The sequence below is a fragment of the Vibrio sp. B4-6 genome, assembly GCF_963888245.1.
GTDB classification, from domain to species: domain Bacteria; phylum Pseudomonadota; class Gammaproteobacteria; order Enterobacterales; family Vibrionaceae; genus Vibrio; species Vibrio anguillarum.
The window spans coordinates 1-115343 of record NZ_CAWPIM010000066.1 but is presented as its reverse complement, the minus strand read 5'-3'; the positions used below and the strand labels follow the sequence as shown (position 1 = coordinate 115343).

The 115343-nt window shown below is 44.0% G+C and carries 102 protein-coding genes, 2 tRNA genes and 2 pseudogenes (1 of these 106 running past the window's edge); 48 read left to right on the top strand and 58 right to left on the bottom strand.

Annotated elements, in window-relative coordinates; all coding sequences use genetic code 11:
• On the bottom strand, window positions 1–2007 hold the 5' portion of the coding sequence (locus AACV20_RS14745) for an HD domain-containing phosphohydrolase (RefSeq protein ID WP_306685490.1). It extends 870 nt beyond the left edge of the window; the window shows 2007 of its 2877 coding nt (coding positions 1–2007); its start codon is at window positions 2005–2007; its stop codon lies beyond the left edge, outside the window.
• Between the two features lie 189 nt (window positions 2008–2196).
• On the opposite strand from AACV20_RS14745, the gene AACV20_RS14740 reads away from it, so the two are divergent.
• The gene (locus AACV20_RS14740; protein WP_017048481.1) at window positions 2197–2940 is read left to right on the top strand and encodes a phosphatase; all 744 of its coding nucleotides are present in this window, start codon (window positions 2197–2199) and stop codon (window positions 2938–2940) included.
• Window positions 2941–3038: 98 nt separating this feature from the next.
• Window positions 3039–3425: a cytochrome b562 gene (locus AACV20_RS14735; protein WP_013868020.1), complete on the top strand. Its 387-nt coding sequence runs from the start codon at window positions 3039–3041 to the stop codon at window positions 3423–3425.
• A 46-nt stretch (window positions 3426–3471) separates the two neighbouring features.
• On the opposite strand, the gene AACV20_RS14730 is transcribed toward AACV20_RS14735, so the two are convergent.
• From AACV20_RS14730 to uhpT, 4 genes are all read right to left on the bottom strand, one after another.
• A complete protein-coding gene (locus tag AACV20_RS14730) occupies window positions 3472–4806 on the bottom strand; it encodes an MFS transporter (protein ID WP_094132344.1) in 1335 nt (444 codons plus the stop codon).
• 19 nt (window positions 4807–4825) lie between these two features.
• Entirely contained in the window at window positions 4826–6361 is a 1536-nt protein-coding gene (gene uhpB, locus AACV20_RS14725; RefSeq protein ID WP_170907550.1) for a signal transduction histidine-protein kinase/phosphatase UhpB, read from the bottom strand.
• Window positions 6361–6966: a transcriptional regulator UhpA gene (gene uhpA, locus AACV20_RS14720; RefSeq protein WP_026028260.1), complete on the bottom strand. Its 606-nt coding sequence runs from the start codon at window positions 6964–6966 to the stop codon at window positions 6361–6363. The genes uhpB and uhpA overlap by 1 nt, the downstream gene beginning before the upstream one ends.
• A gap of 195 nt (window positions 6967–7161) precedes the next feature.
• A complete protein-coding gene (gene uhpT / locus AACV20_RS14715; protein ID WP_170907549.1) occupies window positions 7162–8556 on the bottom strand; it encodes a hexose-6-phosphate:phosphate antiporter in 1395 nt (464 codons plus the stop codon).
• Window positions 8557–8900: 344 nt separating this feature from the next.
• Here uhpT and AACV20_RS14710 point away from each other — a divergent pair, with 344 nt between their 5' ends.
• Window positions 8901–9266, top strand: a complete 366-nt coding sequence (locus tag AACV20_RS14710) for a hypothetical protein (protein WP_170907548.1) — start codon at window positions 8901–8903, stop codon at window positions 9264–9266.
• Window positions 9267–9295: 29 nt separating this feature from the next.
• On the opposite strand, the gene gloA2 is transcribed toward AACV20_RS14710, so the two are convergent.
• Complete coding sequence (gloA2, locus tag AACV20_RS14705) at window positions 9296–9679, bottom strand: SMU1112c/YaeR family gloxylase I-like metalloprotein (RefSeq protein WP_017046047.1); 384 nt, start codon at window positions 9677–9679, stop codon at window positions 9296–9298.
• Window positions 9680–9688: 9 nt separating this feature from the next.
• Entirely contained in the window at window positions 9689–10612 is a 924-nt protein-coding gene (locus AACV20_RS14700; protein WP_170907547.1) for a LysR family transcriptional regulator, read from the bottom strand.
• Window positions 10613–10786: 174 nt separating this feature from the next.
• Between AACV20_RS14700 and AACV20_RS14695 the strand changes: the two genes are divergently transcribed.
• The 3 genes from AACV20_RS14695 (at window position 10787) to AACV20_RS14685 (ending at window position 13958) form a co-directional block, all read left to right on the top strand.
• Complete coding sequence (locus tag AACV20_RS14695) at window positions 10787–11983, top strand: glycine C-acetyltransferase (RefSeq protein ID WP_170907546.1); 1197 nt, start codon at window positions 10787–10789, stop codon at window positions 11981–11983.
• Window positions 11980–13011: an L-threonine 3-dehydrogenase gene (tdh, locus tag AACV20_RS14690; RefSeq protein ID WP_019281861.1), complete on the top strand. Its 1032-nt coding sequence runs from the start codon at window positions 11980–11982 to the stop codon at window positions 13009–13011. Before AACV20_RS14695 ends, tdh begins: the two co-directional genes overlap by 4 nt.
• Before the next feature lie 197 nt (window positions 13012–13208).
• Complete coding sequence (locus AACV20_RS14685; protein ID WP_170907545.1) at window positions 13209–13958, top strand: substrate-binding periplasmic protein; 750 nt, start codon at window positions 13209–13211, stop codon at window positions 13956–13958.
• A 142-nt stretch (window positions 13959–14100) separates the two neighbouring features.
• Here AACV20_RS14685 and AACV20_RS14680 read toward each other — a convergent pair whose 3' ends face one another.
• Window positions 14101–14967: a LysR family transcriptional regulator gene (locus tag AACV20_RS14680; RefSeq protein ID WP_170907544.1), complete on the bottom strand. Its 867-nt coding sequence runs from the start codon at window positions 14965–14967 to the stop codon at window positions 14101–14103.
• Window positions 14968–15074: 107 nt separating this feature from the next.
• Between AACV20_RS14680 and AACV20_RS14675 the strand changes: the two genes are divergently transcribed.
• The 3 genes from AACV20_RS14675 (at window position 15075) to AACV20_RS14665 (ending at window position 18343) form a co-directional block, all read left to right on the top strand.
• A complete protein-coding gene (locus AACV20_RS14675; RefSeq protein ID WP_170907543.1) occupies window positions 15075–15449 on the top strand; it encodes an isochorismatase in 375 nt (124 codons plus the stop codon).
• 393 nt (window positions 15450–15842) lie between these two features.
• Complete coding sequence (locus tag AACV20_RS14670) at window positions 15843–16076, top strand: hypothetical protein (protein WP_170907542.1); 234 nt, start codon at window positions 15843–15845, stop codon at window positions 16074–16076.
• A gap of 266 nt (window positions 16077–16342) precedes the next feature.
• Window positions 16343–18343 (top strand): M4 family metallopeptidase, encoded by a 2001-nt coding sequence (locus tag AACV20_RS14665; protein WP_170907541.1) that lies wholly within the window; start codon window positions 16343–16345, stop codon window positions 18341–18343.
• Window positions 18344–18713: 370 nt separating this feature from the next.
• Here the strand turns inward: AACV20_RS14665 and AACV20_RS14660 are convergent, their stop codons facing one another.
• Both AACV20_RS14660 and AACV20_RS14655 read right to left on the bottom strand, forming a co-directional pair.
• A complete protein-coding gene (locus AACV20_RS14660) occupies window positions 18714–19073 on the bottom strand; it encodes a diacylglycerol kinase (protein ID WP_170907540.1) in 360 nt (119 codons plus the stop codon).
• A 350-nt stretch (window positions 19074–19423) separates the two neighbouring features.
• A complete protein-coding gene (locus tag AACV20_RS14655; protein ID WP_170907539.1) occupies window positions 19424–19933 on the bottom strand; it encodes a cytochrome b/b6 domain-containing protein in 510 nt (169 codons plus the stop codon).
• 273 nt (window positions 19934–20206) lie between these two features.
• Between AACV20_RS14655 and AACV20_RS14650 the strand changes: the two genes are divergently transcribed.
• Together AACV20_RS14650 and AACV20_RS14645 are read left to right on the top strand one after the other, a co-directional pair.
• The gene (locus AACV20_RS14650) at window positions 20207–22162 is read left to right on the top strand and encodes an LTA synthase family protein (RefSeq protein ID WP_170907538.1); all 1956 of its coding nucleotides are present in this window, start codon (window positions 20207–20209) and stop codon (window positions 22160–22162) included.
• A 110-nt stretch (window positions 22163–22272) separates the two neighbouring features.
• Entirely contained in the window at window positions 22273–22488 is a 216-nt protein-coding gene (locus AACV20_RS14645; RefSeq protein ID WP_026028377.1) for a DUF3820 family protein, read from the top strand.
• A 17-nt stretch (window positions 22489–22505) separates the two neighbouring features.
• On the opposite strand, the gene AACV20_RS14640 is transcribed toward AACV20_RS14645, so the two are convergent.
• Both AACV20_RS14640 and AACV20_RS14635 read right to left on the bottom strand, forming a co-directional pair.
• Window positions 22506–22850, bottom strand: a complete 345-nt coding sequence (locus AACV20_RS14640) for a YajD family HNH nuclease (RefSeq protein WP_010318547.1) — start codon at window positions 22848–22850, stop codon at window positions 22506–22508.
• A 121-nt stretch (window positions 22851–22971) separates the two neighbouring features.
• Window positions 22972–23454 carry a L,D-transpeptidase family protein gene (locus tag AACV20_RS14635; RefSeq protein WP_013868005.1) on the bottom strand — a complete coding sequence of 161 codons (483 nt, stop codon included), beginning with the start codon at window positions 23452–23454 and terminating at the stop codon, window positions 22972–22974.
• Between the two features lie 290 nt (window positions 23455–23744).
• On the opposite strand from AACV20_RS14635, the gene AACV20_RS14630 reads away from it, so the two are divergent.
• Window positions 23745–25892, top strand: a complete 2148-nt coding sequence (locus AACV20_RS14630; RefSeq protein ID WP_013868004.1) for a GGDEF domain-containing protein — start codon at window positions 23745–23747, stop codon at window positions 25890–25892.
• A gap of 47 nt (window positions 25893–25939) precedes the next feature.
• Here the strand turns inward: AACV20_RS14630 and AACV20_RS14625 are convergent, their stop codons facing one another.
• The 7 genes from AACV20_RS14625 to AACV20_RS14595 all read right to left on the bottom strand — a co-directional run bounded on the left by AACV20_RS14625 (window position 25940) and on the right by AACV20_RS14595 (window position 33613).
• Complete coding sequence (locus AACV20_RS14625; RefSeq protein WP_026027736.1) at window positions 25940–26656, bottom strand: SIMPL domain-containing protein; 717 nt, start codon at window positions 26654–26656, stop codon at window positions 25940–25942.
• Window positions 26657–26774: 118 nt separating this feature from the next.
• Window positions 26775–28427, bottom strand: coding sequence for a BatD family protein (locus tag AACV20_RS14620; RefSeq protein WP_170907537.1), 1653 nt, complete (start codon window positions 28425–28427; stop codon window positions 26775–26777).
• Window positions 28421–30274: a vWA domain-containing protein gene (locus AACV20_RS14615; RefSeq protein ID WP_170907536.1), complete on the bottom strand. Its 1854-nt coding sequence runs from the start codon at window positions 30272–30274 to the stop codon at window positions 28421–28423. The genes AACV20_RS14620 and AACV20_RS14615 overlap by 7 nt, the downstream gene beginning before the upstream one ends.
• The gene (locus AACV20_RS14610) at window positions 30267–31235 is read right to left on the bottom strand and encodes a vWA domain-containing protein (protein ID WP_170907535.1); all 969 of its coding nucleotides are present in this window, start codon (window positions 31233–31235) and stop codon (window positions 30267–30269) included. Before AACV20_RS14610 ends, AACV20_RS14615 begins: the two co-directional genes overlap by 8 nt.
• 7 nt (window positions 31236–31242) lie before the next feature.
• Window positions 31243–31713: a DUF4381 domain-containing protein gene (locus AACV20_RS14605; RefSeq protein WP_013867999.1), complete on the bottom strand. Its 471-nt coding sequence runs from the start codon at window positions 31711–31713 to the stop codon at window positions 31243–31245.
• Entirely contained in the window at window positions 31710–32636 is a 927-nt protein-coding gene (locus AACV20_RS14600; RefSeq protein WP_013867998.1) for a DUF58 domain-containing protein, read from the bottom strand. Before AACV20_RS14600 ends, AACV20_RS14605 begins: the two co-directional genes overlap by 4 nt.
• A gap of 20 nt (window positions 32637–32656) precedes the next feature.
• Window positions 32657–33613 (bottom strand): AAA family ATPase, encoded by a 957-nt coding sequence (locus AACV20_RS14595; RefSeq protein ID WP_017044390.1) that lies wholly within the window; start codon window positions 33611–33613, stop codon window positions 32657–32659.
• Between the two features lie 282 nt (window positions 33614–33895).
• On the opposite strand from AACV20_RS14595, the gene AACV20_RS14590 reads away from it, so the two are divergent.
• On the top strand, window positions 33896–35812 hold the full coding sequence (locus AACV20_RS14590; protein WP_088733465.1) for a methyl-accepting chemotaxis protein: 1917 nt from the start codon (window positions 33896–33898) through the stop codon (window positions 35810–35812).
• 58 nt (window positions 35813–35870) lie between these two features.
• The gene (locus AACV20_RS14585; protein WP_013867995.1) at window positions 35871–36071 is read left to right on the top strand and encodes a restriction endonuclease subunit S; all 201 of its coding nucleotides are present in this window, start codon (window positions 35871–35873) and stop codon (window positions 36069–36071) included.
• 100 nt (window positions 36072–36171) lie between these two features.
• Here the strand turns inward: AACV20_RS14585 and AACV20_RS14580 are convergent, their stop codons facing one another.
• On the bottom strand, window positions 36172–36852 hold the full coding sequence (locus AACV20_RS14580; protein ID WP_013867994.1) for a DsbA family oxidoreductase: 681 nt from the start codon (window positions 36850–36852) through the stop codon (window positions 36172–36174).
• A 272-nt stretch (window positions 36853–37124) separates the two neighbouring features.
• Between AACV20_RS14580 and AACV20_RS14575 the strand changes: the two genes are divergently transcribed.
• Complete coding sequence (locus AACV20_RS14575; RefSeq protein ID WP_170907534.1) at window positions 37125–38486, top strand: alpha-amylase family protein; 1362 nt, start codon at window positions 37125–37127, stop codon at window positions 38484–38486.
• 86 nt (window positions 38487–38572) lie between these two features.
• Here the strand turns inward: AACV20_RS14575 and AACV20_RS14570 are convergent, their stop codons facing one another.
• Together AACV20_RS14570 and AACV20_RS14565 are read right to left on the bottom strand one after the other, a co-directional pair.
• Window positions 38573–40441 carry a methyl-accepting chemotaxis protein gene (locus AACV20_RS14570; RefSeq protein ID WP_026028218.1) on the bottom strand — a complete coding sequence of 623 codons (1869 nt, stop codon included), beginning with the start codon at window positions 40439–40441 and terminating at the stop codon, window positions 38573–38575.
• 97 nt (window positions 40442–40538) lie between these two features.
• On the bottom strand, window positions 40539–41147 hold the full coding sequence (locus AACV20_RS14565; protein ID WP_017043337.1) for a hypothetical protein: 609 nt from the start codon (window positions 41145–41147) through the stop codon (window positions 40539–40541).
• 176 nt (window positions 41148–41323) lie between these two features.
• Between AACV20_RS14565 and AACV20_RS14560 the strand changes: the two genes are divergently transcribed.
• The gene (locus AACV20_RS14560) at window positions 41324–42430 is read left to right on the top strand and encodes a 1-acyl-sn-glycerol-3-phosphate acyltransferase (RefSeq protein WP_026028217.1); all 1107 of its coding nucleotides are present in this window, start codon (window positions 41324–41326) and stop codon (window positions 42428–42430) included.
• A 54-nt stretch (window positions 42431–42484) separates the two neighbouring features.
• Here the strand turns inward: AACV20_RS14560 and AACV20_RS14555 are convergent, their stop codons facing one another.
• Window positions 42485–43111 (bottom strand): hypothetical protein, encoded by a 627-nt coding sequence (locus AACV20_RS14555; RefSeq protein ID WP_013867989.1) that lies wholly within the window; start codon window positions 43109–43111, stop codon window positions 42485–42487.
• Between the two features lie 121 nt (window positions 43112–43232).
• Entirely contained in the window at window positions 43233–43535 is a 303-nt protein-coding gene (locus tag AACV20_RS14550; protein WP_010318562.1) for a YfcZ/YiiS family protein, read from the bottom strand.
• Window positions 43536–44045: 510 nt separating this feature from the next.
• Between AACV20_RS14550 and AACV20_RS14545 the strand changes: the two genes are divergently transcribed.
• On the top strand, window positions 44046–44507 hold the full coding sequence (locus AACV20_RS14545; RefSeq protein WP_013867986.1) for a TetR/AcrR family transcriptional regulator: 462 nt from the start codon (window positions 44046–44048) through the stop codon (window positions 44505–44507).
• Window positions 44508–44600: 93 nt separating this feature from the next.
• On the opposite strand, the gene nadE is transcribed toward AACV20_RS14545, so the two are convergent.
• A complete protein-coding gene (gene nadE / locus AACV20_RS14540; RefSeq protein ID WP_170895198.1) occupies window positions 44601–45431 on the bottom strand; it encodes an ammonia-dependent NAD(+) synthetase in 831 nt (276 codons plus the stop codon).
• Window positions 45432–45535: 104 nt separating this feature from the next.
• Here nadE and AACV20_RS14535 point away from each other — a divergent pair, with 104 nt between their 5' ends.
• From AACV20_RS14535 to AACV20_RS14510, 6 genes are all read left to right on the top strand, one after another.
• Window positions 45536–46048 carry a nicotinate-nicotinamide nucleotide adenylyltransferase gene (locus AACV20_RS14535; protein ID WP_010318565.1) on the top strand — a complete coding sequence of 171 codons (513 nt, stop codon included), beginning with the start codon at window positions 45536–45538 and terminating at the stop codon, window positions 46046–46048.
• A gap of 40 nt (window positions 46049–46088) precedes the next feature.
• Window positions 46089–46598 carry a hypothetical protein gene (locus tag AACV20_RS14530; protein WP_170907533.1) on the top strand — a complete coding sequence of 170 codons (510 nt, stop codon included), beginning with the start codon at window positions 46089–46091 and terminating at the stop codon, window positions 46596–46598.
• 490 nt (window positions 46599–47088) lie between these two features.
• The gene (gene ectA / locus AACV20_RS14525; protein ID WP_017046068.1) at window positions 47089–47655 is read left to right on the top strand and encodes a diaminobutyrate acetyltransferase; all 567 of its coding nucleotides are present in this window, start codon (window positions 47089–47091) and stop codon (window positions 47653–47655) included.
• An 11-nt stretch (window positions 47656–47666) separates the two neighbouring features.
• The gene (gene ectB / locus AACV20_RS14520; protein WP_047689962.1) at window positions 47667–48932 is read left to right on the top strand and encodes a diaminobutyrate--2-oxoglutarate transaminase; all 1266 of its coding nucleotides are present in this window, start codon (window positions 47667–47669) and stop codon (window positions 48930–48932) included.
• Window positions 48933–48941: 9 nt separating this feature from the next.
• Window positions 48942–49328: an ectoine synthase gene (locus tag AACV20_RS14515; RefSeq protein WP_013867980.1), complete on the top strand. Its 387-nt coding sequence runs from the start codon at window positions 48942–48944 to the stop codon at window positions 49326–49328.
• Window positions 49329–49376: 48 nt separating this feature from the next.
• Window positions 49377–50792, top strand: coding sequence for an aspartate kinase (locus AACV20_RS14510; RefSeq protein WP_013867979.1), 1416 nt, complete (start codon window positions 49377–49379; stop codon window positions 50790–50792).
• A 123-nt stretch (window positions 50793–50915) separates the two neighbouring features.
• On the opposite strand, the gene AACV20_RS14505 is transcribed toward AACV20_RS14510, so the two are convergent.
• The 6 genes from AACV20_RS14505 to proV form a co-directional block, all read right to left on the bottom strand.
• On the bottom strand, window positions 50916–52262 hold the full coding sequence (locus AACV20_RS14505; RefSeq protein WP_017046070.1) for a magnesium transporter: 1347 nt from the start codon (window positions 52260–52262) through the stop codon (window positions 50916–50918).
• Window positions 52259–52825, bottom strand: a complete 567-nt coding sequence (locus tag AACV20_RS14500) for a mechanosensitive ion channel domain-containing protein (protein ID WP_013867977.1) — start codon at window positions 52823–52825, stop codon at window positions 52259–52261. The genes AACV20_RS14505 and AACV20_RS14500 overlap by 4 nt, the downstream gene beginning before the upstream one ends.
• Before the next feature lie 136 nt (window positions 52826–52961).
• Window positions 52962–53492: a MarR family winged helix-turn-helix transcriptional regulator gene (locus tag AACV20_RS14495; protein ID WP_013867975.1), complete on the bottom strand. Its 531-nt coding sequence runs from the start codon at window positions 53490–53492 to the stop codon at window positions 52962–52964.
• Window positions 53493–53498: 6 nt separating this feature from the next.
• Complete coding sequence (proX, locus tag AACV20_RS14490; protein ID WP_094147340.1) at window positions 53499–54506, bottom strand: glycine betaine/L-proline ABC transporter substrate-binding protein ProX; 1008 nt, start codon at window positions 54504–54506, stop codon at window positions 53499–53501.
• Window positions 54503–55609 carry a glycine betaine/L-proline ABC transporter permease ProW gene (proW, locus tag AACV20_RS14485; protein ID WP_105976986.1) on the bottom strand — a complete coding sequence of 369 codons (1107 nt, stop codon included), beginning with the start codon at window positions 55607–55609 and terminating at the stop codon, window positions 54503–54505. The genes proX and proW overlap by 4 nt, the downstream gene beginning before the upstream one ends.
• Window positions 55610–55611: 2 nt before the next feature.
• Window positions 55612–56799 (bottom strand): glycine betaine/L-proline ABC transporter ATP-binding protein ProV, encoded by a 1188-nt coding sequence (proV, locus tag AACV20_RS14480; protein WP_013867972.1) that lies wholly within the window; start codon window positions 56797–56799, stop codon window positions 55612–55614.
• 339 nt (window positions 56800–57138) lie between these two features.
• Between proV and AACV20_RS14475 the strand changes: the two genes are divergently transcribed.
• The 6 genes from AACV20_RS14475 (at window position 57139) to AACV20_RS14450 (ending at window position 65784) form a co-directional block, all read left to right on the top strand.
• Complete coding sequence (locus tag AACV20_RS14475; RefSeq protein WP_235800204.1) at window positions 57139–57963, top strand: tetratricopeptide repeat protein; 825 nt, start codon at window positions 57139–57141, stop codon at window positions 57961–57963.
• Window positions 57964–58149: 186 nt separating this feature from the next.
• A complete protein-coding gene (gene speA / locus AACV20_RS14470) occupies window positions 58150–60060 on the top strand; it encodes an arginine decarboxylase (protein WP_170907532.1) in 1911 nt (636 codons plus the stop codon).
• Complete coding sequence (gene speB, locus AACV20_RS14465) at window positions 60061–60990, top strand: agmatinase (protein WP_013867969.1); 930 nt, start codon at window positions 60061–60063, stop codon at window positions 60988–60990.
• 269 nt (window positions 60991–61259) lie between these two features.
• The gene (locus AACV20_RS14460; protein ID WP_094145121.1) at window positions 61260–63170 is read left to right on the top strand and encodes a methyl-accepting chemotaxis protein; all 1911 of its coding nucleotides are present in this window, start codon (window positions 61260–61262) and stop codon (window positions 63168–63170) included.
• Window positions 63171–63223: 53 nt separating this feature from the next.
• Window positions 63224–64906 carry a pyridoxal phosphate-dependent decarboxylase family protein gene (locus AACV20_RS14455; RefSeq protein WP_170907531.1) on the top strand — a complete coding sequence of 561 codons (1683 nt, stop codon included), beginning with the start codon at window positions 63224–63226 and terminating at the stop codon, window positions 64904–64906.
• Window positions 64907–65064: 158 nt separating this feature from the next.
• Window positions 65065–65784 carry a carbonic anhydrase gene (locus AACV20_RS14450; RefSeq protein ID WP_170907530.1) on the top strand — a complete coding sequence of 240 codons (720 nt, stop codon included), beginning with the start codon at window positions 65065–65067 and terminating at the stop codon, window positions 65782–65784.
• A gap of 120 nt (window positions 65785–65904) precedes the next feature.
• Here AACV20_RS14450 and AACV20_RS14445 read toward each other — a convergent pair whose 3' ends face one another.
• The 3 genes from AACV20_RS14445 to AACV20_RS14435 form a co-directional block, all read right to left on the bottom strand.
• Window positions 65905–67620 carry a putative bifunctional diguanylate cyclase/phosphodiesterase gene (locus AACV20_RS14445; RefSeq protein WP_019283211.1) on the bottom strand — a complete coding sequence of 572 codons (1716 nt, stop codon included), beginning with the start codon at window positions 67618–67620 and terminating at the stop codon, window positions 65905–65907.
• Window positions 67621–67912: 292 nt separating this feature from the next.
• Complete coding sequence (locus AACV20_RS14440) at window positions 67913–69217, bottom strand: inosine/guanosine kinase (RefSeq protein WP_170895206.1); 1305 nt, start codon at window positions 69215–69217, stop codon at window positions 67913–67915.
• Window positions 69218–69330: 113 nt separating this feature from the next.
• Entirely contained in the window at window positions 69331–69807 is a 477-nt protein-coding gene (locus AACV20_RS14435; RefSeq protein WP_026028212.1) for a CreA family protein, read from the bottom strand.
• 188 nt (window positions 69808–69995) lie between these two features.
• Between AACV20_RS14435 and AACV20_RS14430 the strand changes: the two genes are divergently transcribed.
• Both AACV20_RS14430 and AACV20_RS14425 read left to right on the top strand, forming a co-directional pair.
• Window positions 69996–70505: a hypothetical protein gene (locus AACV20_RS14430; protein ID WP_013867962.1), complete on the top strand. Its 510-nt coding sequence runs from the start codon at window positions 69996–69998 to the stop codon at window positions 70503–70505.
• Window positions 70506–70736: 231 nt separating this feature from the next.
• Window positions 70737–71429, top strand: a complete 693-nt coding sequence (locus tag AACV20_RS14425) for an HAD family hydrolase (protein WP_026028382.1) — start codon at window positions 70737–70739, stop codon at window positions 71427–71429.
• Here AACV20_RS14425 and AACV20_RS14420 read toward each other — a convergent pair.
• Window positions 71386–71598: a hypothetical protein gene (locus AACV20_RS14420; RefSeq protein WP_010318303.1), complete on the bottom strand. Its 213-nt coding sequence runs from the start codon at window positions 71596–71598 to the stop codon at window positions 71386–71388. The genes AACV20_RS14425 and AACV20_RS14420 overlap by 44 nt on opposite strands.
• 114 nt (window positions 71599–71712) lie before the next feature.
• Entirely contained in the window at window positions 71713–72381 is a 669-nt protein-coding gene (locus AACV20_RS14415; RefSeq protein ID WP_170907529.1) for a DUF2238 domain-containing protein, read from the bottom strand.
• 306 nt (window positions 72382–72687) lie between these two features.
• On the opposite strand from AACV20_RS14415, the gene AACV20_RS14410 reads away from it, so the two are divergent.
• Window positions 72688–73311 carry a DNA-J related domain-containing protein gene (locus tag AACV20_RS14410; RefSeq protein WP_170900289.1) on the top strand — a complete coding sequence of 208 codons (624 nt, stop codon included), beginning with the start codon at window positions 72688–72690 and terminating at the stop codon, window positions 73309–73311.
• A 106-nt stretch (window positions 73312–73417) separates the two neighbouring features.
• Here the strand turns inward: AACV20_RS14410 and AACV20_RS14405 are convergent, their stop codons facing one another.
• The 4 genes from AACV20_RS14405 to tesA all read right to left on the bottom strand — a co-directional run bounded on the left by AACV20_RS14405 (window position 73418) and on the right by tesA (window position 79155).
• Window positions 73418–75073, bottom strand: a complete 1656-nt coding sequence (locus tag AACV20_RS14405) for an ABC-ATPase domain-containing protein (RefSeq protein ID WP_026028209.1) — start codon at window positions 75071–75073, stop codon at window positions 73418–73420.
• 87 nt (window positions 75074–75160) lie between these two features.
• Entirely contained in the window at window positions 75161–77071 is a 1911-nt protein-coding gene (locus AACV20_RS14400) for a bifunctional diguanylate cyclase/phosphodiesterase (RefSeq protein ID WP_170907528.1), read from the bottom strand.
• A 200-nt stretch (window positions 77072–77271) separates the two neighbouring features.
• Window positions 77272–78471 (bottom strand): enoyl-ACP reductase FabV, encoded by a 1200-nt coding sequence (fabV, locus tag AACV20_RS14395; protein ID WP_017043170.1) that lies wholly within the window; start codon window positions 78469–78471, stop codon window positions 77272–77274.
• 81 nt (window positions 78472–78552) lie between these two features.
• Window positions 78553–79155, bottom strand: coding sequence for a multifunctional acyl-CoA thioesterase I/protease I/lysophospholipase L1 (tesA, locus tag AACV20_RS14390; protein WP_170907527.1), 603 nt, complete (start codon window positions 79153–79155; stop codon window positions 78553–78555).
• On the opposite strand from tesA, the gene AACV20_RS14385 reads away from it, so the two are divergent.
• The 3 genes from AACV20_RS14385 to AACV20_RS14375 all read left to right on the top strand — a co-directional run bounded on the left by AACV20_RS14385 (window position 79154) and on the right by AACV20_RS14375 (window position 84026).
• Window positions 79154–79828 carry an ABC transporter ATP-binding protein gene (locus tag AACV20_RS14385; RefSeq protein WP_064626272.1) on the top strand — a complete coding sequence of 225 codons (675 nt, stop codon included), beginning with the start codon at window positions 79154–79156 and terminating at the stop codon, window positions 79826–79828. The two genes, tesA and AACV20_RS14385, sit on opposite strands and share 2 nt — an antisense overlap.
• Window positions 79828–82269 carry an ABC transporter permease gene (locus tag AACV20_RS14380; protein ID WP_088729677.1) on the top strand — a complete coding sequence of 814 codons (2442 nt, stop codon included), beginning with the start codon at window positions 79828–79830 and terminating at the stop codon, window positions 82267–82269. The genes AACV20_RS14385 and AACV20_RS14380 overlap by 1 nt, the downstream gene beginning before the upstream one ends.
• 275 nt (window positions 82270–82544) lie before the next feature.
• Window positions 82545–84026, top strand: coding sequence for an FAD-dependent oxidoreductase (locus AACV20_RS14375; RefSeq protein WP_371319563.1), 1482 nt, complete (start codon window positions 82545–82547; stop codon window positions 84024–84026).
• 44 nt (window positions 84027–84070) lie between these two features.
• On the opposite strand, the gene AACV20_RS14370 is transcribed toward AACV20_RS14375, so the two are convergent.
• Genes AACV20_RS14370 through AACV20_RS14360 form a run of 3 tightly spaced genes read right to left on the bottom strand, consistent with a single transcriptional unit; the run spans window position 84071 to window position 86513 of the window.
• The gene (locus tag AACV20_RS14370; RefSeq protein ID WP_371319562.1) at window positions 84071–85015 is read right to left on the bottom strand and encodes a 5-oxoprolinase subunit C family protein; all 945 of its coding nucleotides are present in this window, start codon (window positions 85013–85015) and stop codon (window positions 84071–84073) included.
• On the bottom strand, window positions 84997–85716 hold the full coding sequence (locus AACV20_RS14365; RefSeq protein WP_170907524.1) for a 5-oxoprolinase subunit B family protein: 720 nt from the start codon (window positions 85714–85716) through the stop codon (window positions 84997–84999). Before AACV20_RS14365 ends, AACV20_RS14370 begins: the two co-directional genes overlap by 19 nt.
• A gap of 53 nt (window positions 85717–85769) precedes the next feature.
• Complete coding sequence (locus AACV20_RS14360; RefSeq protein WP_088729839.1) at window positions 85770–86513, bottom strand: 5-oxoprolinase subunit PxpA; 744 nt, start codon at window positions 86511–86513, stop codon at window positions 85770–85772.
• Window positions 86514–86721: 208 nt separating this feature from the next.
• Between AACV20_RS14360 and galE the strand changes: the two genes are divergently transcribed.
• On the top strand, window positions 86722–87738 hold the full coding sequence (gene galE / locus AACV20_RS14355) for a UDP-glucose 4-epimerase GalE (protein WP_029189705.1): 1017 nt from the start codon (window positions 86722–86724) through the stop codon (window positions 87736–87738).
• A gap of 95 nt (window positions 87739–87833) precedes the next feature.
• Here galE and AACV20_RS14350 read toward each other — a convergent pair whose 3' ends face one another.
• Window positions 87834–89261: a methyl-accepting chemotaxis protein gene (locus tag AACV20_RS14350; RefSeq protein ID WP_170907523.1), complete on the bottom strand. Its 1428-nt coding sequence runs from the start codon at window positions 89259–89261 to the stop codon at window positions 87834–87836.
• A 186-nt stretch (window positions 89262–89447) separates the two neighbouring features.
• On the bottom strand, window positions 89448–90665 hold the full coding sequence (locus AACV20_RS14345; RefSeq protein WP_017047351.1) for an aromatic amino acid transport family protein: 1218 nt from the start codon (window positions 90663–90665) through the stop codon (window positions 89448–89450).
• Window positions 90666–91271: 606 nt separating this feature from the next.
• Here AACV20_RS14345 and AACV20_RS14340 point away from each other — a divergent pair.
• Window positions 91272–92537 (top strand): DEAD/DEAH box helicase, encoded by a 1266-nt coding sequence (locus tag AACV20_RS14340; RefSeq protein ID WP_081245245.1) that lies wholly within the window; start codon window positions 91272–91274, stop codon window positions 92535–92537.
• Between the two features lie 10 nt (window positions 92538–92547).
• Here the strand turns inward: AACV20_RS14340 and AACV20_RS14335 are convergent, their stop codons facing one another.
• The 3 genes from AACV20_RS14335 to AACV20_RS14325 form a co-directional block, all read right to left on the bottom strand.
• Window positions 92548–93258, bottom strand: a complete 711-nt coding sequence (locus AACV20_RS14335; protein WP_170907522.1) for a TetR/AcrR family transcriptional regulator — start codon at window positions 93256–93258, stop codon at window positions 92548–92550.
• Between the two features lie 122 nt (window positions 93259–93380).
• A complete protein-coding gene (gene ltaE, locus AACV20_RS14330) occupies window positions 93381–94385 on the bottom strand; it encodes a low-specificity L-threonine aldolase (protein ID WP_170907521.1) in 1005 nt (334 codons plus the stop codon).
• A gap of 109 nt (window positions 94386–94494) precedes the next feature.
• Window positions 94495–95010, bottom strand: a complete 516-nt coding sequence (locus AACV20_RS14325; protein WP_170907520.1) for an NUDIX hydrolase — start codon at window positions 95008–95010, stop codon at window positions 94495–94497.
• A gap of 277 nt (window positions 95011–95287) precedes the next feature.
• Between AACV20_RS14325 and AACV20_RS14320 the strand changes: the two genes are divergently transcribed.
• From AACV20_RS14320 to AACV20_RS14305, 4 genes are all read left to right on the top strand, one after another.
• Window positions 95288–96946 carry an ATPase RavA domain-containing protein gene (locus AACV20_RS14320; protein WP_170907519.1) on the top strand — a complete coding sequence of 553 codons (1659 nt, stop codon included), beginning with the start codon at window positions 95288–95290 and terminating at the stop codon, window positions 96944–96946.
• Window positions 96947–96955: 9 nt separating this feature from the next.
• Window positions 96956–98401, top strand: coding sequence for an ATPase RavA stimulator ViaA (gene viaA, locus AACV20_RS14315; protein ID WP_170907518.1), 1446 nt, complete (start codon window positions 96956–96958; stop codon window positions 98399–98401).
• A gap of 346 nt (window positions 98402–98747) precedes the next feature.
• Window positions 98748–98834, top strand: a tRNA-Leu gene (locus AACV20_RS14310).
• A gap of 37 nt (window positions 98835–98871) precedes the next feature.
• Window positions 98872–98945, top strand: a tRNA-Cys gene (locus tag AACV20_RS14305).
• Between the two features lie 132 nt (window positions 98946–99077).
• Here the strand turns inward: AACV20_RS14305 and choV are convergent.
• The 7 genes from choV to AACV20_RS14270 form a co-directional block, all read right to left on the bottom strand.
• On the bottom strand, window positions 99078–100265 hold the full coding sequence (gene choV, locus AACV20_RS14300; RefSeq protein ID WP_170907517.1) for a choline ABC transporter ATP-binding protein: 1188 nt from the start codon (window positions 100263–100265) through the stop codon (window positions 99078–99080).
• A gap of 2 nt (window positions 100266–100267) precedes the next feature.
• The gene (gene choW / locus AACV20_RS14295; protein WP_017048787.1) at window positions 100268–101116 is read right to left on the bottom strand and encodes a choline ABC transporter permease subunit; all 849 of its coding nucleotides are present in this window, start codon (window positions 101114–101116) and stop codon (window positions 100268–100270) included.
• 49 nt (window positions 101117–101165) lie between these two features.
• Window positions 101166–102110 carry a choline ABC transporter substrate-binding protein gene (locus AACV20_RS14290; protein WP_047689625.1) on the bottom strand — a complete coding sequence of 315 codons (945 nt, stop codon included), beginning with the start codon at window positions 102108–102110 and terminating at the stop codon, window positions 101166–101168.
• 36 nt (window positions 102111–102146) lie between these two features.
• Window positions 102147–103847 carry a choline dehydrogenase gene (gene betA / locus AACV20_RS14285; protein WP_170907516.1) on the bottom strand — a complete coding sequence of 567 codons (1701 nt, stop codon included), beginning with the start codon at window positions 103845–103847 and terminating at the stop codon, window positions 102147–102149.
• Window positions 103848–103865: 18 nt separating this feature from the next.
• A complete protein-coding gene (gene betB, locus AACV20_RS14280) occupies window positions 103866–105326 on the bottom strand; it encodes a betaine-aldehyde dehydrogenase (RefSeq protein ID WP_170907515.1) in 1461 nt (486 codons plus the stop codon).
• A gap of 24 nt (window positions 105327–105350) precedes the next feature.
• Window positions 105351–105941 (bottom strand): transcriptional regulator BetI, encoded by a 591-nt coding sequence (betI, locus tag AACV20_RS14275; RefSeq protein ID WP_170907514.1) that lies wholly within the window; start codon window positions 105939–105941, stop codon window positions 105351–105353.
• 216 nt (window positions 105942–106157) lie between these two features.
• The gene (locus tag AACV20_RS14270; protein ID WP_013867930.1) at window positions 106158–106946 is read right to left on the bottom strand and encodes a lipase family protein; all 789 of its coding nucleotides are present in this window, start codon (window positions 106944–106946) and stop codon (window positions 106158–106160) included.
• 296 nt (window positions 106947–107242) lie between these two features.
• On the opposite strand from AACV20_RS14270, the gene AACV20_RS14265 reads away from it, so the two are divergent.
• The 3 genes and pseudogenes from AACV20_RS14265 to AACV20_RS14255 all read left to right on the top strand — a co-directional run bounded on the left by AACV20_RS14265 (window position 107243) and on the right by AACV20_RS14255 (window position 109935).
• Window positions 107243–109204, top strand: coding sequence for a methyl-accepting chemotaxis protein (locus tag AACV20_RS14265; RefSeq protein WP_170907513.1), 1962 nt, complete (start codon window positions 107243–107245; stop codon window positions 109202–109204).
• Window positions 109205–109296: 92 nt separating this feature from the next.
• A pseudogene (locus AACV20_RS14260) lies at window positions 109297–109398 on the top strand (uroporphyrinogen-III C-methyltransferase); the annotation flags it as partial.
• Window positions 109399–109461: 63 nt separating this feature from the next.
• The gene (locus AACV20_RS14255; protein WP_010319683.1) at window positions 109462–109935 is read left to right on the top strand and encodes a LabA-like NYN domain-containing protein; all 474 of its coding nucleotides are present in this window, start codon (window positions 109462–109464) and stop codon (window positions 109933–109935) included.
• Here the strand turns inward: AACV20_RS14255 and AACV20_RS14250 are convergent.
• A complete protein-coding gene (locus tag AACV20_RS14250; protein WP_096037060.1) occupies window positions 109924–110124 on the bottom strand; it encodes a DUF2986 domain-containing protein in 201 nt (66 codons plus the stop codon). The genes AACV20_RS14255 and AACV20_RS14250 overlap by 12 nt on opposite strands.
• Before the next feature lie 97 nt (window positions 110125–110221).
• Here AACV20_RS14250 and AACV20_RS14245 point away from each other — a divergent pair, with 97 nt between their 5' ends.
• Window positions 110222–110626 (top strand): nitrous oxide-stimulated promoter family protein, encoded by a 405-nt coding sequence (locus AACV20_RS14245; protein ID WP_202599014.1) that lies wholly within the window; start codon window positions 110222–110224, stop codon window positions 110624–110626.
• A 16-nt stretch (window positions 110627–110642) separates the two neighbouring features.
• Here AACV20_RS14245 and AACV20_RS14240 read toward each other — a convergent pair whose 3' ends face one another.
• Window positions 110643–111803 (bottom strand): MFS transporter, encoded by a 1161-nt coding sequence (locus AACV20_RS14240; RefSeq protein WP_212752608.1) that lies wholly within the window; start codon window positions 111801–111803, stop codon window positions 110643–110645.
• 193 nt (window positions 111804–111996) lie between these two features.
• A pseudogene (locus AACV20_RS14235) lies at window positions 111997–112224 on the bottom strand (thioredoxin domain-containing protein); the annotation flags it as partial.
• 151 nt (window positions 112225–112375) lie between these two features.
• Between AACV20_RS14235 and AACV20_RS14230 the strand changes: the two are divergent.
• From AACV20_RS14230 to AACV20_RS14220, 3 genes are all read left to right on the top strand, one after another.
• Window positions 112376–113848 carry a hypothetical protein gene (locus AACV20_RS14230; RefSeq protein ID WP_249929760.1) on the top strand — a complete coding sequence of 491 codons (1473 nt, stop codon included), beginning with the start codon at window positions 112376–112378 and terminating at the stop codon, window positions 113846–113848.
• Window positions 113849–114360: 512 nt separating this feature from the next.
• Complete coding sequence (locus AACV20_RS14225) at window positions 114361–114732, top strand: hypothetical protein (protein WP_249929759.1); 372 nt, start codon at window positions 114361–114363, stop codon at window positions 114730–114732.
• Entirely contained in the window at window positions 114726–115256 is a 531-nt protein-coding gene (locus AACV20_RS14220) for a hypothetical protein (protein WP_249929758.1), read from the top strand. The genes AACV20_RS14225 and AACV20_RS14220 overlap by 7 nt, the downstream gene beginning before the upstream one ends.
• The last annotated feature ends 87 nt before the right edge of the window (window positions 115257–115343 follow it).

Genomic DNA, 115343 nt, shown 5'->3' with positions numbered 1-115343 from the left:
TTGACATTTGAGCAGCTCAAAACGCATTCTAATTTCGTGAATTCTGTCGTAGATCGTTTCTAATTTGGTCGCTTTATCAATCACATATTCAGGCGTGGTCACTTTTCCACAATCATGCAACCAAGCGGCGAGAGTGAGCTCTTCCCACTCTTCATTGGTCATGGAAAATTGTGGGAAATAGGTGCGATCGTTTTCCGCCGCTTTAGTGATCATTTTGGTTAATTCAGGAACTCGCTGACAATGGCCGCCCGTGTAAGGGGATTTGGTATCAATGGCTGATGCGATTAATTCAATAAACGAGTTGAGCATCTCCTTTTGCCGTTGCATTTTGTCGATATTGTCTTTAGCGATTTCGGCAAAACTGAGCAGCTCTCGTAAAAATGCATGTTTGTCTTGCTGATCGGGAGTGATGGCCCGTTCGTAGCCTAGGTTTAATACGCCAACTAACTGCTTGTCTCGGTTGAGCAGTGGGAAAAGATAAAGATCAGAATTATACAGCTCATCTTTATGTTTACGCATCGAATTATCGGTTTTAGATAAGTGAACCGTTTGGCCTTTGCGCAGTTCAGAAAGTAGCCACGGCATCTCTTGAGACAACTGGTTGATATCAAGCTTAAAGGGAATGATGGCGTGGTTTGCTGCGGTGATAAATTGGTTATTTTCGTTGGCATAAGTGTAGAGCAAAATAGTTTCAGCTCGAGTGATCAAATAGCTTTGATGGGTAATCGTTTTGGCTAACACACCGAATTCTTGGTTGCTGGCGGTTTCGCGTAATAGTCGCAGCAAGTCGTGCAGTGTATGCTCCATGAGCTCTATCGATTGGGTTAAATTGGCAACTTCGCGGATCCGGCTTTTTGGGTAGCGTGTCTTTTTAAATTCAAAGCGCGTGATGTTGTCGGTCAATTGCACTAGGTTACCTAAAGGGCTGGCGAGCCTTTGCGCCACAAAACCAACTACTGCAAAAGCGATAGCGAGCATGATTAACGCGACAAAAATCTGCTGATCTCGCATCGAGAGCAAATCTGCGATCAAATCGTCTTGCGGTACCGCTTCTGCTAGCAACAAGCGTACATTGTCGTTTAAAAGTACCGGCGTTAACGTCACCGACCACGTTGTGCCATTCATATTGACCGTTTCATACAAAGTTTGGCTGCTGACCCGATTCAATATTGGTGCAAAAGTACTTTGCTGTAGCTGCTGTGCAATCTGTGAGGGATCTTGTTGTAGCTCGAACTTAGTATTGTGTTGGGCGAGTGGTCTAAATTGATTATCGAACAAAATGAGCTGAGCACTGTCAGAAAAACCCATCGTACTCATCTGTTTTGACAGTGAGTCAAGCGTGAAATCGGCGCCAAGCACACTCTTTCCATCGGCCGATCTACGTGACAGTGTGACGCCGCTCGTTTGTAGGAAGAAAAAGAAATAAGGTTCCGTTAAGCGTATCGCGCCATCTTGACTTGCCGAGGTAAACCAAGGACGCACGCGAGGATCAAATTTATTATTGTTATCTTGTTTGTCGAGCAGGCTTTCAAGGTTCTGGTCTAAATAGATAAAGCGGTTAGTGCCATCAACTTGAGTGTAATGGGCCAATAGCTGAGCTTGCGCGGGGGCATCAAAACGCTGTTTGGCTTTATCAAAGCTCAGCGAGCGAAATGTAGTACAAGCTCCAGCTTCGTCACAATAATAGAGCGCGACCAACTGTGGATTACGTTGGAAGGTCAGCCAAACGGTGGCGAGTTGGCGTGGGTCCGAGATGACTTTATCCGGTTGATCAATTACGTTACTAAAAGCTAAAAAATCGAGCGTAGTCAAGATAGGTGCGGCACTTTGTTTAAATGCTGATTCCAGTTTTTTGCTGTTTTCGCTACTTAATCCTTGTGCACTTACCGTCAGTAGTTGCTGACTATGGTGATAACTTATGCCAATCAATACAATGCCGATCACCATGGCGAGCACTAAAAAGAGACTCGTAATGTGAATGCTCAGTGAGTAACGACGTCGTTTCATAACCAACTCCGAATTGGATGACATTGCTAAGTATTGTTCAATGTGGGTAAGTTGCAAAAAACCATTTCACATCGGTGTGTTTTCATCCGGTCAAAAAGTGTCGATATGGTGAATATATCGCCCTTAGATTGAAGTGCCATCAGCGAGGCTGTTACACTGAAGCATCGCTGTTGGAATGGAATAATTAAAATGAATCTTGTCGTTGATACTCATACCCACACTTATGCAAGTGGTCACGCTTACAGCACGCTCATTGAAAACGCGCGTTCAGCTAAAGAAAATGGATTAGCAATGTTTTGCACAACCGATCATGCGCAGTCGATGCCTGGAGCGCCGCATTATTGGTTCTTCTCCAATCAACGTATTTTGCCGCGCTTTTTAGACGGTGTTGCCATTATCCGAGGCATTGAGTCCAACATCATGAATCGTGCTGGCGAGATTGATGTTCACCCTTCGGTTGACCAAAACTTAGATTGGGTGATCGCCAGTTTTCATGAGCCCGTATTTCAGCCTGCCGATAAAGCGGCGCATACCGAAGCGTTAATCAATGTGATTAAAGGTGGACGAGTGGATGCGCTAGGGCACTTAGGTAACCCTAATTTCGATTTTGATTTTGATGAGGTGATCGCCTGCGCCGCCCAGCATCACGTTGCGATAGAAATTAATAACAGCACCTTAAAAGGACACAGCAGGGTAGGGAGTGTCGATCGCTGTTATGAAATTGCTAAGGTGGCGAAAGCGCATGGTGCTTATGTTACCACTGGCAGCGATGCCCATTTTTGTCAAGATATCGGCCAACTTCAACTGGCCAGTGAACTGCTTGAGAACGTTGGTATTGCTGCTGAGAAAGTGATTACGCACAGTGTCGAGCAGTTTCTGGCCTTTTTAGTACTGCGCGGGCGAAAAGCGATCGCAGAATATCAAACACTATAAGCCGTAAAGAGGTCATAAAAAATGACAAAAATTTGTCCCTCTTTTATCTTGAGATCCATTAAACTTGGCACTTCTTGCCAGAATAAAAAGAAATAATTATGAAAAAAATAATGATATTAACAGCTTGCGCATTATTTGCGGCTAGCGTGTCGGCGGCTAATGTTGACTTAAAACAGAACATGAAACAAATGAAGCTTGAATTTAAACAAGCGGCAGAAGCGACCAGCGTTGAAACAATGCAAGCACCCATTGAGAGATTAAGTCAGTTGGTTGAAGAGTCAAAACGAGGAAATTATCCACCGGAGAAGCAAGATCTCTATTTAGAAGGGTTTAATAAGCTTTCAGTGGCATTAGACAAAATCGAAGTGGATCTTGAGCAAGGAAATTTAGAGCAAGCTCAACAAACGCTGCGGACGGTAGACGAACTGCGTGTTGAATACCACGAGCAGCGTAACCCAAGTATCTGGAAGCGCTTATTTGGTTAATCAGCTTTGTGGCCCCCTCACGATAACGTTGGATTGGTTATAACGTTCAATGGTTCGTGGGGTGGTCGCTGCCTGAAAACTGAGCTTGTAAGAAAGGCAGCAGTAGTAAGCCGATCACAGCGGCGCAAACAGAAATGGTGACAAAAAAGCCTCGCCATTCGAATTGCTCGACAATAATGGCTAACGGGTAACCGGCGAGCGCTGCGCCCATATACGCAAATAACCCCACAAACCCAGTTGCTGCGCCAGCCGAATCTTTGTGAGAACACTCCGCGGCGGCCATACCAATTAACATTTGTGGGCCAAAGACAAAAAAGCCAATCGTAAAAAAGCCAGCGGCTTGGAATACAAACCCCGTTAACGGCATCAGCCACAGCGCTGCCACCGAAAGAAAAATGCCCATTGAAAAAATCAGATTCATTGGCCCACGGTTGCCGCCAAACAGTTTGTCTGAACCCCAGCCTGCGACTAACGATCCAATAAACCCACCAACTTCAAACAGCGAAAGCGCGCCATTAGCCGTGATCAAATCATAGCCTTGTTGCTCGGTAAGGTAGATATTTCCCCAATCATTGATGGCAGTACGCACTATGTAGACCAGTACATAGCTCAAGGCGAGTAACCAAATGTACTTATTTCCTAACACATATGTGTGCAAGATCTGTTTAGTGCTAAGGCCGAGGCCTTCATTTTCTTGCGCCAGTTCAAGGGCGTCATTACGCCATTGACCAACGCTGGGTAAACCTTGGGTCATTGGTTTATCACGCAATCGCCAACATAAGAAAACCCCACCAATAACGGCTAAACAGCCCGGTACAATAAAACCTTCGCGCCAACTAAAATGGAAAGTGAGAAAGCCAACCAGTAATGGGATCAACGCGCCCCCCACGTTATGAGCGGTATTCCATAACGCCCACCAAAAACCACGTTCAGAGCGCGAATACCAAGTTGTCAGGAGTTTAGAGCAAGAAGGCCATCCCCAACCTTGGAACCAAGCATTGAGCACCCAGAGTAAGATGAACATACTGATTGAGCTTGAAAAGCCAAACAGAATATTGATAAAACCCGTTGCCATTAACCCTAGGCCCATAAAATAGCGCGGGTTGGAGCGGTCCGACAAAATCCCAGACAGAAATTTTGAGATACCATAGGTGATGTAAAACAACGTGCCCATGATGCCAATATCACTCTTATCTAAACCGAGGTCAGCAATCATCGCGGGCATGGCGTAATTCAAACTTTTACGCGTGAAGTAGAAAAGCGCATAACCGACATACATCGCCATCATGATGTGAAAGCGCCAATAACGGTACTGCTGGTTAACCTCCTGCGCTGATGCAAGAAGCGGTTTCGGTGGTTGAGAGCGTAGAAAATTTATCATAGTGCTTTATATTCCACGATTATAAGTGGGGCAGTGTGACGATAAGCTGAGTGCCATTCTCGCTGAGATCGTGGTTGGCTGTTGTAGACTGACAGTGGCTAATAATCTGAAAGTGGCCACCCAATGCCTCGACTCGCTCACGCATCCCCCGTAACCCAAAGCCGTTCAGCTGCGCTTGTGCTTTGAAACCGATGCCATCATCGTGAATGCGCAGTGTGACATCACTTGCCAACGAAAATTCAATCACAATGTGGCTAGCTTCTGCGTATTTTAAGGCATTATTGAGCGCCTCTTGGCACAATCGATAAAGGGTCACTTTGGTGGCATCACTTAACTTTTGCAGTTGAGCGGTTGAATTCCCCGTCCAAACCACTTGGGTTTGAATGCCGTGCGTCTCAAATTCAAGGTCACGCAGCAGTTGATCCAGTGCTTCGACTAGGCCTAAATCATCTAAGGTTTTGGGGCGTAAACGGGTTAGCAAACTTTTAGTTGTGTCATAAACATTTAAAGAGAGAGACTCAATGGTTTTAGCACAATTGCTGGTGACGGGCTGAGATTCGACGCGTTGAATAATGCTGGCTTGAGTACGGATAGCGGTAATGTTTTGACCGATCTCATCGTGCAGCTCGCGAGCAATATCGCGCCGAACAGATTCTTCAGCTTTGACTAATTGGCGGGACAAATTTTGGTTACGATCAAGCTGTTGGCGCAGCTTGGTGTTGAGATCTCTTTGTCGCTGCACACCCATTCCCAGCAAAATGCCGGTTAAACTTTGTGCTGAAAGAGAGAGCAGGAGATCAGTGACTTCCATATTAGAGACACCACTACGAGCCGCGATCAATGCAATGCTATTGAGCAGCGTACCGAGCAATGCACCTTGCCAGCCGTAGCGAAAAGCGAGCAAAATGATCGGGATGGCTAAACAAAATGGCGCAAAACGCCGAAGTTCATCAGGTAAACCAATTTGCAGCGCAATGCTTAAAATAAATAGTAAAGAGTAGAGTAAGACGTGACGCGTGCGAAATTCGATATGACGAGAGACTAAGTTCGCCGTCAGTGGAACCCAAGTGCTTTGGAAAAGATAATTCCATATCAAATAGCAGCTTGGCACAATCATTAAGCCAGCCGTGATGCTGACTAACATCACCATTGACGCGGCATGGCCGTGGTAGGTGGTGGCCAGCGTATTAACGATAGCGCTGGCGAGGATCAACCCGCCCATCACAATAAAGCGACGCCACTGACTTCCGTGGTAGTAGCGCTGGGCGAGCAGGTTTAAGGGCAGCGTTGCGATACTGGCGGCGAGTACTGTCAGCCATTGAGGTTGTTCCATTAGCATGGCGAGCGCAATCGTCAGCCACCATTCTGCACCATAAATCGCGGGCCAGTAACGTTGTGGACTGTGCAGCGCAGTGCCTAAACGCAGAGCAAAAGGAAAGAAGAAGATCGCCAGTTCCGGATCGTTGACAAAATAGTAGGCGATAACCCACAAGCAAAACCAACTGCAAGAGAGCAGAAACCAAGCGCAGAGTGACGTAATAAAATAGCGTGGCATTAGAATGAGTCAGAAAAATATTTCGCTAAGGCCACGTTATTGCTCACACCTAACTTATCCATGGCATTGGCGCGATGGACATGAATGGTTTTGTGGCTAAGTCCAAGCTCATTGGCGACCGCTTTCACATCGAGCCCGGCAGCCAGCATTTCACTGATTTGCCGCTCACGTTTGGTCAACTGTGCTAATAGCTTTGCCTCGCGCTTGGGAGAGGTGAGTTTAAGCGCAATATCGGGTGTTAAGTAGCAACCACCATGGGCGCTGGTTCGTACGGCTTGGATAAGTTCATCTGGGCTACAACGTTTGCTTAAGTAGCCTCTTGCTCCAGCCTCCAAGGCTTTTTCGACCATGGCCGCGGAATCGTGAACGCTCAGCATAATGCACGCTATCCCAGAGGGTAGATCTTGAAGCAGCGACAGCCCGCTTTCATCAGGCATTGAAATATCAAGAATACAGACGTTTGCCCCCGTGCCGGGAAGCCCTGCGCGTGCTTCTGCTGCCGAGCTAAATTGGCCGACCACTTGGATGTCGTCTTCAAGGTTCATGAGTTGGGCAAAGCCTGAACGTACCACGATATGGTCATCCACTAGTGCTACTTTGATCATCACAATCCCCGCTGTTTATATTGCCTGAGTAAAAAGGGAGCTTAAACTAACGCCACAGAGACAATTAAACAAGCAATATATCCCTTTACTATGGATGCCATTGTAGAGGAGTCTAGCGCGTCAAAAAGGAAGGGGTGGCACAATAAAACGCGACACACTCATAAAAGAGAATATCGCGTTTGATTTTGCTGGGAGCTAAGCGGCAGCTGCGGCCAGCTTTAGCCTTTTCTCATGGCGGATCTTACGCTCTTCTGCGATAGCGACAAAAATCAGCAGCACGATACAGATCATCGCTGAAGTGTCGAGCGCAGCAAAGGTGCCCTTCCAGCCGGTGAGGCCAAAAATCGGTGTACCGTCGGCGATCATACCTAGGCCAAGTTTGGCAAAGCTATCACCAATTAAGTAAGCAAAAGTGCCCTTAACACCATCGGCGACACTGATCGCTTTTTTCGGCACAAAGCCAACCGCAGCGACACCAATCAGTAATTGTGGGCCAAAAACAAGGAAACCTAGCACAAACAGTGACCCGAGATACATAAACTCGCTGGTGGCGTGCTGATAGAACTCAAGCGCAACAATGATGAGTCCCAGAGAGACACAGGCGACCAAAGCACGGCGGCCATTAGCAAGATCGGACAGATAACCCCACATTAAAGTGCCGACTAATGCGCCCACTTCAAAGAGAGTGAAGCCTGAAATGGCCGCTTCTTTTGACAAACCAAGTTCTTGATAGGCATACACAGTAGACCACTGGTCGATGCCGATACGCACGATGTAGAGGAAGATGTTGGCAAAGCAGAGTAACCAAATTACTTTGTTTTTCAAAATGTATTCAACAAAGATCTCACGTTTGGTCATTTGGTTTTCTTCCGCAGCAATATCTTCCTCACTGACCGCTTCATCAAACAACTCTTCGACCGTACCTAAACCGTATGCTTCAGGAGAGTCACTACCGTAACGCAAACCAATGAAACCCACCACTAATGCGATGATCGACGGGAATACAAACATGCCCACAACGTGACCATTAAAGAGATAGTTTGCACCAAACAGTGCTACGCCTGCAGCACCTGCGCCGCCGACATTGTGCGACATATTCCATAAACCCAAGTAGGTGCCGCGTTTATTTTTGGGCGTCCATTTGGTGATAGTGGAGTAGCTTGATGGCCCACCAGTACTTTGGAAAAAACCGCTTAGCGCATAAAAAGCAACCATTAGGAAAATGCTGACGCTTGAACCGCCCATGCTCATGCTAAATCCAAGCATTGCAATACCAGAAAGGATCAGCATAAAAGGTAGGAACTGTTTCGTGTTCTTGCCATCGGCGTAGTAAGAGACCACTGTCTTACCAATCCCGTAAGTGATGGAGAAACCAAGACCAATCAGCCCTAGCTGTGTCATCGACAAGCCGTAGGTTGAAATCATATCGTTTTGTGCAACGTTGAAGTTTTTGCGCACTAAATACATCGCCATGTAGCCAATAAACACCACAAGGTATGATTGTAAAAATGGTTTGAACCACATTTTACGGCGTTCTGCTGCGGGGAGTTCGAGGGTCGGTAGCCGAACCTGTTGCAAAAGTTTTAGCATGTGAAATCCTTAGAAAATCACGTCAAAGAAATCTCTGCTGTCAGTCAATTCACACCAGAGTCGAATGGCTAGCAACCGTCTGGCTGCATTATAGAGTGATTGTAAAAATCGGCTTGGCGATTGACTTGAGGGCATGGCCTAACTGAGCTAGGAATATTTCCTAGTTTGGGTGGATTGATAGACAAAGCGTGAATGGAGTCACATTGATATGCATCTTGAAACGTCGTCTTTAAGCTAACGATTTGTAGCGAACTTGAGGGTATTTGTTAAGTTTTTAGCGCTGCCGCACTGTTATTTTTATCATTGCGTTATATAGTGTCGACAAGAAAAAATTGAGTGTTGCTATGATTCGCCTAAACCGTTTTAACAGAATAATGTTGCTCACCAGCGCGCTCAGTTGGGTGTTGGTGTCGCTTATGCCTGTAATAAACGCGCATGGCAATACGGCGGGGGTTTGGGCCACACTGTGCACCATTAATGGTTTTGAGCTGGTTCAAATTGAAGAGGGAAAAGTACAGACACAGCATACGAAACCCTGTCCCTTTGCTCATTTCTCCACCTTTCATCAAGATTCACTTCCAACGACACCTTTACTGACACGACTGAACTTGTTTGTTTCAGACAGCTACACTTTTTTGGCTCTAAGTGTACGATTTGAAAAACAAGTTCCTCGTGCGCCACCATTATTTAATCTGTTGTACTGGTGTTAGAAAATAGCTTTGATCCCTTCCTCTATTCACTATTCAGAATAAAGCTCTAACGGTAAACCATCTGGGTCGGCGAAAAATGTGTATTCGCGACCAGTGAACTCATCAACGCGGATGGGCTCGACGATGACGCCTTTTTCCTCTAAATACGCTTTGACTTCACTGACACTGTCCACCACAAACGCTAAATGTCGTAGCCCTTGAGCTTCAGGGAAGCTTGGTCTTGGTGGTGTATTTGGAAATGAGAACAGCTCAATTTGTCCGCCATCGGGCAGAGCAAGATCCAGCTTGTATGAATCGCGAGCGGCGCGGTAATTTTCAGCAATAACAGGCAGCCCTAAGATCTGAGTATAAAACGCTTTGGAACGTGCGTAGTCTGAACAAATAATTGCCGCGTGGTGGATTCGTTTTAGCATGATTAACCTTTATTTATTGAGTTTGCTGACCAAATGTTCAGTGACGTAATCAATGAACACCCGCAGCCTTGCTGGCATGTACTTGGTTTGTGGATATTGCATGGCAATTGATCCGTAGTAATTACTTTTGATCGTCCAATCGGCTAATAGCCGGACGACGCTGCCTTCAACGAGCGCTTGCTGAATGACAAAATCATGGAAGATGCCGATACCTAAGCCATTTTTCACGCCGTTCAAACGCATTTGTGAGTGGTTTACTGCATAGCGGCCTGAGACGGCCACTGTATGGAACTCATCTTCTTTATGAAAATCCCAGAGATGGTCACGCTCGGTTTCGGCAAGATACAAGCAGTCGTGATCCGTTAATTCGATAGGGTGGGTGGGCGTGCCTCTGGCCGCTATATATTCTGGGCTGGCGCACAACACTAAGTGGGTTTTGCCAATTTCACGCAATACCAAGTTTTCATCTGGCTTATCAGTCAGTTTAAACGCCACATCAATATTGTGTTTGAATAAATCGATCGCACCATCTGCAGCTCTCAGCTTAAGTTGAATTTCAGGGTATTGAGTTAGAAAAGGAAGCACAAGGGGTTGCAGAACTGAGTTCAAAAAGGCTTCAGGTGCCGCAACAGTGAGTGCACCTGAAGGTTCGGTGTGGTCAGAGGTTGAAAGCTCAACCGCTTGCTGCGCAGCGTTGACCATCAACAGACTTTGATCATAAACGCGCTTTCCTGCCTGAGTGATTAAGAGCTGGCGCGTGGTTCGCTCAAATAACTTCACTGATAGTGCTTGTTCTAAACGGGTAATCAATTTACTTAATGCCGAAGGTGTTACCCCCAGCTTTTGAGCGGCTGCCGTAAAGCTACCTTCATTGACGACGAGAATGAAAGCCGCTAAATCAGGCAGCAGGGCGATAAGACGATGCGTGATCATAATTGTATTTGTGCCTGACGTTCACGAATGGTTTTCCATGTCATGGGATAATAGTCGTAAATGGGATCAACTAAAATACCATTAAGCGATTTTACAGTGTAAATGAAGGGTCTATTTTCGTTTAGGCTGCCCTACACCATAGCTATTGCGCTATATAAAAATAAGGACGTAGCAATGTCTTCTGCATTTTATCAACAGATCCAAAACCAGCTTGAGGAAATCAAAGCGGAAGGTCTGTATAAATCTGAACGTGTGATTACCTCGCAACAACAAGCGGCGGTCGAAATTTCTACTGGTGAAGAAGTGTTGAACTTCTGTGCCAACAACTACCTTGGTTTGGCTAATCACCCTGCGCTGGTTGAAGCGGCAAAGCAAGGCATGGACAGTCACGGCTTTGGTATGGCTTCGGTGCGTTTCATCTGTGGTACGCAAGATATCCATAAACAGCTGGAACAGAAACTCTCTCAATTCTTAGGGAAAGAAGATACGATTCTTTACACCTCATGTTTTGATGCAAACACCGGTTTATTTGAAACTATTTTAGATAAAGAAGACGCGATTATCTCTGACGCGTTAAACCATGCCTCAATCATTGATGGTGTGCGTTTATGTAAAGCGATGCGTTTTCGTTACTCCAACAATAACATGCAAGAGTTGGAACAGCAGTTGATCGCAGCCGATGCGGAGGGCGCTCGTAATAAGCTCATCGTAACGGATGGCGTGTTCTCAATGGACGGTGTAGTGGCTAACTTGCCTGCCATCTGTGACTTGGCGGATAAATACAACGCTTTAGTGATGGTGGATGATTCTCACGCGGTTGGATTTATGGGTGCAAATGGCCGTGGCACGCATGAATACCATGATGTGATTGACCGTATTGATATCATCACTGGCACACTTGGTAAAGCCATGGGCGGCGCATCCGGCGGTTACACTTCAGGCAAGAAAGAAGTTATTGATTGGCTTCGTCAACGTTCACGTCCTTATTTGTTCTCTAATTCGGTTGCGCCAGCGATTGTTGCAGCATCGATTCGCGTGCTGGATTTACTGGCAGAAAGCGCTGCGCTTCGCGACCAACTTTGGGATAACGCCGCGCACTTCCGTACTCGTATGGAAGGCGCGGGGTTCACTATGGGGGGGGCGGATCACGCCATCATCCCGATTATGCTCGGCGATGCTATCGTTGCAGCAGAGTTTGCAGAACGAGCATTAGCTAAGGGCATTTATGTTGTTGGTTTCTCGTTCCCTGTTGTGCCCAAAGGCCAAGCTCGTATTCGTACACAAATGTCAGCCGCGCATAGCCGCGAGCAACTCGACCACGCCATTGATGCGTTTATTGCTGTTGGCCAAGAAATGGGGCTCATTAAATGAAAATTAAAGCATTATCCAAACTCAAACCAGAGCAAGGCATTTGGATGACCGAAGTGCCAATGCCTGAACTTGGTCACAACGATCTGCTGATTAAAATTAAGAAAACCGCGATTTGTGGCACCGATGTTCACATCTATAACTGGGATGAGTGGTCACAAAAAACCATCCCAGTGCCAATGGTGGTTGGCCATGAATACGTCGGTGAAGTGGTTGGCATTGGTCAAGAAGTTCGCGGTTTTGAATTAGGTGATCGCGTGTCTGGCGAAGGTCATATTACTTGCGGCCATTGTCGAAATTGCCGTGGTGGTCGTACTCACTTATGTCGTAATACTGTGGGTGTTGGTGTGAACCGCACTGGTGCATTTTCTGAATACTTAGTTATCCCTGCGTTTAATGCTTTCAAGATCCCAGATGGTATTTCCGATGATCTAGCCTCGATTTTTGACCCATTTGGTAACGCTGTACATACTGCATTGTCATTTGATTTAGTCGGTGAAGATGTGCTGATCACTGGTGCTGGTCCAATCGGTATCATGGCGGCCGCAGTGGCGAAACACGTTGGTGCGCGCCATGTGGTGATCACCGATGTCAACGAATATCGCCTTGAACTTGCGCGCAAAATGGGCGTGACACGCGCCGTGAATGTTGCGGAACAAAAGTTAGAAGAGGTCATGAGTGAACTTGGCATGACGGAAGGTTTTGACGTCGGCCTTGAAATGTCAGGCGTACCGAGTGCCTTTAGTTCTATGCTGAAAACCATGAATCACGGTGGTCGTATTGCTTTATTAGGTATCCCACCTTCAGATATGGCGATTGATTGGAACCAAGTGATCTTCAAAGGTTTGGTGATCAAAGGTATCTATGGCCGTGAAATGTTCGAAACTTGGTATAAGATGGCGAGCCTAATCCAATCTGGCCTCGATTTAACGCCTATCATCACTCACCATTACAAAATTGATGATTTCCAAACTGGCTTCGATGCTATGCGCAGCGGGCTTTCTGGCAAAGTTATCCTTGATTGGCAGTAACTCACTAATCTACTAACACCATGAAGGGGCTTTTTAGTCCCTTTATTCTATAAATTTCTATTACGAAGTTTAATTGTTATCCCTGATCTAATTGGCACTATCGAATCTATCTCTTTTGCTCCTTTCACGAAATTTTTCGTAAATTTTCAAAGCTTAACTATGCTAAATGGAAATACACCTCAGAAAGGAAACTATTCATGCAACTTCTTAAACCGTCGCTAGCTGGCTGTGCGCTATTGCTAGTTAGTCAATTTTCATCATTCTCGGTCAAAGCTGATGTGTTAACGCTTACCTCACTTGAATGGCCGCCTTATTCATCACCCAAACTTATGCAAAATGGAGCCTCGATTGCGGTTGTCTCTGCTGCGATTCAAGTTATGGGGCATGAACTTAAAGTTGAATTTTATCCTTGGGAGAGGGCTGTATACTTAGCGACTAATGATGCTCAGTATGCAGGATATTTTCCAGAATACTTATTTGAATCTAAAGATATTCTCTTTTCTAACTCGATTGGTTTAGGTCCACTTGGGTTTGTTGAAAATAGTGCAACCCCTGTAACTTGGGCGAGTTTATCCGATCTAAAACCATATAAAATTGGTGTGGTGCGGGGCTATGTTAACACCGAAGAATTGGATCAAATGATCGCAACTGGAGAGCTAAAATCAGAAGCGGTCAGCAGCGACAGTCAGAATCTTGCGAAAGTCGGCCATGGACGGATCTCACTTGCGGTGATTGATAGTAATGTTTTTCAATATTTGTTAGAAAATACGCCAGCGATTGATCCTATAAAAGCCAATTTACAAATGAACAGCCAATTGCTGGTGGAAAAGTCGCTGCATGTTGCTTTTACCAATAATCCAGAAGGCGAGCGTTGGAAAAATATTCTCAATGACGGGTTAAGTCGTATTGATGTGGAAAAAATCATGGCGGATTATTTGTCGAAATAAATAAAAAGCGTTTCCGAAAGCAGTGTGAGACGCTTGCTGTAAATCTAGCTTGAGCGGTGGATTTTTATCCACCGTTCAAGATGGCCTGACTATGTAGCCTTTTAATGTATTAATTTCTTTCTTAAATAGTGGAGCAAAGCATTTATTTAGACAGTTTGATTGTCAAGCATTGCTCTAAATTATGAATACATAGTTTGACTATAGAGGGAACGTGGCTTGCGAACGGAGTTAAGGTGTATACGGTGTTGAGAGGTAAAGTATGTTCGGGCATTAAGTTCACTAGATTGTGCTCCATTTCAGTTAAATAAAAATCAGGGATAATACCAATACCAGCACCGGAACGAATCAAAGATAGGCAGCTATGAAATGAATTTGCAATACAATTTGCATGTTTAGTATAAATGAAAGATGTACCGCTAGTGTGGTGAAATTGGTGTATTATTTTCTCTGCTTGCCAAACATTAGCAATATATGGCAATTCATTGATATTATTTGTCTTTTCTGACACTCCGCATAGAACATCCCTAAACTCACCAATGCGTTTTTGTTTAATATTACTATCATGTGAGGACCCAATTCTGATGGCAATATCGATATCGTGGGCTATTAAATCAAGGTGCTGATCATCACAAATTAGCTCTGGTTTCAGCTTTGGATAGGTCTTCATCAAATCAGCAATAACGGGAACCACTAAACTATCCATCAATGCATTGGGAGCGGTAATACGAAAGCGCCCCTGAGGTTCAAGTTGATATTCGCTAGCGATATCCCAAGCGCAATTGGCAAGTATATTTAATTCCTTGCATTTTAGGTAAAAACGTTCACCGACATCAGTCAATATTTGTCGTCTTGTTGTCCTTTTCATCAGGATCATACCCAGCTCTTTTTCTAAGAGCTTTAAATGCTGGCTAACCACTGACTTAGAAATATTGAGTTTATCAGCTGCCGCGGATACCGAGCCTGCTTCGACGATATGAGCAAAAATGGACATTTGTCTTAATCTATTCATGATTATTGTTCTTTTTTACTAAACAGTAATTTCTATTATTGCTGTTTTTCATGGAGATGAGTAGCGGTAATCTATAGCGGACAATATCACTTAGAGGTATAAAAACGATGGTAAATAACTCAGTATTAGCCGCTTGCCAGCAAGGCATTGAAGCGTGGCAAAGCGCATTTAACCAGCAAGATGCTAAAGGTTGTGCAGATCAATACATTTCCACATCAACAATGCATGCTCGCCCATTTGGAGTCTTTGAAGGTAAAAGTGCCATTGAGGCTTTCTGGCAAGATATTATTGATCAAGGTTTTAAGGCGGTTTCTTATACGAATGTTCACTGGGAACCCGCTGGGCAAAATGGATATATACTAACGGCTGAGTGGCAAATGAATAAGGCATTTGGTGTCATACATAAAGAGCATTGGGTAGTGGAGATCGATGGGAAAGCTCGTTTAGCTAGCGATGATTTTGAAGTGTTGGGTGAGCGGTAAATCTTTGAGGCATCCTGATGCTTTTCATTCTGAAGCGTTGCCTCTTCGGTTGTAGCGGTTTTTAGTGGAAAAAGTAAGGAGGAAGCACCTCGTACAGAGGTATTTACAGCTTTGCTACCATGATTGAGTTCTACTGCATAGACATAACCACGTTGCTGATGTAATGCGTAGCTTACGGCGATAGACTGCTCGGAACTTGTCGAAATCACACCGCTAATGCCTCGGGTGTGGTGATCGAGTTCAAAATACTCTACCACTCCCGGTTTTCGGTTAAAACCAGAGTGGAAAAATTCATCAGTACATAGCATGAGCCAGGAAGTTCATAATCCGAAGTGTTCACACAAACTTGGCCTAGTGCAGACTATAGCTAGGCATAAACGTAGGTAAATCAGTATGCAGATAATCCACCGAATTGAAATTTGTTGTAATGAAAAGCTTTTGGCAAGTACTGAGGCAATAGGTCACGATGGAAGCCTGCTATTGGAGCAGTTCAGTGAAATAGTAAAAGAGCGTGACTCTTTTACTATTAAGGAATACATATCAAACGGCGAACGACGTATTCTTGAAAGTACGCCATATGGAATGAAGGTCATCAGCAAGGAGATACTATTTACTCCTAAATCATAGCAGCAATGGGGTAGTGAGATAAAAGTGATCAATTTGTTCGTAATAAGGGGAGTGGTGGTTTCGTTTTTGTTTGTATTTTTGAGCGTATCGAGTTGCCTTCATTCTATTTGGTTTGGAAATAAGATCACATTATTTTAGGGGATAAAAAATTATTCTGAATCAATATCATATATCAAACTATTTGCACTTAATTATTGTGTTGAGTTATCCGTAATATGGATGGTCGTTATGCATTTAAACACACAATAAAAAGACAAAGGTAAGCTATGCCTATTATTATATTAATATTATTGTCGGCCGTATTTTCAGTACAGGCTGCCAATTTAATTGACTATTCACAAATCGATCTCTCAAAGGTGATCAACGAAAATAATACAAGAGGATTCTCTGCTTCTTCTCAGCCACTTAGCTATCGTGATGCGAATGTCGTTAGAGTAGGACAGGAAACACTCGTTCGTAAACAACAGCTCCATTATGGGCTTCCGGTCTATGGTCATTTTGTGGTCACAGATGTTTCTAATCGTGGTTTTGCAAAGGCAATTGATGGCCATGTCTTAACGGGGATTGAATCAGATATTGGTTCAACTTTACCGATGATTAATGTTGACCAAGCAATCGATGCCGCCAAAGGAAAGCTACGAGGTATTGCTGCTACAAGTGTGCAGGATACACAGACTGAATTGATGATTTGGGTAGATGATCAGCAAACCGCTTATTTGGTCTATAAAGTCGATTTTCTCTCTAAGAACGGAATGACCCCATCTCGCCCAATCTCCTTAGTCGATGCTAAATCAGGACAAATACTTGATGAGTGGGAGGGGCTGACTTTTATTGAAGCCGAGGGCCCAGGCGGTAATCAAAAAAGTGGCCGCTACTACTTTGGTGCTAATACAAAATATGGTGGTTTCCAGGTTAGCAAAGACTGCCGCATGGATAGCGCTAATGTTGTTACGCTCAATATGAATAATCAAGAGTATGGTGGATGGGTCCATCAATTTGATTGTCACGTCAACAACCATCGGGCTGTTAACGGAGCTTATGCACCAATGAATGACGCTCACTATTTTGGCCAACGTGTTTTTGACATGTATATGGAGTGGCTCAATACTCGACCTATTCAGCAGAAACTCACTATGCGTGTTCATTACGGTTATAACTACGGTAATGCATTCTGGGATGGCCGTCAGATGACCTTTGGTGATGGTAATCAATCAATGTATCCACTTGCGACGTGGGATGTGATTGCACATGAAGTGAGTCATGGCTTTACTGAGCAAAATTCAGGTTTAGAGTATCGTGGAATGTCTGGCGGGATGAATGAATCCTTTTCTGATGTTGCAGCCGCAGCATTAAGTGAATATGTTCATGGCAGCTTTAACTGGAAGATGGGTGAGCACGTGATGAAATATTCAGACGCGATGCGTTATTTCATTCGCCCAAGTCGAGACGGCAGTTCGATTGACCATATTAACCAGTATTATCAAGGTATAGACGTCCACCATAGCTCAGGGATTTTCAACAAAGCGTTTTACCATCTTGCAACCAGCCATGGCTGGAATATTAAGCAAGCCTTCATTGCTTATGCAACGGCGAATCAACTGTATTGGCGACCAAATTCAAACTTTCAGCAAGGTGCTGATGGCGTTTGCAAAGCAGCGCATAAACTCGGTTATGAAAGCTCTGCTGTAAGCAGCGCCTTTGCTCAAGTTGGGATCCAAGTACAAAACTGTGGTTCAAGCCGACCAGAGCCTACTCCACAACCAGAACCTAACATTGTTACATTATCGAGTAATAAACCAGTAATCATCGATGCTAATTATGGTAATGAACAACATTATGTTCTGAAAAATCTTTCAACAGATGAAGCCTCAGTTTATACATACCATGGTCATGGCAACGTTGATCTTTATGTAGCCATTAATAGACCTGTATCAGTGAATGACTTTGATTGCGTTTCTCGTAATCAGACTAATGACGAATATTGTGGTTTTAGTGGTATAAAAGGAACTGATATTTATGTATTAGTTACTGGTGCTGACCGTTCTGTAGATACTCACCTTGTTGTGATTGCAGAAGGTTTATTACCCGCTCCACCCGAACCTCAAGATTTATGTACTACTCTGAGCGAATGGTCCCCTTCTTATTACTACCCTACGGGTATGCAAGTTCAATACTACGGACATCGATTTACTGCAATTCAAGATAATTGGGGAGCCGATCCATTTGATAATTATTGGTATTGGAATTATCAAGGCAGTTGTAAGTAATTCAGTGGCTGTAAAGCTTATCTGAGCATATATAAGTGCCACTTTTATCACTCGATCTCAATCGGCATGCTTTTATGCAGCGGAAGAACTAATATGGCTAACCATGTAATAAATGGAAACAGAACCTCATAAGTGTGTGTTAACATTTAGGATATAAAAACATAGAGTGCAAATTTTCGGTAGACTTACCGGAGTAATGCCAGTCAGCTTAGCTGACTGGCATTACTCCGGTTGGGGCGCTTTTTTTGAACAGCATTTACTCCGCGACTACAGAATAAACAAGCAAGTTAACGGCGGTGGCAAAATATAGCGCTAGGAGAAAACTAATACCGACGTAAGAAAACGAATAATTTTCAAACGCTCACTTCATTTAGCGTACCAAAATAAAAATCCATGTAAATGCAGCAAAAAGTAGTGCAATCAAAACCGCAGCTGATCCTATATCCTTCGCACGGCCACTGAGCTCATGCCACTCACTACCTACGCGATCAACTACAGCTTCCACTGCTGAATTCATAAGCTCAACGATGACAATCAGTACTAAGCTACCGATCATCATTAACTGTTCTAATTCATTGACTGGCAAGAAAAAAGTGATCGCAATTAGAATGATAGAAGCGACGATTTCTTGCCTAAAGGCGGCTTCATTTTTCCATGCAGCCTGAAGGCCTTTCATTGAATAACCTGTAGCGTAAAATAAACGACTCATTCCTGTACGGCCTGGTTTCATAAAGTGAGTAACCTAATAGTTAATAATGAGATAATAAAAATGTCGATAGCTTGAGTTGACTCTCATCTTATTAAAAAGTGCTATCGGATGTAGCATACTGTATCTATCTATTATTTTTCTATATGAAAATTCATTGCCATGTCACTTTTTTGAAATAATACAAAGTTGATGTTATCCCTATTAACAAAAATCGCCATAGTAATGATTAAAATTTAGACGGCATCTTCAGTCATGAATACTAATTAAAAGTTAAATAGAGCATTAAATACGGATCTTTTTGTAAAGACACCCCTGTTACTTAGTCGATTAAACCTGATGAACCTAAGCACTCAGGTTCAATGAACATATTTCTATTTTTTATGTAACAGCATATTTTTTAAATAATTGTGGTCAGTCCAGTGGCTCATTATCACAATGGCGGCTATATGGCTTATCGTTGCCAGCATCGTCAGATTTGCGAGCGCTCCATGCAATTCGCTGAGCCAGTCATTTGCCGATAACATATCCAGTTGTGTTGCCCAGCCGCTAAGTCCTGTTAGGAGGAGGCCAGACCACAAAATCCAGACCATAACAGCTCCAGCTGGGTTGTGCCCCTCATGTTGATCTTCTTTTGTTTCTATAACTTGCTTTATGTGAATAAACGCATTGTGTATTGAAGGCTTAAAGGCAGACAAGCGAGCAGGGGAATGGACAATAAGACCCCAAATGAGACGAAGGCATATTGTGATCATCAGTAGATAGCCAATCCATTGGTGTGTTTTACTACCTTCTTCTATTATGAGGTAGTTGGTTAAGAAAGATCCCGCCACAATCCAATGTGTCAAGCGAACAAATAGATCCCATTTGTAAGTTTTAGGCATTTTAGCGTTCCTCTATTTTGTTTATATTATCAAGATTGAAATGGATTTCTGTCGTTTAATTAATCTAAATAAATCCCGCCATTCTTAATTCTGTCAGTGTTCGATAAAGGAATTTGCCATATTAATCTTAAGAAAAACTTAAGACATTTAACGCATGAAGATAAAATAGGCGATAGTTTTTCGTTTTACAAAATGAAATGGAACTTATTTCTTTTACCAATGCCTTAACGTATTATCTAATCATTCATTTAATCTTAATAGTTGTTGAAATTTATGCTCAATAAAATCAAACCCTACTTAGGGCCTCTCTATCCGATTGCTGCCGTATTCGTGGTGGGGCTAGTTATCTTTTTTGTTTCTCGTTTAGGACTGGCTATCTGGCATTTTGAACGGGTGAGTGATGCTGGTGGATGGCTCACCATTTTCTTAAGTGGTCTGCGAGTTGATATTGTTTCTCTTTGCTATTTGCTCATTTTACCAGCGTTGTTATCTAGCCTACTGTCTGGCGATCATGCTGTCGGTCGGGTTTGGCATTGGTTTTTACGTGTGTGGATTACCGGCGGTTTGTGGTTGATTGTTTACATGGAAGCAGCAACACCGCCATTTATTATTGAGTACGATCTGCGACCTAATCGAATTTTTATCGAATATCTCATTTATCCCAAAGAAGTTTTCAGTATGCTTTGGAGTGGCTATAAATTTGAACTTTTCCTTGGTGCCGTAGTTTCCACGTTCACACTTTTTGTCGGTTGGAAATGGAGCAAGCAGCTTGTTTCGAACTTAAGCTTTCCTAAATGGTATTGGCGTCCGCTGATTGCTATTTTGGTTGTGGCTATTGGTATTTTGGGGGCGCGTTCTTCACTGGGACACCGTCCATTAAATCCGGCGATGGTGGCTTTTTCTAGTGACCCTTTGGTGAATGATTTAACGTTAAACTCCTCATTTTCAGCGATTTTTGCTGCCAAACAGATGAAGTCTGAAGCGAGTGCTTTCGAGTTTTACCCGAAAATGGATAAGCAGGAGATCGTCCAAGAAATTCGTGCATCCATGAATGTCGACAATAAAGACTTTGTCTCTGCACAACAACCTAGCATGGCAATGCACCAAGCGACCTATCAAGGCCAGCCTAAAAATATCGTAATCCTTTTGCTTGAAAGTCACGGTGCACGTTATGTTAGCCGTCTTGGTGGTATCGATGCGTCACCCAATATCGATAAATTGATTGATGAGGGGTGGGCATTCACCCGTTTGTACGCAACGGGAACGCGTTCTGTTCGTGGTATTGAAGCGGTGACCACTGGGTTTTCTCCGACTCCTGCACGTTCGGTGGTCAAGTTAGGTAAAAGCCAAACGAATTTCTTTTCAATTGCTGATTTATTAAAGTCTCGAAATTACCACACACAATTTATTTACGGTGGTGAAAGCCACTTTGACAATATGAAGAGTTTCTTCTTAGGTAACGGTTTTGTCGATATGCAAGATTTCCCAACTTTTGATTCGCCTAAATATGTTGGTTCATGGGGCGCGTCAGATGGAGATCTCTACAATAAGGCAGATCAGCAATTTACGAAGATGAGTCGTGAAGGTAAACCGTTCTTTAGCTTAGTTTTTAGCTCATCGAACCACAGCCCATTTGAATACCCTGATAACGTGATTGAACCGTATAATGAGCCAAAGCAAACGGTGGAAAATGCGGTGAAATATGCAGACTATGCGCTTGGACAGTTCATTGAAAAAGCGAAAAAGTCACCATATTGGGATAACACGGTGTTTGTTGCTGTGGCAGATCATGATGCTAGAACACAGGGTAATCAGCCTGTACCAGTCGATTACTTTCGAATTCCAGCGGTGATTTTTGGTGGCGGCATTGAACACCGCATTGACGATCGTCTAGTTAGTCAAATTGACCTTGCACCCACACTGCTTTCTTTGGCCGGTATCAGTAGCCAAAACCCAATGATTGGGTTCGATTTAACTCATGATGTTCCTGCAGAAAAGCAGCGAGTAATGATGCAACGAGATAAAAACTATGGCTATATGACAGCAGACAACCAACTGGTTGTTATTCGGCCTGAGCAAGGTATTTCTACTTATCAATATGATTTTAAATCAGATACCCTGACAGAAAAAGAGTTGGATCCAGAAGTGGTTAAACGTGCTCATGCCAATGCTATGTGGGGAAGCTTAGCGTTTAAAGAAAACTACTACACCGCATCTGATTCATATTGATTATATTTTTATCCACCTACAGCGTTATGCGATAAATCAGTACCCAAAAGTGGCTGAGAAACATAAACTGGTTGGACTTAAACAAGTTTAGCCAGTTTGTGAGACGCAAAATGTTAGAAAAAGAGAACCTGATTAAACTTGCGCGTATGCCAATGCCGTTTGGTAAGTATGCAGGGCGAGCGCTTATCGACTTACCAGAAGAGTATTTGCTGTGGTTTGATAAGAAGGGCTTCCCTGAAGGGGAGCTCGGGCGTTTGCTGCAACTTTGCTTAGCGTTGAAAATTGAAGGATTGGATAGCGTGGTTAAGCCACTAAAGCATATGTGATCTAGTGGCTAACCGCGTTATTTTTTCATCAGTTTGGCGAGATCGGCAAAGGGGTTATAGGTCGCGCTTTGATGATCGTCTAATCTCGCAACAGGCTCAGCGCCAAATCGGTCGTGGTCTGAATATTTAGAGTGCTCATGATCGTGACAATAGAGGCATAAAAGCTCCCAGTTACTGCCATCTTCAGGGTTATTGGTGTGATCGTGATCTTTGTGGTGCACAGTTAATTCTCGTAAATTTGAATAAACGAATTCACGCGCGCAATTGCCACACACCCAAGGGTAAAGTTTAAGTGCTTTTTCTCGGTAACCGCTCTCTTTACGAGCATAATTGGCACTTGAACCATAAAAATCTGACGACATGTTAATTCCAACCATTGATTAAAAATACTTTTTCGATATTAAAAACCAAAAATCTGCGCTAATCAAAGTTTGTGTGATTTATTTTAATGCACGCCCTCACACCTTAGCGTAAGTGTCACTTTTACCACTCAATCTCAATCGGCGTGCCTTCTTTGACTAGGCTCAAAAATTCATCCATTTCTGAGTTAGTCAGTGCAATACACCCATTAGTCCAATCAAAACTTTGCACATATTCTGGTCGTTGCTTGTCGCCATTTTTTAGACCATGGATTTTTATATCACCACCGGGATTGATGTTTAAGCGCTGTGCATGCACTTTATCTTGATGATTCGGGTAACTGATATGAATCGAACGATAATAGCCAGAATCATTACTGATAGCTTCAAGATAGTATCGACCTTCTGGAGTACGTTGATCGCCTTCTTGCTGTTTATGTCCTTTGGGTTCTTTACCCAAGGCAATTCGATACTCTTGAATGATCTGCTGTCCCGAGATTAAGTACATGCGACGCTTAGATTTATCCACTTTGACCAGATCAATCTCAGCCGCTGCGCTGTTGAGTGAAAAACATAGAAACAAAAGTAGCCTAAAGTATCGGGTCATAAGAGAGTGTCAGTACTGATAAGGTGGCAAATAGAGAGACATTATGCAGCGGAAGAATGAACGTGGCTAGTTGTCAATATTGTCTTGCAAATAAGACAATGCTAAAAATAATAGGGCTAACCATGTAATAAATGGAAACAGAATCTCAAAAATGTAGGTTAACTCTAGGATGTAAAAACATAGAGTGCAAATTTGCGGTCGACTTAACAGCGACCTTTTTAAGAGTTTGATTGCACATGATCTTTTGTCTAATTTTGCAATGAAAATTATTAAAATGTCAGGCCGCTCATATGTTTTCTCGTACTTTACTCAAACAGATTTCTTCTGCTCGCAACCACCGTATGCTCGCGGAAGCAACGTTTGATTTTCTTCAAAGTTTCATTTCTCCCAAATCAATGCGGATCTTTCATGCACCAACATTAAACAAGCGCCATGAGTCATTATTTGAGTACAACTTACCGACTGCTCTGCAAAATTATCCAAATACCTTTTGGAATTGGGCCGCACAATTTGACACCTCTGATGGTCTAATTCCACTAGCGATCAACACCTGCAATTGGGACTACCGTAGTGTGATGGGCGGTGAGTCTTATCTTTTTATGTTAGATAACCACCCTGATTTAAGAACCTATTTGCTGCTTGAGGCAATTGATAACGTCAACATTCATGCGAAAACAGAATCCGGAGAGCTCGATTGTTTGCAACTGATTGCGGCTCGTTGGCAATGTCTTCGCGCGGAATCTGAAGCGGCAAAGGAGTTTAAAAATAGAGATATCCGCGAAGCAAAATATTTGGATGAAATTAAACAGCGCGAAATGTTCATTGATAACATGAAGCTGGTTCATCAATTAGCGATTGAACTGGCTAACCCAGACAATTTGGATGCGCTGCACAGAGCGGCCGTTGATGTAACGAAAACACGCCTAGGGTTTGATCGAGCCGCTTTTTTAGTTCTTGATATGAAAAAACGTTGTTTTAGCGGAACTTATGGTACGGATGAAAGCGGAAAAACGGTGAGCGAACACCATACCCAATACGATTTGCACCAGCTAGAAGAAAGTTATTTAAGCGGTCTTTCTGATGATACTAAAAGTTTGGTGTTGATCGACGATGCCCCTCTATACACGGCGGGAAATGTGGTAGGACAAGGGTGGAATGGGATGTTAATTCTACGTGATGGTAATGAAACCATTGGTTGGATCGCGATTGATAACTACATTAATCGACAGCCCATTACTGAATACCAAAAGCAGATGTTGGAATCTTTTGGTTCATTGCTTGCGCAAATTTATATTCGCAAGCGTCAGGAGCAAAATGTTCGCATGTTGCATGCGAGCATGGTTGAACTGTCACGTTGTATGACGGTGAGTGACGTGTGCAAATCGGCGGTCAGTTTTGCGATTAACCGCATGGGCATTGATCGGATGGCAGTATTTTTGACCGATAAACACTGCTCGTACATTCAGGGAACGTGGGGAACCGATATCCAAGGCAACATTGTGGATGAATCCTATTTTCGGTCTGGGACCACCAATAATATGATTGTTGATATGGCCAAAGCCAACCCCAATGAGGTGGTGTTTGAAGAGTCAGTCCCTATTTATCATGACAGCAACATTGTTGGTTTTGGCTGGACAGCCATGACCATGCTTACCAACAATGGCGAACCTATTGCTTTTATTGCTGCGGACAATTTGATCCGCCGCTCACCACTGACTTCACAACTGCGAGAAGTGATCCGCATGTTCGCCTCGAATTTAACCGAAGTATTGATGCGCACCAGTGCTCAGCAGGCGATCAGTGAACTGAATGAGAATTTAGAAATTGAGGTGCGTAACCGTACCTATGAGTTACAAAAAGTGAACGACAAACTGGACTTAATGGCCAAAATGGATCCATTAACTCGCCTTGGAAATCGTCGGATGTTAGCTCATTTATTGGAACGCATCGGTTCGAGAGTACAAACGGAGACCGTAAGTTATGGTTTAATTCTGCTTGATATTGATCACTTTGGTTTATTTAATAATTACTACGGTCACTTGGAAGGGGATATTGCTTTGATTCGTATTGGCCATATTCTCAACCAACATGCTCAGGCAGAGAATGAACTCTTTTGCCGAATTGGTGGTGAAGAATTTATATTGTTGGTGGCCAACCGCGATGCAGCAGAAGTGAAAGCGTTGGCTGAAAGCATACGCTTTAGTATTGAACGAGAGCAGATTGAACATAGTGAGAACCCTGATGGTGACTGCTTAAGTGTCTCGATTGGTTACACTATTGCCCAGTACCTTCCCAGTGAACTTAAGTTTGAGGAGATGTACAGCAAAGCAGATAAGGCACTTTACCAAGCAAAAGATAATGGCAGAAACCAAGTCGTTGGTTACTCTGAGCAAAAACACCATACTCGAAGTGATAAAGTCGCCGCGCCAAATTCATAGTGTTGGCGCGGCGAGTCATGGCAAGGATAATGAGAACAGCAGATTATTCAGTCTGAGAGGTAATATTCAACCGTTGAAACGACGCGTACTTTTTTGATGTAAGGAGTATTGTTATCACGATCCACAATACTAAATTGTCCCTGTGAAGCGCGTTTAATCTTGCCAAGTGAGCTTTGCGAATCTTTGGCAAATTTCTCTGCGACTTCTCTTGCCTGTTTGGTTGCTTCTTCAATCATGTCGGGTTTGATTTCATTCAGTCCAGAGAATGAATAATCAACGCGGTTGTTGTAAGGATCTTGATTAAAAACGATGCCTTGTTTTCCTAAATTGCCGAGCTTATTAATGGCCTCGCGCACTAGGTCAACTTGATTGCTGTACACCGTAATGGTTTGGTTCGCTAAATAACGAAACTCGACTAAATTTTCTCCGCCATACTGCTGTGCTTTTTTGTCGATCACCGCTGGCGATGATAGCGAGACACTTTTTTCATCAATGCCTTGTTGAGCTAAAAATGCGGTCACCAGTTGGCTCTGCTTTTCAATCGTGTTGAACATGGTGGGTAAATCATTATCGGCCACACTAAATTGGATCGGCCAAACAACTGTGTCGGCGGGATATTCTCGCTCTGATAATCCTTTAACGGTCACCACGCGCTCATACTCTTTATATTTCACAGCCGTTTGCTGCACAAAGTAACCGAGGGTTGCGAGCCCGAGTATTAAACTCAAACCGATGATCAATGAAGCGCTACTTTTTATTTGCATGCCTTGTTTTCCTTTTGTTGGCAACAGTCCCAAAATGACTTGAAGTCGCAGCGGTGAGTCGTTTGAATATAACAACACACCTTAGATTTGAGATTGTGATTTCGACAGCCATTTTCGGTTAGAGTTTTGCCAGCGATTCTAACTTTTTATGCTGGCGCTTAGTTTGCTTTTTTTGAATGGCATCAATCATAGAGATTAACGCTGAGCCATCCCAATCACTTTTCTGAGGTGCGTACAAAGTTTTAAGCTGTTGGTTGATTTGTGCATCTAGTGCGGTTTTCTCTTCATCACTTAATACGACTGAATCGCGCCAGAGGGTGAAGTAATAGCTGATTTTGGCACCATCTCGGCTTTGTACCGCTTCTTTTAACTGTTGATATGGGTGGCCTTCAAGCGGTTGATGATGAGCGTTGGTTTCTTGTGTTGCTGTCTGTGGTGCGTTACGAAATGACCAAGCGACTACCATAGTCGCCATCCATAACAGTGCAAAAAATGCGGTAAAGTAGGGCCAGTATCCTGCATCTTTAACGGTGACGGTTTGTACTGTTGGTGGTGTCAGCACAGAGGTGGATGGGTTGAGTAATTCACCTGGCGAAACCTCTAGCTTTAGTCCTTTGGCTTGCGCGCTTTGCTGAGATTCGTTTTTGGTGTCCCACCAACTGACGGTGAGATCCGCTAGATCAACCTTACCGACGGTTTTTGGGATGAGTACTTGTTTTAGCGTCATTTGCACATCGCCATTATCTAAGCTTTTAAACTGAGGCTTTTCAGCATAGAGCCGAATTGAGTCTGGATATTGCACTGAGAGGTTAGGCAACTGCGTCTGCGTAAGGCCTTTCACTGTCAGAATCCATTCACGAGTCAACGATTCACCCACTTTGGTTTTAAAGCTCTCGGCGGTGATGATCTGCCCTGTGGCATCTCGCCACGTTTGGTTGAGTGTTAGTTTTGGCGTAGGTAGCCAAGTGCCTTGATAGCTATCTGGTTTCGGCAGTACGGTGAGCGAAAAGGTTTTGGCCGGAATATCGACTTGCAGCAAGCGGGTGCTGCCCGTTTGGTTGTTACCATAGATGAGGCCAGCTTTAAACGCAGGGCCGGATAACGTGAAAGTTCCTGCCTCTTGGGCCGTGACTCTAAATTTTTGGTCTACAACGGTGACTTCAACCCCATCCAATAAGCTTTGGTATTGGTTAGCTTCTCCCTCGGTCGTCAGTTCTAATCCTTGTACAGCGGGTGGCGTAATTTGTGGATTTTGCAGCCTTCTTGGGTCAGCTTTGATGATTAGGCGAGCATTGAGAAAAGTGCTTTCACTCGGGTAGAGTTTGCTACGTTCTAGATCGGCTTGTATTTCAACAAGGTCAGATTGCTTGGGCGCTTCACCATCAGCGATAACTTGAATCGCGATCGGTTGAGTAGTTGCCCCATTGACGCTAAAACTAGGAATGGTCAGTATGCCGAGTTTGTTGGCTGCCAACGATACATTCCATTCACTGCGCGTGCTGCGATCGCCATTGATGATGTTCACCGAAGTACCAAAACTTGGGCGGCCGAGAAAAAAATCGCCTTCTAACACCTTAAAGTCGATCGCATCGGTCGATACTTTTTCATCGGCAACAATTCGTAATTGGAATACTTCATTTTTCGCGACCTTATTTTTACTGACGCTGGCGTAAAGTGCAGCCGCGTTAGCGGCCGAGCTCAGTAGAGCAACAGAAACTAGGCTGATAATCGCAGCCCAAAATGAACGCTTGATCGATTTCATACTTACCACTTCTTGCTGTTATTTTGTGGAGGTTGTGCTTGGTCTTCTTGCCGTTGTCTTGCTTGTAGCAACAATTGTGCTTTGAGTAAGCCACTAGGATCTCGTGCACTTTCGACTTGTTCTAGCTTACGAAGTTGCGGGTCAACGGTTTGGCTATCGCCTTGCTGTTGCGATTGCTTTTGTGTTTGCTGCTCAGAGGCTTCTTTGTCACTGACCTCATCTTCGTTGTTCATTGATTCATTTGTTTGAGTCGCTTCAGTCGGCTGTTGAGAGGCAGGCGATTCATCCGCCGTGTTGGCCTTGGATCGCTCACTTTGCTCATCTTTACTTTGTGCCGATTGAGGCGAAGACTGAGAGCCGTCATCTTGCGGTGAGCCAGCGCTTTGTTTGTCAGATTTATCTCCGGTTTGTTCGCCATCTTGTTGTTGTGCATCGTTTTTATTCTGCGCATTATTTTTATTTTCTGAGCGATTTTGATCGGAAGGCTCACCAGACTGTTGCTGTTGCTGTTGCTGTTGCTGTTGCTGTGCTTTTTTTACGATTTCCAAATTATGCTGAGCATCTTTATGGTTTGGGTCGCGCTTTAACACCTCTTCATACAAGGTTTGGGCCTTTTCTAATTCTCCATTTTGCGCGTAGGCGTTGGCCAAGTTGTATTGCACTCGCACACTGTCTTGTGGCAGTTGAGAGAGGGTCTCCACCGCTGCCTGATATTCTCCAGCCTGATATTGAGCGATGCCTTTCCACTCTAAGTCTGTAAATTGTTCACTGGCCGCTTGATACTCCTTTGCATCAAACGCTTTTTTGGCTTGTTGATTGCTATTTAGCCAAGGTGAAGCCTGTACACTATTGCTGTGCAGTGAAGGGATGAAGAGCAGTAATAAAGAAAAAATGACGCCACGGCGAAACAAAAGCAAACACGGGATAATGAGGAGCAGCACTAACCAATAGCCATTGTTAACGCGCTCTTTCACCATTTGTTGACTCTTGGTTGTACTGTGTGGTTGTTCGTTTTGGTCTAGCTTAGCGATCATTGCGACATCGCTATTGTCTAAGCTGATTGGCGTAAATAATCCATTTATATTCTGCGCGAGCGACTGCATATTGGCAAAGTTGGTTTTGGCCACCACAGTCTGCCCTTGTGCATTTTTCAGTAAGCTGCCATCGCTGAGCGTAATGGGTGCCCCCGCTTGTGTACCAATGCCTAAGATCACCAATTTCCAACGCGTATTGGTAAGCTGTGTTTCAATCTGAGCTTGCTCTTGTGAGTCGATGTCATCGGCAAATAACACAATGTCACCTTGTGCAAGGCCAGCATTTTTCATCATGTCGATGGCTAATTGAACCGCGCGAGCCGCATCTGCGCCGGGGTAGGGCATAATATCGGGTGATAGATTGGGCACTAAGTTGCTTAGGGTTGCGGTGTCGGTGGTTAATGGGCTAACGGTATAGGCATCCCCAGCATAGGCGACAAGCCCTGTACTACCTTCTTGCCATTGTGTGAGTAAGTCGAGCGCTTTATAACGCGCTTGCGTTAAGCGGTTGGGTTTTATATCAGTAGCGTACATCGATAGTGACATGTCCATCACTAATATGCGCGCGTTACTATTGCTGTAACTGGGGCGTGTTTGAGATTCAAAACTCGGACCAGCTAGCGCCAGTACTGCGAGCAGCCAACTGATGCTGATGATCACAATGGCCGCGTTATGCTTTTTATCGCTCAAACCCATCGCCTTAGCCAGATGAGGTGCTATCAAAGCGTGTCGTTTGGCACGCAGAGTGAACCAGCCCAGCAGTAGTGCTAAGGGGAATAGTGCGGTTAACCACCAAGGTGTAAGAAAAACAAACTCAGACATGATTTCTCCTTAGTAGCGCTAAGAGTACAGAAAGCGCGAGCGCCATCGCCAGCGGATAACTAAACCATTCGCTTTGTGGACGCCAAGTTTGGCTTGCTTGGCTTATGGGTTCTAATTGATTAATGGTGTCGTATATTTTGGCCAGATCTTGGCTATTTCGTGCGCGAAAATATTGGCCACCAGTCATGGTCGCTATTTGTGTTAACGTCTTCTCATCTAAATCTTCCGCGGTATTGATTTTTCGAGTCATAAAAAACTCTTTGACCATCATTTCGCCAGCGCCAACACCGACTGTGTAAATGGTGGCATTGTATTTTTGGGCAATTTTCGCAGCTTCGATTGGGTCGAGCACGCCAGCGGTATTGCTGCCATCGCTGAGTAAAATCATCACCCGCTGTGGGGCATCACTATCGATAAACGTTTTGGTCGCAAGCCCAATCCCTTCACCAATGGCGGTTTGGGTGCCGATCAGCTTAAGGACGGCTTGGTTAAGCTGCTGGCGAATGGTGTTTTTATCCAGAGTCAGAGGCGTTTGTAGATAGGCGTGATCGGCAAATAAGACTAACCCAAGGCGATCACCTTCGCGCTTGTCAATAAAATCAGAGAGCACATTTTTAACGGCGCTCAAACGATCAATGTACTGATCGCCAAGCAGCATATCTTCTTGGCTCATGGAGTAAGAGAGGTCAACCACCAGCATCAGATCTCGGTGTTTGGGCTGAGCAATAACCGGGTCGCCAAACCACACTGGACGGGCTGCGGCGATCAATACTAAGCACCAAATAACGCTCGCAATGATTTTAGCGATGATCTGGTTTGGTGCTTGACGCTGATTATCTTTAGGAAGGTAGGGCAGGTGAATCGCTGCTCTTTCTTTTGCTGGTGGTAAGAATCGATAAACGACCAGCGGGAGTGGCAGCAGACATAGCATCCACCACCACAATAACTCTATATTTGCCAAAGCCTAGCTATCTCCGTTTTTTAGGCGGCAAAGCATCATTAACCCATTGATAGCAGTGATTAATCAGCTCTTGACTGTTTTCTGTTTTCTGCTTTTGGTATAACGCTTGCTGCCACAATGTTTCATTGGGAACAAAAAGAGGGTAAGAAATTTGTGAATCTAAAAAGGTGTACCACTCTTTGCCGGTAAGATGTGCGATTTCCATTCGAGGGTAGTAACAAAGCGCGGCTTGACGAAGTAGCTCAATCGCTGAAGAAGGAGTTAAATGCCCAAATTGGGGGTTGAGTAAACGCAGCGCCGTTTTTTTCGGGGCTAAGCGTTTACGACGCCAACGAATGGCTAACACCAGAATCAGCAGACAGAGCAGTATGCCCGCCGCGCTTGCCCACCATCCCCAAGCCAAGGGAAACCAAGAGGGTAGCTCAGGCAGTTGCATCGCGCTTAAATCTAAAAGTGTAGCTATTGATGATTCCTTCATTCTTTATATCCGGATAGTTGTTGCAACAAAGGTTTCTCACTAGAGAGTGAGGTATAAGAAATTGCCATAGTTTGACTCAATGATTTTAGTTTTTCTTTTTGAGATTCAAAGGCTTTTTTTAACCCTAAGCGCGTACTATTTTTCGAAAAGTTGAGCCAGCTCGTCTGTTGGTCATCGGTTACGCGTTCTACACCGCGAAATTGGGTCTCTCCTTGCTCTAATGGATCGTAAATGTGCACAATTTTTACACGATTATGTCTCTGCAATTGGTTGAGTATTGGTTGTAATGTGGCATTGAAATGGACGAAGTCACTGATCAAAATCACTTCACTGCCTTTAGGGCACAAACGATTCAACGCAGTTAGGCCGCGCTGCATGCTGTGTGATTTCGTTTTATCAAGCTCCAGCAGCTGTTGGTTTTGTAGTGTCACCAACTGTTGCAACAGCTGTAATGGCCCTTTTTGGCGGCTAGTCGGTTTTAACTCAACCAGTGTCGAACCAGTATCAATCACCGCGCCCACTCGGTCCTTGTTGGCAATGCTTAACCAACTGAGCAAGCTTGCCATGTGCGCCGCTTGCACTGATTTGAGCATTAACTGCGATCCAAACTGCATAGAGCGGCTCAGATCAACGTAAAGAATGACGGGTTTTTCTCGTTCTTCACTGAACAGTTTGGTATGAGGCTTTCCCGTACGCGCAGTAACGCGCCAGTCGATGGTCCGAATATCATCTCCTGCTTGGTATTGCCTGACCTCAGCAAAGTCCATTCCTCGGCCGAGTTGCTTGCTCTGATGCTGCCCCAATACTTGCGTCCATAAACTTTTAGCAGGTGGCAGCCAGCGAATAGCGTGCTGCTTGTAAGGCAACAGTTCAGCCAATGAAAGTGTGACACCCGTACTAAACGGTGGAAGTGACTCTTGCATAGTAAACCTTAGTCTTAGTGCTAAGCACTACCAACCAGTGAAAGTAAGTGAGTGATAACTTGGTTGGGATGTACGCCCTCAGCCTGTGCTTGGTAGCTCAATAATAGACGGTGGCGCAAAACCGGAAATACCATCGCTTGAACATCTTCAGGGCTGACAAAATCACGCCCACTGAGCCATGCATGAGCGCGAGCGCATCGATCAAGCGCGATGGTTGCTCGCGGGCTGACGCCCATCTCTAGCCATTGTGCCAACGTGGTATCGTAGTCTGCGGGTTTACGTGTTGCCATGATCAGGCGAATAATATATTGCTCAATAGGTTCGGCCATGTGAATGTTCAGCACTGCTTGCCGAGCACTGAAAATATCGCTTTGGCTTAATGTGGGCGGAGAGACTTTCTCAATTCCCTGTGCTTCCCCGCGGTTCAAACGTAAAATGGCGAGTTCATTTTCAGCGTCTGGATAATCAACATTTAAATGCAATAAAAAACGATCCAACTGCGCTTCGGGTAGAGGATAAGTACCCTCTTGCTCGATCGGGTTTTGGGTAGCCATCACTAAAAAAAGTTCAGGTAACGGGTAGGTTTTTCGACCTGCCGTGATCTGTTTTTCAGCCATCGCCTCGAGCATCGCAGCTTGTACTTTGGCTGGAGCGCGGTTGATTTCATCAGCCAATACTAATGAGTTAAAAATCGGGCCCGCTTGAAAGGTGAACTCACCTGTTTCAGGGCGGAAGATATCGGTACCGGTTAAATCGGCGGGGAGCAGATCAGGCGTAAATTGGATTCGATGAAAATCACCTTCTATGCAATCGGCGAGTGATTTTACGGCACGGGTTTTTGCAAGGCCAGGAGGCCCCTCGACCAAAATGTGCCCATCAGCAAGAAGTGCAACTAATAACTGTTTAACCAAACCTGTCTGGCCTATGACTTGCTGATTTAAATAGTGTTGTAGCGATTGAAATGCGTGCGATGGCATTGAATTGGTCTCCTGCTGTTTTGCTGAATTAGTAATTTATTGATTCGAAAAGTTCCATGAAAAGTGTGATGCATCAACTGATTGGCGAATTATTATCCATTTGGCGAAACGAAAGAATGTTTGGTCACCATACTTGACTATGCTTAGGAACAACCATTGTTGGCCGTGATCACATTCTACGTGAAGATAAATCGATTCTATCGATAAATTTCTCAAGAGAGAGGGTTTGTTGCCGATACAAAAAAGTTATTCATGACAAGACAATAATAAAGAGCGCAAATAATGTTCAAACTTAATTCGATGAGTATTAAGCAAAAGGTTGTATTAGGAATTACGTTCGCGGTACTCGCTTCGACGGTTATCGTTGGTGTAATGGCGCAGCGTCAAGCTCGAGAGGTACTGGAGCACCGATTAATTGATATCGAACTTCCCTCGTTACTTGATCAAATCAGTAGCCAGATAGATCGAGAAGTATCGCAATTGCTCTTTTCTGCTGAGCAACTAGCCAATAATGAATTCATCAAGCAAGCCGTTCAGACGACCGATATTAATGCTGACGCTGAGGCGATGTTGGTTAAGCAGCTCAATAATGTACGCGATCAATATTCGTTAAATGATGCTTCTGTGGCTAACCGAAAAACGGCGTATTACTGGAACCAAAATGGTTTTCTGCGTCAGCTTAATCAACAGCAAGATGGCTGGTTTTTTGGTTTTACGCAATCGGGACAAAAGACCATGGTCAGTATGTTCCAAGAGGCAAGTGGCGAAGTAAAAATGTTTGCCAACTACCAAAATGTCAGTGGCGATACGATGTCTGGTTTGTCGAAATCAATGGATGACATGGTGAACCTGCTCAATGGATTTAAAATCGAGGACACAGGTTTTGTCTTTTTGACCAACTCGAAAGGGGAAGTGCAAATCCATCGCCAAAAAGAGAAAGCTAAAGCCTCATTAACACAATTGTACGGCTCAAACGCAAACCAACTATTGAATAAAAGCCGCTTCAACCTGATTTCGACAACCTATCAAAACCAAGATGTTTTTGTCGCTAGTGTCTACGTGAAATCGATGGACTGGTTTGTGATTGGTTCAGTACCTGTGTCGGAAGTCTTCGCCGAATTAAATGCCGTTGCGCAAAAAATGTTGTTCACAACCTTAGCTGTGGCGGGTTTATTTATTTTGATGGGTCTTTTTCTCGCTAATAGTATTGCCAACCCAATTAAACAGATTGCACAACGCTTTACCGATTTAGGTAAAGGCGATGGTGATTTATCGCAACGGATTGAGGTATTGGGCCGCGATGAAATCGCTCAATTATCAGCGGGCTTCAACGGTTTTATTGAGAAGATTCATCAATCGATGAAAGAAGTTGCTTCTACCAGTCATGCATTGCAGTCGGCGGCGGGTCGGGTGTCGGAAAAATCGACGCGAACTCATGACAATAGCCAAGAACAGCGTGACCAAACTATACAAGTGGTGGCGGCGATCAATCAAATGGGGGCGACTATCAGTGAAATTGCTTCTAACGCGGCGACGGCAGCTGAAACAGCAAATCACGCGGCTGATAACACTGAAGTAGGACGTGAAGTGGTAAGCAAAGCCAAAGATGCCATCAGTCGTTTAGCCGCGGATATCGAAAATACGGGTAAAGTGGTGGAGCAGCTAGCATCGACCACTCAAGATATTGGCTCTATTTTAGGTGTTATCCGTGGTATTTCTGAACAAACCAACTTGCTGGCATTAAACGCTGCAATTGAAGCGGCGAGAGCTGGAGAGCAAGGCCGAGGTTTTGCTGTTGTGGCAGACGAAGTACGCAATTTGGCCAGCCGCACGGCCTCTTCAACGGAAGAAATTCAAAAGATGATCAATCAATTACAAAACGATGTAAAAGATGCGGTCTCGGCGATGTCTTCTGGTAAGGCTGTTACACAGGAAGGGGTTGACGCTTCCGATGAAGCGGTGAACGTTTTAGTGAATATTTCAGAGCGGATCCACGATATTTCCGATCGCAACACTCAGGTTGCCACGGCGACTGAAGAGCAATCAACGGTGGTGCACACAATCAATCAAAATATTGAAGAGATCAACGCCATCAATGAAGTGACCACCAGCACCGCAGAAGAGTTGGCAGAAGCGAGCCAAGAGCTGCGTGATCTGTCTGGCCGTTTAGATAAAATGGTGGGTAGCTTTAAGCTCTAGAATCATGAGGGGGAAATCGGTACACTTCCCCCATTACGTTTATGTTTAGGTAAGTAAAATGAGTGATTTCGAAAAAGAGTTAGCACAATTGTCGCAACAGGTGGCGGGTGAACCTGAAGTGAAACTGCCTTCGTTGGAAGAACAAAAAGCGATTGTGGCTGAGCTTAAGCAGCTAGAAGCGGAAGGCAAGCTGACGCCAGAAGTGCTGGAAAAGCATTTTGGACAGTTCTTTACAGAAACGGATACTCCCGTCCATTAATTCAAACCCACTTTATTTAATTTAGAGCACACAAGTTTATTTAGAGTACACAATAGTATTTAGGGCACACAGTAGTGGTGCCCTTTTTTATCAGAAAACGTTATTGAGTCATAGGAAGCTGTTGCGCGATATCTTCGAGTGCCTGTTGAAGGATCTCTGTCGTTTGCGCGCCTGAGATAAGATGGCGTTGCTCAATGATCAAGGCTGGCACAGCTTGAATTCCTGCCTCTAACCACTGTTGCTCTGTGACAGAAACGGTTTTCGCCCACGACTCATCAGTTAAAACTGCGCGGCAGATTTCTCTGTCTAAACCAAGGCTCTGTACTAGGTCGAGCAAGACATCATCGTCATCTAAGGCTTGCCCGAAAGTGAAATAAGCACGAAATAGTGCCATTTCCAGCTCTAATTGTTTTCCTTGGCTATTCGCCCACATTAATAATTGATGCGCTTTACGGGTATTATAAATACGCATGTCGTCACTGAAATTGAATTGAAAGCCGACTTCTTGCCCTAAGGCGCTGAGGGTTTGGCGTGCTTGTAAACTTGCTTCTATCGACGTGCCATATTTTTTGGCTAAATGTTGCTGTAGGTGTTCACCACCTATAGGCATAGCAGGGTTGAGTTCAAAAGGGTGCCAATGGATGTCTGCATCGATCGTATCGCTGAGAGCCAGCAGCGCTTGCTCTAACCGCTTATAGCCAATGATGCACCAAGGGCAGACAACATCTGACACGATATCAATGCGTAGTTTTTTCATTTTCTTCCCTACCGCGATTGGCAATTCACTGACCTTAATTATAGCGAGATTATCAGCATAAACTGTGACTTGTTGTGTAGCCCTTTGGAAAGCTAGGCGCTTTTTTATCGCTCTACGCCTTTTCTCTCATACAAACAATATTGCAATAAGGCTGATGGAATTGCTGAAACGCTCTCTATACTCTAAAAACGTTAAATGCAGAGAATTAAACTGCGCTTTGAGAAACAAGTGACGTATTGTGAGGTTTCGCCTCTTTCAACTTGTGAGTTAACCATGATGAACAGGGACATTGACGTATGACAAATGTTCAACCAACCGATGTGATTTTGCATGCTTTTGATTGGCCGTATCGTTTAGTCGCTGAGCGTGCAGAGCAAATTTTTCAACTGGGTTATAAAACGGTGTTGATTTCACCGCCGATGAAATCGTTCAAAACCGCTCAAGGTACAAAATGGTGGCAACGTTACCAGCCGCAAGATTATCGCATCATTGATAATCAACTGGGCAATACCCATGATTTTAAACAGATGGTTGAAACCTTAACCGCATTAGGCTTGCGAATTTATGCCGATGTAGTGTTCAACCATATGGCCAACGAATCCAAATTGCGTTTGGATTTACAATACCCGAGCGCACAAGACTTAGCTTCCTACCAGAATAAAAGCGATGAGTACCAAGCGCTGCGCCTCTTTGGTGATCTGACCCAGCCACTCTTTGATAAAGATGACTTTGTGGAAGCGTTTGGCATAAAAGATTGGAAGGATCGTTGGCAAGTGCAAAATGGCCGCATTACTGGAGGGGCGCATGATCCGGGTCTACCCACGTTGCGTGATAATGAACATGTGGTTGTACAACAACAGGCTTATTTAAGAGCGTTGAAAGCGTTAGGAGTCAAAGGATTTCGAATTGATGCTGCTAAGCATATGTCTATTGAGCATTTGAAGAAAGTATGGGCCGATGACATTACGCAAGGCATGCATATTTTTGGCGAGATCATTACTGATGGCGGTGCAACCAAAGAAGAGTACCAACTTTTTCTCGAGCCTTATCTGCAAGAAACCAAGTTGGGTGCTTATGATTTTCCACTATTTCAAACGGTATACGATGCGTTACAAACAAAAGGTAGCCTGAAATGGCTGATTGACCCTTATTGTTTTGGTCAGGCGCTTTCCAACAACCGAGCGATTACGTTCACCATTACGCATGATATCCCCAACAACGCTGTGTTTGCCGACCTCGTCATGGATGAAGCCTTAGAAAATATCGCCTACAGCTACATTCTTGGTCGCGATGGGGGAGTGCCATTAATTTACACCGATTTAAACACCAGTGGCATTTTGAACCATGCTGGTCTTCCGCGCTGGCAAGAGGCATGGTGTTCGCCACAAATGGCGGCGTGTATTGCTTTTCATAATAAAATGCATGCGTTGCCAATGAAAACGCTAGAAGCGAGTGATGACTTGTTAGTGTTCAGCCGCGGTAAGGAAGGGATAGTGGTTTTGAACAAATCTCAACGCAGTCAGCGCGTTGAAATTGATTGGACAAATCCAATGCTAGAATTGTTTACGAAGCAGCGGTATCAACCCAATAACCAAAAGATTGTCATGGATATCGCCGCTCGCTCTAGCGCCATGCTTTGTCGGCTATCAAATGTCTGATGGTGAATAAAACGGTGACTCGTTAGAAAAGTAAAGGCGCGTAATCAGCGCCTTTACTGAGTCTACCCAGTTGCTGCGGTAGAGGATTAAACGATAAATTTATTCAATATAGCATCTTGCTCTCTGATATTTTCGGTTTGAGCTTGCATGGCGATGTTGGCATTGTCAGCTGCGTCTGCAACTTGAACGGAAAGATCTTTGATCTTAACCGTGTTGTTGTTGATCTCTTCTGCTACCAAGCTTTGTTCTTCGGCTGCCGAAGCTATTTGGATATTCATATCACTAATTTGCTGAATAGCATCGCGGATTTTTAGCAGAGCATTATTTGCTTCTTCGGCACGATTGACCGCCTCAGCTGCCGTTGTTTTACTCTGATTCATCGCATTGGCAACAGAAGTAGCGCTCGACTGCAACTTCTCAATCATATTACGGATCTCCGTCGTGGATTGCTGCGTTCTTTGCGCCAGCGTACGCACTTCGTCTGCAACGACCGCAAAGCCTCGGCCTGACTCTCCAGCCCGAGCCGCCTCTATCGCTGCGTTTAGTGCCAGCAAGTTGGTTTGGTCGGCAATGTCGTTGATCACTTTCAAAATGGTTTCGATGTTTGCCGTTGCATTTTCTAGTGCACTTACCTCTGTTACTGCTTCATCAATACGCGTCGAAAGATTATCAATCGCTTGAGTGGTTTGGGTCACAACATTGGTACCAAATTCTGTCGCATCATCAGCATCTTTTGCCGCCGACGCCGCGCCTTGCGCGTTGTTGGCGACATCGCCAGAAGTGGTGGCCATCTCATGCATGGCTGTGGCTAATTGCTCAAGTTCATGCAGTTGATCACGCATCGCTTCGGCCGATTCTTGCAACCCCATCGAGGTCATTTCCGAACCGCGTAAAATTTCTGAACCGATGGCTTTAGACTGGGTAATTTGTTGTTGTAAGGCTTCAGTAAAGGTATTGAAACCGACCGCTAATACCGAGAATTCTTTATCCGTGTCGGTGGCTAAGCGTTGGGTTAAGTCACCACTACCAGAGGCAACGTTCTGTATTGCATTATTGAGTGCATCAAGCGGTTTCATCAACAGACGGATAAGCACAAGCAGTATCGCAATACTGAAGACTAAAGCGATTAACGTATAGATGATCGAACTGTTGCGCAGTGTTGCTAAAGACGCATAGGCGATCTCTTCATCCAAAACGACACCGACATACCAATTCTCTCCGGGTACTTTTGAAAAATCGAGTGTGTAGTGTTTGCCATCAATCAGCACTTGTTTAGGCTCTTCGGCGATAACCGCATTGCCTAAGTATTCTTTCATTGGCTTGCCGTTCATCTCTGCTCGGGGGTGGGCTATGGTTGTGCCGTCGGATGAAACAATAAACACATAGCCTGCATCAAATAATTTTACGGTGTTGACCAATTCTGCTAACCCAGCAAGGCTAACATCGTAGAAGATGGCGCCGATAAATTTGCCGTTATCTTTAACTGGGGTAGCAATAGACACCAATATTTCATTAGTGGCAGAGTCGGCGTAAGGTGCAGTAATAATCAGTTTGTCGGCATTTTTTGCATCAATATACCAAGGGCGCACGCGTGGATTCCATGATGCGCCTGGGTTCCAAGTAGGATCATTACTTATGTAAGAGCCATCGCTCTCAAAACCGACCCCAGCCAGTAAAAAAGTTTGTTTGACAATCGGCCTTGTGATGACCTTAGACATACTTTCTCGGTTAATGTCGACTTCCAACATGCTGGTGGCGTAAGCGGCAATGGCCTTGCGGCTATTGATCTCTGCACCAGCTGTATTGCTAACCCCATCCACTATTTCAGTTACACTCGCTTCAACTTGTGACTTCACTTCTTTTTGGACGGTGAAGTATTGTTGTATCGTCAGCAGAGTAACGGTGACCAACAGCAGCAAAGATGACGCCGCGACGATCTTATGGCTGAATTTCATGGCAATCCCTTCCATCAATAAATATTAATATTATTAATAAATGTATAGTTAGGGATTAATCATTCAGCCAGTAAACAATCCATTTTTAAGCGAAAAATTACAAATTTCGCCCGAGAACTAAAAGCGCAAGTTGTTGGCACTCTTGTTCATTTCCTTGGAAAAGCTCATCGACGATTTGGTTCAGCTTGATGCCAGACAGTTTGCGCTTTTGTGCCTCACGAACACGTAGTGCTATTTGACATTCAATTGGTAGCTCACTTACTTGATGTGGTTGCCACGCTGATAGCTTTTCGCTGAAGTTGTTTAACGATAATTTGGGTTTAAAATGCGTGGCTTCACTTTTTAGTACATGAAGAAGGTGCGAATAGATTTCATCGTTAGGTTGACATTGACTCAGGTGATCACAAGCGGCTTGGCTCAGTTCAGATAAGGTGACGTAACCCGCTTGATGGGAAAAATCGGCGGTTAAACGTACTGAAAAATCGACACGCTGCCACTGCGTATTAGGAAAAATAGTCAGCGAGCATAAACAGTCAAAAGGGATCCAAAAACTCTGCTTTGCTTCAACTGAATATTCATGTTTGCCAAGTTTACACAGTACTAATCCGCTCATTACTCGAATCAAACTGTGTTTGATGACTTTCTTGCGAGGGGTGACAACTAAGTTAGCAGACAGTAAGGCTTCAAATTGAATCGCGTAGTTCATGGTACTTCTCACTGATTTTGGGGCGCTAAGAGTACCTTGTCTCACAGAAAATGCCAAATATGCGAACTAAAATCACCTTATTCTGGTCTGACCTTAGTGAATCTGTTACGACTGTAGCTGCGAGCTACGTCAACTATGCGTAGAATGAGCCAGCTTTTTATTTGATGTATGAATATATGACCACCACAACTGATCCTTATGTAGATATCCGTCCTTACAACGACGATGAGATTCCAGCGGCTATTGACCGTTTAATCAATGATGAAGAATTTATCTCAGCTATTTTGCAACATCGTTTTGACAAACGATCTGCTTGGCTAAAATCGATACTGAGCCCTTTTGTAAAAGCATACTTAAAGTTTAAATGGGCCAAACTCACGTCCGTGGAAGCAATCCAACTTGAAGTGAAGAAATACCTCACAAAAACACTAGAATCAACGACACAAGGTGTCACCTTCAGTGGTCTCGATAAATTGGATAAACAGACGGCTTATTTATTTATTTCGAACCACCGTGATATCGCGATGGACCCAGCATTGGTCAATTATGGTCTGTATATGTCTGGGCATAAAACTGTGCGTATTGCGATTGGTGATAACTTATTGAAAAAGCCTTGTGCTACAGAGCTGATGCGTCTTAATAAGAGCTTTATTGTGAAACGCTCGGCTAAAGGCCCGCGCGAGATGATGAAAGCGCTCAGTACCTTATCTGCTTACATTAAACACTCACTTGAAACTGGAAATTCTATCTGGATAGCGCAAAAAGAGGGACGAGCAAAAGATGGTAACGATTTTACCGATCCGGCCATTTTGAAAATGTTCCATGTGGAAGGGCGCAAGCAGAAAATAGAGTTTGCTCAGTATATTCAATCGCTCAAAATTGTCCCGGTCGCGATTTCATATGAAAATGATCCGTGCGATATGGCCAAAGCGTGTGAGTTGTATGAAAAAGCGACGCATGGGCGTTATGAAAAAGGGGAATTTGAAGATATTGAAAGCATTGTCCAAGGTATTGTCGGTGAAAAAGGCCGAGTGCATGTTGGCTTTGGTGAAGTGATTACTCAAGCATTTGAAACGCCAGAAGCATTGGCGCAAGAGATCGATCGCCAAATTCACGCAAACTACAAATTATTCCCGATCAATAAGTTAGCGGCTGGGATAGAAAGTAGTGATATCACGCCAGATATCCGCGCTCACTTAGAAAGCAAGCTGACCCAAATCCCTGAAGGGGCACAGCGCTATTTACTCGATAGTTACGCCAACCCAGTAAAGAATCAGCAATAATCATTAAACGATGAAGAGAGGGGCCCACGGCTTCTTCTCTTCTCTTTTTCTAGCCTATCTTGCGACCGCGCCGCCAAGGGTCAGTTTGCTTGGCCATTTACTGATGACATTACCTCCCAAATAAATATTGCCATTGACGGTCATCGTGTCAGGAAATTCGGTGATTTTGGAACCGCCAATAAACAAACTCCCTTCCACAACCAAACCTTCGGGCAATTGGGTTAATGGCGTTCGAATTACGCTCAAATCCCCCTTGACTAAGAGATTCGCAGGCAGCGTTTCAAGCGGTGTGTCCGTGAAATTCAGGTAACCACCGACCTTGATTCTCATTGGCCACGATTTGATTTTACTACCCAGTAAGTTCGCATAACCACGAATAGTGGTGCCTTTGGGAATATTCTCTAGCAAGCTATTAGATGCTTCTAAACTACCCTGCACATTCAAGCCCTTAGGCAGGGATTTTATCGATGTCTTAGCAATATTTAGGTTGCCTTTGAGCGTGAGATTTTCGGGTAGTGTTGTGTAGGGTTTATTACGCAAATAGAGATTGCCATAATTATCAAGGTGGTTAAGGATTTGATATTGATCGAGCGGCTGTGACCATGCACAAGAGGCATAGAGAAGGTTGCATAATGTTAGTAAAAGCGAAAACTTATTCATAAAGCCTGCAGATGAAGACACGATACCTAAAGTATCGGCAGATTACGGTTAAGCTTCAATAATGCATTGCCTAGGATGAGAAAGCAAAGTGCTTGGGCGATAAAAAAGCGAGCCATGATTAGGCCCGCTAAGAGCAATTAGATTAACGAGCCAAAGAGCGCGACTTCAGTTCAAAAATAAGCTTTTCAGCACTGACTTCAAATTTGAAACGTGCATGCAATTCAGTAGAGTTATCGTCTAACGGTGAAACTTCAAACTCAACATTATCTGAAACCTGTTTGGCAAGAGCGAGGTACTTCTCAAATTCAGCTTCTAGCTGAGCTTTGTTGGGTGCCATGACCATCACTTCTGCAACTTCATCACCTTCTTTGATAATAAAGCCAATTTCGCCAGCGCAGCCACATGCTTCGCAGACTTGGATATCAACGTCTTTTTCGATACTCATTGTGAATCCTCTTAGTAAATGTATGGACATTCTAACGGGCAAATCGTTTATCAGCCACAAAAAGCCAATCAGGTTTGGGGCAAATCGCGTCTTATTTTGGTTGTTCGAAAGTTTTTAACCATCGTTATGAATTAATGAGTGTGATATTGCTCAAATAATCACTAGTTTTTGTGTCATAAATTTGTCAGAACAGTGTTCAGTTCGTTGCGAATTGTTGATGATTGTACGATTATTCGGTTGAAACAATTATTAATATTATAAATTGCGCTTCATCCATTAGTGGTGATGACTAACAAACTGGAAATTTAGGTTTTATTAGTGATAGCTAAAGGAGTGACAGTAACAAGCCAGTAGATAACGCTTTTAACAAGATAATTCTGGTTTGAATTTACTGTTTTAAGGGATGGTTTTTTAGACAGAAAATGCCATACCACGAGGGGTGATTCGCGAAACGGCACTATAATCGCAATTGAGTTAGATGGATTAATAAAAAAGAGAAGAGTCTGGACCATGCCAAAGCGTAGTAAAGAAGATACTGAAATCACCATTCAGAGAATAATGGATGCTGTTGTCGATCAGCTATTGAGACTAGGTTACGACAAAATGTCGTATACCACGTTGAGTCAGCAAACAGGGGTTTCACGAACGGGGATTAGCCACCATTTTCCAAAGAAAACCGATTTTACGGCCGCTTTAGATGGGCGGATTTTTAAGCTGTTTGTTGAGCATTTAGATTTTGAAAATGACCTTTCAAGCTTTTCAAATAGCTGGATAAATGCGCTGGAAAATGCACAATTTTTGGCTATTTTGCGTTTATTATTTCATCATGTTGTGACGACTGAAAATGCGGATGAATTTGCAGCAAACGGTGTCGATCGGTTATACAAAACGGTGGCTGTACAGTTTGGCAAAGAGAGCGCAAGGGAGCTTGAGTGGCTGATTGGTAAATCACTGATTAAAATGAGTCAATAATTTGGCACTTTGTGCAAGCTTGTATTGTCGACTTTAACACTAAAGCCAACTGAGAGGTTGGCTTTAGTGCTTTTTATAGAGAGATTGTGTCGATCAGTCGTACAACGTTGGGATCGGTTGACGTTTATGCTGAGTTGCTGTGTAAATCGCAACAAGACGGTCAATCACGTGCTGGGAAACAGGCTTCCCTTCTAAAAAATCATCGATTTGGTCATAACTTAAGTTTAACGCATCTTCATCTGCTTTTTGTGGTACGAGCTCTTCTAAATCCGCAGTGGGTGTTTTTTGAACCAATTGTTGTGGTGCACCTAATTGAGCCGCTACCGCGCGCACTTGACGTTTACTCAAGCCAAACAGTGGTGCTAAATCACACGCGCCATCACCAAATTTAGTATAAAAACCGGTGATGTTTTCTGCGGAATGATCCGTGCCGAGTACTAACGCACCAACAAAACCTGCAATTTCGTACTGCGCGACCATGCGAGCGCGCGCCTTTACATTTCCTTTCACGAAATCAATTTTGGTACTGTCAGTTGGAGTTAAGCTTGTGCCTTGTAGCGCATCAAGAGAGGCTGAGTGCAGGCCATCTACACCCGTTTTAATATTGACCGAAATTGAGTGTGTAGGTTGAATGAAGGAGAGAGCAAGCTGCGCTTCATCCTCATCTTTTTGTTCGCCATAGGGTAAACGAACGGCGATAAACTGATAGTCGTTAACAGCGTATTCTTGGTTGAGTTGTGTCACGGCGAGCTGGGCTAGACGGCCGCACGTTGTTGAGTCGACGCCACCACTGATGCCAAGCACTAAAGACTTACAACCAGATTCTACCAATTTGCGTTTAATAAACTCAACGCGCCGTTCAATTTCATAAACAGGGTCAATGGATGAGAGAACACGCATCTCATCACGGATCATTTGTTCCATTAGGGTTCCTTTTCCTGCAAGCAATATAAATCTTTGGTGTATCATACCGAAATCATCAGATTAGAAAACCGAGAAAATGGTTTTCAGACTTGAATAGGATTGCTATGACCAAAATTGCCGTCTTTGGGAGTGCTTTTAACCCTCCGAGCTTAGGACATAAAAGTGTGATTGAATCGCTAAGCCATTTCGATTTAATTCTGTTGGTACCGAGCATTTCACACGCTTGGGGTAAGCAGATGCTCAGTTATGAGATCCGTTGTGAACTTATTGATGCTTTTATTCGTGATTTGCAGTCAGATAAGATACAACGCTCAATAGTTGAAGAGGAACTGCAACAGCCCGGGCAGAGCGTCACAACTCACGCTGTTTTGTCATTACTGCAAAAACAATCACCTGATGCTGACATTACTTTTGTCATGGGCCCGGATAATCTGTTCAATTTTGCGAAATTCTATAAAGCTCAAGATATCTTACAACGCTGGTCAGTCATGGCCTGTCCTGAAAAAGTCGCGATTCGTAGTACTGATATTCGTCAGCGGTTAGCTGAAAATTTAGATATTGCCGATTTAACGACTATCTCTGTTAGGAAAATCTTGCAGCAAAGAAAACTTTACTAGACAATCCACGCCCTTTTCGTGGTCGGAGCTGTTTGCATTCATGAAGTTAAATGTGGCTGTTTGTGCGTTAATCATGTTTTCGTCGCTGACGGAAGCTTGCGATCTCTATTCCGGTTCATTATTAACGCCAGAGTTAGAATTAACACTAGGTACAGATAGTAGCCCAACAATGTTACCAGCATCGGGCGTCTGCTTTTCTATATTAGATAGTATGGGCTACGCATCGAAACAATTGCTGGCTTTAGGTTTATTTGAAGAATCTCCAGCCGACTCTTCTTACTGGGCCGATTGGTTTTTAAAAGCCGATTCGGATCCCCTGTTTACTCAGAAATTGGCCACAAGCTACATTGGCTTTGGAGTCTGGATACCCTCTGAATTGCTTGACGAGCAAAGTGATATGTCAACCGAAGAGTGGTTAATGAGTCACGGCTTACAGCTAAGTATCGGTTTTGGCGAGAAAAAAGCGGGTGAGCCGCGCATGCGTTTTGACTATCGTTGGCATGAAGATTTCGACAGTGTTGTCATGATGCAAATTGAAGTTCCCTTCTAACGTTTTCCCTCAGTAAACACACTCCCTCAGAAAACAAAAAAGCCAACCGCAATATTCGCGATTGGCCTATGTAAATTGTGAACAAAGAGTATTCACTAACAACGTCAGTTGGCTAGGTGACCCTCGGCTTAAGAAGGGTCGATATAGTTATTGCAGCATACGTGCCAAGTTTTATAGCGCTTAGTTGCTATTGTTTCCTTGTTTTTTCAAACTTTCCCAAGAAAATTTTTGCAGGCTGCAAATGCAAACTGCAAAAACGACTCAGATTGCTAATGCCGCTAGGTTCAATCACATTCACTCTGCTATCTCACTTTTATTTAATTACACATCTAACTAATTGGTGGTTTTTTGGTTAAATATTTAATCTTATTTATTTGTTTTAAATCAGTTAGTTATATGTATTGTTGTTATTTTTTTGAATTTTTGGGTTGAATTTTTCATTTGTACTGTTAGTTTATATAGAGGCTTTTAATTAGAGCTCTAACTATTTATGTGGCAGACAATGATTACAGCAGCACCTTGGGTTGCATACCCGGAAATTATGCAAACAAAGACAGAACAATGGACGTTTCGTACCCCTAATCAAGCCGACGGGCAGCGTGTACATGATTTGATTGGGCTATGCCCTCCCTTAGATGAAAACTCCTCATACTGTAACTTCCTACAAGCGATTCACTTTCAAGAGACCTGCATCTTAGCGGAAAGAAATGGCGAAACCGTGGGGTTTATTTCGGCCTATTTAAAGCCTGACAATTCTGATGAATTGTTTATTTGGCAAGTGGCCGTGCATCCAAATGCTCGTGGGCTAGGGCTTGCCTCACATTTGTTACATGAATTGCTCGCTCGTGACGTTATGGCTGATGTTCGTGTATTGGAAACGACTATCACGAAAAACAATCAAGGTTCATGGAGCCTCTTTAAGAAGTTTGATCGAGCACATGGCGAGCAAGGAGAGGTATCGACCTTTCTCGATCAAACTCGTCACTTTGAAGGAGAGCATGATACCGAGTATTTGTACCGCATTCCGCTCAAACCTCGTTCTAACTTAACAGGATAACTATCATCGTTATGGACATTTTTAAAAAGAAAGAATCAAACGTGCAATCTTATGCCAATCACTTTCCCGTGGTTTTCTCTACGGCAAAAGGGAGCTGGCTATTTACCGATTCTGGTGATCGCTACTTAGATTTTTTGGCTGGAGCTGGTTCGTTAAATTATGGTCACAATAACGCCCTCTTTAAGCAGGCGCTATTGGAGTACATTGATAAAGACGGCATTACTCACGGCTTGGATATGCACTCCTCTGCCAAGGCTGAGTTCCTCGCGGTATTTGAAAGTCTCATTCTTGAACCAAGAAACCTCGACTACAAAGTGCAGTTTACTGGTCCAACTGGGACTAATGCTGTAGAGGCGGCAATGAAGCTGGCCAGAAAAGCTACGGGTAGAAGTAATATTGTGGCTTTCACTAACGGCTTTCATGGTTGCTCTTATGGCGCACTTGCCGCAACAGGAAATCAACATCATCGAGGCGGCGCTGGGCTTAGCTTAGGTGGCGTGACGCGGCTCCCTTATGATGGCTATGCCAATATTGATGGCCTGTCGCTATTTGAAAATATGCTGAATGATAACTCATCGGGTTTAGACAAACCGGCTGCGGTATTATTGGAGGTTGTCCAAGGCGAAGGTGGCTTAAATTGCGCGTCCAACGAGTGGTTGCAACGCTTAAGTCGTCTCTGTAAGAAAAACGATATTCTGCTTATCGTTGACGATATTCAAGCTGGTTGTGGACGTACGGGAACCTTTTTCAGTTTTGAGCCATCAGCAATAAAACCAGATATAGTGACGCTATCGAAATCGCTCAGTGGTTATGGGTTACCTATGGCGATTGTGTTGCTGAAACCTGAGTTAGATGTGTGGAAACCGGGAGAGCACAACGGAACTTTTCGCGGTAATAATCACGCCTTTGTAACCGCTACAAAAGCGCTGGAAACCTATTGGTCAAATGATGATTTTACCACTCATATCGCACATCGAGCCAAGCAAGTGACGCATGTCATTCAAACCACACTGCGTCGTTTCCCCACACTGTTTAACCGCCATAAAGGGCGTGGACTAATGCAAGGCATTGAATGTAGCAGTGGTGAGATCGCCCATAAAATTGCTCGTCGTTGTTTTCAACTAGGGATGGTGATTGAAACCGCAGGCCCAAATGACGAAGTGATTAAGTTTTTCTGTCCACTCACTATCACAGAAACCGAACTTGACCAAGGTTTAGATATTTTTGCACAAGCGGTAGAAGAGCTAGCCTCTCAGTTAATTAAAAAAGCATCTTAGGAATAAAAAATGATTGTTAGAACATTAGAAGAGTGTCGCCAAAGTGAGCGCCGGGTTGTTGCTCAAACTTGGGAAAGCGTTCGTATGCTGCTGAAAGATGACAATATGGGTTTTTCATTCCATGTTACGACCATTTTTAAAGGCGGCGAGACCCATATCCACTATCAAAACCATTTGGAATCCGTGTATTGCATGTCAGGTGAAGGGGAAATCGAAGTGATAGGAGGGGAAACTTACCCGATAAAACCTGGCACTTTGTATATCCTTGATCAACATGACGAGCACTATTTAAGAGCTTATTCTGGTGCAGATATGGTTATGGCATGTGTTTTTAACCCGCCACTGACAGGAACTGAAACGCATGATGAAAAAGGTGTTTACCCAATCATTGAGTAATCACTCGCGACGATTCACTGCATTCAATTTAAAAGAAAAGGAGATCCCATGTCTTACACCGTAGAAAAAATCGGTGGAACATCAATGAGCGCTTTTGATGCTGTGCTCGACAATATTTTACTAAGGCCTCATCACCCTTATGATCGAGTGTTTGTGGTATCAGCGTATGCAACCATTACCGATGCCCTACTGGAATGCAAACGCACTGGCAAGCCCGGTATTTACCAGATGATCGCGAAACATGATACGCAATGGCAAGAAGCCATGTACCAACTTGAACAGCGCATGTTGCTAATTAATGAGCATTTGTTCGCCGATCCGATGAGTCGTATTCGCGCGGATAAATTTATTCGTTCGCGGATCTCAGAAGCAGTCAACTGCATTAATAATATTCTAGAAACGTGTCAATACGGGCAGTTTTCATTGCGTCAGTATTTGCCTCAGGTGCGAGAATTTTTATCTTCAATAGGCGAGGCTCATAGTGCCTATAACACCAGTTTGAAGCTAAAAACTCTTGGGATTAATGCATGCTTCATTGATCTCTCCGGGTGGAATAATGGGCAAGCAGGAAGCTTAGATGAGGTGATTTTGGCTGCCTTCGAAGACATTGATGTAGCAACGCAATTGCCAATCGTGACTGGCTACGCCTACTGTAATGAAGGATTAATGAAAACCTATGATCGTGGCTATAGTGAAATGACCTTTAGCCGCATTGCCGCATTAACCAACGCAACGCAAGCGATCATCCATAAAGAGTATCACTTAAGCTCCGCAGACCCGAGAATTGTAGGCGCGGATAAGGTTAGCCCGATGGGATTGACGAACTTTGACGTAGCAGACCAACTGGCTAATTTAGGTATGGAAGCGATTCATCCGAATGCGGCAGCTGGGCTGCGTCAGCAGGGGATTGAACTCAGAATCAAAAATACGTTCGAACCAGAGCATAAAGGTACTCTCATTTCCAATGTTCATAAGCCTCAGAACAATAAGGTAGAGATTATTGCGGGCAAGGACAAAGTGTTCGCCTTGCATATTTTTGACCAAAGCATGGTCGGGAAAATTGATAATGCCAGTTATGAATTGATGGAAGTGATCGCCGAAGCTAAGGTACATCTCGTTGGTAAAGAGATGAATGCAAACTCGATGACGTATTACCTCAGTGGCAGCAGCGATAACTTAAACCACGTGTTGTACAAAATAGAGAAGCGCTACCCGAATGCATCTGTATCAGGAAAAATGGTCGCCCTCATTTCCGCAATCGGTGCATCAATGAACACCAACAACGCATTAACGCAGGGCATGCAAGCATTAGTTAACGCAAAAATTAGCCCTATTGCCGCTCACTCGTCGATGCGTAATGTCAATGTACAATTCGTAGTTGAAGACAATGATTACAATCGCGCGATTTGTGTTTTACATGATGTGTTGATTGCGAAACCGCTATCTACCAAAAAAGCGGCTTAGCGGTTCAGATTGAAGGATCGTTCCCCCCAATCACATAGTAATCTACGTGATTGGGGATTTATTTTCTGAGCGGCTGTTTTTTTAAGTGGTTTAGCTCGCTTAGATTTCAAGCGGTTTGGAAAGCTACAACATCACTAAACTTGCTGTGCCCAAGAAGGCAAAGAAGCCGACAACATCCGTTACTGTGGTTAAGATGACAGAGCCCGCTAATGCTGGGTCAAGCTTAAACTTATCAAGCGTGATCGGGATGAGTACCCCAAACAGCGCGGCGGTAATGATATTTACGACAATGGCCAGTGAAATGGTGGCGCCAATCATCGCTGACTGGAACCAGAGCCCTGCCAAGGCACCAATGATCAACGCCCATAACAAACCGTTAATGGAACCAATACCAATTTCATTTTTGAGCAACGCAAAACGGTTACCCGGTGTAATTTGGTTCAATGCCATGGCACGTACCATCAAGGTTAAGGTTTGGCTTCCCGCAATACCGCCCATCGAGGCAACAATTGGCATCAACACCGCTAACGCGACAACTTGCGAGATGACCGTTTCAAACATACCTATAGTGACCGAAGCGAGGATGGCGGTCAGCAGGTTGATCCCGAGCCAAAGGCCTCGTTTTTTGGAACTTTTAATGATGGGTGCAAATAAGTCATCTCCTTCATCCATACCTGTACCGGCCATTAAGCGCGATTCGTAAATCTCTCGTTGTGTACTCAGGGCAAATTGCCAGTCAATTTCACCCACTAAGATTTCATGGTTATCAATGATGGCGACGGTCGGCAATTGGGAATGTTCTAACGCTTCTACTGCTTCAGAAAGTGATTGGTGAGCATTCAGCGTAAAGAGATCATCTTGCTTGATGTTTTTCAGTAAAGTTTTGCTTTCAGCAAGCAAAATTTCTGTATAACTCACGATACCTTGGAATTTTTTTGCTTTGTTGATCAAATAGATATGTTGTGGAGAGTCATAATGATATTTCTCCAATAGTATCTTGGCTTTGTCGACACTGATGCTGAAAGGCAAGGTATACACTTTACGGTTTGCCCAGTGGCCAACTTCAGTATCTTCATAGGCATTGGCTTGATCATACAATTCAAGCTCGTCGCGACTAATTAAGCGCAGCGCTTCACTGATGATTTCATCAGGCAGAGAATCGGCCCATTCGAGCAGAGACAAGTTATCGAGCTTGGCGAGAGTCAGTTTTAGTTCTATTTCTGACAGTGCGTTGATGATAGAAAAACGTACTTCAGCACGCATCTCTGTCAGTACATCAATGTGTAGCTCTAAGGGTAGGCTACGCCACAGACGTACCCGCTGCTCGACAGGAAAAGCTTCTAAGATGATTGCGATCGAGCTTTCATCAAGCCCACTTTCCACGTACTCGCCGAGTAAGTCGATTTGTTGCTGCTCATCGGCTTTTGAAATCGTTTCAATATGCAGTGAAAGGTCTTGATATTCGTTCAACGTTTTACTCCGATAGGAAGTTGTTTCTTCTCGATTTTTTTCACGGCTTTTTCCGGAGTTTTGTTTAATACAATTACAGGGCGAACAATAAAGAGGTTGTTTGGATAGAGCACTGTATTGCCATCAACATTCTCTAATACGACATTGAGTAGGTTCATGTCGACGATTTTACCTTCAACAAAATTTGCGCCATCCACCACTCGCACCCATAAACCGATGCGACAGTGGTTTTGTACAAATAAAACCAGAAATGAGGTGACGTTGCTCAGCAAAGACCAACCTGCAAACAAACCGACGCCAAGCAACGCAAAAAGTGATGAGCCAACAACCAATAACCCACGCAGTTCCACGCCCCACATCATTAGCAGAGTCAACACTAACACCAAGAAAAGTAAGGTCTTCACCAGCCAACGTGCTCGTTTAAGCCGATGAATATCGACTTTGCCTATGACCATATTCTCAAACCATCGCACGGTGTAGCTGGCTGTTTTAGGATAAATAAGCAACGCCATGATCGTGATGATCCATTGATAATTTTTTTGAAATAAGTCTAAGTATTCCATGACGAATCAGAAAAAGGAGATTTGGTTCAAAATAACCGAAATTCAGTCAATTACAACCTCTAATCTGGCTGAGGTTGATAATTGGAATTGGGTTGAGAAAAAAGTAACCAATTTGCTTTAGTCGGTCGAATAAAAACTAGAGAGGATCATCGGGTTCTAGACTAGACAATAGCGTCGATGCTTCTATTTCTGGTGTTTTCATCATCATCGATAACCGCTGTAAAGTGGAGAGAATGAGAGTTTGTTCCCATGCGTTTAATGCCTGAAATTGTTCAATAAAGCTATCTTTTAGCAGTGTGGGTGCTTTGAGTAATAATTCATCTCCTGTTGGGGTCAACAATGCATGAACTTTACGTTTATCTTGTTGATCTCGCTCTCGAATGATCAGTGCGCGCTTTTCTAAGCGATCCAAAATGCTGGTCGCTGTAGCTTGGCTCATATTAGTATGATCGGAGAGTTGCTTTATGGTCATATCGGCCGAGTTTTGGATCGCACGCATTAACAATAGTTGGGGGCTAGTGAGGCCAAAATCTTTGTTTATTTTTTTGGAATGGAGATCTGTCGCACGAATAATTTGGCGTATAGCGACCAGTACTTCTTCATGAATATCCAATACTTTCCTCCTTGAAAATAAGCAGAGCCACCCTTTTGATATGGGTGGCTCCATACTCTCTTACTTAGCGGCTTCTTTGGCGGTTTTTATCCACGAATCGAATTCAGATTGGTGAGCTTTTATCCAACCATTGGCATGAGCTTCAATATCTTTGGCAGAGTTTTTACCTTTACTCATGATCATGTTTTGCGCACTGATATCATTAATATTCAACTTCATGATTTCAAAAAGTTTTGCTGCGGCTGGGTTTTCTAGAGCGAATTTTTTATTGGCGACAATCAGCATACTGTTCATCTCAAAGCCGAAGTTCTTTCCGTTGGGTAGGGTTGTATCGATATTTTTGCGCTCACCAGGTAGGGCAGAGAAAGGGACTTCAAGCCAAGTGACATCTTTACCAGGGACCAAAACCCCACTAACCCAATAAGGTGTCCAAGTGTAATAAAGGATAGGGTCGCCTTTTTTGTAGCGTGAAATTGTATCGGCAATGATAGCGGCATAGTTACCTTGGTTGTGAGTAACGGTCGGTCGTAAACCGTAGGCGGTTAAGTGCTCCTCAATCACCATCTCACAACCCCAGCCGGGTGTGCAGCCAGTTAAGTCTGCTTTACCATCGCCATTTGCATCAAACAGCTTGGCGATTTTAGGGTCTTTTAACTGAGCAATATTGGTAATACCGTATTTATCTGCCGTTTTTTTATCAATCAAGTAGCCTTGCGCTGCTCCTGATATATATTGACCTTTTCGATAGAACTTAGCGTCGCCGCCCGCCATCGAGTATTTGTCGGCGTGTAAAGGAAACCACCCAACGGCGAGATAGGTTGCATCGCCTTCGGCAATCGAAGTATAAGCCACGTTGTAGTCGACTTCCTTGGTCGGTTTGACATCGTACCCCAGCGCTTCCATCGCTTTGTTCACGATGAGAGTTTGAAATGTTTCTTCAGCCACTGTCGATTGCACGGGTTGTAAACTAATACCTTTGCCAGGAAGTTTATCAGCCCAAGCGCTGATGGGTAATGCCGCCGATGCGATTAAACTGGTTGAGATTAACGTCTTCCATGCGTAATTCATTTCTGTTCTCCTAGATTGTTGGCACTCTGATGAGTCAGTTTTTGCTTCAGTAAATAAAAGGGTGAGATAGGGCCGGTTTGATACCAGCGTACTTTTTGATCGCGATTTTCTGTACCGATATGCTGAGTTAGGCGATCAAGTAAGATGGCGAGAATGACAATGCCAAGTCCCCCCACGGCAGCGAGTCCCATATCAAGTCGGCCAATACCACGCAAAACCATTTGCCCCAAGCCACCGACAGCAATCATGGAGGCAATTACAACCATCGACAGCGATAGCATCAGTGTTTGGTTGACACCGGCCATAATGGTCGGCATGGCTAGTGGTAACTGAATACGGTAGAGCATCTGTTTTGGACTTGCGCCGAATGCATGGCCTGCTTCGATAAGCTCTTCGGGAACTTGTTGAATACCTAAGATGGTTAAACGAACAATCGGTGGTAGGGCGAAAATAATGGTTACCACCACGCCAGGTACGTTGCCAATTCCGAACAACATTACGATCGGGACTAAATACACAAATGCGGGCGTGGTTTGCATCGCATCCAAAACGGGGCGGATGAATTTTGCAGCCGTTTGATTTCTGGCCAGCCAAATCCCAAGTGGCAAGCCAATCAATAGGCAAAAGAATACCGAGGTCATGACCAAGGCGAGGGTGACCATTGCTTGTGACCACGCTCCGATTAATCCAATCGTAATCAGTGAGGCTAATGAAGCGATACCCATTTTAGGTCCAGCAAGTTGCCATGTGATCAAAAATAAAATCAACAACATCACAGGTGCTGGCGTTGAAACTAACGTGGTTTCAAATGAACTTAAAATAAAATCAACAGGTACTCTGACAGCTTGAAATAATGGCCTACCGTGTTCCACTAACCAACCCAGCCCGGTTTCAACCCAGTGATCAAAGGGGATAATTGCATCTTGAAATGGGTGCAGCCAATCGAAAGGCGCGGGAGCGTCGGTTGCGCCATTTAACCAATCACCTGCTGTAGTTGGAGACGCAGTGGTCGCTGACCAAGGATCGCTGCTGACAGGCGTTTGCGCGGCAGACGCCCATGGGTCAAGCGCCTCTGTGGATTGAATGTTGGTTTCCGTTGTCATAATTATTCCCTATCCAAAGTCTGCAATAAGCGTGATTTGGTGATCACGCCGTAATAATTTCCCTGCTGATCGACAACAGGCACGGCGTAGGGGACTTCAGCAACTTGGCTGATTAATTCACTAACAGACAGCTCCGGATCAACCGTCACAATGTCAGGCAGTAGTGCCGCGCTAAGTGATGTTTGTTGCTTGAGAGCTTGTTTCAGAGAGTCGAGCGACACAATGCCAGAGTATTTATTCGTACGGTCAACTACAATTCCGTAGTCTCGGTCATGATCCATCAGTAACTGCATTGCTGCAGCCGGGCCATCATTGTCGTGTTTTTTAAAAACGGCCGCGGGTTTTTTACGGGCAATGTCTTTAGCTGAAAAAACACTGGCAACATTAACGCCACGAAAGAATGAACTGACGTAATCGTTAGCAGGATGATGCAATATTTCATCGGGCGTGCCCGTTTGTACGACGATGCCATCTTGCATGATGGCGATACGGTCACCAATTCTCATTGCTTCATCAAGGTCATGAGAAATAAAAACGATGGTTCGCTTATCATCATTTTGCAGGCGGATTAGTTCATCTTGCATTTCGGTGCGGATTAACGGGTCGAGTGCGGAAAATGCTTCGTCCATTAACAAAATGTCAGGGTCGTTGGCGAGTGCACGGGCCAAACCAACGCGTTGTTTCATCCCACCCGATAACTCATCAGGGAATGACTCACAGTAGGCGTCTAAGCCAACCCGAGCGAGCGCTTCTTTTGCACTTTTATTACGTTCATGAGCCACCACTCCTGATAGTTCTAATCCAAAGGCAGCGTTTTCAAGAACGGTCATATGTGGCATGAGTGCGAAGTTCTGAAATACCATTGAGATATTTTTACGTCTTACATCGCGCAGCTCTTGCTCTGAAATATGAGCAATATCCTTACCCTTCAGTAAAACACTTCCTTGGGTTGGCTCAATCAGGCGGTTCAACAATCGAACTAAAGTGGACTTGCCCGAACCGGACAAACCCATAATGACAAAAATCTCCCCTTCATTGATTGAAAGAGACACATCCTTGACCCCAACAGTGAGCCCGGTTTGCTCGAAAATTTGGTCCTTATCCAACCCTTTTTCTAACAGCGGGAAAGCCTGTTGTGGAGTCTCTCCAAATACCTTGTAGAGGTTCTTAACTTCTAACACGGGTGACATGATTTACATCCTTTGTTCTTCATGGCTATTTAATGTTTAGCCGTAAATATGTATAGTACACTAAACATTAATTTGACGGTTTTCAAGTTTTAACCCAGTTATCATTAGCTATTTTGTCATTAACTTACTGATTTTTTATATCAAAAATAAATTTAAAAAAACAAAAAATAGTTTGAGTTAAAATGGTTGTGTGTGGATGACAGGCCAGAGAAATTTGGGTCCATCGGTGTGCAGATTTGAAAATGGCGACGAATAAATCGACAACGTGTCTGATGAAAGAGGTAGAGAGTGAGAAAAATAAATGAGCAACCGATTGTGCGGCAATTATTGCCGTTATTCTTGTTCCTGATAGTGCTAACGTCTTTCCCAACGCTGGCACAGGAAGAGCCCTATTCTGAATCGCCAATACTGGATCGTCCTTTGGTTGAGCGCTACATATTGGATGAGTTGAAAGCGTTAAGACAAGATCAACAAGATCTTGAACGGCGACTCACGATTCAAATTACCGACAGAGAACTGTCCGTTGCAGACAAGTCACTGAATTACTCGAATGTGACGGTGACCTATTTTTTCTATGTCATCGCTGGTGTTGCCTCATTAGTTGCATTAATTGGTTGGCAGTCACTTAAAGAAGTGAAGCACAACACGCGTGAGCTGGCCGATAAACGGCTAAATCAAATTGCGCAGGAATATGAGAAAAAATTCCTCGCCTTGGAGCGAGATCTTAAGCGCAAAACACGCATCATTACCGAAAACAACCGTGAAATTGAAATTATTAATGAAATCCATAACTTATGGTTGAGAGCGCAAAGTGTCCAAACACCAGAGCAGCGTATTGAAGTGTATGACGAAATTTTAAAAATCCGTCCCGGAGATTTGGAAGCGTTGACATACAAAGCAGATGCTGCGATGGAAATTCGGGAATACTACTGGGCACTGAGTCTATGTAATCGCGTGCTAGAGTTAGATGATGCTAATGCGCCAGCCTTGTACCAACGAGCATGTGCGTATGCGCGTATCGGAGCCGAAGAACAAGCGATTGAGGATTTACAAAGAGCCACGGAAATTAGCGCTTCATTGCGAGATTTAATTGCAGAAGAAGCTGATTTAGAAGGGCTACACGGCAATAAGAAGTTTGACGAGCTGATCAGTAGCAACATTTGATTTGTATTAAATTTCATCCACTTTTTATAGCGAACTGGTGATAATCAAACGTAATCTTAACGACAAATTATTATCATTAGACACACATACGCTTTTAACCGTTAATGCGCCTGACGTTACAGGCGTCAAGTCGTGATATCAGACTTTCTGATTCACTTTTTACTCTCTGTTTTTGTGAGATTAGATGTGGAACAACCATCCAAATTAGATCGCGTTCGCGCTGACTACAATGTTCATTATTGGAGCCAAGGCTTCTTCGGTATTGACAATCAAGGCGAAGTTTATGTTTCGCCGCGCCATGATAAGGCGCACCAAACCCCCTTGAGTTCGATCGTAAAGCAGCTTGAAGCGCGTGATTTAAATTTGCCTGTGCTTGTACGTTTTCCGCAGATCCTGCATCAACGCGTACATAACATTTGTGACGCCTTTAATCAGGCGATTGAAGAATACCAATATCCAAACAACTACCTGTTGGTCTACCCAATCAAAGTGAACCAACAAAAAGAAGTGGTAGATGAGATTTTAGCCAGCCAAGCGCAGCTAGAGACTAAACAGCTTGGATTGGAAGCGGGCAGTAAGCCAGAATTATTGGCGGTATTGGCTTTAGCCCAACAAGCAAGTTCAGTGATTGTATGTAACGGCTACAAAGACAGAGAGTACATTCGTCTGGCCCTGATTGGTGAAAAGCTTGGCCATAAAGTATTCATCGTTTTGGAAAAATTGTCTGAGCTGGATCTCGTGCTGAAAGAAGCGAAAAGCCTAGGCGTGAAACCACGTTTAGGGCTCCGTATTCGTTTAGCTTCTCAAGGCGCGGGGAAATGGCAGGCGAGTGGTGGTGAAAAATCGAAGTTTGGGCTCTCTGCCTCTCAAGTGTTGACCGTTATCGAACGCCTTAAAAAAGAGCAGCAATTAGAAGCATTGCAACTGGTGCATTTCCACTTAGGTTCGCAAATGGCGAATATTCGTGATGTGCGTAATGGCGTGAACGAAGCGGCGCGCTTTTACTGCGAGCTGCGTGATATTGGTGCGGAGATTGACTTCTTCGATGTGGGTGGCGGTTTGGCGGTGGACTACGACGGTACACGCAGTCAATCATCCAACTCGATGAACTATGGTTTAGCTGAATATGCACGCAATATCGTAAGCACGGTGAGCGATGTGTGCCAGTTATATAGTCAGCCAAGGCCAGTCATTATTTCTGAATCAGGCCGCTCGATTACCGCGCACCACGCCGTACTTATCACTAATGTTATTGGTACAGAAGCGTATTACCCAGAAGAGATTCCAGAAGTCGGTGAAGAAGCTCCGGTATTGCTACAAAACATGTGGCGTAACTGGCAAAGCTTAAGTGAAGGCTCTGATGCGCGTGCACTGATTGAAATTTACAACGATACGCAAAGCGATCTGTCGGAAGCGCACAACCAGTTTTCGACTGGCGTTATTAACCTTCAGCACCGTGCTTGGGCTGAACAGCTATCGCTGCGCATTTATCACGAACTGACACTGCAAATGAGCACCAAAAACCGCTTCCATCGTCCTATTTTGGATGAACTGAATGAGCGTTTGGCGGATAAGTTTTTTGTTAACTTTTCACTGTTTCAATCATTGCCAGATGCGTGGGGAATCGACCAAGTTTTCCCTGTGTTGCCATTGTCTGGCCTTGAAAAAGTGGAAGATCGCCGCGCCGTGATGCTGGATATCACCTGTGATTCTGATGGTGCAATCGAGCAGTACGTCGAGGGGCAAGGTATTGAAACGACGCTGCCAGTGCCAGCATGGAATGCCGATGAACCGTATTTGATGGGATTCTTCCTTGTAGGGGCCTATCAAGAGATCTTAGGCGATATGCATAACCTATTTGGCGACACACACAGCGTGGTGGTGAACATGGTAGAGAATGGCGAAACCGAAATCGTATCGATCAACGAAGGAGACACGGTTGAAGATATGATGCGCTATGTCCATATTGATGTGGATGCCATCCGTAAAAACTACCGCGAATTAGTTAGCCAGCGTGTGGCGGTTGAAGAACAAGAAAATGTATTGCAAGAGCTTGAGCAAGGCTTGAGCGGTTATACCTATCTAGAGGATTTCTAAATGAATGATTTGTTTACTAAAACTGATTATTCCCTGTATTCCAATGCGATGACGTTTGTACGTCGTCCTTATGTTAAAGACCCAGTAAGTGCAGATGCCGATGTCGTGGTACTGGGCGTACCTTTGGATATGGCTACATCAGGTCGCCCGGGGGCGAGAATGGGTCCAGATGCGATTCGTCGCGCTTCAGTGAACCTTGCATGGGAAGGTAAAAAGTTTCCTTGGAACTTTAACTTGTTCCAAGATACCAAAGTGATCGACGCGGGTGATTTGGTGTTTGATTGTGGTGACGCTGAAGATTTCACTTATCGCTTAGAAGCGGCGACTAGCGAAATTCTAAAAAGTGGCAAAACCATGCTTGCTTTAGGTGGTGACCACTTTATCACGCTGCCTATATTGCGCGCTTATGCCAAATATTATGGCGAAATGGCATTGATTCACTTTGATGCTCATACAGACACCTATGCCAATGGCAGCGCTTATGATCACGGCACTATGTTCTATCATGCGCCGAAGGAAGGGTTAATCTCAGCCAAGCATTCTGTGCAAGTGGGTATTCGTACCGAATACAAACAGGAAGGCCACGGCTTTAATGTCATCAATGCGATGCAAGCGAATGATATGTCAGTGGAAGAGATCGTCGCTAATATTCGTCAAACTATTGGTGATAAACCCGTATACCTGACGTTTGATATTGACTGCTTAGATCCCGCTTTTGCTCCTGGAACGGGTACGCCAGTATGTGGTGGATTGAATTCCGATAAAGTGCTGAAAATCATTCGTGCATTGGCCGGTATTAATTTGGTGGGAATGGATGTTGTTGAAGTTTCTCCTCCGTACGATCAAAGTGAGCTAACTGCTTTGGCTGGTGCGACAATTGCTCTAGAGCTGCTTTACGTTTGGGCTTCTAAGCCAAACGTGGCGTCATAAAAAATAAGTCAGCGCGCAGCATCACCACTGCGCGTTTTTCTTAACCATCGTCTCAACATATTTCCATTAAAAATCATCATCTTGTCTTTCAATGTAAAATTCACTTTGCGCACTCAATAATAAATATTAATGACATAACTTGCATAAGTGTTCGCCGTGTACCAATTTTATTAGGTTGGCTAGGTGTCTCATTGGTCTACCATTCATATTAATAATATGATCAAGTTTCACCTTAATCTTTCTAGCTGTTACACGGTGAGGGTGAATCTATGACTTTAGGTTTTAAAAGCAGAATATATGTGAGCGTAGCACTGCTCGTTGCGATTTCTTTAATCGTTTTGGGTACCATCAACATGCTGTCGTTAAAAGAGAAGATGATTACCTCTTTAACCACAGAAACTCAAAACAAGCTCAACTATCACGTTTCTGAACTCGAATCTTGGGTGAAAACACGTTATCAAGCCGTAGTTAAAGGTTCACAACATTTCCGATCTGCTCTTTCTGATCAAGAGAATGTCAACTTAGTTCGATTGTTAGCTGAGAGTGCGCAAATTTCAAATGTCATTATGGCGTATGACGATGGCCGTGCCTATATGTCGTTTGACAAAGACAACGGAGTTGTTACAGGTCAACAAAATTTCACCAGTAGGGATTGGTATCAACAAGCAAAAACCTCTCGAACTGCTCAGGTAACTGAAATTTATGAAGATAAAATCACCGGAAAACGCGTGATCAGTGCTGTGATGCCCGTCTATGAACAAGGTCAATTCATTGGAGTACTGCTTGGCGATATTCAACTGGATGAGGTTATTGTCCAAGTTAGTAATATGCGCTTTGCTGGCGGTGCAGCGACACTAACCGACAAGAATGCTGTCTTTTTTGCTAGTGATGATCCTAGTGATATTGGACGGACGCCCTCGCAAGTCAGCCCTAATTTCCTCGAAATGGAGAAACTTTTTAGCCAGCAGGATGCTGGTCATTTGTCATTTCCTTATTTAGGCATTGAATTTGATGGTTATTTCAAGCGCGTTAACCTAACCGATAACATGTACTGGACCATGATGGTGTTTGTCGACAAAGGTACGGCGTTAGCTAATGTGTATGAAGCGCAAAGTAGCGCTATTTACACTGGGGTGATTTTGCTCATTATCAGCGTCGCGGCAATCTTCGTCATTCTTAATTATATCTACAAGCCTTTGCTACGCCTGAAAAAAGCGGTACTTGATCTTTCGAAAGGCTCTGGTGATTTGACACGCCGCTTGGAGGTGAATGGTGATGATGACTTAGCGCAGATAAGCCAAGGCTTCAATTTATTCTCAGAAAATCTACAAAAAATGATGTTGCAAATATCTGATGCCAGTCAAAACATCTCCTCTAATATTGAGCAGTTAGGTCAAACGGCAAAGGAAAATGAGCGGATGCTGCTTTCGCACTCATCTGAAACAGAGCAAGTGGTGACGGCCATTACTGAAATGAGTGAAAGTGCACGTACTGTGGCAGAGAGCGTCACGCAATCGAATCACATTACTGACTCGGCGAGCAAAGAGGCCAAACAATCGATTATTATTGTGAATAATGCGGTTGAAACGGTCAGCTCATTGGTGAGTGATGTTGAACAGATGTCTGAGCGCATTGCCAATATGAACAAAGATGCGATCAAGATCAGCGAAGTATTGACCGTGATTGGCGCTATTTCAGAGCAAACGAACTTGCTTGCGTTGAATGCGGCGATCGAAGCGGCGCGTGCGGGTGAGCAAGGCCGTGGGTTTGCGGTGGTTGCAGATGAAGTTCGTGCTTTAGCGGCGAGAACGCAAAACAGCACTACTGAAATATCAGATATGCTGGCCAAGCTACTTGAAGGGACGGATAGCGTTGTAGCCGCAATGGACAAAACTAAAAACCAATGTCAAACCACAGCAGATAAAACGTCTGAAGTTTCTGGCAGTTTAAACATCATGAGCACTTCCGTGTCCGAAATTGATGATCTGAGTACCCAGATCGCAGCTGCGACCGAACAGCAAAGTACAGTCGCAGAAGAGCTCAGTCGCAATATGCTAGCGATAAGAGACATCGTTGAATCATTGGTGGTGAGTGGCAGACAAACCGTCAGTGCTACAGAGTCACTCTCTTACTCAAACCATGAGCTTGACCGCTTGGTCTCCAACTTTAAGTTAAAGTAATAAAACGCCGCTAACGCGGCGTTTTATTTGGGATTAAGCACGGAGAGAGCATCATGAAAACAGCGTATTATAGCGTGTGGCTAGATGAGCACGCCAACCAACTGAACCCTGCGTTTGAGCAAATTTTCCAGACAGTGAAAGCGCATTTTTTTGCTCGCGATCCCAATCGTTGGCCTTTGTATCGTATTCACGAGATCGCCCGTTGGCTTGAAGAGCGAAAAATTGATGCGCCAACCGTGGTAAATACTGCATTGCAGCAACAATTACGGCATTCAAACACCATTCCTCGACACTCGAGCCACGCCATTCACCCTTTTAACGACTTAGCGCTTTATGCCGCCAAACGTTCAAAAAACTGGGATGACCCTCGCTCAGTGGAAAATGTGATCTCGACACCTTGTGATCCGGCCATTCACGGTGCGCTACTTGCGACTATTGCCAACCCTAACTTGGTTTATAGCGAATATGCGGGAGATGCCATTGAACTGGAAAAATTAGTCGTGCGGCAAATCGCGCATTTAGCTGGTTATGATAGTGATCAAGCGACTGGAGTATTCACACAAGGAGGTACATTTTGTAATTTGTACGGCTATCTATTAGGTATTCGAAAAGTGTTGCCAAAGTCAGCTCTGAATGGTTTGGCGGGAGAAGATTACAGGATATTCAATTCAGAAGCGGGTCACTATTCAAACATGACAAATTTGTCGTTGTTGGGGGTTGATGTTCAAGGTAAAGCGATTCGGATCAAAGTTAAAGATAACAATGAAATGGATTTGGCTGAATTAGACCAACAATTGATTTTCTGTTTTAAAAATGGCATTGCTGTTCCTAGCATAATGCTGACATTTGGCAGTACCGATACCTTCGCAACTGATGATATTGAACAGGTTTATGCGATAAGAGAAAGAAGATGCCAAGAATATGCGATTTCGATAAAACCACATATTCATGTTGATGCTGCTGTTGGGTGGAGTATGTTGTTTTTTCAAGAGTATGATTTTGAACGCAACCCTTTATCGCTTAATCGTGCAACATTGACGGGTATTGAATCCTTATTGCCGAGGATTAAAAGTTTACAATTAGCGGATTCATTTACGGTCGATTTTCAAAAATGGGGTTATGTCCCTTATACTTCCAGCTTGGTGATGCTCAAAAACAAACACGATCTCGCGGTATTAAAAACAGACCCCGGTTATTACTCCTACTTTGAACATGCTCAAAGAGAAGAGAGCCATTTGCAATCGACCATTGAATGTTCACGCAGTGCCGTGGGTGTTTTTTCTGCCTATTCAGCACTGCAACATTTAGGTATCGAAGGCTACCAAACCGTGATTGGTCATACATTGCAAAATGCTAATTATTTACGCTGCCAATTAGCCGCTCTACCACACTGCAAGGTGGCAGCAGTAGAAAACCAAGGGCCAAGTGTTACTTTTCGTCTCTATGATCCACAGAAAGTGACGTGTGCTGAATCGATGTTTGAGCAAGAAATGAACGTCGCACGTCAGGGCTCTATGGTTGATTCGATAGTAGAGAATACGCTCTACCATCGTCATCAGTTCTTATCTCATAAAGGCCAGCATCTCAACACCAATTGGGTCGATTCGATTGCGCGCACTCATTATGATGACACTGGACATTGCTTACATATTCCGGGAGAAAAAGCGGTTTTAATGAACCCCAATACCACCCGAAAACATATCGAACAGTTTTGCCAAAACATTGTTCGGCGCTAGCCATGGAAAGGGTGAGCGCGAACTGAAATGAATGACTAGTCACGTCAATGTAATGTTATTTTTCACCACGGATGCGGTATGAAGAATGTATTACCATGTGCGCGTGATATTAACCTGAATGTTACATTTTAGATAACAAGCTGTCTCAAGGAACGATAATGAAAAAACAACTGTTGACCCTAGCAATTAGCGTTTGCTTTACCTATGTGGCGCAAGCGAATGAATGGGGATATGAAGGTGAACGTGGCCCTGAACATTGGGGACATGTTTCTAAAATTTGTGAAATGGGTAAAAATCAAAGCCCAATTGATATCAATGGCCTCGTTGAAGCTGATTTAAAATCTTTGGATATCCACTATTCAGGCGTTGTGGGTGCATTGACCAACAATGGACACACGCTGCAAGCCTCAGTTTCAGGAAAAAATACACTGGTAGTGGATGGTACAGAATTCGAACTCAAACAATTTCACTTCCATACCCCTTCTGAAAACTTGATTAAAGGACAACAATATCCTTTAGAAGCGCATTTTGTGCATGCTGATGCAGCTGGCAATCTGGCAGTTTTGGCGGTGATGTTTGAAACGGGCGCACAGAATGAACCATTAGCTCAGCTTACTGCGGAGTTGCCTAAAGTTGGGGCGAGTGTGCCGTTAGCAAAAGAGTTAGCAGTACAGTCACTGTTACCTAAGCTAGATGAGTATTACCGTTTTAATGGGTCACTCACAACGCCACCTTGCAGTGAAGGCGTGAGATGGTTTGTGGTCAAGCAGCCGAACAGTTTGTCACAGCAACAAAGTGCAGCACTACATAGTGTGATGGGAAATAACAATCGGCCCATACAAGCTCACAATGCTCGCTTAGTGCTAGAAAAAGAATAACAACGTTCTTTAAGCGATTTGAAGTCGCAGTCGGGCTCACAGGGTTTACTATTGCCTTTCCGCTCTGCTTCTTCAAAATTTAGGTGTAAGTGCTTAATTTAGCTAAGCTAATTTTTGTGCTTATTCATTGACAGCATTTAATGTATAGCGGCTTGCACTGGCTAAAGATAGTGGTTTTGAAAACCAATAGCCTTGTAAATAAGTTGCCCCCATCTCTTTAAATTTTTGGTACATGTCGCCATTTTCAACCCCCTCAATAACAATGTCGACGCCATTGGTGTGACAAAACTGGATGAGAAAGGCTAAATATTGTTCTGATGCTGGGTTAGTCAGTGTTTTCCATACAATACTTTTGTCTATTTTAATTTGATTGAGGGGCAAATCAAAGAAGCTATTGAGTGAGCTAAAACCAGCTCCAAAATCATCCAGCGACAGTTGAAACCCCATTTCATTTAAGGAGTGAAGCTGGTTAATCGCATTTTTATCGCCATCGAGTATGACAGTTTCCGTCAGTTCTAACACAATAGAAGAGGGCAATACACCGGAAGCCTTAGCCATTGTTAGTATCTGTTGTGGGAAGTCACTTTTCAGAAGTTGAAGGACTGAAACATTAATATTAACCCGAATATTAACCCCATTTTGTTTATTGTAACGGCCAATAAACTCACAGGCTTTTTTGAAGACAAAATAGCCTAAATCAACAATCAGCCCCTTTTTTTCCGCAACGGGAATAAATTCGTCCGGGAAAATCTCACCAAACTCTTTTGATCGCCAGCGGACTAAGGCTTCAAAGCTTGATACCTGTCCTGATTGTGCATGAATAATGGGTTGGAATTTCACGGACAATGAACGTTGATCTAATGCTTCCTTTAAGCCTCTTTCGATGAAGAAATAACGATCAACGTTTTTTTGAATTCGGCCACTGTAAATTTCGATACGAGAATGATTTTTGGCACTAGCAAATTGGCAAGTTCGTGATGCAATATTTAACAACTCATCGGCAGATATAGCACGGTTTATCTCAGGATAGACACCAATGCTAATATCATTACCATAGAGGTGCCCATGCTCCGTGGCTGATTTCGAATAGTGCTTCATTATTTGAGAGCAGATATGCTTGAGCTCATCGTATGAGCGTTCTCCTCTAAGTAATATGGCAAAATCGTCAGAGCGAATACGGTAAAAATCAGCAAATTCATCGGGCAGTTCACGCAGTGCACTGACGACGTGATTCAGTAAATCTTTAACAATATCTGAGCCGTATTGATTGAGATAAGACTTAATATCTTCAAGTTGGATGTAGATAAGTGAATAAGGCTCTCCAATTTTGAGTGCTTTCTCATCAATATCGAGTAGTAATTTACTTCGATTATAGAGGCCTGATGAGCTGTCAAAAAATGCAGCTTGATGAATGTAATCTTCCATCAATTTTTGATCGGAGATATCTTTATGGCTACCCACCATAAAATGTTCACCGTTCACACTTTTTGTGACCGCATTCCCCTCCAACCAGATATATTGACCATTTGCTTTTTTGACTCGGTATTGAATCGATTCCCTTGATTCAGTGGTGCTGATATGCTTGTCGACGCGGCTGTTGAGCAGTGCACGATCCATAGGATGAACCAAACTCAGCCAATCAGCATAGGAAATGGTTTCGCTGTTTACACCAAATTGTACATAAAACGTTGGATTATAGAGCACCATGTTTCCATCGCTGCTCATATAAAACAGACCTTGACTAAAAAAATCGAGAATATGAACCAGACGCTGCTTTGCAACGGCACTGTCTAGGTCTGAAATTGAATACTCTTCCTGCGGAAATGACATTGTCATGTTAATCCTAATTCAAGCGAAAGCAGCAATGGATGATAATTGTGAGTCTTGATCCAAAACCTTTATGACTCATCTTTAAAGAGTACTATAACGCTTGTACTAAGATGTCTCAATTATAAAACTATTGATTCATCAATTAGGCACAAGTTATCAGTTTATTTCACGGAAGTTGTTATTTCTGAAACGAAATGGTGAGACTTAAATAACGTAGGATCGCATCGTGCGGTTTATTCGTTGTGGAAATAATAAAAGCGACAAATTGTCGCTTTTATTCATGTAGAAGTCATACGATTTAACGATCCCAATACGCTTCTTCTAGGCTATCTTCACGTTCTGGTAATGCTCGCGATAAACGAGGAGAGTGCTGTGTGAGTACTTCGTAGCTGACACGGTTTGCATATTTGCAGATCTGAGATAACGAAGAGTAAGTGAGGTACGGCACATCATGTTTGGCAGAGTTTGGAACATTGCGTTGATGATAACTATTCGCGGCCATATCGTGCAATAAAGCCGATAGCGCTCCGTCTCCCGCTCCGTTAGTGTTTTTGATTTCCAATGGGCCACCCAAGTAAGGGCCAATGTGTGAATACACTTTTATTGGGTTGAGGCAGTCTTGTTTTCGCATCGCACGGCTAAATTCGTACTTGTTAAATTCAGCAATATTACCCGGTAGGAGAGGTAGTTCAGTTTCGCGCTTTGCACTTTCATCGGTGTAGCTAGCCATATAAAGACCCACGGGCCCCGCGGTGCAGAGGATTAAATCTACCCATTCGAGTGCTTTGTTAGCCGCAAGCAGTGGATCTTTCTCACCAGTTAACGCTTCACCTTCTTCTTCATTCATGGCGACGACTGTGATGTTTTCTTTGATGTAGCCTTGCCACCACTTCGCATTACCTTCAATTACATACTTAGTGCCTAGGGTTAACACCACTGGAATGTGCTTGGATTTAGCGATCTCAATAGCGCGTTTGACCGCAAGTGGCATTGGATCTTCGGGCTTTCCACGCATTAAGTAAGAAGAAACAACTAAAGCGGAAGCTTTTTCAAAAACCTCTTCAGGAACACTATCAGGGCGAAGTTTATTCATATGCCCTTCATTAATGGCGAAGGTACGCTCTCCATCATCAGAAATTAGGGTGTAGCAACGCCCGATAGGACCATCGACAGTTTGAAGATGGTTTAGGTTCATGCGCGATGAGGTTCTACACAAATAACGATAGCTATATGAGCCGACTTCAATATTTTTGGACATCACGCCGAGCAAAACGGATTTGCTATCGGCCAACACAGAGTAGTTGTGCAGTGTGTTGCCAATCGTATCTCCCGGGTATTGGTGAGTAATTAAACCTCGTTCGACTAGCTCTTCATAGAGCGCATCGGCTTTGCTCTCTTCGAGCACCAGTGAGTGACCTTTACTCAATTGATGTTTCTCTAAGAACTCATTGTCTACACGAGCTTCAATATCAACAATGGTTTGCCCAACACCGACCACTGTTGGGCGGTGGAGCATAGCCGTTTGTTGAATTTGATTGACGAGAGGGTCACGAGCATGAGTCGGAAAATAGTGCTTAGATTTACGCTGTCCAGGAAACTTCATGTTGAAAAATGAGAATTGAAAATTTCCCGCATCATATCACGGATATGAAAGGTTCCTTTCATTTTTATTACATAAAAAAGTGAGCTAAATCCAGATCGCCGAGGCGTTAGCGGCTATTTAGTGAGCGTTATGTCCGTACTATAAGCCTTAGTCCCCCAAAGCGGTACGGTCGATAGGCTGTGCTTGAAGCTACCATCTGTTTCTTTGGTAGTATAAGACAAGTAGATCAGGGTTTGATTTTCTGCATCGTAGATACGTCTGACTTTCATTGACTTGAAGAAAATGCTTTTTGACTTCTTAAACACGATTTCGCCTGATTTGCTCTTATCAATTTTTGCAATCATCTCTGGCGTAATGTCACCAGTCTGACGACACGAGATTGAGCTATCACTTGGATCAGAAAGACTTAAATTAGCCTCAATTGAAGCAATATGGCACGTAACACCAGTCACAATATCATCACTTAGATTTTCGATTTTTACGTCTTTAAGCGTGAAAAATCCGAGCGATACATCGCCAACTTCATTGCTATCGCAGCCAACTAAACCAAAGCTAAGTATGAATGCGGTGGTGATGAGTTTCTTGTTCATGTCTATAATCCATTTATCCATCTTTCTGCACATGATAGCAGCATCAAAGGAGAATGATATAGGCTGTTATGTTGATGTTTTGGCCAGCATATCTGCAGTTTAGATGAGGATAATGTGAGTAATGGCTTGTCGCATATCGATCTGGTCAGTATCCTGCTTGCAACAATTAGAAGAAGAAGTAAATAACAATGATTAACCAACCTGACGTTGCCGCCATTAAAAACCAATGGCTATTTGACCAAGTGAATGTCGAATTTCCAACAGAAGAGAGCTTACAAGGTCGAGATCTCTACCAAAAAGCGGTTGTTCAACGCAGTTCTCGCCCTTTTATTGAGCTCACTGAGGAGCCTAACCTATCGTTGCTCGAAGAGGTTTATTTGGTTGATTTTCATCGGATGACAATATGGTTTGCTCTGCTGCAAGCAAGCTTATGGAGCGATAAAAACGATCAATCAAAAGTTATCGAATTCTTTACCCAAATCATTTATTCAGCACCTTGCGAGCTTTACTTAGGTTTTCAAAATGGGGAGCCTGTGGCTGCTGGTATCGTCACCTCCACTTCACATGAGATACTCATCTCTGACATCGTGACTCTGGATAAAAATGCATTTGGAGGTGAAGATGTATTCACGCGGTTGTTGCTCGCAAAATGGCGTGCTAATCATGAGTGCAATGGTAATGTTTTTATAGAACAGTAGATTGTCCTGTTAAAGTGCTTCATTCAGAGTCTAGAATCATATTTATTCTGAATTTGCACTTCGACACGACAGGTGGTGATAACGTCAGCTGCAACATCGTACTGAGCGTAAAAGAGTGATGTGGCTATAAGTTATGCATATCAACTCTTATCTTCGTTTCATTCTGTTAACTCAATCATTTTATACATTCACCCAGCGGTTAAAATTAAGCATTGGATGAAGGAAGTGTTTATGACTGAGAAAAAAATAAAATGTATTATTTTCGACTGTGAAGGTACTTTAGTTGATAGTGAGCGTTTGTGCTGCGAAGCGCTAGTCAATGTATTGAACCAACTAGGAGCCCACCTTACTTTTGCACAAGTGATTAACCATTTTGAAGGTGGGAAGATTGCGGACATACTGTTTCAGGCGCTTGAACATACGAACATTAACGCCGATCTTGATCTTTTAGAGAACCTTTATCGGGATAAAGTTAATGAGCTCTTCCAGCAATATCTTTCACCCATGGATGGTGCGATAGAACTACTTGAGTATTTACGCCAGCAGGGTATTGAATACTGTGTTACCTCTAATGCACCTAAAGAAAAAATATCATCAATTTTACAACGGAGCGGTTTGCTCCCTTTGTTTGAAGGACGCATTTTTTCAGCCTTTGATGCGAATAGCTGGAAGCCTGAACCTGATTTGATTCGTTATTGTGCGATGAATATGGGATTTCTTTTGCAAGAATGCATTTATGTGGATGATTCAGCAAAAGGGGTTGAAGCGGGTATCAATGCAGAGGTACCAACCGTTCAGCTAGCACCTCTTAACCCACAGGGTTTTTCTCAAGCGCCTAATGTCGTTGTTATCGACACATTACTCGAGCTTAAACCATGGCTCAATGCACATTGTTGGCCAAGCAATGAATGTGTTTATGACTGATTAGCGCTGTGTGTACACCAATCATTTGCTGGACGCTTTGTAAGTGGTCGGTTTTAAAACCACATTGTGCGCAGATAAACTTTTCATTGTTTGTGGAAATAAAGTATTCATCATGTTGACAAAGTGGACAGCAGTCTATTTTTTCAAGTGTTTTATTTATATTTTTCATAATCAATTCTCAGCAGCAAAAAGGGAGAGTCATGTTCTCCGTACTCACAGAATAAACACTAATCAAAACTTGCTCTCGGTAATATTTACCTTAGTTCCAAAAATTAGAGGCATTTCATACTTCACTGTAAGGAATGTTTGATTTTGGCCTAAACCATAATAGGCAAAGTGCCGTCATTGCCCCAAGGGTATCGCATAACATGTCTTTTTGTGCGTCCCAAATGTCGCCTTGTGAACCCAGAAAAGCGATTCCCTCATCACCACCCGCGATTGAGGCATACCACCATTCAATAATTTCGTAACCTGCTGCGATACTCATGATAGAGAAAAGCCCGAACAATGAGGCAATTAACGGTTTACAGAGCTGCTTTCTAATTAAATATTCAGCGATAGGGTAGGCATAAAAGCCAATTGAGAAATGAGCGACGCGATCAAAATTATTACGAGATGATCCGATCAGTTCGTTGAACCAAGCAAACGGAACATCTGCAAATGTATATTTAGCCCCAATGGTGTGCAAACTAAGCCACACAAACATCAGAATATAAGCCGTTGAGCTAAAGCGTAGTTTTGTTGAAGCCCAATAGACGAGTGCTAAGATCCCTAGCGCAGGGATGATTTCTGCTAACCAGACAGCACGAGAAACCGGCGCGATCGCTGAAAATAGAAAGAGTATACCGTAGATCGCCGTCAAAAATAAAAGCGTGCGTGAGAAGTTGAGAGACATGGTTTTTCCTATGAAAAAATACCGATGGATAGTGCCACTATTTTGCACGATGTTCAATTTTGTTGAATTCTGTATCTTATAGACGTAGAAATTTGTGTTTGAGATGTGCGTATCTACCTTCGTTTTGTGATTGATTTTCGCATTGTCTTGGCAAAGAGATCTGCAAGGTGGAGAAGATCATGCAACAACTCGATCTTTCTCTTTTTATATATTGATAGATAGTGCGTGTGATAAACGGACTCTAGTTCAAAAAGCCAAGATAATATGCGGTAAGAAACTCGACAAAAAAGCGATATTGGATTTGAATGAAGAGAGAACCTTAATGTGAACGTCGAGACTATGTCCCAAAGTAGGCCCGAAAGTATGTCTGAAAGCTTAGAACTTACCGCTCAGTTTCAATCTTACATGGAAAATCCGCTGCTTTGGCCAATGTTGGAGGTGTTGCGTAAACAGCCTTCCGGTTGGAAAGTCCATACGTTAGCGGCACATTTAAGTGAACAGGGATTCATGCCTGTACTTGATAGCGCACCTGAAAAAGACCTCTTTAAGCGTAATTTTTTGATCATGAACGCGCTCTATCAGCTTCAAGAGACGCTTTACCCTGAAAAGTGGTTACAAGTATCAGCAATGGACATTGTACTAATGCCTGCGCATCGTGCCGTTAGTTGCGAAATCGACCCAGATGATCCATTGCGTGATTATTACACTCAGTGGAAAAATTATGAGGCTGATGAAGGAGAAGTGCGCCGCTTGTTGAACGAATTTTGGACTCGTTACCGTAAAGCAATGGGTGGAACGAGTAACCTTAATATGAATCGTCTTCAAGCATTGAGGCTGTTTAAATTACCAGTGGAAGCGACGCAAATTGAAATCCGGAAAACATGGCGCAAGTTGGCACTAAAGTGGCATCCAGATAGAGACAATGGCAATGCTGAAACGTTTCGAGTGTTGTGTGAAGCATGGAATATTTTGCGGCAAAATAGTTAAAGCCCAAACCTTAAACTCTAGACAAGATATTTGTCGAATAAGGTACTGAAGTAAAAAAGAAGCGATCTCTCGCTTCTTTTGGCTTTTGTTGTAGGGGAGTTAATCTTTACTGGTGGTTTTTAAATTGCGACTTGCGCATACGGTTCAACGCCGCCATCACATCGATGACACGCGGTTTCGCCAAATCACCGTGGTTTGGCATATTTTGGTGCCATGTTCCTGCTAATAAAGCCATCATCTCTTTGCTTGGTTGCGCTGACCACCCCGGAGTCTGCGCAAACTGGAACCAAGTCCAGCCAATCGCATTGACTTCAGAAGGTGACTCCAATTGTTCTAACGCATTTAAATCCGTAAATTCTTTGCCAAAGCGAAGCGAATCAACGCCTTTGGCAGAGACTCGGAATTTACCATCAACCAGTAATTTTTGCAGCGCAGTGCGATTCACCGCGCGTTCTGGGAAAATAGCCAGTGGCGTTTCACATTCGTTGTGACGAGCAGTTGGGTGCTGTTTGATGACTTCTTTAGCTTTGTTAGTCACATCAACGGCGTGGTAGTCATGCATCTGGATGACAGTATCGGCGACATCTAAGTAATCACCGGATCCCCCCATGACGATCAGTGTCGAGATATCCAAATCATCGCGAAGTTGCCCGATACGATCAACCAATGGTGTAATGGGCTCATCACCTTTACTAACCAGCGCTTGCATACGCTCATCACGGATCATGAAGTTGGTGGCGGAAGTATCTTCATCAATCAGTAATGTACTAGCGCCAGATTCAATGGATTCTTGTAACCACGCTGCTTGCGATGTTGAACCGGACGCATCTTGAGTGCTGAAATCGGAGGTTTCTTTACCCATAGGTAGGTGATTGATGTAGTTGGACAAATTTAAATTATGTACGCAACGGCCATCTTCAGCGCGAATTTTCATGGCTTGATGATCCGTAACAATTCGCTCACGGCCATCACCGGGAATATGGTTGTAAATTGAACGCTCAATCGCCGTTAACAAAGTCGATTTACCGTGAAAACCACCGCCGACGATAAGGGTTATACCTTTGGGGATGCCGAGTCCTTTAATTTTGCCTTGGTTTGGTGTCTCAAGCTCGACTTCTAGCGATGTGGGGGCTTGGAAAGTAACGGCGTCTTTCATCGGCAGATCACAGTTACCTGCCAAGCGAGGTAATACGCTGCCATTAGCCACAAAAGCAACTAGATTGTGCTGTGCCAGTTGTGCACGCATTGCTTCTTGATCTTCGATCACAGCGCAATGCTCAAGTAGGGCATCTTTATCCAGTTCACGTTCAATGGTGGCCCGGCGAATGAATTTTGGCAGGTAGAAGGTGATGATGTTGAGCGCTTTCTTGGCCAGAATGTCACGACCTTCAGCGGGTAAATTGATGCGAAAACGAAGCTCAATACCATGCTCCGTAAAGAGAACAGCGGTACTATCAAGCACCGTTTGGCCCGTCAATGCGATGGCAATATGGTTCTCTTGCTTAGCAAACTCCGCAAAACTACGAGCGATAAAATCTCTTGCAGCCATTTGATAAGCCGGTGATTTCTCTTTTAACCATTCCAGACCGGTCAGAGACCATGCTCGAGTAGCGCGAAAGCGAGATGCAGAAGCGTAAGGGTCCGCTTGGATATGATCGATATGCAAGGTGAAATCACCAAATTCGTATTGACCTTTGATCTGCTGATAGGCGCGGTAGTTCTGTTTTTCTAGCTTTTTGAGAATTGATGTTAATAAATCCATCTCGATATCGCTCGTTTGGAAAGGAAAGGCGGCGATTATAGGAACCGCCACACTGAGAGTAAAGACATGATAAGGGATTCCTTTATCCTACAAAACCTTTGTCTCGATAGGGTGTGCATAATTTTGGTTCAGTAGCCCAGCCTCAAACTCGTCACAAGGCATCGGTTTACCATAGAAATAGCCTTGGCCAAACTCACACCCTTCACTGATGATAAAGTCTTCTTGGCTTTGATTTTCAATCCCTTCGAGGATCACTTTCAGCTTTAATTTTTTGGCAACGTGAATGATTGAGCGAACAATTTCTTTATCTTCCTCACTTTGATCCAATTGATGTACAAAGCTTTTATCTATTTTTATGCAATCGAAGGGAAATTTTTTCAAATAGCTGAAAGAGGCGTAGCCCGTGCCGAAATCATCAAGTGACAACGTCACACCTAGTTGGTGTAGAATTCGCAGTGTGTTGCGAGCCACCACTTCATCTGCAATCAAACAGCTTTCTGTTACTTCCAACTCTAAGTACCGAGCTGGAAGTTGGTAGGTGTTCAGTAGCTCACGAACTTGGTCTGCGAATTGGGCATTCTTTAATTGGACGGCTGAAACGTTAATGGCCATTTTGAAATTATCGACCTGTTTTGCCCATTGGCTCGTTTTTTCGATGGCCGATCGCAGGACAAAGTTACCCACTTCAAAAATCAGTCCATTTTGTTCGGCCATGTGAATTAAGGTTTCATTGGATATATCGCCCAATACGGGATGCCGCCAACGTAGTAGCGCTTCTGCCCCCGTCCAGCGATGAGTGGTTGGAGAGACCTTAGGTTGAAAATAGAGCATGAGCTCATCGTTGCGCACTGCTCGTAATAAGTAGCTTTCTAATTGGTTGATTTGCCGGAGTGAGTCACTGAACACTTGCGAGTGATAGCAAAACTTATGACCGGAATCTTTGCAAGAGACCATGGCAGCAGAAGCTTGTTTGAGCAGTTCTATAGCATTGTCAGTGTCTAAACTCGTTGCAATACCAATATAGGAATGAAGATGAACATTATGGTCATCGAGCTTAAATTCAGAATGACCGATTTCGACCAATTTATGGCACAACTTTTCCAGGTGACGCGCTAATAGTTTTGTTTTGACGATCAAGACTAAATCTGTCGACGTGGGTCGAGCGGTCAATATTTCAATTTTATCGCAGCGGCCTAGTCGCTCACGATATCGAGCGATGACTTGATCCCATGCTCGGTAGCCAAAGTGAGATTGAATATGACGAGCATTAGTGAAACCAATATGAATGGCGGCAACTTCGGTGTGCTGTTTTGTTGCTTGTAAAAGGCTATTTTTGAGCTCCAGTTCAAGTGCGTTGCGATTTAAAAAACCCGTGCTGACGTCATGCCACTTTTGATATTGGATCTGTTGTTCTGCGGCGCGGCGTTTATCGATTTCTTGCGTGAGCGAGTAGTTGAGATCAGCAAGATCTTGTGTTCGGTTATCGACGCGAAGCTGAAGCTCATCATTGAGCTGCTGAAGTCTTACTTGTTGGTATAAGGTGGTGAGCTGGGATTCAATGGTATCGCGAAAACTCTCCAGTAACTGCCGATAGGTGGGGCCAAAATGGTTCTCCTTGCTATCGAGTACGCAAATGGTGCCAAACATATCACCATTCGGCCACTTTAATGGGATGCCACAATAGGCAATCATGCCCAGTGGTACATCTGGATTATGCATCCATTTTTTATCGGCTAAAGCATTCGGGACCAATAGTTCCTGCTGTGTTTGCATCACAGTTTCACAGTACAGACCTTGTCCTAAGGGTTCTTTATGTCCGGTTTGATAGGGGTTGTCGACGTTGGTATTTTTACAGAATATTTCGAGTTTTTGCTGGCTAGCACGCATGATCAATGCGCTCGGGACGTTTAAAATTTCAGCGAGTAAATTCACAATGCGCTGCCATCCATCCATCATTGAAGAGGGGATGAGCATCTCATGTGTCTTTATTTTCGACATATTATCAAATTCCTTTGGACGACAAAGCTTAAAAAAGCCGAGCATTCATTGCTCTAGACTGACGATGACAAGATCCGCTCCTATGACCATAGTATGGTATTAAGAATAAGAACGCGCCGCCAATGTAACAAAAAAAAGCCCCAATAAAATATTGGGGCATTGAGATAGTTAGCTGTGTCTCGTAAATGATACGGAAGGAGTTAATCGGCTTGCTTGATATAATGGTCGATATTAATTTCTTGAGCATAATCAACACAATCAAAGTCGAAGCCATTGAGCTGCATGAATTCTCGCTTAAAGCCCTTGTAGTCACCTAGTTGCTTAAAGTTGTACTGATCCATTTTCTCCAGTAAATCGGCCACTTTTTGCTGAGTATCTGGGTTGAGCTCCCAATCATCCATACGGATCAGTCGTTCGCCATCAACGGGTACTTTGCCTTTGCTAGAGAGTTTTTCGCTAAACAGACGCTGCATCTGCTCGATACATCCTTCGTGCGTCTCTTTTTCTTTCATCACCTTATACAATGCGACAATGTAAGGGCTTAAATTGGGAATGAACACGCTCGCCTTCGTGACTAAAGCTTTACAAACAGTCGCATAAGCCCCGCCGCCATAGTTAGACAATTTTAGGTTGAGAGAGTGGCTGGTTTGGTGCAAATCAATTTTGGCGCGCCCCAGTGTACCGTCAAGATAAATGGGGTGAGTAATCTGAGGGCCGATGTATGAAAAAGCAATGGTTTTACACCCTTGTGCAATCGATTCAGTGTTGATCAGCGTATCTATCCAGTTTTCCCAATCCTCGCCACCCATTACTTTCAGTGTACTTTCGATCTCTTCGTCATTTGCAGGGGCAATGGTGGTTTCTACCCACGTATCGTTTTCTAGTAATATTGTCGCACCAGAAACGGCCTCACCAATCGGTTTAATGGCGGAGCGCCAATACTGATCTGAATTGGGTTTTGGTCTCATGCCGCTGGCGATACTGTAAATGACTAAATCGACTTCCCCTTCAAAATAGGTCTCTATCGCTTCAATCACTTGCTCGCGTACTGATGGTGAAAAAACATCCCCATCGATATTGACGGCGACTCGACCCGCTTGCTCGGCCTGTTGTTTAAAAAAGAGATTGTTGTACCAACCAGCACTACCAACCCCTTTTTCTGATGGCGTTTTTTCAAAGGAAACGCCAATCGTATCGGCTTCTGAACCACCAAAGGTCAGGGCAATGCGGGCGGCGAGCCCAAAGCCTGAAGATGCGCCTAAAATGAGAACTCGTTTTGGCCCGTGAGTGATCGGTCTGCAAGATTTTACGTAATTAATCTGTTGTAACACAGCTTGTTCGCATCCTAGTGGATGAGCAGAGCGAGCGACCACACCTTTGATCACAGGTTCAATGTGCATAGTTTGTACCTTTGCGGTTAGGGGAATGGTCTAAAAAATATCGTAAAACTAGGTAAAGTTCATTGAGCTGAGGCATTAAAATCAGAGATGCTCTGCTAAATGTTGCGCAACAAAATTGGCGATCCACGGCTGAGCGTCGACCGTCGGATGTAAGCCATCAGCCATCATCCACTCTGGTTTAATGATCACTTGCTCTAAGAAAAAGGGCAGTAACGGCACAGTATGTTGGAGGCTAAGCTCAGAATAGAGGCTATAAAAGGCATCGCTGTAGCGTTTGCCATAATTTGGTGGAATGCGGATCTGCATCAAAAGAGGGGTTGAGCCTGCTTTTTTTATTTGGCCAATGATGGCGGTTAAATTGCTGCTGATCAATTGAGGTGGGAAGCCACGCAATCCGTCGTTCGCACCAAGCTCAATAAACACCGCATCAGGGGTATGCAGGGTGAGTAGTGACGGTAAGCGGGCTAGGCCATTGCCCGTTGTATCGCCAGAAATACTGGCATTAATGACATCAATGTCTGATTTACCTTCAGCTTGTAACGCATTAGGTAGCAAGCTAGGCCAAGCGTTTTCAATCGGCATTTGGTAACCAGCGCTTAAACTATCACCCAATATCAAGAGTGTGGTACTACTAGCGCTAGCCGAGAATAATAAAATACAAATCAAGGAAAGAAGTCGAGTCATGCAAACATCCGTTATTAGGGCACATTCATTATCTAAAACAGTCTCTACCAATCAAGAGCATTTAACAATCCTAAAAGAGGTAAACCTAGAGATCAAAAGTGGTGAAAGCGTGGCGATAGTCGGAACGTCTGGTGCGGGGAAATCAACCCTGATGACGCTGTTGGCTGGGCTTGATACGCCGACACGCGGAGAGGTAGAGCTATTGGGTCAGCCATTGTCTCAACTGGACGATGAAGGACGCGCGGCGATCCGCAGTCAATCGGTTGGCTTTGTGTTTCAAAGTTTTTTGCTGATCCCAAGCTTGTCTGCGTTAGAGAACGTGACGCTACCTTGTTTGTTAAAAGGCGAAAAAGAGGATGTGGATCGTGCTAAATCCTTGTTGACGGCCGTTGGTTTATCGCATCGAATGCATCACTCTCCTGCACAACTTTCAGGGGGCGAGCAGCAACGAGTCGCGCTAGCAAGAGCCTTTATGATCAATCCGAAAGTGCTGTTTGCCGATGAGCCTACTGGCAACCTTGATCAAGAAACCGCGGCAAAAGTGGTTTCATTATTGTTTGAATTAAATAAGCAGCACGGAACGACCTTAGTGCTGGTTACCCATGATCCCGTTCTTGCGGCTCAATGTGATCGTATTTTCCACATGCAAGCTGGTATGTTGGAGGAGCGGTAATGAGCGAGATGTCGAGCCGTTCACTCAATAAACGATTAATTCGCTGGAGCTTAGGTGAAATCCGCCACGGACAGTTGTGGCCTATTTCAGTGGCGCTAACCTTGATCATTGCTTGTATTTTCGCGTTGACTGCCTTAGCTGAGCGTATGGAGCAAGTGATTGTTAAACAAGGTAAAGACGCACTCACTGCCGATAGTGTGTTTGTTTCCGCAAACCCACCCCCAGCGTCATTGCTCGATCAGATCGAGCGCTTGCAATTGCCGTCTTCACAACTTACGCGTTACGCGACAATGGCATTCAGTGAGCGCGGTATGCAGTTGGTTACTGTTAAAGCGGTGGATAGTGCTTATCCGCTACGCGGTGAAATGCGTCTTTCTGATGATGTGACGACATTTCAGCACCTTGCGCCGAATCAACTGTGGTTAGATGAACGAGTGTTTGCGCAATTAGACGTTCAAATTGGTGATCAGGTCACGCTGGGCGATGCCGATTTTACGGTATCGGGACGCATCCTTGAGGAGCCGGGACTCAGCTTTAATCCGTTTCAACAGATGCCAGCGGTGTTGATCCACCAAGACGATGTGGCTCGTACTGGTGCACTTCAATTGGGGAGCCGAGTGCAATTTAGCGTGTTCATTAATGGTGATGATGGACAGATTGAAGCAGTAAAACAGCCCGTTACTTTAACGCCTAGCGATCGTTGGCGCGACCGAAATAGCGCCAGCCGAACGAATGAGGTTTTTGAGCGGACAGAGCAATATTTGTCGTTAACCGTAGCGATTGTGATCATCATGGCGGCAACCACATTAGTCCTGACTTGTCAGCACTATGTTTCTACGCGGCAAAAAACCATCGCCATGTTAAAAAGCCTTGGGGCGAGCAAACGTTGGATCCGCCAATGGTTGTTCGTACAAGTGGTGATTTTGTTTGTTTCTGCTGCGGTGCTTGGGGTATTGATCGGCATTGGCCTAGAGTCTTTATTACGCGTGCCGCTGGTGGATTTATTGCCTACGCCTTTACCGAGTTATGGCGCTAAACCCGCTTTTATTGCACTGATGGCGAGTGCATTGATCGCTTTTCCTGCACTCGGCATTCCTTTACTGCATTTGCTAGATACCAGTGCGCTCAATGTCATGCAAACAGAGCGAGCGAAACCGAATCATCGCCGTAATGGGTTGCTCATCTTGATTCCGTTAGTGCCGATGCTGTGGGCTTATTGGAATAATCTCTTAGTGTGGATTGTGTTGGCTGGGATCGTGACGCTTTTTGCGGTGCTTGCTGTGGTCAGTGTTTTGGTGGCTCGTAGTTTAGGACGTCTTCCGCTCTCTACCGCGCTTAAATTAGCGCTCAGCCGAATCAATCGTTCGGCAATCACGACCGGAGTCCAGTTCGGCGCGTTAGGACTATCGTTAATGTTATTGGCGATCATCTGGTTAGTGCGTACCGATTTACTCTCTGATTGGCAGCGAACCTTACCCAGCGATGCTCATAACGCATTTGCACTCAACATTTCACCAAATGAAGTTAATGATTACCTTAACACGTTAGACAGCGCCAACATTGTGCGTTCGCAAGCCTATCCGATCATCCGAGGGCGTTTATCGACCATTAATGGCATAGAGGCCAAGCAACAAGCTCAAGGTGAAGAGGGGAGTGATGCGTTGAGGCGAGAGCTCAATTTCACTTGGGGAGAATCGCTACCCAGCAATAACCAACTGACGGCAGGAGTGTGGACAGAGCAGGGTGGCGTTTCGGTTGAATCGGACGTTGCTCGTGATTTGGGGCTAAAACTGGGTGATAGTTTAGGGTTTGTGATCAATAGCCAAACCGTGGAAGCGAAAGTAAATTCCATTCGCCAAGTCGAGTGGCGAGAAATGAAGCCTAACTTCTATTTCATCTTTACCCCTGACCTATTGCAAGAGATCCCTGCCACGTGGCTGGTGAGTTTCAGAGCGCAAGATCAAGATAACGCCTTGCTTGCCACCCTTGCTCGCACTTACCCTACGGTCAGTTTGATGGATATCCGGGCAATGGGCGATAAGATTCAAACTTTGCTGACGCAAATTATCTGGTCAGTGACAGTGCTGGCTGCAATGGGTGTGATTGCTGGTATTTTGCTGATTTTTACTCTGTTGCGTTTAAGTTTAAGCCAGAGGCAACAAGAAATTCGCTTATACCGCACTTTAGGGGCCAGCAAGCGCCGCGTCGAGCAGACTATTTGGGCTGAATACGGTTTGATGGCGCTCATTGCCGGAGTTGTCGCAAGCCTTGGCTCTGACGCGGTGGTGGCCAGCGTCATGAAGTTCGGTTTTGAACTAGAACCTATGGCGCATTACAGCATGTGGTTGGTGCTACCCTTGGCGACGTTTTGCACATTATCGCTGGTCGTGAGTAGTTTAATTAAGCGGCTGTTAACCCCTATAAATAAAGACTTTAACTAGCGGTATCCATAATCCCAGACGGAGTTATCCACAAAAACAGTGGATAAAGTTTGGGATAACTCGACGGCTTGATAATGGCCTATTTGCGCTTAGCCCCGTAGTTACCTTGGGTTGCGCAGTTTTGTTATTCACAAGGTTGAAAAAACGTCGTTTTGGCTTTATTGAGTCAAGCAATTTTTTAAGTTATTTGTCGATTATGCGTATTGCTTGTTAGTCGTAAAACAGATAAGACCATGTGAAAAATGTGATTTTAATAACGCTTTACAAGCTTTAGAATGCATCCGGGTTTTCCAGAGTACTCGTATCTTATGTCATATAAAAAGTTCAATACAGATTCTCCGTGTGTCGCAATTATTGGTGGGGGTGTGGCTGGTGCCACTGCCGCCGTTCATATGGGAGAACTGGGGCTCAATGTGCTGCTTTTGGAAAAAAGCGCCGGTCTCGTTAATGGGCCGCCGATTTGCCATCTGCACGCGGGCGGTAACCTCTATCGCGAAATTTCGCAGCAGCAGTGTCTTGAGTTACTTAAGCAGTCGATTGAAACCGTCAGGCTCTACCCCCACACGCTGAATAAGCGACCTACTGTGATTGCTGTTCCGCATAGTGATGGCGGTGAGCCGCAAGCCTTATTACCAAGGCTAGAGCTTATTCAGCGCAGCTATCAACAATTGGTTGATGAAGACCCATGTAATCAGAAGCTTGGTCAACCCCAAGAGTATTTCAAACTCTACAGCCGTGAAGCACTGCAGGTATTAGCAACTCAGCAACAGAGTGATCAACCGACATCATTCGATGATTGGGTGATCCCTTTTGCTCAACATGCAGATTTAAATCAGTTGAAATACCCAGTCATTGCGGTGCAAGAATACGGTTGGAGTGTTTTTCGTCTGGCGGCCAGTGCTGAGCTTGCGTTAGCGGCGATGCCTCATTGCCAAGTTTTAACGCACGCTAAATTAATCAAATCTGATTTTATTGATGAGCAATGGCAGCTCGTTTATTTGGATGATCAAGAGCATGAACACGTTATCCATGCCGATTATTTAGTCAATGCATGTGGTTATGAAACGGGAATAGTCGATGATTTGGCTAAGGCTCCGCGTCAACGCTTGGTGGAATTTAAAGCGGCTTACGTTACCCGTTGGGCAGAATGCGACCAGCAATGGCCAGAAGTGATTTTTCACGGACCAAGAGGTACCCCACAAGGAATGGCTCAGCTAACACCGTATGCTGATGGTCTATTTCAGTTGCATGGTATGACCGAGGGAATCACGTTATTTAAAGATGGGTTAGTGGCCTCGCAAGCTGGATCATCACAGCCCGTATTGCCTGATTATCTCGAACGCAAAATTAAGAACGGCTGGCAACAGGACGCACTACAAGAGCGCAGTGAACGAGCCATACACCACATGAGTCAGTTCATCCCACACTATATTCAAGCACAAGTGGCTGGTAAGCCACTGTTTGGTGCGCAGCAAATTCCTGGCCAAGATGCCACATTACGAGCCGCTGATGTTACGTTTGAAGCTCATAATTATGCGCGAATCGAAGTGGTCAAAGGTTCATCCGCGTTGGAAGCGGCAACTAAAATTGTTCAGCATTGGCAGTTAGTTAACGATGAAGACTTGCTACAATCGATAGAAGCTCGTCACCCAATCAGCATGAGTTTGTCTCTTGAACAGGTGGAAGAGAAAGCCATCGCGTTAGCTAAGGCACGCGCTTATCCTGAAGCATTGGCAAAAATTGTCGGTATGGTTTGATTGGTGACACCTTGCGGTTTTCTAAAGGAGCAAGGTGATAGTTGTTAGTAGCCGAAATAACGCGCCCATTGGCACCAAACCTCTTGCAGGCCTTGTATATCACCTTTGACAAAACGTATTTTCTGCCCCGGTTTTGCTTGTGCCAAACGGGGCAGATCAATGCGAGTCACACACCCTAATTTAGGGTAACCGCCGATGGTTTGGCGATCGTTGAGTAAAATGATCGGTTGGCCATCTGGCGGGATTTGAATCGCGCCCAAAGCAATTCCTTCCGATAAAATAGGTGTCGCTGGTGGGGTAACCGTATCGCCATTAAGGCGATAGCCCATGCGATCGGCATGCTGACTGACAGTGAAGCTGGTTTGATAAAAGCGATCGAGTTGCTGCGATGAAAATTGCAGGGCTTGGTAGCCTTCAATGACGCGTAATTTAAGTGGCAGATTATAATCAGGCTTATAACGAAAAGTGATGTGTACGGGTTTGTTATCGATAGCGTGGGGATTAAAGTGCAGTGAATCGCCCGCTTGCAGTGGTACGCCGTTTTGCGTTAACCCACCAAGCTGTTCTTTGGGTACGGTGGCAACACTACCTAAATGGTGAGGTACAATGAACCCTCCGCGCACGGCCAAATAAGCTCTTAAGCCATTTTTGGCTAGGCCAAATTTCAGTGTTTGCCCGGCTTGCGCGCTAAAGCTTTGCCAGTTACCAATCAGTTTTCCATCTAACGTGGCCGATAAATCACCACCTGCAATTGCCAGCATACATGGATGTTCAACATGAAATTCCGCCTGACCAAGCGTGATTTCAAGCGTTGCTAAATTGACTCGGTTACCCAGTAAATGGTTGGCCCAACTGTAGGCGTAATCATCGACTGGTCCTGATTGAGTAACACCGATATGACTGAGACCAAAGCGGCCAAAATCTTGAATTAAGCTCAGTTGACCGGGTTTTATCACCTGTAGTAGGGGGCTCATGAATGGTGCTCCCACTGCGCGGCTAATTGAGGTATTTCACCTCCTAATGATAAAAATTCCTCGCGAGTCATCGCTGTAAACTTCACTTTAGTTCCAATCGAAAAAGGCGTCATTGGTGTTTGATGAGGAGAAAAGAGCGGATGGGGGCAATTGGCGATGATATTCCATCCTCCGGGAGAGTTGTTCGGATAGACGGCCGTTTGCTGTTCTGCAATCGCGACGCTGCCTTTGGCCACACTAAGGCGTGGGGTGGCATGGCGCGGTAATCGTAATTGTTCATCTACTTCAGCCATAAAGGCAAAGCCTGGTGCAAAACCGACGGCACAAACGGTGTAGACCGTTTGAGTGTGTAGCGCGATAACTTGTTGCGTGGATAAACCAAGCGCATGGTAGCGCTTCAAATCTGGGCCGACACTTTCATCGTAGTAAGCGCCAAGCTCAACCAAATTGTGGGTGGCTTCCACAGCTAAAGATAAGGCCGCGATCGCTGTGATCAATTGCTGCTCTAGCTCCCTTTGAGTTATACGATAAGGAAGGTAATCGATCAAAATGGTAGTGTAAGAAGGGGTGACATTCATCAGGTAAGCAGAAAACTGCACCATGATCTGTTGCGCAATTTGTCCGATATCGAGTGAGAGATCGGCCGATGGCGGGTGAGCAAAACGCAATAAGAGGCTGCATTCCGCAACGGGCTCAATGCTGTAGTTCAATGTCACTTAACACTCCTTGTGATGACGTTGTAGCTGCTAGGAGATATACGAGTAATGGTTCAACGCTCTCGTAGACAAATTCGGATTTTTTCTATCAGTTCAATCGCTGCCGGATTATCGCCATGCACGCAAATCGTATCGGCTTCGATAGGGATCACAAAGCCATCCGAACTGGTCACTTTTCCGTAATCAACCAGTTGTTTAATTTGATTGATGATCGCCTCTTCATTAGTCAGCACTGCATTGGCTTGGCCTCTTGGAGTGAGCATACCATTAGCGAGATAAGTTCGGTCAGCAAAGGCTTCAAACAGCAATGGAACGTCATAAGCATCGGCGATATCAAGGTAATCTTGGTTATTGCCTGAAGCTAAGATCATCAAGGGCACATTGAAGCAAGAAACTGCATCGACCACTGCGCGAAAGACAGATTTGTCACGCATCATATCGTTATATAAAGCCCCATGAGGTTTGACGTAGCTTATCTCGGCATTTTTGCTCTCACATAATGCCTTGAGTGCGCCAATCTGGTAAATCAGTAACTCGCAGATCTCTTCTTCGCTAAAACTCATTGAACGGCGACCAAAACCTTGCAAATCGGGGTAACCCGGGTGAGCGCCAATCATTACATCAAATTGAATCGCCAGCTCAATCGTTCGGCTCATCACGTGTGGGTCAGAGGCATGAAAGCCACACGCAATATTGGCCATGTCAATCCAAGGCATCACCAACTCATCAGCGCCCATTTGCCATGCACCGAAGCTCTCGCCCATGTCACAATTGAGAGTGATTGTTCTTTTTGTCACGGGTTGCATCATCCTTGAGTGTCCATGTTGAGTAACTTGCCGTAATCAAAGGCAATATACAGTGATCCGATTCATTGTTTGGCGATAAGTATGGGCCGAAAGATAGCGAATTGGCCTGATAGACAAACATTAAAGCAGATTGATTTATAAGTGAAGTTTAGGTTGAAAGTCGTTAAACTTGCACAACCAATGTCAGAAGGTAAAAACAATGAAAGTATTAGTGACAGGCGGGATGGGGTATATCGGCAGCCATACCTGCATTCAAATGATCCACGCCGGTATGACGCCCGTAATTTTTGACAACTTATACAACAGTAAAGCATCGGTTTTAGAGCGCATCGAAAAAGTGTCCGGTGTGAAGCCGCTGTTCGTCCATGGTGATGTACGCAACCAAGCACAACTGGTTGAAGTGATGAAAGCGCAAAATATTCAAGCGGTGATCCATTTCGCAGGCTTAAAAGCAGTCGGTGAGTCAGTAGAAAAACCATTGGAATATTACGATAACAATGTGAATGGCACATTGGTACTGGTGGCGGCCATGCGTGAAGCTGGCGTGAAGGCACTTGTTTTTAGTTCATCTGCAACCGTATACGGTGACCCAGCCTCAGTGCCTATTACCGAAGATTTCCCAACCAGCGCGACCAACCCTTATGGCCGTAGTAAGTTAATGGTTGAAGAGTGCTTGGCCGATTTCCATAAAGCTAACCCAGATTGGAGCATTACACTGCTGCGCTATTTTAACCCTGTAGGTTCACATCCATCAGGCGAGTTAGGTGAAGATCCACAAGGTATTCCGAACAACCTAATGCCTTTTGTCTCGCAAGTGGCCGTGGGTCGAAGAGCATTTCTCTCTGTTTTTGGCAGTGATTACCCAACTAAAGACGGCACAGGGGTTCGCGATTATATTCACGTAATGGACTTAGCCGATGGTCATATTGCTGCGCTGGAAAAAGTAGGCCAACAAGCAGGCTTGCACATTTATAACCTAGGCACAGGAAATGGCTACAGTGTACTAGAGATGGTGAAAGCGTTTGAACAAGCGTCAGGTAAAAGCGTGCCGTACCAATTGGTCGAACGCCGCGCTGGTGATATTGCGGAGTGTTGGGCAGATCCAAGCAAAGCGATGGCGGATCTAGGTTGGAAAGCGACTCGCAGCCTAGAAGCGATGACACAAGATACGTGGCGTTGGCAGTCAAATAATCCACAAGGTTATCCTGAGTCTTAAGCTCTTGCTTCAACTTCTCTGCGATGAATGAAATAAATAGCCAGTCAAATGACTGGCTATTTTGATCTGACTTGGTTACTCAAGCAATCCAATGATCAGTTAGTCCGATAACGGCTTAAAATTTCACCAAGGTTGCGCGAAGCGTTTGCAAGGCTAGCGACACCTTGCGATGAGGTTTGCGCAACACTGCGAATCGCATTGGATTGTGTACGAATATCGCTCAGCTCAGCAGCAATATCATTAGCAACGGCGCTTTGCTCTTCGGCTGAAGTTGAAATTTGAATACTCATGTCATTGATCATTTTTGCTGATTCAGCAATTTGATTGACGTTATTGCCGATGTTAGCGACTAAATCACTACTGGTTTGAGCTTGACTAACCGTTTGCTCAGTAATGCGTGCGATATCTTGACTTTCGGTTTGCAGCTTCTCAATCATGGATTGAATTTCAACAGTAGCTGCTTGCGTGCGGCTAGCTAAGGTGCGAACTTCATCAGCTACCACGGCAAAACCGCGCCCTTGTTCACCAGCACGTGCCGCTTCTATTGCAGCGTTCAGTGCCAATAAGTTCGTCTGTTGCGAAATGGCATTGATGGTGGTGATCACATCATTAATCTGCGCTGTATTTTCATTCAATGTAGACACCGAATGAGAGGCTTGTTCAATGAACTTTGACAACTGGGAAATTTCATTAATCGCTTGCTGAACTAGCTGTGAGCTCTCTTCCGCTTGTTTTGAATCTTGCTCGGCTTGCTGATTGGCTTGTTGGGAAATGGTCGACACTTCTTGCGCCGAGGCCGTCATCTCTTCCATGGCCGTGGCGACGGAATCCAAGGAAGCGTATTGGCTACTGATTTGTTGCTCGCTCTCTTTCATCTCATGGGCAAAAGAGCTGGATGTTTCACCGAGAGTGGTGGCGTTTTGTTTTACTGAAACTACCAGTTCGGTCAAGGTGTCCATGGCGTTATCGAGCGCGCAGCCAATGGTGCCAAACTCATCGCGACCGGGATGAAAACCTAATCGTGAAGTTAAATCACCTTTTGAAATTTTCAAGGTTGTTGTGTACAGCACCCACAATGCACCGCCAATAAAAGTAGCGACCCAATAGAGGAAAATAGCAAAAGGGATTGCCCACAAATAGCTCAACAGAAAAGTCGAGAGTGCCGATCGCCGAGCGTCTTTTTCAAGATAAGAGAGATTCTCTGTTAGCGCGTAAACTTTTCCATCGCTGTGTTTTACTGTGGCGGTAATCACCCCTTTTTGATAACTAGTTGCGGCTAAAGAATGGCGAGTTTCAACCGCTGAAAGGGTTTGTGGATCTGCGCCGCTGGCAAGCAGACCTTGCAGTTTGTACTCAACGGCCAACTTCGATTGCGCTTCTATCTGGGCCAGTGAATCAACATAGCGATTTCCTGCGACAAAGCTTAAAGCGGTGAGGAATAAAGCGAAGATCACCCACATCTTGTCATTAATTGACATTTTAATGAACACGCGGTCAATCGTCCTGAACTGAACTTCTTTCATTGCTGCTCCGATATGCAAAAAAGTAATAGTAAATTTTATAAATATACTAAGGCTAAATGTGTGTGTTCGTGCAGAATTTTATGAAATGAATGTTGACTTAAATATCAAGATTGAGACTTTGATCTTATTTTAGGTTAAAAAAGTGGGGAGAGTAATATTACTCTCCCCACTTTTAACTTTAATTGATTAACCCAGAGCGGGTAGTACACCAAGGCTAATAAAGATTTGCGAAGTGACGATCATCAAACCAATGGTTGCTGTCATGGTCAGAGCCAGTTTGCCGCCTCTGACTTGATATTGTGTTCCACCCTGCGGTTGGAATACTTGGTTTGAACGCACTTTAATCACCATCACAATCGGTAAGAATATGGCCAAAATAGTCAACGCAATAGCCGCGTAACCGAGCGCCATAATAAAGCCTTGAGGGTAAAATAGAGCAAAGACTAATGGTGGCAGATAGGTGATGACGGAGGCAGCCATACGGTGCAATGGAATGTTCTTTTTCTTAATCGTATCGCCCATGAATTCAAACAAGCCCAAGCTTACGCCTAAGAATGACGTCAAAAGTGCAAGGTCGGCAAACACGCCAATAATGCTGCTTAAATTGGATTGATGAACGGTTTGCCCTAATGTCACAATTAGCGCACTCAGGCCGGAATTCTCAACCAGCTGAGGTTGGCTAACGACACCTAACGTGACGATCTGCCAAAAAATGTAAATAATCAACGGGATAGCAGAACCAATTAAGATAGCTTTGCGCAGCGAAGGGGTGTCGCCATCTAAGTAATTCACAATCGCCGGAATACTGCCATGGAAACCGAATGAGGTGAAAATGACGGGAATTGCAGCAACGATTAAGCCTTGCTCAAGTGGCATACTAAGCAAGTATGACTGAGAAACATTAGGTGCAAGAAATGAGAGCACTATAATCATCGCGACCATTTTACCGGCAAACAACAGGCGGTTCACTTTATCAACCGTGCTGGTGCCGATCGTCACCACAAGTGCAACCAGTAAAGTAAAAAGCAAGGTGCCTAGCGGATTGCTGATCTCAATGCCAGCAAACTCTGTCAGGCGATGAGTGAATTGTGCGCCGCCACCGGCAATGTAAGCTGCACAAAGCGAATAGAACAAAAATAGCATAGCAAAGCTCGCTACCCACTTTCCTTTTTGCCCTAAGATCTGTTTAGCCAATGTATGTAAGGTGGCGTCTTTGTCTGCATATTGATGGATTTCAACCATTAACAATGCAGTGAAAGCCATTAATGCCCAGAGGGCGATCATAATCAGTAATGATGTGCCAAAGCCGATACCTGCAGAAGCGAGCGGTAGAGCTAGCATGCCTGCACCGATAGTGGTCCCTGCGATGATCAAAGTACTGCCGAAAATCTTTGATTGAGTCATGGTGTAAAGTTCTTTATACGTTATGTTGTGTTTCAGGGAGTGATATATATGAATACAACGGGGTTTTAACCATTAATCCACTCATTTTGGGCTATATTGTAGAACTTCGGATTCATTTTCAACAGCTTTGTAAAAATAAAAATCCATGAGTGTATTTTTTTGTTTACATGGCAGGTGGCGGCTAAATAAGAGTGGTCGAAATCGTTTCGCTGTGATAGATATTGTGGTGATGATTAATTTGACCATTCGCTTTCAAAAAACTGTCATATAAATCATTTAAAAAGGATCTTGCGACGTGATAATCCCGTCTCAGTAAATATCAAAGGAGGTCGATTAATGAGTGACCAATATAAAAACGATGAGTGCTTAGAGTGGCTCGACGCCATGGAGATCGGATTTGATTTATCCGATTATGACTCTGTATCTCATGAATGCTCTGAACAGAGCGCAGAATAGTACCAGCCAGCAGCCTATGCTGGCTATGCTCCTTACATTCCCCCCTCATGTATCAATTCCCTAACACTGTTGATTTCCGCTGATTTTGAATAGGCGATTACCTTGCGCTTTGTTACAATCCGCGCCCTGATTTCCAATAGGTAAGCTGCAATGTCTGATACTGTGCACCCATTCCAACGTTTAGGACTTTCAACCACATTAGTTAGCGCTCTGCAATCTTTAGGTTTTGAACAACCGACGGATGTTCAATCTCAAGCTATCCCGCATGTTTTGGCTGGTAAAGATGTCATGGCTGGGGCGCAAACGGGTACCGGCAAAACGGCAGCTTTCGGTTTACCTATTTTGCAACGTTTTCTTGATAACCAAGCCGAGCGAGAAACCAATAGTAAAGTTGTGCGCGCGCTTGTTTTGGTTCCGACTCGTGAGCTGGCTCAACAAGTTTTTGATAGCTTAAGTGCTTATGCACAAAGCACTACATTGAAGATCGTCACCGCGTACGGTGGAACCAGCATGCAAGTGCAAACACGTAATTTACGTGGCGGTGCGGATATTTTAATTGCGACGCCTGGGCGGTTAATTGACCATCTGTTTGTGCGCAACATTATCCTGACGCAAACCGAAGTGTTGGTGCTGGATGAAGCCGATCGCATGCTCGATATGGGTTTTTTGCCTGATATCCAACGTATTTTGAAACGCATGAATGATGAACGCCAAACGCTGTTTTTCTCGGCCACCTTTGATGACAAAATCAAAGCATTAGCACACAAAATGATGCGCGACCCTGTCGGCGTGCAAATTTCACCAGCCAATGCGACCGCTGATACTGTAAAACAGATCGTTTATCCAGTGGATAAAAAACGTAAAAGTGAGTTATTAGCTTATCTAATTGGTTCACGTAATTGGCAGCAAGTCTTGGTATTTACCAGAACCAAACAAGGCAGCGATGAGCTAGCCAAAGAACTAAAATTGGACGGCATCAAAGCGGCCTCGATCAATGGCGATAAAAGCCAAGGGGCGCGCCAAAAAGCATTGGATGATTTTAAATCAGGTAAAGTTAGAGCGTTGATCGCTACCGATGTTGCAGCTCGTGGAATTGACATTCAGCAACTTGAGCAAGTGGTTAACTACGACATGCCCTATAAAGCGGAAGATTACGTGCACCGTATTGGTCGCACAGGCCGGGCCGGGCTAACGGGTTTCGCGGTCTCTTTGATGAGCCGAGATGAAGAGTATCTGCTTGAAGCGATAGAGGCCTTACTCAATCAACGCCTGCCACAAGAGTGGTTAAAAGGGTTTGAGCCGAGTTTGTTGGAAGCCTTACCGACTGAGCGTAGCAGCCGTAAACCTAGCCGTTCAGCGGAAAAAAGAAAGATGAAAGCAAAACTAAACATCCATGCAGGTAGAGGTAAGCGATAAAGCGCCCGCTTTATCTGGCCCAGTCACATTCAATATCATACAGCAACTCATTGATGGAGTTCGGACAGAGCGTCTGAGCTTCGTCGATATGGAGCTTGGTTATCATCAAGTCATTAAAGAGCTGCCAATGTTTTAGTAAGCATTGGTTCACATCTTGAGTTTCATCTGACCATGTTTCTTTTAAAAATGGGGTTAGGCTCGCCGCGCCGTGAGCGTACATGATCATCTGCCATTTTATCTCCCACACCTTTATTGGTGTGGCTGAAAATTCACGGTTGTATTGCTCGGCAAGTTGTTCGACGATCTGCTCAATTTCACCTGCGCTATCGATGAAATAATCAAACAGTGCATCTTCTTGTCTTACCGCGTCTGCAATTAGTTGAATCGGCTGTTTGACGGTCAGCATATGCGCGAGCAGTCGTACAATGAACAAATACAACTGCACGTTGGCGGTGGTGTTGGCTGGGATCTCTTTCAATATATGACGTAAATAATTCTCCATATAAAGATGGAGACCATCGCTGATACTGCGCCATATTTGCTCTTTACTACCGAAATGATGACGCAGCAAACTGTGTGAAACCCCAGCTTTTTCGCTGATCGTTCGTAATGACACTCGTGCATAACCTAGCTCGCAAAACAGATCCGCAGCGACCACTAGAATGTCTCTTTTGGTTTTTTGGGCATCAGTGGCACTTCGGCGGCCTTGTCTTTTGGTCATTTTTTAACTCGTCTCATTTTTTAACGAGCGCAGTTGTACCAGATTTGAGAGGTAGTTTCACGGAAAAAACGCTTTGTCAGTCATAACCGATGATAAGGTTATGACTGACAATGTTAATTGGATCAGAGATAAAGGGATAGTTTGCTGATTAGAAAATCAATATTATCGCGTGAGACGTCTTTATGGGTCACAAAACGTACCGGATTGCCTGGCGAAACTTTTATTCCATCTTGCGCCAACTGATTGGTAATTGTATGGATATCGATAGAATCAGCTAATTTGGCAAATACGATGTTAGTTTGCACTAAATCTGGATTGACGGAAAACCCGTTTAAGTCCGCTAATTTGCGCGCTAAATATTGGGCATTGTCGTGATCAGTCTTCAGCTGAGTGACTTGTTCAGTCAATGCAAGATGGCCTGCTGCGGCCAAAATGCCTGCTTGACGCATGCCGCCACCGAGCATTTTTCTTAAACGTCGAGCCTTGGCAATGTAGGTTTTTGAACCCAACAGCAGCGAGCCGATAGGAGCTGAAAGCCCTTTAGATAAACAGACCGTCATTGAGTCAAAGTATTGCGCAATCTCTTTAACATCCACATCCAGCGCTACAGCGGCGTTGTATACGCGCGCGCCATCTAAATGCAGTGCCAAATGGTGTTGATCAACAAACGCTCGCGCTTGCGCTAAATAGGCGAGTGGTAGAACTTTGCCATTGATGGTGTTTTCAAGGCTAAGTAGTCGCGTGCGAGCAAAGTGGGCATCATCAGGTTTAATGGCCGCGCGCAGTTTATCGAAGTCTAACGTGCCATCAGGGTTATTTTCGATTGGCTGCGGCTGAATAGAGCCAAGAACCGCGGCGCCACCCGCTTCATATTTGTAGTTGTGCGCTTGTTGGCCACACAGGTACTCATCGCCACGCTCACAATGTGACATTAAACCCAGCAGGTTGGCTTGTGTGCCTGACGTGGTAAATAGCGCCGCTTCAAAACCGTGTCGCTGCGCGGCCCACTCTTCTAAGGCGTTGACGGTTGGGTCATCGCCATACACATCATCACCCACGTCGGCATTAGCCATTGCTTCACGCATCGCGGCGGTGGGTTTAGTAACGGTATCTGATCGAAAATCCATATAATATCCTCATGCGTTTTTCTATTTTTGCTAGAAGCATTTTCACTTCAATTCTTATCTGTGCTTGTACTTTATTGATAGCTAAGCACTTTATCGATAGCTAAGTATTTTATAGATAGCCACACAGCTTCGCCTTACTTAGGCAGGCAATGGTTTTTGAATCTGTGATTTGCCCAGTGATGATTTTTTGCTCCAATTCCTGGATCGAAAGCGTCACCACCTCAATGACTTCATCATCGTCGCATGAGAATCGTGCAGTTTTGCTCAACTGTTTAGCGACAAACAGGTGCTGTATTTCGTCACAAAATCCAGCTAATGGTGTGACTTGCCCTAAAGTGATCAGCTCACTTGCGCTGTATCCTGTCTCTTCTTCAAGCTCACGGTGCGCGCATTCGGCTGGAAGCTCCCCCTTTTCTAAAGTGCCTGCTGGGAGCTCTAACAACCACTTTTTGAGTGAGGGGCGAAACTGATTAATCAGAATAATATCGCCTTGTTTTGTGATCGGCAAAATCACGGCTGCGCCCGGATGGACTATGGTGGTGTGCTCAATGCTTTTGCCTGTAGGAAGGGTGACATCCTCTTGCACTAATGAAATGGTTTTCCATGTATGTATGGTTTTGCTCATGCAAACTCTTCTTTAATTGTGGCTAGCCAATGACTGATATGATGATAAGGGTTCAACCTTACCGAGAATCTGTGGCTAAGACAAAGTAAAACGATAACCTAAGTATCAATATTGCTTGCACAATCAGTGATGTCAGTCTCATATATGCAAACATTGATTTCGAAGAATTTCACAGAAAAGAGATCTGCTATAAGTGGGCGCTTATACTAAAATCTATTTGTAACAAAACAATAACAGTCGTATAAAGTTATGTATACAAACCATTTGGAGCGCTTAAGTGATCAATTTTACTCCTGCATCTCATGCGCAAAAAGCGCTACTTTCAGAGCGCATAAATAAGCTTGCTAAGGCTTTATCGGATGGTGTTTATGAGCGTGAAGACACCATCAAACTTTGTCTACTGGCTGCTTTAGCAGGGGAAAGTGTTTTCCTACTCGGCCCTCCTGGTATTGCAAAAAGTTTGATTGCGAAACGTCTGATCCAAGCCTTCGATAACAGCAGTTATTTTGAATACCTCATGACGCGTTTCTCAACACCAGAAGAGGTATTTGGTCCATTAAGCATTCAAGAATTAAAAGATAATGGGCGCTATGTTCGCCTAACCAAAGGCTATCTTCCTACCGCACAAGTGGTTTTTCTTGATGAAATTTGGAAAGCAGGCCCCGCCATTTTGAACACCTTATTAACGGTTGTGAATGAAAAGACCTTCAAAAATGGGAGCGATATTGAACGTGTACCAATGCGTCTTCTGGTTTCGGCATCGAACGAATTACCGGATGAAGAGAGTGGTTTAGATGCCTTGTACGATCGCATGTTAGTGCGTGTTTTTGTCAACCGTATTCAAAATAAGCAGAATTTCAAATCGATGCTGACCGTCGGTACGCCACAAGAAGCGCGCATCCCTGAAGGGCTTGCGATTACCGATGAAGAGTACCACTCATGGCAGCGACAACTTGACGATTTACTGTTGACAGATGACGTGTTTGAAAAGTTATTTGAGCTGAAAAACATGCTAGAGCATGCCGTTGAAAACCAGCCCGATGCGGCAAGTATTGATATGTACGTTTCAGACCGCCGTTGGAAAAAAGCGGTGAAGCTGCTCAAGGCGAGTGCGTTTTTTAATGGCCGCGACTCAATCAACCCGCTTGATTTACTGCTGCTGCAAGATTGTCTTTGGAATAGCCCCGATTCTCGCGACATTGTGCGCCGCGTTATCCGCGACTTTGCGTTGAAACATGCTTTTGATCAACAAGAAGTTGAACATCAAATCGTAGTGTGTCGTGAAGAGCTGGCTGAGATTCAAGAAGAGCTAGAGTCTGAATTTGGCATGTTGCTCTCGTTGGAAACATCATCCGGTTTGATTAAAAAGCAAGTGCATCAGTTTGATACCAAATCGGCAAAAACCTATCAGGTAGGCACCGCTCATGACTTGGTCAAATTGGTATTGCTGCAAAGCAATATGTCCGTCTCTGAGGCCGAAAAAGGCGATAGCCGCTGGGTTTATGTGCCTAAAAGCGAGCTTGAAAGAACGATCAAAGAGGGGCATGGCGATGTGTATGGTTATGTGAATCAAAATACCAATTTGTGCCGTTTAAGGTTTGATTTAGATGCTGGTAATAACCTCGTTCTTAAAGATATTGCTAATCGCTCGGTGTTGGTGAGTTTGGTGACTGAGCAAGGTTTAGACGAAAGTCTTTATCAAGAGTGGCTTACGAAAGCGGATCAAGCCGTTGCACAGTTGCAACATGCCGAACACCATTTGCGTAAAGTGCGTTCTAAGTTTCATGGCGCTTTGCCGCATAACTTCATTGATCCGGAGCTGCCCACCGCTATGGAAGCGACGCTGCAGCATCTGCAGCAATTACTTGAATCGACTCATACCGAATGCGAAAAAACGGTGCTTCGTTTTAAAAACCTAAACCAGTTTTTTGCGTAAGGAGAGAAGATGCTTGGTGCCGATGGTTTAAATTTAGCGTTAATGATTGCCGATTCGGGCATCATTGATACGGCAGTGAATGATTTGCTTGCGCGCTCGCAAGTGATGATGATGGCTGAAAACCGCGGCGTGGCGAATTCAGTTAAAAATCACCTAACTAAGTGGCGTGGTAGTGTCAAAAAACGCATTACAAAAGTGTGTGAAACTGAGCGTTTTCAACAAGAGCTGACCTTATATCAAGAAGTAATTCACTGGGATGAAGAGACCTTCTTTACCCGGATTAACGAGATAATCAAACAGTTGGAATGGCACTCAGCATTTTATCTCCAAGCACGTCGTTTAATCGAAAAAAACAAGGGGTTGCATAACCCCATGTTCCCTCATTTCTTTTGTGACCAATGGTATCAAAGCCTTTGCCATGCGATTAAACAAGCGCAAATCAACGAACTTGAAAGTAACAAAGAAAAAGTGTTGGCCGATTTGTACCAGCGTATGGAAACCATGAAAAACATGGATAAAGTCACGGAATCGGGTGATGAAAGCAGCGTCGGTCGCTTGTGGGATATGGCATCGGCGAAGCTCAGTAAAACAGACATTAGTGTCATGAAACGCCATGCAGAATTTTTGAAAAAGAACAAAGGATTGCAAGAGATTGCTGAACAGCTTGGGCGCATGGCTGGCGAAGTAGATGACCCGGATCTCAACCGCACTCCAGCCGAAGCGCTGCAAATGGTGGAGGAGAAATCGGACGAAGCGACGGATGACATCGTCGGCATCCACGAAAGTGATGATCTGAACAAGCTGCTGCCCAACGAAACCATGTTTCTTGCCTATCCTGAACTTGAGGTGGTTTTCTACAAGCATTTAGTGGATAAGCGCTTGATGAACTATCGCATGCAAGGCAAGTCTCGCACCTTGCGTAAAGTCAAAGCCTACCAACCAGAGCACAAACAGTTTGAGATTGAAAAAGGGCCGTTCATCGTATGTGTGGACGCTTCTGGTTCCATGAGTGGTTTCCCAGAACAGTGCGCAAAAGCGATGGCTTATGCTCTGATGCAGATCGCGCTTGCTGAGAGGCGCGAGTGCTACGTGATGCTGTTTTCTACTCAGCAAATTACCTATGAGCTGACCAAGCAAGATGGCTTGCGTGAAGCGAGTGATTTTTTAAGTTATTCATTTCACGGCGGAACGGATTTAGACCCTGTGCTAGAACAATCGGTTGAACTGATGAACAGTGACAAATACCACAATGCAGATTTGGTCGTATTGTCGGATTTCATCGCACCTAAACCGCCGGAAGTTCTACTAGAAAAAATCGCGACCTTAAAACATCAAAAAAATCGTTTCCATGCGGTGAGTTTGTCTCGCTATGGTAATCCACAGTTGATGGCGATGTTTGATCACTGCTGGGCATACCATCCTAATCTCGTCGGGCGACTGATGAAAAAATGGTAACGATCACTTGATAAAAACTGATGGATTGTTGCTCTAATTGTTCGCCTTCTATCCTTTGCGGGTCGATTCTTAGTCACTTGATTCATAAGTGGAAAATTTATTGTTGACTCATTTTCTTAATCCGTTAAAGTACGCCTCGTTCTCACGGCAAAGCTCGAAAGAACAATGTCAGGAGTTAGTTGCTCAACAAAGTGAGCAGAGTTATTAAAAGCTGCAAAGCAATGTTTAATAAAAAATTTTGTTAATAACCAAATGTTGTTAATAACAAAGCTAGCGAATGTACTTCAAAAAATTTTCGATGGTGTGTAACTGATTCAGTTGACGGCATCGCAATCCAGAATTGCGTGCCCTGGTGGTGAAATTGGTAGACACAAGGGATTTAAAATCCCTCGACTTTCGAGTCGTGCCGGTTCAAGTCCGGCCCGGGGCACCATCTATTCTTTGCTCATTAAGAGCAACAAAAAATTAAAGGCGCGATGGCAGACTGGTTATGCAGCGGATTGCAAATCCGTGGACCTCGGTTCGACTCCGGGTCGCGCCTCCAAAAACAAAAAAAGACGCTTTTTAGCGTCTTTTTTTGATCTATGTGATTAAGAATCAACAGCCTGTTTAGAAAATAACGCCATCGGTATGATGGCGTTAACATGACATTGACAGCAATGTACAGAGGTGAGTGTTAAGCCGCCTTTTCGGTTTGATAATTTCCCAGTAGGGCACTGTAAATTTCTTGGTCGCTTAAGACGCCGACGAGCTGATTATTTTCCATCAGAAGAATCGGATTTTGAGTTCGATGTTTCAACTCAATCGCGCTACGCATATCAATATCAGGTGTTGTAATAATCATCATCGATGAATCAATGTTCGACATATCGCTGACTTGGGTATCCCAGTGGATAAGAGCGGTCGACGTTGCTCCATATAGCGTCAGAGTTTTATCATGTTGTGCGACCCAAACATCCTGTTTTTTGCAGACCTGCCAACGTTCGTCTTGTTGCTTTAACTGTTCGATGGGCTGCATTAACGAACGTCCTTTTAGTACGTTAAGAGGGTTAGTGTGTGCCACAAACTCTTTAACGTAGTCCGTTTTGGGTGTAAGGACAATTTCTTCTGGTTTACCGTGCTGAATCAGTTTTCCTGACTCCATAATCGCGATGTTATTACCTATTTTTAGTGCTTCATCTAAGTCGTGGCTAACAAATAAGATGGTTTTGTTGAGTTTGCTTTGTAGATCTAATAACTCATCTTGCAGTTGCGCACGAATCAGCGGATCAAGTGCTGAGAATGGCTCGTCCATTAACAGGATGTCACTGTCCATTGCAAAAGCACGCGCTAAACCGACACGTTGCTGCATGCCGCCAGAAAGTTCGTGGGGGAATTTATCTTCCCATTCAGCAAGGCCAACCATTGTTAGCTGTTCACGAGCACGTTGGTGGCGTTTTTTCTTACTCATTCCTTGCATTTCTAAGCCAAAGGCCACGTTATCTAAAACCGATAACCAAGGCATAAGGGCAAACTTTTGAAACACCATCGAGACACGATTTGTCCTTAAATTCTGAAGCGTTGCTTTATCACAGCTGGCAAGGTCAACAAAGCGTTTGCCATCTTTTAATTCTAATGATCCCCGGCTGATGGTATTCAAGCCATTCACCGCGCGTAGCAAGCTCGATTTCCCTGAACCAGACAGCCCCATCAAGACGCAAATCTCGCCTTCTTTAACAGTAAGGCTGACATTGTTTACCCCTACGACTTGACCGCAGGTATCGATAATCTCTTGGCGAGATTCACCCGCATCGAGTCGTTGCAGTGCTTCATTTGGGTTCTGACCAAAGATAACATCGAGGTTTTTAATGGTAATTGCGTCCATGATTATGCGTCCTTATTATTTTGATGTGGGGTTTTGCATAAACGATCAAGAATGATGGCGACTAAAACAATGGCTAAGCCTGCTTCAAAACCTTGAGAAATATTGACGGTGTTGAGTGCACGAATCACGGGTTTGCCAAGGCCGTCAGCCCCAACTAAGGCGGCAATCACAACCATTGAGAGTGATAACATAATGCACTGAGTGATCCCTGCCATTATGCTGGGTAGCGCTGCTGGCAACTCCACTTTGAGCAGTAAGTTCATGCGGCTAGAGCCGAATGCTTTACCCGCTTCAACTAACTCTTCCGGTACCTTAGTTATCCCAAGATAGGTGAGGCGAATGGGGGCGGCGATGGCAAAGATAATGGTCGAAATGAGCCCCGGAACAATACCCAAACCGAACAGAACTAGCGTTGGAATGAGGTAAACAAAGGTTGGTACCGTTTGCATTAAGTCAAGAATTGGGCGCATCAGCGTATAAAGCCATGGTCGATGCGCGGCGATAATGCCCAATGGTACGCCAATTAATACGGAAATCGTTGTCGCGGCAAACACCAAGACAAAGGTTTCCAGCATTTCTTGCCAGTAGCCAAGGTTTAGAATAAGCAGTAGGGCAGCAATAACAAATACCACCAATGAAATCTGACGATGCAGATACCATGCAATGGCTGCGGTGACTAAAATCGGCACGGCAGGGGGCATCCATTTAAACACATCAACTAAAGATAAAATGATGGTCTCAAGTAAGTAGGAAACAGTATCAAAAAATGTGGCTGCATGGATGGTCAGCCAGTCAACGCCACTTTCCATCCAACGACCTAAGGGGATTTTGTTCTCTGTAATAAAATTCACGGTATAGCCTTTTGGAAGGTGAAATGCTCACCTCCTCCTTTAAATTAATTTATGCTTTAAATGGCGCTAAATAGTTGCTGATAGCTTGTTGTGCAGGTGTTCCAGCTTTAGTTTTTACATTCTTTAGCCATGGAACAATACTTTCTGGATGTTTGATTAACCATTGGCGAGCGGCTTGTTCTGGTAACACGCCTTGGTTGAGAATGGATTCCATCAGTTGGTTTTCCATTTCAAGCGAGAAGGATAGGTTTTTTAATAAATTACCGACATTTGGGCATTGTGCTAGGTAGTTTTGACGCACATTGGTGTAGACATTTGCACCACCGTAGTTTGGGCCAAAGTAATCGTCACCGCCATCAAGGTATTCCATTTCAACATTGCTGTTCATTGGGTGCGGAGCCCAACCTAGAAACACAATCCACTGATTACGACGTACTGAGCGTGCCACTTGTGACACCATGCCCGCTTCACTTGACTCAACAACGCTAAAATCTTTCAGCTCAAAAGCGTTTTCATCAACCATCGATTGGATCAAGCGATTACCGTCATTGCCCGGTTCAATACCATAGATTTTGCCGCGAAATTTATCTGAAAATTGAGCGATATCAGCAAACGATTGGACACCGGCATCATAAACGTACTTAGGCACAGCGAGTGTGTATTTTGCTCCTTCCAAGTTAGCGCGTAGAGTTTCAACCGTTCCAGCTTCACGGTATTTGGCAATATCGCCTTCCATGGTTGGCATCCAATTACCGAGGAATACATCAATGTCACCGTTCGCCATAGATGAGTAGGTCACGGGTACTGAGAGTAAATCGATTTTTGTCTGATAACCTAACCCTTTGAGCAACTCTGTGGTTATTGCCGTCGTGGCGGTGATGTCTGTCCAACCCACATCAGCAAAGCGTACCGTATCGCATTGATTGGCGTAAGCGTTGGCGCTGAGCAGAGTCGTCATTGCAAGTGTGAGCACGGTTTTTTTAGTAATAGACATGTTATTTCCTTGTATTTTTGACTGACTTTATAAATTTTATGAGTAAGCGTCCGGCTTTCTCATTGGTGGTTTTATTCTTTGTTTGGTTTGCCAGTCTGGTGCAATCCATACTGGAGCTTCAGTACTGGCTAATAGCGGTTTGCCTAAAATAAGATCGGCGGCGCGCTCTGCGACCATGATGGTTGGCGCATTCAGGTTCCCGTTGGGAATGCTTGGGAATATCGAGGAATCCACCACGCGTAAAGCTTGAATTCCGCGCACTTGGCATTGGTCATTCACCACGGCCATTGGGTCGTCATCTGCGCCCATTTTGCAGCTGCAAGAGGGGTGATAAGCGCTTTCCACATTCTGTTTGACCCATGAATCAATATCGTCATCTCTTTGGATCTCTTCCCCCGGTTGAATTTCTTCACCCCGATAACTATCCAATGCTGGTTGCGCTAGAATTTCGCGGGTGAGACGAATGCAATCGCGCCAATCTTGACGATCTTGTTCGGTTGATAGGTAATTAAATGCGATAGAGGGTGAAACCGTTGGATCGCGAGAGACAATTTGTACTTGTCCTCGGCTTTCTGGCTTATTGGGCCCCACGTGAACTTGGAAGCCGTGACCATCAAAGGCCGCTTGGCCGTCGTACCGCATCGCAGCAGGTAAAAAGTGGTATTGAATATTTGGCCATTTGAGCCCTGCGCGAGAGCGAATAAACGCGCACGATTCGAAGTGGTTGGTTGCCCCTAATCCTTTACGAGTTAAGATCCATTCAGTGCCGATAAGCCCCTTGCTGATTAAACCGAGTTTACTGTTTAGTGTGATCGGCTGTTTGCAGTGGTATTGAAAATAGATCTCTAAATGATCTTGTAAGTTTTCACCCACGCCAGGCAGGTCTTGCTTCAGTTTCACACCAACTTGTTCAAGCAGCGCTTTAGGGCCAATACCTGAAAGTTGCAAAAGTTGAGGGGAGCCAATAGAACCAGCACTTGAGATCACTTCTCGCAAGCAAAACGCTTGTTGGATCTTGCCTGATTTTTCAAACTCAACGCCGATGGCCTTTTGCTCTTCAATCAAGATCTTATGTGCCACAATTCCTGTTTTTACGGTGAGGTTCGGGCGCTTCATCGCGCGGCGTAAATAGGCATTGGACGTTGAGGCGCGAACTCCAGAATCTACCGTCATATGCATTGGTCCGAAACCTTCCTGCTGATAAGCATTGTAATCGTCAGTTTCTGGATAACCGGCTTCTTTGCCCGCATCGATGAAGGCTTGATAAAGTGGGTTCAATTGCATGTCGTTACCATTACAAGTACCGACGGGTCCGTTGCCGCCACGATAAGCGTTATCGCCACCTATCCAAGATTCAGTGCGGCGAAAATAGGGTAAACAATTTTGATAATTCCAACCTTTAGCGCCCAGTGATTCCCATTCATCAAAATCGCAAGCGTGGCCACGAACGTACACCATGCCATTAATAGACGAGCTGCCACCGAGTACTTTGCCCCGTGGGCAATGTAACTGACGCCCGTCAAGATCGGGCTCTGATTCGGTTTCAAATTGCCATGCGTATTTTTCGCTGTTCATCGGGTAAGAAAGGGCGGTGGGCATTTGAATAAAAATGCTTTTATCGCTACCACCTGCTTCGAGCAGTAAAACTTGATGCTCGCCAGACTCGGTTAAGCGATCGGCAAGAACACAACCTGCTGAGCCCGCACCGACGATAATGTAATCAAAGTGATTTAACATAGAAGGCTCCTTTGACGATTAAGCATATGGGCTAGCAAAATCATCTAGCTCCACTAAAATGCTCTTGGTTTGGGTATAGTGCTTAAGGGTTTCTATGCCATTTTCACGGCCAATCCCAGAGTGCTTATAACCACCAACAGGCATTTCTGCCGGAGAGTCTCCCCAAGTATTTATCCAGCAGATCCCGGCTTGAAGTTGGTGAATTACTCGGTGTGCACGAGAAAGGTTCTGTGTGAACACTCCAGCCGCTAAGCCATATTGTGTGTCATTCGCGCGCGCGATCACTTCGTCTTCATCGCTAAACTTAAGCACTGACATTACAGGGCCAAAGATTTCTTGTTCAACATGCGGCATGTCATCAGTGCAATCAATGAAAACGGTTGGAGCAACAAAGTTGCCCTTATCTAGGCCGTTATCGGTAACTTGATAACCGCCAGTGAGCAAAGTTGCTTGGCTAGCTTTGGCTTGCTCAATCGCTGTGAGCACTTTGCTTAAATGAGGCTTGGAGATCAGTGCACCAATCTGTGTGTTGATATCCATAGGATCACCAATCACTAATTTTTCGGTGCGTTGCTTAAGCTGAGCGACAAACGCATCGTAGATATTGTGGTGTACAAAAACACGCGTCCCATGGGTACACACTTCGCCTTGGGTATAAAAATTTGCCACCATGGCAGCGGAGACAGCTTGATCAAGCTTGGCATCATCAAAAATAATGAGCGGTGACTTTCCGCCCAATTCCATAGTGACAGACTTCAAGCTGTGAGCGCTGTCTGCCATTACGGCTTTCCCGGTACCCGATTCACCGGTAAAAGAGACTTTGGCAATGTCAGGGTGGGCTGTCAGCATTTGACCTACGCGGTAATCACCTTGAACCACGTTAAAGACGCCGTCTGGCACTCCGGCTTCACTGAAGATCTCTGCCAGTTTTAATGCGCTTAATGGCGTTTCCTCTGAGGGCTTGAAAATCATCACATTGCCGGCAGCCAGTGCTGGCGCTGATTTCCACATCGCGATTTGAATCGGATAATTCCATGCGCCAATGCCCGCGCAGATGCCTAATGGCTCGCGGCGAGTATAAAAAAACTGATGGTCATTGATCGGCTGTTGCTCGCCTTGAAGCGATGGGGCTAAATTCGCAAAGTATTCAATGATGTCAGCGCCAGTAGCAATATCAACGCAATTGGCTTCTTGAATCGGCTTACCAGTATCGAGAACTTCAAGTACAGCAAGTTCATCGTTTCGTTCTCTAAGTATTTTTACTGCTTTTAGCAAAATACGGCTGCGTTCTGTTGCGGTCATTCTTGACCATATCGCAAATCCTTGCTTGGCTGAGGTGATAGCTTGTTCAATGTCATTGGCACTGGCGTGCTGCAATGTTGCTATCACTTCACCTGTTGCTGGGTTGTAGGTATCGAAACGTTCTCCTGAAGTCGCAGATCGGAGCGTTCCGTTGATATAAAGCGATTGTATTTCCATTTGAAGGCCTGAAGTGAGTTGTTATTACGCGTAAAACGCTAATTGTTTATTGAGGTAATCGTTAATGATGGAATGTGCTTGAGCAGGGTCTATTCCTTTGGGGTTTAATGCTCCGCGTAGCCAAATGCCATCAATCAGTGACGCGATACCATGAGCCACGAGGTTGACTTGTTCTGATGGGAGCAGCGGCTTGAGTTCAATCTTAAGATGAGAAAGTAAACGCTGTTCATTGACGTATTGCAGGCGATTTAGTTGTGCGTCGTGCATGGAGTAAGCCCAAAACGCTAACCATGTTTTAACAACTTGGTTTTCCGCTTGGAACCCTTTGAAATTGCCGGTTACGATGGCATTAATGCGTTCGTAATGAGCCTCTTTTGGGAGTTGGTTTAAATGCTGAGTGATGGTGGTTGAAAGCTCACGTAAAACAACACGCATTGTCTCTTCCAATAATCCATGCTTGCCGCCAAAGTAGTGATTGATAATCCCTGTCGAGACACCTGCTTCTTTGCTGATTAAAGCGATACTTGCGCCATGTAATCCAACGCGTTCAATGACTGTCATTGTTGCGGCGACAAGTTGAGGTTTGCGTATGTCTGGCATCCCTACCTTTGGCATAATTCATCCTGATTATTTTATATTGAACGATTAGTTAAATATAAAATGCCATGATAATGCTTAGAGTTCAAATCTATTTTTGCGTAATAATTGCCATTGAATTTGCATGGTTAATAATAAATATTATTTTAATTCAATTGATTACAATTAATTTTCCATAATTGTTTAGTGTGAAAAATATTTGAAGTCACCGTGTTTTTTGTTCGGTGCTAGCTTCTATCGTTCATCGAAGAAATCTTTATTGCGGATGTATTTACTCATGAGGTGATAAGAGAAGGGGCGAACTAGCCAGCTCAATAAAGACCTGCCTAATCGAATGAACGTTGGTGTGTTTTCGTAAATACGCCCATTGTAAAGCCACAGCAATTTACCCACATGCCAATAGATTAAAGGAATGGGTGGCATAAAGGTGACGATGTCGAGGTCACAACAGATACGATAGGTTTTGTGACTAAGCGCGTAGCGTTGACGAAAACGCCAATTACCAATCGCGGGTTGGCCGAATGTCACAATGCGTTTGATGCATTTTGGGTATTTCTTTTCGATGTAGTCAGCAAAGATACACCCAATAGCCCCACCCGAAGAGTGACCAGTGATGGCAATGCGTTTGCCGCTCTCGATCAGAGGAACAACGACGGCTTCCAGCCGTTGTAAAACCGATAGGCCGAGTTTATCTTCGTTGCGCGTTGGCAGGCTCTCTTGATGCAGGAGATGGTAAAAGCCCGCATGAATACGGTAATCCAATCCTAAGTGCTGACAACTGCGTGTCCACATTGCAAAGTTCAAAAGCCAATCACTGACACTGTGCGAACCTTTAATGACGACCACGGCCTCTTCTTGGTTTTTACTCCACAGCACTCGAATCATGATTTTACCAAACTGGTTACGGATGATGTGCTGACCGTTCGGGTCAAAACCGTAACGTGTCTGCCTAAACACTCTGGGATAAGCAAGGTTGCACAGCACGGCATAGCGTTCGTATTGATAGCGTTTAAGTGGTTTCACATGGCTGCTCTCGAAGATATTGAGCTAACGTAGCGATTGAATGTGAATGCTTTATTATGATCTTGATACATATGGTAATAAAGTTTGATCAATTACTAGCTCGTTTCTGGGCATTTTTGAGCTGGTGACTTTTTAAATTAGTAAAGAATGAATTAGTTCAAATATAAAAATTCGTTTGGCTTAATACTCGGGATTAGCGGTGTTTAGCACTTCAAGCAAAACCTCAAACTTTAACTATACTTTTGAAAAAGAATAACATCACGAATACTAAGCATAGATTTATCATGGAGAGCTCTATGAAGATTAATGGGCCTGTTACGCAAAAAGAAGTCTCGTTCAATGAGCGAAGTGAGTTGGTTTCCATTACTGACACCAAAGGAAAAATCAAATTCGTCAATGATGATTTTATCTCAATAAGTGGATTCAGTCGTGATGAATTAATTGGTAGTAATCATAACATGGTTCGTCATCCAGACATGCCTGAGGCAGCATTTAAAAGTTTATGGGAAACAGTTAAAAAAGGGCAAGTATGGCGAGGTATTGTTAAAAACCGATGTCAAAATGGTGACCATTATTGGGTTGATGCTTTTGTGTCACCGATACTAAAAAATGGGCAGTTAATTGGTATCCAATCGGTAAGATCTGAACCATCAAGAAAACAAGTTGTAGAGGCTGAATCTCTTTATAAAAAAATGAATAGTAATAAAAGCCTCACTCTTCCAAAGCCATCTTTGCTTGAAAAACTTACATTTAGCCAGTATTTGTTTGCCACAAATTTCGTAGTGCTAATTCTTAGTCTCATAATCTCAGTACAACAATTTGGAGCAGGTAACCTATCTATTGGAATTTCAACGATTGTTTTAATGCTTATTGTGATTTCGAATTGGTTAGTGCTTAGATTTCGAGTTTTTGCATCAGTTAAAGAGGTTGAAGAAACATTACGAAAATTATCTGAAGGTGATTTATCCTCCAACATAACTCTTACTCGACAAGATGAAATTGGAATTTTAATGCAAGCAACGAAGATGTTACAGGCTCGATATAAAGCGATATTGAGTCAAGTGATGTCAACAGCACAACGAGTGGTTGAAGACGCGGATAAGGTATCGTCTGGAAGTTACACTATGCAGCATAGTATGGCAGAACAGTCATCTCACACCTCTCAAATAGCAAGTGCAATGACGGAAATGGCTTCTACAGTACAAGAAGTCACAGAAAGCACCACCCAAGCGTCACAAATAACATTAGAAACTCAACAACATGTTGATCAGGGCGATCAATTGATTGAAGACGGTCTAAATAAGCTTTCAAATTTTTTAATAGAGCTTGACACTACTATTTCCCAAATATCAGAAGTGTCCGAACAAAGTAAAAGTATTGGGCAGGTTATTAATACCATCAGCGATATTGCGGAGCAGACAAATTTACTCGCATTAAATGCGGCTATAGAAGCGGCCAGAGCTGGTGATCAAGGTAGAGGATTTGCAGTGGTTGCAGATGAAGTTCGTAACCTTGCAAGAAGAACTCAAATGGCAACAGAAGATATTAAGTTGATGCTAGAAAATTTACAGAGTGGCGTTCAAAGCTCTTCCGCTAGAGTATCAAACAATAACATACTCGCTAAAGATGCCTTCGCGGGAGTTACTAAGGCTAGAAATACCTTTGCCGAAATTAAAGAAAGAGTTTCGCATATTAACGATATGAGTACTCAAATCGCTGCAGCTTCAGAACAACAATCAACAGTTGTACAAGATATGAATCGCTCTATAGTGGTTGTTAGCGAAAAAAGCGCAGATACTGAAGAAAATGCCCATCATCTACAAGATAAAGCAAAAGTTCTGAGTCAACAGGCGATTGACTTACAAACGCAACTAACAGATTTCACTTTATCTAAATCCAAAAAATTAGATTTTACCGAAATAAAAAATGCTCATCTTGCGTGGAAGACCAAAGTTAGATCTTATTTAAATGGTGATCATAATGCTTTAGATAAAGCTGTAGCTTGCGACCATCGATGCTGTGCTCTTGGTAAATGGTATTATGGAAAAGGCCAAAGTTTGTATAGTAAAGGTTCCGCTTTTAAAGCACTTGAACCGCCTCATGTAAAATTACATGGTGTCATTAAGCAAGTGATTGAACTCAAAGAGCAAGGTAAGTACGATGAAGCCGACCGAATCTTTGAGCAGATTGAACCTATATCTCTTGATGTAGTAGCTAGGATTAGTGATTTAGAAAAAGCAATTAATGTTTCTCTTTAACCTGCTATTACCAAATACTTATTGGGGAACTGAGCGGACTTTTTTCATCAAAGCAGTGTTCATTGTATTAATTAATAGTAAAGTAATTTGACGATTTACCCCTTTTAGCGCAACAAGCACAAAGTCCAGCCTTGATTGTGGTCGGCAGTGTGACTCGCTTGCACGACAAATTGAAGTGGTTTGGCGTATACTAAGCGCAATTTGCAAAGCAGCGGCGAACAGGCCGCTGTTTTTGTTTCTATTTGAGAAGAGAGCTCATGGAAAAAGTTGCCATTCTTGTCGACGTTCAAAACGTCTATTACACCTGTAAAGAGAAGTACCGCCAGCATTTTGATTACAACCAATTTTGGTATGTAGCCACTCAAGGGCGAGAGGTGATCAAAGCCAATGCCTATGCGATTGCTAGCCAAGATCCTAAGCAGCGCCAGTTCCACCATATTTTGCGCGGTATTGGTTTTGAGGTTCAGCTTAAGCCCTTCATTCAGCGTCGTGATGGCAGTGCAAAAGGGGATTGGGATGTCGGTATTACTCTCGATGCGATTGAGCTGGCAGAGCAAGCGGATGTGATTGTTCTGGTATCAGGAGATGGTGATTTCGAGCTATTGGTCGAGCGGATTAAACAGCGTTTTAACAAAAAAGTAGAAGTGTACGGAGTACCAAGGCTGACGGCTCAAAGCCTTATTGATGTCGCCAGCCAGTTTGTTCCAATCGAGCAAGACTTACTGTTGTAGCTCACCTTCAACAGGCACAATCTCACTATGTTGGGTATCTACCGTGCTGGTTGAAGCGGCTTGCTCTGCGTCTAATTTTTCACGTTCAGCTTTTGAAATATAACGAGGCTTATTGCTGCCGTGCAGCTTGGCATGCTTCTTTTTAAGATGCTTTTGCAGTGTTTGGTTAATTTTCTTTTTGCGGTTCATAGTCGTCTGCTCTTTGACACAAAGTCTTGGGTACATGAGGAACAAGGTGGCGCAGGATACTTGTTTTTATCTGCGATCTCAATGGGAGTTATTGGCAATGGAAAAAATGCATAGCGATCTTTTAACGGGAGAGCTGCTCAGTGAGTTTCGCACCGTAGAGGCGATGGTGAACATTTATTGTCAGCGCCATCATCGCTGTCAATCTGGACTCTGTACGTGTTGCAAAACCTTGTTGGAATATGCGCAAGTACGCTTAGATCGCTGTCCTTATGGCCAACATAAACCCACCTGTAACCGTTGCCCAATTCATTGCTATAAGCCTGAGCCGAAAGAACAAATGAGATTGGTGATGCGTTACGCAGGGCCAAGAATGTTGCTCTCTCACCCTATATTGGCGATCCGCCATCTACTGCATGAAAAACGTGCACTACCAGAAAAACCAAAGGCGCATGCATCAAATCGCCATCAACGATTGAACCGTGCGCCTTGCGATAAAATATGATCCGCTTTGCTGCGACTTATTTCCCCGCCACCCACTGGCGTTTGGTTTTGAGGCTTGAAGCCAACATATAAATACAAGTCGCCAGTAAAGCAATAAAGAGATAACCCATTAAGCCTTGCGATCTTTGCATAAACCAATCAGCGATCACGGGGCCAACCACAGAGCCGATACTGTAGCTAAACAACATAACTTGTGTCGCTGAGACAATGTAATTGGCATCGAGCTTATCACAACCTAAGTTGATGGCGATTGGGTAAAGGGCAAACGTCGCCATGCCTAAAAAAAACAAGCTGGCAGCTAATATCATCATCGTTGAATCGAACAAGGTTATGGTAATCGCCGCAGAGCCAATCAAGCAAAACAGTGCCATTAATAGTGTTCGGCCCAAAAACTTTGATAGCCAAGGCACCATAGGTTGCACCGCCATGCCACCCAAAACTACAAGCGCCATTAAGCTGCCAATATCGGTATGGCTGATACCGCGTTGTTCCAATTCAACAGGCATTAGACCGTAGATAGCCCCCAAAGTGAGCCCTGAAACTCCGCAACCGAGCAAGGCGGCATGGTTTAGTTTGAGTACCTGTTTCAGTGATAGGCTGACGGCATGCTGAGTTGACGGTTGGTCAGATTCGCCATAAATCAGCACCACACTGGCGATTAATAGCAAGGTAATGATGGCAATGAAAGGCACGCCGCCTGATACGCCTAAATAACCAATCCCTAATTGGCCCAATGCCGTGCCGCCGTAAAGCGCCGCCATATAAATACCAAGGCGTTTTGCTCGGCCTTTTTCATCACCATGCAATAGCCAAGACTCGACGACTACAAAGACACCAGCCACCGCAATACCAGCAACAAAACGTGCCACTAACCAAGCACTGGCATAGTGCAGAGCAGGTAAGGCAAAAATGGTTAACATGAGTAGCGCTAAGCACCATACAAAAGCGTTTCGGTGGCCAACGCGGTTGACAACAGGTTCAACGATTAATGCGCCGATCAATAAGCCAGCGTAAAAGGCACTGGCAAGCCAGCTTGCCAATGAGCTCTCAAGCCCGTAGTGCGGCAACATCAATGGGATCAGGCTCATTAAATAGCCTGAGGCAATCGCATAAAGCGATAGCGCAATGACCGGAACGGAAATGCGAGGTGAAGACGCGTTCACAGTGATGTTGTCCATTGACTTTGCCTCAAAACCAGAATTGATGGGATATTTTGCGGCGAATATGGAGCTGATATTGAGAAAGGTAAAACGAAAAATTATGTTCTTAACGATTAATTTTATTAATCGAAAATAAAGCAAGAGAAATGATCAGTAAAGTTGGCATAAATCGATAAAAAATGCCAACTTTATTATTGGTTATAATGATGGATTATTTCAATATGGCTTGGTTTAACCATTGATCAAATTGATTTTTTGGTAAAGCGCCATTGATCATATCGACTCGTTGACCATTTTTAAACACCATAATGGTTGGAATGCTGCGAATTTGAAATTTTGTGGCGAGGCTTTGTTCACTTTCAGTATCAATTTTTATAAAGCGAATGTTTCCTTTTCGTTCCGTCGCAGCATCACTGAATACAGGAGCAAAACCCACACATAGTTTTAATGGATGCTAATATCTTATCAAGTGATTGACAATACATTGTAAACTCTAAGAAATATATATAATGTAATTGTAACATTTGTTGACAACTTATCACCTCAGGGCTAGCGTTATCTATAGTTAGAAAATAAGGTCGGTTTCACACATGGACACTTCAATTTTATCAAACCTTTCGCTTCTATCGAATGTTTTAGCTACGACCTATCGAACTCAATTAAGGGAAGCTATATATATAGCTAACGTAAATAAACCAGAAACAAAAAGAGAACAACTTTTAAATATTTATTCAGCCTTCGTTTACTCGCAGGGGGCTGATAACTTCAATCCACTAGAGTTTATCAATAACAAATATAGGCTGCTAGAGCATGTTGATCTTGTCATTGGTTTTATATATGCATCGAGTGAAGTAAAGAATGTAACAAAACGTCACCAAGCTAGAGGTCTTTATAATGCATTTTTCGAACTAGCAAAAGCGGTTAACCTAAAACTTCCCGAGCAAAGTTTCTCAAGCGATAAAATTAACCAATACGTACAAGCTTGCATTGATAAATACCAAGCACTCCCTGTTCATTGTGAGAAGCGGGAGTATCTAAATGGCTGGTCAGTCACTTCTCAGAGTCGTGAGCCAGCATCCGTGAACCTCGACTTTATCTATGTGAAATACTCTCGTGAATATGCATTAAAAATTAATGAAACTCTTAAAGATTATGCGCTTACACAAAAAACGACAACGTTAAAACGATGCTTGTCAGATATAACTGGCTTGCTAGAATCAGTTGCTATGCTTGATGCTTATGCTACCGTTGAATCTTTTGAAAGCCTCCTGAATGCAAGCCATGTTCATTCCACCTTTTACAAAGCGTATCAGATTCAAATGTCGCAGTGTATCGCCAAGGGAAATGATTTATACACTTTTAATAGAGCATTTATAAGCTCAATTGATGCATATGAGTCTGCATTTATCAACACGAAAGTATTTCCAGCACCGTTGAAACCATTTATCAAGCCTGATGTAAAAACCATTAAAAACCCACCGAGCTTTTCTACTGGCGGTAAAGCGAGTGAAGCTGAAAAAATCATCTGGTTTTCTGATATTCCTTTGCATATCAAAGATGAAGAAGTGATAAATATCATAGAAGCACGGCTTAACCGTATGATGATATTCATGCGTGAAGCATTCGATAATAAATTTAAAAAGCTCAAAGAGAGGCAAGTCAGAAATAAGGCGCTTCGCATGGAAGGATTGGTAAAACCTCTTACGGGTAATGTAGGGAGAAGAGGTAAAGGAAAGGTTGACTTTGCTATCGGCACTGCGTATCTAGCGAATACTATTGCCACCTTCGAGCACTATGGCATCAATGGATACACTGGCGCTCAATACGAACAATTCCTCTGTTTTTCAGGTAATACTGACACATTGCTTAAAGAGCTAAACTTGCCTACTAACGAAACCTTATTAACGTTAACCTCGCTTCTTGTGATGGAACACCCGAAGATTACACCTAGCTGGCTTCAAAAACTTCAACTGTTTGACGAACACGGCAAAAAATCGGATATTTTCAATCAGGTGATCAATACATCTTATCAAGTGAAAAGGGCCGCAGAGGGAGAACCTTAGCGCAGCAGGACGTTATTCTCAATGAATACTCAAAGTCGATTGTTGATTTCATTATTGAGCACACATCAATAGCGAGAGAGCAACTTAAAGCCATTGGGAACCCTAACTGGAAGTTCCTCTTGCTGACCTGTTCACTTAATCAAGCCAAAAAACCATCATCAAAGTCGCAACTGTACAAGACACATCAACCGCTATTAAACGACTTCTTTGAATCTCACAATCAAACTTTAGGTGGCGATGGCTTATCGAGTGAGGAAATTGAGTTAATTTCAAGCTCTCTAATTCATCGTGCAATTCGTCGCCATAAAGGGCTTCAAATCTATCTCGAAACTCGCTCACAAAGTGCTGTTTCTGAAGCTCTTGGGCATAAAGAAATGAACACTCAGATACTTGAATCGTACCTACCGAAACCTCTGATGGAGTTTTTTACTCAACGTGTTATTCGACAGTTCCAGAATGCGATAATCATAAAGGCGATGGAGGGCTCTCCGTTCTTGTTGGATGCCGTTAATATGTCTTATGAAGAAGTAAAAGAGTTTCTTGAAAATCATGGTATTAAAGAGGTTCCTGACTTAAACGCTAAGGCGTTTGAAAGCGCCAAATCGGATGCAGGACAAACTATTTTTGACAGTATCGTGTTTACAATAACCGTGCCGTTAATTCAGCTTCTAATTAGCATTCAAGAGTTTATAAAAAGTAATTCTGAGCAAGATACAGTGCATTTTCAAAATGAATTGGTTGAGCACTGGTATAACTGTGCTGCCTACTTACTGTCTCGCTTTGAGCGTGGTGATTTCGAAGATGATGATATTGAAGAAATGTATTATGAAGCCAAAAGTAAACCGCTGAACACAAACGTGATTAAAGGGGCCATTTCGTGTTAGTTGCAATTGATAATCATGCGTACATTGAAAACTTGATGGATGAAATCCTGGATAATCCTCAATTACTTAACGGTATGCATGTAGACACACTCGCACAGCTTACGTCTTATGCTGTCGAAAAAGATGACTTTCGAGTGTTGTCACTCGTTTCAGAACTGCACACAGGTATCCCATTTTCCGATAACCACTTACCCGATTGGTGGCAGTCTGATTTTTACGATGACATCACTAAAATTAAATTTGAACATCAAAAAAGTGCCAAGGAAGTGCGTTGGTGTAATGTTATTTTAGAGGACGGCGAACGGTTAACAAGCAAGAAACATCAACCACTATTAAATGCTTTTAAATACTGGCTAATCGCCTGTGATAACCCCCTTGAAAATGGTGGTAAGCTTACATCATCATCCTTCGCTTCAAAGATGTTTGAAAACATACTGACATTAATTGATGTCATTCTACTTAATAGCGCAGCGTTAAAGCTTACTGCGTATTTCGGAGCATTCCGAACAGCCATTTCGGTATGACCCGAACACCTATTTCGGTTTAATCCGAACGTACATTCCGCGATTATCCGAACACTTTTAAGCGAACTCCGAAATCAGCGTTCGGAA

Coding starts and splice junctions, on each gene's coding strand:
- AACV20_RS14740 (WP_017048481.1), top strand. CDS start 2,197: ATGAATCTTGTCGTTGATACTCATACCCACACTTATGCAAGTGGTCAC.
- AACV20_RS14735 (WP_013868020.1), top strand. CDS start 3,039: ATGAAAAAAATAATGATATTAACAGCTTGCGCATTATTTGCGGCTAGC.
- AACV20_RS14730 (WP_094132344.1), bottom strand. CDS start 4,806: ATGATAAATTTTCTACGCTCTCAACCACCGAAACCGCTTCTTGCATCA.
- uhpB (WP_170907550.1), bottom strand. CDS start 6,361: ATGCCACGCTATTTTATTACGTCACTCTGCGCTTGGTTTCTGCTCTCT.
- uhpA (WP_026028260.1), bottom strand. CDS start 6,966: ATGATCAAAGTAGCACTAGTGGATGACCATATCGTGGTACGTTCAGGC.
- uhpT (WP_170907549.1), bottom strand. CDS start 8,556: ATGCTAAAACTTTTGCAACAGGTTCGGCTACCGACCCTCGAACTCCCC.
- AACV20_RS14710 (WP_170907548.1), top strand. CDS start 8,901: ATGATTCGCCTAAACCGTTTTAACAGAATAATGTTGCTCACCAGCGCG.
- gloA2 (WP_017046047.1), bottom strand. CDS start 9,679: ATGCTAAAACGAATCCACCACGCGGCAATTATTTGTTCAGACTACGCA.
- AACV20_RS14700 (WP_170907547.1), bottom strand. CDS start 10,612: ATGATCACGCATCGTCTTATCGCCCTGCTGCCTGATTTAGCGGCTTTC.
- AACV20_RS14695 (WP_170907546.1), top strand. CDS start 10,787: ATGTCTTCTGCATTTTATCAACAGATCCAAAACCAGCTTGAGGAAATC.
- tdh (WP_019281861.1), top strand. CDS start 11,980: ATGAAAATTAAAGCATTATCCAAACTCAAACCAGAGCAAGGCATTTGG.
- AACV20_RS14685 (WP_170907545.1), top strand. CDS start 13,209: ATGCAACTTCTTAAACCGTCGCTAGCTGGCTGTGCGCTATTGCTAGTT.
- AACV20_RS14680 (WP_170907544.1), bottom strand. CDS start 14,967: ATGAATAGATTAAGACAAATGTCCATTTTTGCTCATATCGTCGAAGCA.
- AACV20_RS14675 (WP_170907543.1), top strand. CDS start 15,075: ATGGTAAATAACTCAGTATTAGCCGCTTGCCAGCAAGGCATTGAAGCG.
- AACV20_RS14670 (WP_170907542.1), top strand. CDS start 15,843: ATGCAGATAATCCACCGAATTGAAATTTGTTGTAATGAAAAGCTTTTG.
- AACV20_RS14665 (WP_170907541.1), top strand. CDS start 16,343: ATGCCTATTATTATATTAATATTATTGTCGGCCGTATTTTCAGTACAG.
- AACV20_RS14660 (WP_170907540.1), bottom strand. CDS start 19,073: ATGAAACCAGGCCGTACAGGAATGAGTCGTTTATTTTACGCTACAGGT.
- AACV20_RS14655 (WP_170907539.1), bottom strand. CDS start 19,933: ATGCCTAAAACTTACAAATGGGATCTATTTGTTCGCTTGACACATTGG.
- AACV20_RS14650 (WP_170907538.1), top strand. CDS start 20,207: ATGCTCAATAAAATCAAACCCTACTTAGGGCCTCTCTATCCGATTGCT.
- AACV20_RS14645 (WP_026028377.1), top strand. CDS start 22,273: ATGTTAGAAAAAGAGAACCTGATTAAACTTGCGCGTATGCCAATGCCG.
- AACV20_RS14640 (WP_010318547.1), bottom strand. CDS start 22,850: ATGTCGTCAGATTTTTATGGTTCAAGTGCCAATTATGCTCGTAAAGAG.
- AACV20_RS14635 (WP_013868005.1), bottom strand. CDS start 23,454: ATGACCCGATACTTTAGGCTACTTTTGTTTCTATGTTTTTCACTCAAC.
- AACV20_RS14630 (WP_013868004.1), top strand. CDS start 23,745: ATGTTTTCTCGTACTTTACTCAAACAGATTTCTTCTGCTCGCAACCAC.
- AACV20_RS14625 (WP_026027736.1), bottom strand. CDS start 26,656: ATGCAAATAAAAAGTAGCGCTTCATTGATCATCGGTTTGAGTTTAATA.
- AACV20_RS14615 (WP_170907536.1), bottom strand. CDS start 30,274: ATGTCTGAGTTTGTTTTTCTTACACCTTGGTGGTTAACCGCACTATTC.
- AACV20_RS14605 (WP_013867999.1), bottom strand. CDS start 31,713: ATGAAGGAATCATCAATAGCTACACTTTTAGATTTAAGCGCGATGCAA.
- AACV20_RS14600 (WP_013867998.1), bottom strand. CDS start 32,636: ATGCAAGAGTCACTTCCACCGTTTAGTACGGGTGTCACACTTTCATTG.
- AACV20_RS14595 (WP_017044390.1), bottom strand. CDS start 33,613: ATGCCATCGCACGCATTTCAATCGCTACAACACTATTTAAATCAGCAA.
- AACV20_RS14590 (WP_088733465.1), top strand. CDS start 33,896: ATGTTCAAACTTAATTCGATGAGTATTAAGCAAAAGGTTGTATTAGGA.
- AACV20_RS14585 (WP_013867995.1), top strand. CDS start 35,871: ATGAGTGATTTCGAAAAAGAGTTAGCACAATTGTCGCAACAGGTGGCG.
- AACV20_RS14575 (WP_170907534.1), top strand. CDS start 37,125: ATGACAAATGTTCAACCAACCGATGTGATTTTGCATGCTTTTGATTGG.
- AACV20_RS14570 (WP_026028218.1), bottom strand. CDS start 40,441: ATGAAATTCAGCCATAAGATCGTCGCGGCGTCATCTTTGCTGCTGTTG.
- AACV20_RS14565 (WP_017043337.1), bottom strand. CDS start 41,147: ATGAACTACGCGATTCAATTTGAAGCCTTACTGTCTGCTAACTTAGTT.
- AACV20_RS14560 (WP_026028217.1), top strand. CDS start 41,324: ATGACCACCACAACTGATCCTTATGTAGATATCCGTCCTTACAACGAC.
- AACV20_RS14550 (WP_010318562.1), bottom strand. CDS start 43,535: ATGAGTATCGAAAAAGACGTTGATATCCAAGTCTGCGAAGCATGTGGC.
- AACV20_RS14545 (WP_013867986.1), top strand. CDS start 44,046: ATGCCAAAGCGTAGTAAAGAAGATACTGAAATCACCATTCAGAGAATA.
- nadE (WP_170895198.1), bottom strand. CDS start 45,431: ATGGAACAAATGATCCGTGATGAGATGCGTGTTCTCTCATCCATTGAC.
- AACV20_RS14535 (WP_010318565.1), top strand. CDS start 45,536: ATGACCAAAATTGCCGTCTTTGGGAGTGCTTTTAACCCTCCGAGCTTA.
- AACV20_RS14530 (WP_170907533.1), top strand. CDS start 46,089: ATGAAGTTAAATGTGGCTGTTTGTGCGTTAATCATGTTTTCGTCGCTG.
- ectA (WP_017046068.1), top strand. CDS start 47,089: ATGTGGCAGACAATGATTACAGCAGCACCTTGGGTTGCATACCCGGAA.
- ectB (WP_047689962.1), top strand. CDS start 47,667: ATGGACATTTTTAAAAAGAAAGAATCAAACGTGCAATCTTATGCCAAT.
- AACV20_RS14515 (WP_013867980.1), top strand. CDS start 48,942: ATGATTGTTAGAACATTAGAAGAGTGTCGCCAAAGTGAGCGCCGGGTT.
- AACV20_RS14510 (WP_013867979.1), top strand. CDS start 49,377: ATGTCTTACACCGTAGAAAAAATCGGTGGAACATCAATGAGCGCTTTT.
- AACV20_RS14500 (WP_013867977.1), bottom strand. CDS start 52,825: ATGGAATACTTAGACTTATTTCAAAAAAATTATCAATGGATCATCACG.
- AACV20_RS14495 (WP_013867975.1), bottom strand. CDS start 53,492: ATGGAGCCACCCATATCAAAAGGGTGGCTCTGCTTATTTTCAAGGAGG.
- proX (WP_094147340.1), bottom strand. CDS start 54,506: ATGAATTACGCATGGAAGACGTTAATCTCAACCAGTTTAATCGCATCG.
- proW (WP_105976986.1), bottom strand. CDS start 55,609: ATGACAACGGAAACCAACATTCAATCCACAGAGGCGCTTGACCCATGG.
- proV (WP_013867972.1), bottom strand. CDS start 56,799: ATGTCACCCGTGTTAGAAGTTAAGAACCTCTACAAGGTATTTGGAGAG.
- speB (WP_013867969.1), top strand. CDS start 60,061: ATGAATGATTTGTTTACTAAAACTGATTATTCCCTGTATTCCAATGCG.
- AACV20_RS14460 (WP_094145121.1), top strand. CDS start 61,260: ATGACTTTAGGTTTTAAAAGCAGAATATATGTGAGCGTAGCACTGCTC.
- AACV20_RS14455 (WP_170907531.1), top strand. CDS start 63,224: ATGAAAACAGCGTATTATAGCGTGTGGCTAGATGAGCACGCCAACCAA.
- AACV20_RS14450 (WP_170907530.1), top strand. CDS start 65,065: ATGAAAAAACAACTGTTGACCCTAGCAATTAGCGTTTGCTTTACCTAT.
- AACV20_RS14445 (WP_019283211.1), bottom strand. CDS start 67,620: ATGACAATGTCATTTCCGCAGGAAGAGTATTCAATTTCAGACCTAGAC.
- AACV20_RS14440 (WP_170895206.1), bottom strand. CDS start 69,217: ATGAAGTTTCCTGGACAGCGTAAATCTAAGCACTATTTTCCGACTCAT.
- AACV20_RS14435 (WP_026028212.1), bottom strand. CDS start 69,807: ATGAACAAGAAACTCATCACCACCGCATTCATACTTAGCTTTGGTTTA.
- AACV20_RS14430 (WP_013867962.1), top strand. CDS start 69,996: ATGATTAACCAACCTGACGTTGCCGCCATTAAAAACCAATGGCTATTT.
- AACV20_RS14425 (WP_026028382.1), top strand. CDS start 70,737: ATGACTGAGAAAAAAATAAAATGTATTATTTTCGACTGTGAAGGTACT.
- AACV20_RS14420 (WP_010318303.1), bottom strand. CDS start 71,598: ATGAAAAATATAAATAAAACACTTGAAAAAATAGACTGCTGTCCACTT.
- AACV20_RS14410 (WP_170900289.1), top strand. CDS start 72,688: ATGTCTGAAAGCTTAGAACTTACCGCTCAGTTTCAATCTTACATGGAA.
- AACV20_RS14405 (WP_026028209.1), bottom strand. CDS start 75,073: ATGGATTTATTAACATCAATTCTCAAAAAGCTAGAAAAACAGAACTAC.
- AACV20_RS14400 (WP_170907528.1), bottom strand. CDS start 77,071: ATGTCGAAAATAAAGACACATGAGATGCTCATCCCCTCTTCAATGATG.
- fabV (WP_017043170.1), bottom strand. CDS start 78,471: ATGCACATTGAACCTGTGATCAAAGGTGTGGTCGCTCGCTCTGCTCAT.
- AACV20_RS14385 (WP_064626272.1), top strand. CDS start 79,154: ATGCAAACATCCGTTATTAGGGCACATTCATTATCTAAAACAGTCTCT.
- tesA (WP_170907527.1), bottom strand. CDS start 79,155: ATGACTCGACTTCTTTCCTTGATTTGTATTTTATTATTCTCGGCTAGC.
- AACV20_RS14380 (WP_088729677.1), top strand. CDS start 79,828: ATGAGCGAGATGTCGAGCCGTTCACTCAATAAACGATTAATTCGCTGG.
- AACV20_RS14375 (WP_371319563.1), top strand. CDS start 82,545: ATGCATCCGGGTTTTCCAGAGTACTCGTATCTTATGTCATATAAAAAG.
- galE (WP_029189705.1), top strand. CDS start 86,722: ATGAAAGTATTAGTGACAGGCGGGATGGGGTATATCGGCAGCCATACC.
- AACV20_RS14350 (WP_170907523.1), bottom strand. CDS start 89,261: ATGAAAGAAGTTCAGTTCAGGACGATTGACCGCGTGTTCATTAAAATG.
- AACV20_RS14345 (WP_017047351.1), bottom strand. CDS start 90,665: ATGACTCAATCAAAGATTTTCGGCAGTACTTTGATCATCGCAGGGACC.
- AACV20_RS14340 (WP_081245245.1), top strand. CDS start 91,272: ATGTCTGATACTGTGCACCCATTCCAACGTTTAGGACTTTCAACCACA.
- AACV20_RS14335 (WP_170907522.1), bottom strand. CDS start 93,258: ATGACCAAAAGACAAGGCCGCCGAAGTGCCACTGATGCCCAAAAAACC.
- ltaE (WP_170907521.1), bottom strand. CDS start 94,385: ATGGATTTTCGATCAGATACCGTTACTAAACCCACCGCCGCGATGCGT.
- AACV20_RS14325 (WP_170907520.1), bottom strand. CDS start 95,010: ATGAGCAAAACCATACATACATGGAAAACCATTTCATTAGTGCAAGAG.
- viaA (WP_170907518.1), top strand. CDS start 96,956: ATGCTTGGTGCCGATGGTTTAAATTTAGCGTTAATGATTGCCGATTCG.
- choV (WP_170907517.1), bottom strand. CDS start 100,265: ATGGACGCAATTACCATTAAAAACCTCGATGTTATCTTTGGTCAGAAC.
- AACV20_RS14290 (WP_047689625.1), bottom strand. CDS start 102,110: ATGTCTATTACTAAAAAAACCGTGCTCACACTTGCAATGACGACTCTG.
- betA (WP_170907516.1), bottom strand. CDS start 103,847: ATGTTAAATCACTTTGATTACATTATCGTCGGTGCGGGCTCAGCAGGT.
- betB (WP_170907515.1), bottom strand. CDS start 105,326: ATGGAAATACAATCGCTTTATATCAACGGAACGCTCCGATCTGCGACT.
- betI (WP_170907514.1), bottom strand. CDS start 105,941: ATGCCAAAGGTAGGGATGCCAGACATACGCAAACCTCAACTTGTCGCC.
- AACV20_RS14265 (WP_170907513.1), top strand. CDS start 107,243: ATGAAGATTAATGGGCCTGTTACGCAAAAAGAAGTCTCGTTCAATGAG.
- AACV20_RS14255 (WP_010319683.1), top strand. CDS start 109,462: ATGGAAAAAGTTGCCATTCTTGTCGACGTTCAAAACGTCTATTACACC.
- AACV20_RS14250 (WP_096037060.1), bottom strand. CDS start 110,124: ATGAACCGCAAAAAGAAAATTAACCAAACACTGCAAAAGCATCTTAAA.
- AACV20_RS14245 (WP_202599014.1), top strand. CDS start 110,222: ATGGAAAAAATGCATAGCGATCTTTTAACGGGAGAGCTGCTCAGTGAG.
- AACV20_RS14240 (WP_212752608.1), bottom strand. CDS start 111,803: ATGGACAACATCACTGTGAACGCGTCTTCACCTCGCATTTCCGTTCCG.
- AACV20_RS14230 (WP_249929760.1), top strand. CDS start 112,376: ATGGACACTTCAATTTTATCAAACCTTTCGCTTCTATCGAATGTTTTA.
- AACV20_RS14225 (WP_249929759.1), top strand. CDS start 114,361: ATGTCTTATGAAGAAGTAAAAGAGTTTCTTGAAAATCATGGTATTAAA.